Origin of the sequence: Leifsonia xyli subsp. cynodontis DSM 46306 (assembly GCF_000470775.1) — a bacterium.
GTDB classification, from domain to species: Bacteria; Actinomycetota; Actinomycetes; order Actinomycetales; family Microbacteriaceae; genus Leifsonia; species Leifsonia cynodontis.
Genome location: NC_022438.1, coordinates 340,931 through 456,273 on the forward strand (window position 1 = coordinate 340,931; position 115,343 = coordinate 456,273).

Annotated in this window: 92 protein-coding genes, 8 pseudogenes and 1 riboswitch (2 of these 101 running past the window's edge); of the genes and pseudogenes, 69 read left to right on the forward strand and 31 right to left on the reverse strand. The window is 69.5% G+C overall.

Features of this window, described 5'->3' with window-relative positions; translation table 11 throughout:
• Nucleotides 1-3,295, reverse strand: partial view of an ATP-dependent helicase gene (locus O159_RS01655; protein WP_021754038.1) — the 5' portion only. 1,403 nt of this gene lie to the left of the window's left edge; 3,295 of the gene's 4,698 nt are visible here — the first part of the coding sequence; its start codon is at nucleotides 3,293-3,295; its stop codon lies beyond the left edge, outside the window.
• A 49-nt stretch (nucleotides 3,296-3,344) separates the two neighbouring features.
• On the reverse strand, nucleotides 3,345-3,995 hold the full coding sequence (locus O159_RS01660) for an alpha/beta hydrolase (protein WP_021754039.1): 651 nt from the start codon (nucleotides 3,993-3,995) through the stop codon (nucleotides 3,345-3,347).
• Nucleotides 3,996-4,108: 113 nt separating this feature from the next.
• On the opposite strand from O159_RS01660, the gene O159_RS01665 reads away from it, so the two are divergent.
• Nucleotides 4,109-4,690, forward strand: coding sequence for an NUDIX hydrolase family protein (locus O159_RS01665; protein ID WP_021754040.1), 582 nt, complete (start codon nucleotides 4,109-4,111; stop codon nucleotides 4,688-4,690).
• A gap of 84 nt (nucleotides 4,691-4,774) precedes the next feature.
• Here the strand turns inward: O159_RS01665 and O159_RS01670 are convergent, their stop codons facing one another.
• Nucleotides 4,775-6,349, reverse strand: a complete 1,575-nt coding sequence (locus tag O159_RS01670) for a DEAD/DEAH box helicase (protein ID WP_021754041.1) — start codon at nucleotides 6,347-6,349, stop codon at nucleotides 4,775-4,777.
• Between the two features lie 199 nt (nucleotides 6,350-6,548).
• Here O159_RS01670 and O159_RS01675 point away from each other — a divergent pair.
• Nucleotides 6,549-8,753: pseudogene (locus O159_RS01675) on the forward strand (HelD family protein).
• A gap of 57 nt (nucleotides 8,754-8,810) precedes the next feature.
• On the opposite strand, the pseudogene O159_RS01680 reads toward O159_RS01675, so the two are convergent.
• Nucleotides 8,811-9,499: pseudogene (locus O159_RS01680) on the reverse strand (DUF1684 domain-containing protein).
• Between the two features lie 45 nt (nucleotides 9,500-9,544).
• The gene (locus O159_RS01685; protein WP_021754044.1) at nucleotides 9,545-10,054 is read right to left on the reverse strand and encodes a hypothetical protein; all 510 of its coding nucleotides are present in this window, start codon (nucleotides 10,052-10,054) and stop codon (nucleotides 9,545-9,547) included.
• A gap of 102 nt (nucleotides 10,055-10,156) precedes the next feature.
• Here O159_RS01685 and O159_RS01690 point away from each other — a divergent pair, with 102 nt between their 5' ends.
• The 7 genes from O159_RS01690 to O159_RS01715 all read left to right on the forward strand — a co-directional run bounded on the left by O159_RS01690 (nucleotide 10,157) and on the right by O159_RS01715 (nucleotide 15,320).
• Nucleotides 10,157-10,585: an EVE domain-containing protein gene (locus tag O159_RS01690; RefSeq protein WP_236609515.1), complete on the forward strand. Its 429-nt coding sequence runs from the start codon at nucleotides 10,157-10,159 to the stop codon at nucleotides 10,583-10,585.
• A 43-nt stretch (nucleotides 10,586-10,628) separates the two neighbouring features.
• On the forward strand, nucleotides 10,629-10,877 hold the full coding sequence (locus O159_RS15455) for a hypothetical protein (protein WP_236609516.1): 249 nt from the start codon (nucleotides 10,629-10,631) through the stop codon (nucleotides 10,875-10,877).
• 108 nt (nucleotides 10,878-10,985) lie between these two features.
• Nucleotides 10,986-11,222: a hypothetical protein gene (locus O159_RS15460; RefSeq protein ID WP_236609517.1), complete on the forward strand. Its 237-nt coding sequence runs from the start codon at nucleotides 10,986-10,988 to the stop codon at nucleotides 11,220-11,222.
• A gap of 56 nt (nucleotides 11,223-11,278) precedes the next feature.
• A complete protein-coding gene (locus O159_RS01700; protein WP_043993431.1) occupies nucleotides 11,279-11,569 on the forward strand; it encodes a DUF427 domain-containing protein in 291 nt (96 codons plus the stop codon).
• A gap of 491 nt (nucleotides 11,570-12,060) precedes the next feature.
• Nucleotides 12,061-14,013, forward strand: coding sequence for a DUF11 domain-containing protein (locus O159_RS01705; RefSeq protein WP_021754046.1), 1,953 nt, complete (start codon nucleotides 12,061-12,063; stop codon nucleotides 14,011-14,013).
• Nucleotides 14,010-14,711: a hypothetical protein gene (locus O159_RS01710; RefSeq protein ID WP_021754047.1), complete on the forward strand. Its 702-nt coding sequence runs from the start codon at nucleotides 14,010-14,012 to the stop codon at nucleotides 14,709-14,711. Before O159_RS01705 ends, O159_RS01710 begins: the two co-directional genes overlap by 4 nt.
• A 93-nt stretch (nucleotides 14,712-14,804) precedes the next feature.
• Nucleotides 14,805-15,320, forward strand: a complete 516-nt coding sequence (locus O159_RS01715) for a SprT family zinc-dependent metalloprotease (protein WP_021754048.1) — start codon at nucleotides 14,805-14,807, stop codon at nucleotides 15,318-15,320.
• On the opposite strand, the gene O159_RS01720 is transcribed toward O159_RS01715, so the two are convergent.
• Entirely contained in the window at nucleotides 15,292-15,915 is a 624-nt protein-coding gene (locus tag O159_RS01720; RefSeq protein WP_021754049.1) for a GNAT family N-acetyltransferase, read from the reverse strand. The two genes, O159_RS01715 and O159_RS01720, sit on opposite strands and share 29 nt — an antisense overlap.
• Nucleotides 15,916-15,978: 63 nt before the next feature.
• On the opposite strand from O159_RS01720, the gene O159_RS01725 reads away from it, so the two are divergent.
• A complete protein-coding gene (locus O159_RS01725; RefSeq protein ID WP_021754050.1) occupies nucleotides 15,979-16,584 on the forward strand; it encodes a CGNR zinc finger domain-containing protein in 606 nt (201 codons plus the stop codon).
• A 21-nt stretch (nucleotides 16,585-16,605) separates the two neighbouring features.
• Here O159_RS01725 and O159_RS01730 read toward each other — a convergent pair whose 3' ends face one another.
• Nucleotides 16,606-17,472, reverse strand: a complete 867-nt coding sequence (locus O159_RS01730; protein ID WP_021754051.1) for a spermidine synthase — start codon at nucleotides 17,470-17,472, stop codon at nucleotides 16,606-16,608.
• A gap of 351 nt (nucleotides 17,473-17,823) precedes the next feature.
• Here O159_RS01730 and rpoB point away from each other — a divergent pair, with 351 nt between their 5' ends.
• From rpoB to O159_RS01745, 3 genes are all read left to right on the forward strand, one after another.
• On the forward strand, nucleotides 17,824-21,321 hold the full coding sequence (gene rpoB, locus O159_RS01735) for a DNA-directed RNA polymerase subunit beta (protein WP_021754052.1): 3,498 nt from the start codon (nucleotides 17,824-17,826) through the stop codon (nucleotides 21,319-21,321).
• Nucleotides 21,322-21,369: 48 nt separating this feature from the next.
• Nucleotides 21,370-25,245 carry a DNA-directed RNA polymerase subunit beta' gene (locus tag O159_RS01740; protein ID WP_021754053.1) on the forward strand — a complete coding sequence of 1,292 codons (3,876 nt, stop codon included), beginning with the start codon at nucleotides 21,370-21,372 and terminating at the stop codon, nucleotides 25,243-25,245.
• 84 nt (nucleotides 25,246-25,329) lie between these two features.
• Nucleotides 25,330-25,560 carry a hypothetical protein gene (locus O159_RS01745; protein WP_021754054.1) on the forward strand — a complete coding sequence of 77 codons (231 nt, stop codon included), beginning with the start codon at nucleotides 25,330-25,332 and terminating at the stop codon, nucleotides 25,558-25,560.
• 72 nt (nucleotides 25,561-25,632) lie between these two features.
• On the opposite strand, the gene O159_RS01750 is transcribed toward O159_RS01745, so the two are convergent.
• Nucleotides 25,633-26,367 (reverse strand): GTP-binding protein, encoded by a 735-nt coding sequence (locus tag O159_RS01750; RefSeq protein ID WP_021754055.1) that lies wholly within the window; start codon nucleotides 26,365-26,367, stop codon nucleotides 25,633-25,635.
• Between the two features lie 348 nt (nucleotides 26,368-26,715).
• Here O159_RS01750 and ykgO point away from each other — a divergent pair, with 348 nt between their 5' ends.
• The 26 genes and pseudogenes from ykgO (at nucleotide 26,716) to O159_RS13065 (ending at nucleotide 57,278) form a co-directional block, all read left to right on the forward strand.
• Nucleotides 26,716-26,838 (forward strand): type B 50S ribosomal protein L36, encoded by a 123-nt coding sequence (gene ykgO / locus O159_RS01755; RefSeq protein WP_021754057.1) that lies wholly within the window; start codon nucleotides 26,716-26,718, stop codon nucleotides 26,836-26,838.
• A gap of 855 nt (nucleotides 26,839-27,693) precedes the next feature.
• Nucleotides 27,694-28,614 carry a hypothetical protein gene (locus O159_RS01765; protein WP_021754059.1) on the forward strand — a complete coding sequence of 307 codons (921 nt, stop codon included), beginning with the start codon at nucleotides 27,694-27,696 and terminating at the stop codon, nucleotides 28,612-28,614.
• Nucleotides 28,611-29,585 carry a hypothetical protein gene (locus O159_RS01770; RefSeq protein WP_021754060.1) on the forward strand — a complete coding sequence of 325 codons (975 nt, stop codon included), beginning with the start codon at nucleotides 28,611-28,613 and terminating at the stop codon, nucleotides 29,583-29,585. Before O159_RS01765 ends, O159_RS01770 begins: the two co-directional genes overlap by 4 nt.
• 10 nt (nucleotides 29,586-29,595) lie before the next feature.
• Nucleotides 29,596-30,114, forward strand: coding sequence for a hypothetical protein (locus O159_RS01775; protein WP_144267508.1), 519 nt, complete (start codon nucleotides 29,596-29,598; stop codon nucleotides 30,112-30,114).
• Between the two features lie 6 nt (nucleotides 30,115-30,120).
• On the forward strand, nucleotides 30,121-31,233 hold the full coding sequence (locus O159_RS01780) for a choice-of-anchor M domain-containing protein (RefSeq protein ID WP_021754062.1): 1,113 nt from the start codon (nucleotides 30,121-30,123) through the stop codon (nucleotides 31,231-31,233).
• Complete coding sequence (locus tag O159_RS01785) at nucleotides 31,128-33,959, forward strand: TIGR03773 family transporter-associated surface protein (RefSeq protein WP_043993434.1); 2,832 nt, start codon at nucleotides 31,128-31,130, stop codon at nucleotides 33,957-33,959. The genes O159_RS01780 and O159_RS01785 overlap by 106 nt, the downstream gene beginning before the upstream one ends.
• 443 nt (nucleotides 33,960-34,402) lie before the next feature.
• Nucleotides 34,403-35,170 (forward strand): annotated as a pseudogene (locus O159_RS15465) (anchored repeat ABC transporter, substrate-binding protein); the annotation flags it as partial.
• A gap of 137 nt (nucleotides 35,171-35,307) precedes the next feature.
• Entirely contained in the window at nucleotides 35,308-36,402 is a 1,095-nt protein-coding gene (locus tag O159_RS14870; RefSeq protein WP_021754063.1) for a metal ABC transporter solute-binding protein, Zn/Mn family, read from the forward strand.
• Entirely contained in the window at nucleotides 36,399-38,021 is a 1,623-nt protein-coding gene (locus O159_RS16160) for an anchored repeat-type ABC transporter permease subunit (RefSeq protein ID WP_021754064.1), read from the forward strand. The genes O159_RS14870 and O159_RS16160 overlap by 4 nt, the downstream gene beginning before the upstream one ends.
• A 281-nt stretch (nucleotides 38,022-38,302) precedes the next feature.
• Nucleotides 38,303-39,295: a hypothetical protein gene (locus tag O159_RS13050; RefSeq protein ID WP_021754065.1), complete on the forward strand. Its 993-nt coding sequence runs from the start codon at nucleotides 38,303-38,305 to the stop codon at nucleotides 39,293-39,295.
• A 13-nt stretch (nucleotides 39,296-39,308) separates the two neighbouring features.
• Nucleotides 39,309-39,803 carry a DUF6121 family protein gene (locus tag O159_RS01815; protein ID WP_021754066.1) on the forward strand — a complete coding sequence of 165 codons (495 nt, stop codon included), beginning with the start codon at nucleotides 39,309-39,311 and terminating at the stop codon, nucleotides 39,801-39,803.
• A gap of 604 nt (nucleotides 39,804-40,407) precedes the next feature.
• On the forward strand, nucleotides 40,408-40,782 hold the full coding sequence (rpsL, locus tag O159_RS01820) for a 30S ribosomal protein S12 (protein ID WP_011186743.1): 375 nt from the start codon (nucleotides 40,408-40,410) through the stop codon (nucleotides 40,780-40,782).
• Nucleotides 40,782-41,252, forward strand: a complete 471-nt coding sequence (gene rpsG / locus O159_RS01825; protein ID WP_011186742.1) for a 30S ribosomal protein S7 — start codon at nucleotides 40,782-40,784, stop codon at nucleotides 41,250-41,252. Before rpsL ends, rpsG begins: the two co-directional genes overlap by 1 nt.
• A gap of 87 nt (nucleotides 41,253-41,339) precedes the next feature.
• Entirely contained in the window at nucleotides 41,340-43,454 is a 2,115-nt protein-coding gene (gene fusA, locus O159_RS01830) for an elongation factor G (protein ID WP_021754068.1), read from the forward strand.
• Between the two features lie 138 nt (nucleotides 43,455-43,592).
• Nucleotides 43,593-44,786, forward strand: coding sequence for an elongation factor Tu (gene tuf, locus O159_RS01835; protein WP_021754069.1), 1,194 nt, complete (start codon nucleotides 43,593-43,595; stop codon nucleotides 44,784-44,786).
• 360 nt (nucleotides 44,787-45,146) lie between these two features.
• Nucleotides 45,147-45,500, forward strand: a complete 354-nt coding sequence (locus O159_RS13055; RefSeq protein WP_052323435.1) for a choice-of-anchor L domain-containing protein — start codon at nucleotides 45,147-45,149, stop codon at nucleotides 45,498-45,500.
• A gap of 57 nt (nucleotides 45,501-45,557) precedes the next feature.
• Nucleotides 45,558-46,073 carry an Ig-like domain-containing protein gene (locus O159_RS01845; RefSeq protein WP_052323436.1) on the forward strand — a complete coding sequence of 172 codons (516 nt, stop codon included), beginning with the start codon at nucleotides 45,558-45,560 and terminating at the stop codon, nucleotides 46,071-46,073.
• A gap of 436 nt (nucleotides 46,074-46,509) precedes the next feature.
• Nucleotides 46,510-47,472 carry a glycosyltransferase family 2 protein gene (locus O159_RS01850; protein WP_021754070.1) on the forward strand — a complete coding sequence of 321 codons (963 nt, stop codon included), beginning with the start codon at nucleotides 46,510-46,512 and terminating at the stop codon, nucleotides 47,470-47,472.
• Between the two features lie 17 nt (nucleotides 47,473-47,489).
• Complete coding sequence (locus O159_RS01855) at nucleotides 47,490-47,666, forward strand: glycosyltransferase (protein ID WP_236609519.1); 177 nt, start codon at nucleotides 47,490-47,492, stop codon at nucleotides 47,664-47,666.
• 244 nt (nucleotides 47,667-47,910) lie between these two features.
• A pseudogene (locus O159_RS16690) lies at nucleotides 47,911-48,979 on the forward strand (IS30 family transposase); the annotation flags it as partial.
• Between the two features lie 1,356 nt (nucleotides 48,980-50,335).
• Nucleotides 50,336-51,742 (forward strand): D-alanyl-D-alanine carboxypeptidase/D-alanyl-D-alanine-endopeptidase, encoded by a 1,407-nt coding sequence (locus tag O159_RS01865; RefSeq protein ID WP_236609593.1) that lies wholly within the window; start codon nucleotides 50,336-50,338, stop codon nucleotides 51,740-51,742.
• Nucleotides 51,743-51,866: 124 nt separating this feature from the next.
• The gene (locus O159_RS01870) at nucleotides 51,867-54,059 is read left to right on the forward strand and encodes an MMPL family transporter (protein ID WP_021754074.1); all 2,193 of its coding nucleotides are present in this window, start codon (nucleotides 51,867-51,869) and stop codon (nucleotides 54,057-54,059) included.
• Between the two features lie 192 nt (nucleotides 54,060-54,251).
• Nucleotides 54,252-55,440 (forward strand): annotated as a pseudogene (locus O159_RS01875) (thiolase family protein).
• Between the two features lie 40 nt (nucleotides 55,441-55,480).
• Nucleotides 55,481-56,239 (forward strand): annotated as a pseudogene (locus O159_RS01880) (SDR family NAD(P)-dependent oxidoreductase).
• A gap of 63 nt (nucleotides 56,240-56,302) precedes the next feature.
• Nucleotides 56,303-56,677: a hypothetical protein gene (locus O159_RS01885; protein WP_043993437.1), complete on the forward strand. Its 375-nt coding sequence runs from the start codon at nucleotides 56,303-56,305 to the stop codon at nucleotides 56,675-56,677.
• Entirely contained in the window at nucleotides 56,583-57,278 is a 696-nt protein-coding gene (locus tag O159_RS13065; protein ID WP_144267512.1) for an FHA domain-containing protein, read from the forward strand. Before O159_RS01885 ends, O159_RS13065 begins: the two co-directional genes overlap by 95 nt.
• A 25-nt stretch (nucleotides 57,279-57,303) precedes the next feature.
• On the opposite strand, the gene O159_RS01900 is transcribed toward O159_RS13065, so the two are convergent.
• Nucleotides 57,304-58,758 carry a helix-turn-helix domain-containing protein gene (locus O159_RS01900; RefSeq protein WP_021754075.1) on the reverse strand — a complete coding sequence of 485 codons (1,455 nt, stop codon included), beginning with the start codon at nucleotides 58,756-58,758 and terminating at the stop codon, nucleotides 57,304-57,306.
• 114 nt (nucleotides 58,759-58,872) lie between these two features.
• Here O159_RS01900 and O159_RS01905 point away from each other — a divergent pair, with 114 nt between their 5' ends.
• Nucleotides 58,873-60,774 (forward strand): phosphoenolpyruvate carboxykinase (GTP), encoded by a 1,902-nt coding sequence (locus O159_RS01905; RefSeq protein WP_021754076.1) that lies wholly within the window; start codon nucleotides 58,873-58,875, stop codon nucleotides 60,772-60,774.
• A 173-nt stretch (nucleotides 60,775-60,947) separates the two neighbouring features.
• Here O159_RS01905 and O159_RS01910 read toward each other — a convergent pair whose 3' ends face one another.
• Nucleotides 60,948-62,822, reverse strand: a complete 1,875-nt coding sequence (locus O159_RS01910) for an ABC transporter ATP-binding protein (protein WP_021754077.1) — start codon at nucleotides 62,820-62,822, stop codon at nucleotides 60,948-60,950.
• Nucleotides 62,823-62,993: 171 nt separating this feature from the next.
• Entirely contained in the window at nucleotides 62,994-64,376 is a 1,383-nt protein-coding gene (locus O159_RS01915) for an MFS transporter (protein ID WP_043993440.1), read from the reverse strand.
• Here O159_RS01915 and O159_RS14885 point away from each other — a divergent pair.
• The 3 genes from O159_RS14885 to O159_RS13665 all read left to right on the forward strand — a co-directional run bounded on the left by O159_RS14885 (nucleotide 64,315) and on the right by O159_RS13665 (nucleotide 65,627).
• Nucleotides 64,315-64,473, forward strand: a complete 159-nt coding sequence (locus O159_RS14885; protein WP_169725647.1) for a hypothetical protein — start codon at nucleotides 64,315-64,317, stop codon at nucleotides 64,471-64,473. The genes O159_RS01915 and O159_RS14885 overlap by 62 nt on opposite strands.
• 189 nt (nucleotides 64,474-64,662) lie before the next feature.
• On the forward strand, nucleotides 64,663-65,169 hold the full coding sequence (locus tag O159_RS13070) for a BLUF domain-containing protein (RefSeq protein ID WP_021754079.1): 507 nt from the start codon (nucleotides 64,663-64,665) through the stop codon (nucleotides 65,167-65,169).
• A gap of 101 nt (nucleotides 65,170-65,270) precedes the next feature.
• Nucleotides 65,271-65,627 (forward strand): conjugal transfer protein TrbL, encoded by a 357-nt coding sequence (locus O159_RS13665; protein ID WP_236609594.1) that lies wholly within the window; start codon nucleotides 65,271-65,273, stop codon nucleotides 65,625-65,627.
• 183 nt (nucleotides 65,628-65,810) lie between these two features.
• Here the strand turns inward: O159_RS13665 and O159_RS16170 are convergent.
• From O159_RS16170 to ribD, 5 genes and pseudogenes are all read right to left on the reverse strand, one after another.
• Nucleotides 65,811-67,154: pseudogene (locus O159_RS16170) on the reverse strand (glycoside hydrolase family 28 protein); the annotation flags it as partial.
• Nucleotides 67,155-67,397: 243 nt separating this feature from the next.
• Nucleotides 67,398-67,874 (reverse strand): 6,7-dimethyl-8-ribityllumazine synthase, encoded by a 477-nt coding sequence (gene ribH / locus O159_RS01930; protein WP_021754081.1) that lies wholly within the window; start codon nucleotides 67,872-67,874, stop codon nucleotides 67,398-67,400.
• Complete coding sequence (locus O159_RS01935) at nucleotides 67,871-69,148, reverse strand: bifunctional 3,4-dihydroxy-2-butanone-4-phosphate synthase/GTP cyclohydrolase II (RefSeq protein ID WP_021754082.1); 1,278 nt, start codon at nucleotides 69,146-69,148, stop codon at nucleotides 67,871-67,873. Before O159_RS01935 ends, ribH begins: the two co-directional genes overlap by 4 nt.
• The gene (locus O159_RS01940; protein WP_021754083.1) at nucleotides 69,145-69,768 is read right to left on the reverse strand and encodes a riboflavin synthase; all 624 of its coding nucleotides are present in this window, start codon (nucleotides 69,766-69,768) and stop codon (nucleotides 69,145-69,147) included. Before O159_RS01940 ends, O159_RS01935 begins: the two co-directional genes overlap by 4 nt.
• 1 nt (nucleotide 69,769) lies before the next feature.
• Nucleotides 69,770-70,795, reverse strand: coding sequence for a bifunctional diaminohydroxyphosphoribosylaminopyrimidine deaminase/5-amino-6-(5-phosphoribosylamino)uracil reductase RibD (ribD, locus tag O159_RS01945; protein ID WP_043993909.1), 1,026 nt, complete (start codon nucleotides 70,793-70,795; stop codon nucleotides 69,770-69,772).
• An 82-nt stretch (nucleotides 70,796-70,877) separates the two neighbouring features.
• Nucleotides 70,878-71,029, reverse strand: a riboswitch (FMN riboswitch).
• A 119-nt stretch (nucleotides 71,030-71,148) separates the two neighbouring features.
• On the opposite strand from ribD, the gene O159_RS01950 reads away from it, so the two are divergent.
• Entirely contained in the window at nucleotides 71,149-71,433 is a 285-nt protein-coding gene (locus O159_RS01950) for a hypothetical protein (protein WP_144267514.1), read from the forward strand.
• 3 nt (nucleotides 71,434-71,436) lie between these two features.
• Complete coding sequence (locus O159_RS01955; RefSeq protein ID WP_021754086.1) at nucleotides 71,437-72,777, forward strand: DUF7617 domain-containing protein; 1,341 nt, start codon at nucleotides 71,437-71,439, stop codon at nucleotides 72,775-72,777.
• A gap of 39 nt (nucleotides 72,778-72,816) precedes the next feature.
• Here the strand turns inward: O159_RS01955 and O159_RS01960 are convergent, their stop codons facing one another.
• Complete coding sequence (locus O159_RS01960) at nucleotides 72,817-73,785, reverse strand: sugar-binding transcriptional regulator (protein WP_021754087.1); 969 nt, start codon at nucleotides 73,783-73,785, stop codon at nucleotides 72,817-72,819.
• A gap of 123 nt (nucleotides 73,786-73,908) precedes the next feature.
• On the opposite strand from O159_RS01960, the gene O159_RS01965 reads away from it, so the two are divergent.
• From O159_RS01965 to O159_RS01980, 4 genes are all read left to right on the forward strand, one after another.
• A complete protein-coding gene (locus tag O159_RS01965; RefSeq protein WP_021754088.1) occupies nucleotides 73,909-75,648 on the forward strand; it encodes a glycerol-3-phosphate dehydrogenase/oxidase in 1,740 nt (579 codons plus the stop codon).
• Nucleotides 75,649-75,828: 180 nt separating this feature from the next.
• Complete coding sequence (locus O159_RS01970) at nucleotides 75,829-76,557, forward strand: MIP/aquaporin family protein (protein ID WP_043993911.1); 729 nt, start codon at nucleotides 75,829-75,831, stop codon at nucleotides 76,555-76,557.
• 85 nt (nucleotides 76,558-76,642) lie between these two features.
• Nucleotides 76,643-78,163 carry a glycerol kinase GlpK gene (gene glpK, locus O159_RS01975; RefSeq protein WP_021754090.1) on the forward strand — a complete coding sequence of 507 codons (1,521 nt, stop codon included), beginning with the start codon at nucleotides 76,643-76,645 and terminating at the stop codon, nucleotides 78,161-78,163.
• A gap of 171 nt (nucleotides 78,164-78,334) precedes the next feature.
• Nucleotides 78,335-78,730 (forward strand): hypothetical protein, encoded by a 396-nt coding sequence (locus O159_RS01980; protein ID WP_043993442.1) that lies wholly within the window; start codon nucleotides 78,335-78,337, stop codon nucleotides 78,728-78,730.
• 48 nt (nucleotides 78,731-78,778) lie between these two features.
• Here O159_RS01980 and O159_RS01985 read toward each other — a convergent pair whose 3' ends face one another.
• The 9 genes and pseudogenes from O159_RS01985 to sdhC all read right to left on the reverse strand — a co-directional run bounded on the left by O159_RS01985 (nucleotide 78,779) and on the right by sdhC (nucleotide 87,166).
• Nucleotides 78,779-79,375: a GNAT family N-acetyltransferase gene (locus O159_RS01985; RefSeq protein ID WP_021754092.1), complete on the reverse strand. Its 597-nt coding sequence runs from the start codon at nucleotides 79,373-79,375 to the stop codon at nucleotides 78,779-78,781.
• A complete protein-coding gene (trpS, locus tag O159_RS01990; protein WP_021754093.1) occupies nucleotides 79,372-80,385 on the reverse strand; it encodes a tryptophan--tRNA ligase in 1,014 nt (337 codons plus the stop codon). The genes O159_RS01985 and trpS overlap by 4 nt, the downstream gene beginning before the upstream one ends.
• 32 nt (nucleotides 80,386-80,417) lie before the next feature.
• Entirely contained in the window at nucleotides 80,418-81,254 is an 837-nt protein-coding gene (locus tag O159_RS01995) for an exodeoxyribonuclease III (RefSeq protein WP_021754094.1), read from the reverse strand.
• A 9-nt stretch (nucleotides 81,255-81,263) separates the two neighbouring features.
• A complete protein-coding gene (locus O159_RS02000; protein ID WP_021754095.1) occupies nucleotides 81,264-82,475 on the reverse strand; it encodes a YihY/virulence factor BrkB family protein in 1,212 nt (403 codons plus the stop codon).
• 275 nt (nucleotides 82,476-82,750) lie between these two features.
• A pseudogene (locus O159_RS13670) lies at nucleotides 82,751-83,609 on the reverse strand (IS5 family transposase).
• 106 nt (nucleotides 83,610-83,715) lie between these two features.
• Nucleotides 83,716-84,480 (reverse strand): succinate dehydrogenase iron-sulfur subunit, encoded by a 765-nt coding sequence (locus tag O159_RS02010; protein ID WP_021754096.1) that lies wholly within the window; start codon nucleotides 84,478-84,480, stop codon nucleotides 83,716-83,718.
• The gene (sdhA, locus tag O159_RS02015; protein WP_021754097.1) at nucleotides 84,480-86,282 is read right to left on the reverse strand and encodes a succinate dehydrogenase flavoprotein subunit; all 1,803 of its coding nucleotides are present in this window, start codon (nucleotides 86,280-86,282) and stop codon (nucleotides 84,480-84,482) included. Before sdhA ends, O159_RS02010 begins: the two co-directional genes overlap by 1 nt.
• Before the next feature lie 22 nt (nucleotides 86,283-86,304).
• Nucleotides 86,305-86,748, reverse strand: a complete 444-nt coding sequence (locus O159_RS02020; RefSeq protein WP_021754098.1) for a succinate dehydrogenase hydrophobic membrane anchor subunit — start codon at nucleotides 86,746-86,748, stop codon at nucleotides 86,305-86,307.
• A 1-nt stretch (nucleotide 86,749) separates the two neighbouring features.
• Entirely contained in the window at nucleotides 86,750-87,166 is a 417-nt protein-coding gene (gene sdhC, locus O159_RS02025) for a succinate dehydrogenase, cytochrome b556 subunit (RefSeq protein WP_081689921.1), read from the reverse strand.
• A 167-nt stretch (nucleotides 87,167-87,333) separates the two neighbouring features.
• Between sdhC and O159_RS02030 the strand changes: the two genes are divergently transcribed.
• Nucleotides 87,334-87,558, forward strand: a complete 225-nt coding sequence (locus O159_RS02030; protein WP_043993443.1) for a hypothetical protein — start codon at nucleotides 87,334-87,336, stop codon at nucleotides 87,556-87,558.
• Nucleotides 87,559-87,752: 194 nt separating this feature from the next.
• Here O159_RS02030 and O159_RS02035 read toward each other — a convergent pair whose 3' ends face one another.
• Nucleotides 87,753-88,871 carry a mannose-1-phosphate guanylyltransferase gene (locus O159_RS02035; protein WP_021754101.1) on the reverse strand — a complete coding sequence of 373 codons (1,119 nt, stop codon included), beginning with the start codon at nucleotides 88,869-88,871 and terminating at the stop codon, nucleotides 87,753-87,755.
• Between the two features lie 74 nt (nucleotides 88,872-88,945).
• Between O159_RS02035 and O159_RS02040 the strand changes: the two genes are divergently transcribed.
• From O159_RS02040 to O159_RS02090, 11 genes are all read left to right on the forward strand, one after another.
• Entirely contained in the window at nucleotides 88,946-90,115 is a 1,170-nt protein-coding gene (locus O159_RS02040; RefSeq protein WP_021754102.1) for a glycosyltransferase family 4 protein, read from the forward strand.
• 65 nt (nucleotides 90,116-90,180) lie between these two features.
• Nucleotides 90,181-91,314 carry a magnesium and cobalt transport protein CorA gene (locus O159_RS02045; RefSeq protein WP_043993444.1) on the forward strand — a complete coding sequence of 378 codons (1,134 nt, stop codon included), beginning with the start codon at nucleotides 90,181-90,183 and terminating at the stop codon, nucleotides 91,312-91,314.
• A 248-nt stretch (nucleotides 91,315-91,562) separates the two neighbouring features.
• Nucleotides 91,563-92,648 carry a BMP family lipoprotein gene (locus O159_RS02050; protein WP_021754104.1) on the forward strand — a complete coding sequence of 362 codons (1,086 nt, stop codon included), beginning with the start codon at nucleotides 91,563-91,565 and terminating at the stop codon, nucleotides 92,646-92,648.
• 82 nt (nucleotides 92,649-92,730) lie between these two features.
• The gene (locus O159_RS02055) at nucleotides 92,731-94,269 is read left to right on the forward strand and encodes an ABC transporter ATP-binding protein (protein ID WP_021754105.1); all 1,539 of its coding nucleotides are present in this window, start codon (nucleotides 92,731-92,733) and stop codon (nucleotides 94,267-94,269) included.
• The gene (locus O159_RS02060) at nucleotides 94,266-95,591 is read left to right on the forward strand and encodes an ABC transporter permease (protein ID WP_021754106.1); all 1,326 of its coding nucleotides are present in this window, start codon (nucleotides 94,266-94,268) and stop codon (nucleotides 95,589-95,591) included. Before O159_RS02055 ends, O159_RS02060 begins: the two co-directional genes overlap by 4 nt.
• A complete protein-coding gene (locus tag O159_RS02065) occupies nucleotides 95,588-96,883 on the forward strand; it encodes an ABC transporter permease (RefSeq protein ID WP_021754107.1) in 1,296 nt (431 codons plus the stop codon). The genes O159_RS02060 and O159_RS02065 overlap by 4 nt, the downstream gene beginning before the upstream one ends.
• The gene (locus O159_RS02070) at nucleotides 96,880-97,290 is read left to right on the forward strand and encodes a cytidine deaminase (RefSeq protein WP_043993445.1); all 411 of its coding nucleotides are present in this window, start codon (nucleotides 96,880-96,882) and stop codon (nucleotides 97,288-97,290) included. Before O159_RS02065 ends, O159_RS02070 begins: the two co-directional genes overlap by 4 nt.
• 30 nt (nucleotides 97,291-97,320) lie before the next feature.
• Nucleotides 97,321-98,619, forward strand: coding sequence for a thymidine phosphorylase (locus tag O159_RS02075; protein WP_021754109.1), 1,299 nt, complete (start codon nucleotides 97,321-97,323; stop codon nucleotides 98,617-98,619).
• 10 nt (nucleotides 98,620-98,629) lie between these two features.
• The gene (locus tag O159_RS02080) at nucleotides 98,630-99,745 is read left to right on the forward strand and encodes an adenosine deaminase (RefSeq protein WP_021754110.1); all 1,116 of its coding nucleotides are present in this window, start codon (nucleotides 98,630-98,632) and stop codon (nucleotides 99,743-99,745) included.
• Nucleotides 99,746-99,769: 24 nt separating this feature from the next.
• Nucleotides 99,770-100,231, forward strand: a complete 462-nt coding sequence (locus O159_RS02085; RefSeq protein ID WP_021754111.1) for a PTS sugar transporter subunit IIA — start codon at nucleotides 99,770-99,772, stop codon at nucleotides 100,229-100,231.
• Entirely contained in the window at nucleotides 100,228-100,500 is a 273-nt protein-coding gene (locus O159_RS02090) for a PTS sugar transporter subunit IIB (protein ID WP_021754112.1), read from the forward strand. Before O159_RS02085 ends, O159_RS02090 begins: the two co-directional genes overlap by 4 nt.
• Before the next feature lie 12 nt (nucleotides 100,501-100,512).
• On the opposite strand, the gene O159_RS02095 is transcribed toward O159_RS02090, so the two are convergent.
• The gene (locus O159_RS02095; RefSeq protein WP_021754113.1) at nucleotides 100,513-102,192 is read right to left on the reverse strand and encodes a phospho-sugar mutase; all 1,680 of its coding nucleotides are present in this window, start codon (nucleotides 102,190-102,192) and stop codon (nucleotides 100,513-100,515) included.
• Nucleotides 102,189-103,019 (reverse strand): purine-nucleoside phosphorylase, encoded by an 831-nt coding sequence (locus O159_RS02100; protein ID WP_021754114.1) that lies wholly within the window; start codon nucleotides 103,017-103,019, stop codon nucleotides 102,189-102,191. Before O159_RS02100 ends, O159_RS02095 begins: the two co-directional genes overlap by 4 nt.
• A 104-nt stretch (nucleotides 103,020-103,123) precedes the next feature.
• Here O159_RS02100 and O159_RS02105 point away from each other — a divergent pair, with 104 nt between their 5' ends.
• From O159_RS02105 to O159_RS02115, 3 genes are all read left to right on the forward strand, one after another.
• Nucleotides 103,124-104,560, forward strand: coding sequence for an NAD(P)H-quinone dehydrogenase (locus tag O159_RS02105; RefSeq protein ID WP_021754115.1), 1,437 nt, complete (start codon nucleotides 103,124-103,126; stop codon nucleotides 104,558-104,560).
• Nucleotides 104,561-104,571: 11 nt separating this feature from the next.
• The gene (locus tag O159_RS02110) at nucleotides 104,572-106,431 is read left to right on the forward strand and encodes a cation:proton antiporter (RefSeq protein WP_021754116.1); all 1,860 of its coding nucleotides are present in this window, start codon (nucleotides 104,572-104,574) and stop codon (nucleotides 106,429-106,431) included.
• Between the two features lie 230 nt (nucleotides 106,432-106,661).
• Nucleotides 106,662-107,507: a type IV toxin-antitoxin system AbiEi family antitoxin domain-containing protein gene (locus O159_RS02115; protein ID WP_021754117.1), complete on the forward strand. Its 846-nt coding sequence runs from the start codon at nucleotides 106,662-106,664 to the stop codon at nucleotides 107,505-107,507.
• An 89-nt stretch (nucleotides 107,508-107,596) separates the two neighbouring features.
• On the opposite strand, the gene O159_RS02120 is transcribed toward O159_RS02115, so the two are convergent.
• Complete coding sequence (locus O159_RS02120; protein WP_021754118.1) at nucleotides 107,597-109,357, reverse strand: acetyl/propionyl/methylcrotonyl-CoA carboxylase subunit alpha; 1,761 nt, start codon at nucleotides 109,355-109,357, stop codon at nucleotides 107,597-107,599.
• 79 nt (nucleotides 109,358-109,436) lie between these two features.
• A complete protein-coding gene (locus O159_RS02125) occupies nucleotides 109,437-110,084 on the reverse strand; it encodes a Maf family protein (protein ID WP_043993914.1) in 648 nt (215 codons plus the stop codon).
• 27 nt (nucleotides 110,085-110,111) lie between these two features.
• Between O159_RS02125 and O159_RS02130 the strand changes: the two genes are divergently transcribed.
• The 5 genes from O159_RS02130 to O159_RS02155 form a co-directional block, all read left to right on the forward strand.
• Nucleotides 110,112-111,389, forward strand: a complete 1,278-nt coding sequence (locus O159_RS02130; RefSeq protein ID WP_021754120.1) for a class I SAM-dependent RNA methyltransferase — start codon at nucleotides 110,112-110,114, stop codon at nucleotides 111,387-111,389.
• A gap of 38 nt (nucleotides 111,390-111,427) precedes the next feature.
• On the forward strand, nucleotides 111,428-112,087 hold the full coding sequence (locus tag O159_RS02135; RefSeq protein WP_021754121.1) for a response regulator transcription factor: 660 nt from the start codon (nucleotides 111,428-111,430) through the stop codon (nucleotides 112,085-112,087).
• The gene (locus tag O159_RS02140; RefSeq protein ID WP_021754122.1) at nucleotides 112,074-113,348 is read left to right on the forward strand and encodes an ATP-binding protein; all 1,275 of its coding nucleotides are present in this window, start codon (nucleotides 112,074-112,076) and stop codon (nucleotides 113,346-113,348) included. The genes O159_RS02135 and O159_RS02140 overlap by 14 nt, the downstream gene beginning before the upstream one ends.
• Nucleotides 113,345-114,373, forward strand: a complete 1,029-nt coding sequence (locus O159_RS02145; RefSeq protein WP_021754123.1) for a hypothetical protein — start codon at nucleotides 113,345-113,347, stop codon at nucleotides 114,371-114,373. The genes O159_RS02140 and O159_RS02145 overlap by 4 nt, the downstream gene beginning before the upstream one ends.
• Nucleotides 114,374-114,707: 334 nt before the next feature.
• Nucleotides 114,708-115,343 carry the 5' portion of a hypothetical protein gene (locus O159_RS02155; protein WP_144267516.1) on the forward strand. Its footprint extends 582 nt past the window's final position, so the window shows 636 of its 1,218 coding nt (coding positions 1-636); its start codon is at nucleotides 114,708-114,710; its stop codon lies beyond the right edge, outside the window.

The following is a 115,343-nucleotide window of genomic DNA, read 5'->3' on the forward strand; positions in this document are numbered from 1 at the left end:
GCGCGTGCGGGCGGAATTCGCCCTCCACCACCCGGCTGTCGTGGGCCAGCCGCCGCAGCGCGTCCTGCACGATCGCCGAGCCGAGCCCGAACCGCGTCGCGATGTCGGCGGTCTCGAACGGGCCGTGCGTCCGCGCGAACCCGCTGACCAGGTCTCCGAGCGGATCGTCCACCGGCTCGATGAACGCCACGGGCACGCCCATCGGGAGCGGCACGCCGAGGGCGTCGCGCAGACGGGACGCGTCCTCGATCGCGGCGAACCGGCGCGTCCCGGCGATGCTGATCTCGAGCGCGCGTTTGGCGTCCACGAGCGCGGCGAGGTGGGCGGCCGCGCTCTCCCGCTGGGCGCCGGAGGGCGGGGCGCTGTCGGCGGCGTCCTCCGCGGCAGCGCCCTCCGGCTGCAACCGCGCCGCGACCTCCTCCGCCGACAGCGGTCCGAGCAGCCGCAGCAGGTCCGCCACGCCTTCGACCCCGCGCACCCGCCGCTCCGGGGCCAGTCGTTGCGCCTGCCGCTCCACACGCTCGATCACGGCCGGGTCGAGCAGTTCGCGCAGCTCCGCGCGCCCGAGCAGTTCGGCGAGCAGACCCGTGTCGAGCGACAGCGCCGCCGCACGGCGCTCGGCCAGCGGGCTGTCGCCCTCGTACATGAACGCGGCGACATATCCGAACAGCAGCGACCGCGCGAACGGCGACGCCGTCTCGGTATACGCCTCCACCAAACGGATGCGGCTCTGCGCGATCTGCTGGGCGACCTCGTTCAGCGCCGGCAGATCGTACACATCCTGCAGACACTCCCGGACGGTCTCCAGGATGATCGGGAAGCTCGGGTACTTGCGGGCCACCTCCAGCAGCTGCGACGCTTTCTGCCGCTGCTGCCAGAGCGGCGAGCGTTTGCCGGGGTTCTGCTTCGGCAGCAGCAGCGCCCGCGCGGCGCACTCCCGGAAGCGCGACGCGAACAGCGCCGAACCGCCGACCTCGGCCGTCACCAGCTCGTCGAGCTTGGCCGGTTCGAAGACGAATAGCTCCGCGCCGGGCGGAGCGGAGTCCGTGTCGGGAAGACGCACGATCACCCCGTCGTCGGCCGCCATCGCGCCCGCCTCGACCCCGTAGCGCTCGCGCACCCGCGACTGCACCGCCAGCGCCCAGGGCGAATGCACCTGCATGCCGAAAGGGGAATGCAGCACGACGCGCCAGTCGCCGAGCTCGTCGCGGAACCGTTCGACCACCAGCGTGCGGTCGGTGGGCAGGTGGCCCGTCGCCTCCTTCTGCTCCCGGAGGAACGCCAGCAGGTTCGCCGTCGCGTTGCCGTCGAGCCCCGCCTCCACGCAGCGCAGCTCCGCGTCGGCGGGGGAGGCGGCGCTCACCTCCCGCAGAAAAGCGCCGACCGCGCGGCCCAGCTCCGCCGGCCGTCCGATCCCGTCGCCCTTCCAGAACGGCAGCCGCCCCGGCTCGCCGAAGGCCGGTGTCACGTTTACCCGGTCGTGGGTGATCTCCTGGATGCGCCAGCTGGTCGACCCGAGCGCGAACACATCGCCGACGCGCGACTCGTACACCATCTCCTCGTCCAGCTCGCCGACCCGGCTGGCCTTCTCGCCGACCAGATACACAGCGAACATGCCGCGGTCCGGAATGGTGCCGCCGCTGACCACCGCCAGCCGCTGCGCCCCCGGGCGTCCGGCGATGGTCCCCGCGTCCCGGTCCCAGACGATCCGTGGCCGCAACTCAGCGAACTCGTCCGACGGGTAGCGGCCCGCGAGCAGGTCGAGCGTCGCGTCGTACGCGCTGCGCGGCAGGGTCGCGAACGGCGCGCTGCGCCGCACCGTGTCGAACCAGTCGTCGGCGTCGAGCGATTCGAGCGCGGTCGCGGCGACGGTCTGCTGGGCGAGGATGTCGAGCGGATTCGCCGGGACCCGCAGCGTCTCGATCAGGCCGGCGACCATCCGCTCGGTCGCGACGGCCGAGTGGACGAGATCGGCCCGGTGTTTGGGGAACACCACCCCGCGAGACACCTCCCCGACCTGGTGACCGGCCCGCCCGACGCGCTGCAACCCGCCCGCCACCGACGGCGGAGCCTCCACCTGCACCACCAGTTCCACCGCGCCCATGTCGATGCCGAGCTCCAGGCTCGACGTCGCGACCACGCAGCGCAGGCGGCCGGATTTGAGGTCGTCCTCGATCAGGGCGCGCTGCTCTTTGCTGACGGACCCGTGGTGAGCCCGCGCCAGCACGGGGGCCTCGGCGTCGTCCGTCACAGCCGGCGAGCCGCGGGTCTGGCCCGCGGCGCCCATCAGCTCGGCCGGCGCGCGGCGCGGGTCGGTTTTCTCGGCGCTCGCGACGCCCCCGGCCTCCTCGCTCTCCGTCCCGCCGAGCATCCGCTCTTCGTAGATCTCGTTCAGGCGGGAGGTCAGCCGTTCCGCGAGCCGTCGCGAGTTCGAGAACACGATGGACGATCGGTGGGCGAGCACCCGATCGACGATCGCCTCTTCGACGTGCGGCCAGATTGACCCCGCCTGCGGGGCCGAACCATCGTCGCCGCTCGCGACGGCGGAGGTGCCGAGCTCGCTCATGTCCTCCACCGGCACGACCACGCGCAGGTCGAACCGCTTGCCCGCGGGCGGCGCCACGATCTCCACCGGGGCCTGTCCGGCCAGGAAGCGGGCGACCTCCTCCGGCGGCCGCACCGTCGCCGACAGCCCGATCCGCTGCGCGGGGCCCGGCAGCAGGGCGTCCAGCCGTTCCAGGGAGAGCGCCAGGTGCGCACCGCGCTTGGTCGAGGCGACCGCGTGAACCTCGTCGACGATCACCGTCTCGACCGTCGTCAGCGTCTCCCTGGCCTGCGAGGTCAGCATCAGGAAGAGCGACTCCGGTGTGGTGATCAGGATGTCGGGCGGATTCGACACCAGCGCCCGCCGCTCGGCCGAGGGGGTGTCGCCCGAGCGCACGCCCACGCTGACGTGCGGCGGCTGCGCCCCGAGCCGTCTCGCCGTCTGTGTCACGCCGACGAGCGGTGCGCGGAGGTTCCGCTCCACATCCACCCCGAGCGCCTTCAGCGGCGAGATGTAGAGCACGCGCGTCCCGGGGTTCGCATCGGCCGGCCGCGGCTCGCTCGCCAGGCGGTCGATCGCCCAGAGGAAGGAAGCGAGCGTCTTCCCGGAACCGGTCGGCGCGATCACCAGCGCGTGCCGACCCCGCGAGATCGCCTCCCACGCGCCCGCCTGCGCCTCGGTCGGTGCGGCGAAGGCCCCGCGGAACCACTCGCGGGTGGCGGGGGAGAACCGGTCGAGCACATCGCTCATCCACCCATCATGCCCCCGGCCGCCGACATCGCGGCCTGGCGTGTACGGCTCAGCGTGGCAGACGCCCGCGGACGAACGCCGAGATGTCGCCCAGCTCCGGCTGGGAGATGGCGTGGCCCATCCCCTCGTAGACGCGCTGGTCGAGCGCCGAGTGCGCGGGCAGCCAGTCCGCAGTGCGGTCGATCGACACGTCCGGGATGACCTCGTCGAGCGTGCCGCGCCCCCAGAACACCGGCGGGCGGCGTTCGGCGAGCCGGGCATCCCCGTCCTGCTTGCCCTGCACCACGAAGCCGGAGAGTGTGACCGCGTAGTCGAAGCGTTCCGGAGCCAGCCGCAGCAGCTGGAGGGCGAGGGCTCCGCCCTGCGAGAAGCCGAGCAGCCCGGTGGGAGCCTCCGGCTGTTCGTCCAGCCAGTCCAGCACCGCGCGGGCGGCCGCGTCGGCGTTCCCTGCGAGCGGGTCTGCTGGGACGTTGGTGAACCGTGAGAACCACGCGAAGCCGGGGCCTTCCGGGATGGGCGCCCGCAGCGAGGCGATGACCGGCTCCAGCGGCAAGTACGCGGAGATGCCGAACAGATCGGCCTCGTCGGAGGCGTAGCCGTGCAGCAGGACCAGGAGCGGCCGGCCGACGCGGTCGCGCTCGCCCGCGGACCAGAGCACCGCTTCACGGTCGATGCGAAGGTCTGGAGCGGGGAAGGGCACCCTCCATTGTGCGTCGGGGCCGGCGACTCTCCACAGCCCCCGATCGAGTGCCGCCTCTCCACAGCGTCCGGTCGCTACGATCCGGCCCGGAAGCCGTTCCGTAGGATCAGTCCATGAGCGTGCGAACCCCTGACCCGGAGCCCACCCCCGACCCGACCCCGGGCGATGGCCGCCAGACCGGTCCGGCCTGGCTGAGCGACATCGAGCTGGAGCAGGTGCGCCGTCGCTTGCCTCTGCTCTACGTCGAGGCGGTGCCGGTCCGCGTCGACGGCCTCGGGCAGGTCGTCGAGGTCGGCGTTCTCCTGCGCGCGAACGCCGTGGGGGAGATCACGCGCACGCTCGTCTCCGGCCGCATGATGTACGGAGAGACGCTGCGCGAGGCGCTCTTCCGGCACTTGGAGAAGGATCTCGGCCCGATGGCGTTCCCGCTGCTGCCGGCGAGCCCGGTCCCGTTCCAGGTGGCGGAGTACTTCCCACTGCCGGGTGTCTCGCCGTACACCGACGAGCGGCAGCATGCGGTGTCGCTCGCGTACGTCGTCCCGGTCACCGGCACCTGCGAACCGCGGCAGGACGCGCTCGAGATCACCTGGATGACACCGGAGGAAGCGGTGTCGTCGACCGTCTGCGACGAACTCGAAGGCGGCCGAGGCGCGCTGATCAAAGCGGCGATGGGGGCGGTCGGAAGGCTCTTCTAGGGGCAGGGGCGCTCACCGCCCACCACACCGGAGGGAACGGCTGCCGCCCGCTGAGACGGTTCGCGATCCTCCGGAGGCTGGGCGTCAGCCCGCGGTGGGGGCTGCGCTGTTCGCGCCCCGGCGGCGGCCCGAGGGCGGGCTGTCGTCTCCGGCCCCGCCCGCTCGCCGGGCGGACTGCCGCTCCGCGGTCGCGCTCCGCTCGCTGTGGGGGTCTCTCGTCCCGGCGCTGTGGACGACGCGCACCTCGCCGCTGCGCCCGTCGCTGCTCGCCCGGCGCGCGCCGGCCCGGCCGTTCGCGGGCGGCGCGGCGTGGCCGGTCTGCGTCCGCGAACGTGCGGGGGCGTTTCCGCCGGTCTGCGCCCGCGGGCGCTGATCGCGGCCGCTGCGACCGCGGCCGGTGTCCTGCCCGCGGCCTGTTCCTGCCGAGCGGCCTGCGCCTTGCCCGCGCCCGCTGCTCTGCGCCGGTGCGGCCGGGGCGACGCGCTCGGCCGGCTCGCCCACGAGCGCGCGGACCGGCTCTGACTGCGATGTCACCTTCTGCGGCGTCGCCGAGATCGCGGCTGCCCGCAGCAGGCTGCGCATGTCGCCCGCCTGTTCCGGCAGCATCACCGTGACGACATCTCCCGCGCTCCCCGCGCGCGCGGTGCGTCCGGAGCGGTGCAGATAGGCCTTGTGCTCCGCGGGCGGGTCGACGTGGACGACGAGTTCCACATCGTCCACATGCACGCCGCGCGCCGCGACATCCGTGGCGACGAGCACGCGCACAGCGCCGGAGCCGAAGGCCGCGAGGTTGCGGTCGCGGGCGGCCTGGCTGAGGTTTCCGTGCAGATCGACGGCGGGGACGCCGGCGGAGGTGAGCTGCTTGGCCAGACGTTTGGCCTGGTGCTTCGTCCGGGTGAACAGGATGCGCCGCCCCCGGCCGGAGGCGAGCGCGTGGACGAGCTCTTTCTTCGCCTCCGGGCCGGCGACCTCGAAGACGTGGTGTGTCATGGCCTCGACGTGACTGGTCGCGTCGTCCACCGAGTGAAGTACCTCGTCGCGGAGGAAGCGCTTGACGAGTTTGTCCACCCCGTTGTCCAGTGTCGCCGAGAACAGGAGGCGCTGGCCGCCGGCCGGTGTCTTGTCCAGGATGCGGGTCACGGTCGGCAGGAAGCCGAGGTCGGCCATGTGGTCGGCCTCGTCGAGCACGGTGATCTCGATCGCGTCGAGCGACAGGATGCCCTGCTTCATGAGGTCGTCCAGCCGCCCGGGGCAGGCCACGACGATGTCGATGCCGGCCTGGAGGGCTGTGACCTGGCGGCTCTGCGAGACGCCGCCGAAGATGGTCGTCGTCCGCAGGCCCAGCGCCGCCGCGAGCGGTGCGAGGGTCGCGTCGATCTGGGTCGCGAGCTCGCGCGTCGGGGCCAGGACGAGACCGCGAGGGCGGCGCTTCCGGGAGGCGCCGCCCTCGCGGTCAGCGCCGAGCCGCGCCGCGAGCGGCAGGGAGAACGCGATGGTCTTGCCGGAGCCGGTCTTGCCCCGTCCCAGCACGTCCCGTCCCGCGAGGGTGTCGGGGAGGGTGTCGGCCTGGATGGGGAACGGTTCGGCTTTGCCGTCGGCGGCGACGACGGAGACGAGGGCGGCGGGCACGCCGAGCTCGGCGAAGGTCTGGTGGGTCACGGGGCGCCTTTCGGGCAGCGGGCGAGGCGGCGGAAGGCACGGCGCTCGCCGGGGAGGGGGAAGGATCGAAGGTCTGAGTGCGCGACGGGGCGGGTCCCGGCGGTCGCGCCATATCACGAGTCTACCGGCTCCGGCTGGGAGTTGCTTCGGGGCTGGAGGCCGTAGACTATCGGCCCTGGAAAACAGGAAGGCGGTCGGCGTGCAGGAATCCGAGCTGGAACGCGAACGGGCCGTCGTCTCCGGCCTGTACGAGCGCCTGGATGCGCTTCGGGCCGAGACGGCCGAGCGGCTGACCCGGGTGCGCCGTGAGAGCGTCGGCGGCAACCATCAGGCCCGCAGCGAGCGCGACTCGTTCGCGCGCCTGTATGAGGACCAGCTCATCCAGCTGCGGGAGGTGGAGGCGCGGCTCGTGTTCGGCCGCCTGCTCCTGGAGGAGCCCTCCGACGGCTCCGACCACCGGTACATCGGCCGCCTCGGCCTGCGTGACGACAATCAGCGTTCGCTCCTCGTCGACTGGCGCGCTCAGCAGGCGACTGCTTTCTACCAGGCGACGGCGAGCGAGCGGATGGGCGTCCGCGCCCGCCGTCACCTCACGATGACCGGCCGCCAGGTCGTGCGGGTGGACGACGAGGTGTTCGACGAGTCCCTGCTGACCGACGGCCTCGGCCCGGGGGAGCGGGTGCAGGGCGAGGGGGGCGCTCCTCGCCGCGCTGACGGCCCAGCGCACCGGGCGGATACACGACATCGTGGCGACCATCCAGGCCGAGCAGGACCGCATCATCCGCTCCGATCTCCGCGGTGCGTTCGTGGTCCAGGGCCGGCCAGGGACCGGCAAGACCGCCGTCGCGCTCCACCGCGCCGCCTTCCTGCTCTACGCCAACCGGCAGCGGCTCAGCTCCTCCGGCGTGCTCGTCGTCGGACCGTCGCCGGCGTTCCTCCGCTACATCGACGCGGTGCTCCCGCGCTCGGGGAGACCGGCGTCGTCATGCAGAGCCTCGGGGAGCTCTTGCCCGGCTTCGAGGCGACGGCCGAGGACAGTCCGGAAGCCGCTCTGCTGAAAGGCGCCGCGACGATGGCCCGGCTGCTCTCCCACGCCGTGCGGGCCCGCCAGAAGGCGCCGGAGACCGAGCAGACCATCGTGGTCGGCAATGAAGCGTCTCGTCGTCGCTCCCGACCTCATCCGGCGTGCCATCGCCAAGGCCCAGCGCACCGGAAAGCCGCACAACGCCGCCCGAGTCACCTTTGTCAAGAGCGCTCTCGCCGCGCTCACCGAGCAGCTTCGCCGGGGCGGTTCGGCCATCGACGACGACGACCTGAGAATGCTGCGCGAGGATCTCCGCACGTCCTACGATGTGCGGGTCCTCCTCAATACGGCGTGGCTGCCCCTGACCCCGCAGAAGCTCATCCAGGATCTCTACGCCCGGCCCGCCTGGCTCGCCGAACTGACGCCGTGCTGGACCGACGCCCAGCGCGCCGCCCTGCGCCGCGACCGCAGCGAGCCGTTCACCATCGCGGACGTCCCGCTGCTGGATGAGGCGGCCGAACTGCTGGGCGATTTCCCCGCCCGTCCCGATCCCGCCGCCCGGGAGCGGGACAGCCGGCGCAGGCTCGACCTCGAGAACGCCCGGGCCACCATCCGCACCCTGGGCGTCGAAGGACTCGTCAGCGCCGAGCGGCTCGCGGACGGGTTCTCGGAGCGGCCGGATCGCGGGACGACCGCCGAACGCGCCGCCGCCGACCGCTCGTGGGCCTACGGGTACGTCGTCGTGGACGAGGCTCAGGAGCTCTCGCCGATGCAGTGGCGCGCGCTCGTCCGCCGCTGCCCCATGAAGTCGTTCACCATCGTCGGCGACATCGCCCAAGCGCCTCCGCCGCGGGGCCGGTCGGCTGGGACGACGCTCTCCGTCCCGTGTTCACAGACGCGTGGCGGCTCGAAGAGCTGACCGTGAACTACCGCACGCCCGCGCAGATCGCGCGCGAGGCCGAGCGCATCGCGAGCGCCGCCGGTCTGCCGGTCACCCCGACCCGTGCCGTGCGCGAGGGGGACTGGCCGGTGCGCCGCGTGTACGCGGAGCCGTCCCTCGCGGAGGCGGTCGTCGCTGCCATCGACCACGACCGGCAGGTGGACGCCGCGGGCACGGTGGCGGTCATCGTCCCGCGCGCACACCTCGAGACGGTGGCCGGGGCCGTCCTCGGGTGGTTCGTGGAGGAGGCGGCCCGCGGCGCCGCCGGTTTGACGCGCCCGATCGCCGTCCTCACCGGCTACGAAGCCAAGGGCCTCGAATTCGATGCGGTCGTGCTGGCGGACCCGGACGTGCTCGCCGCGGAGCCGCCGCGCGGCGCGGCGGCTCTCTACGTGGCGATGACACGCCCGACCCAGAGGCTGACACTGGTGGAGCGCTGACCCGGACCGCCTCGCCCTGCGCGTTCCGTTCGCGCTGGCCGCCGCCGGATGCGGTTCTCACGCTCCCGGGTAGCGCTGCCGACCGGCACCTCCACCGGGAGCGTGTTGCCCTCCTGCGCGAGCGGGCACGCCCAAGCCGGGTCGTACGCGCAGGAGGGGTTGTAGGCGAAATTGTAGTCCAGCACCAGTCTCGTCTCGGAGCCGCCCGTGAGACCGTCCCTCGTCGCGCCGAAGCCGAGGTCCGCTCCTTTGATGGTGTCGATGAGGTAGCGGCCGCCGCCGTACGTCCCGCCGTCGTGTCCGGCGAGCGCGTCCTTCACCGGAACGAACAGCCCGCCCCCGTAGGACGCGAGCCGCCACACCTCCAGCGTCCCCGCCAGCGGCACGCGGACCGTCCCGAGCAGGTGGAACGGGACCACGCCGTCGGTGCCGGTCTCGACCGTCATTCGTCGCGGCCCGTCTGCGGCCAGCACCGGTAGCTCGAAGCGCCAACCGGGGTCGTAAGCCGCGACCGGCAGCCCGGTGAACCCTTCCCGGTCCGCGTCCAGCAGCGGCGACGCGGGATGCGAGGCGAACAGCTCGTTCCGGCACGAGCGCCAGTGCGCATGCGCGGCGGCGGGGTCGGTCGCGGCCTGCTACCGCACCGAGGCGTACAGCCCGAAAACGCCCCGCCGCCAGTCTGCTGTGCGCGCCGCGGTCGCCGCGGGGCTCGCGCCGCCCGCCGCCCTGCCCTCGACTCCGCTCACGATCGCCTGTCCTCCGCTTCGCCGGCGACCCGGGCCGGGTCCGTCTTACGGATCGTATGCCCAGCCCGCCGCGAGCCGGCGCAGGCGCACCCCGCGCCACTGCCAGAACGCCCACAGTCCGCACCAGGCCACGGGGGTCAGCGCTCCCGCTCGCACGATCAGGCGGTCGCGGTAGAGCGTGCGCTGCCGGCCGTCTGCGGAGGGACCCGCCGGGTCGGGAGCGATCGCCATCCGGTGATCGAGGCGGGGGAGCGCGGCGAGGATGCCGCCGGTTCCGCCGCCGCTGTCGCGGAGGATGCGCGTCGCGGACTCGCGGGGGTCCGCGGAGCGGAGCGTGTCGAGCCGGATGACCTGTGTGCCCACGGTGAGGACTCCGAGCGCCCGGACGCTCACCCGGTGCTCACCCGGGGGCCACACCGCGGGGAAGCCGTCCGGCTCGGCGGATCGCATGTCCAGCCACGGGAGCGCCGCTTCGCGGAAGGCGCTCGGGCTCTGCAACGCCCGCCAGGCGGCGTCGGGGTCGCAGTCGAGGATGAGCTTGAGGAGGACTCTCACCCGTCCAGTGTCCTCGCCCGGCGGCGAGGCTTCACGGGGCACTCCCGGCTGGGCGCGGTGGTGTGCCAGCGGGGCGGACGGAGGATGCGCTACAACAGGAGGATGGCGATCCGGTATTGGCTCGGGGTGGTCCAGCGGGATCATGTCCTCCGCGGGGTCGCCGGCGGCTTCGCGCAGGTCGGCCACGGCGCCCGCGCCCCGCTCGCGGCCATGCGCGGCTCGGACGGGTTCGTCTTCTACTCGCCGCGTTCCTCCTCGCCCGACGGGGAGCGCCTTCAGCAGTTCACCGCTGTGGGGCGCATCGCCGACGACGAGGTGTACCAGGTCGCCTCCGGCGATGTCCGGCCCTGGCGACGCCGGGTGGACTGGGATCGCGATGCTGTCGCCGCGCCCATCCGGCCTTTGCTCCGCTCGCTCGACTTCACGCGCGGCAGGAGCGACTGGGGCTGCCAGCTGCGCCGCGGCGCGATCGAGCTCAGCCGGCACGACTTCGAGCTGATCCGGCGGCAGATGCGGCCGGAGGCGGGGTGAGCGAGATCGGGCCGGGCGTGCGGCACCCGGCTACGCTGACCCGGTGACCGAGATCCCCGCCGCGCACCGTCAGAGCAAATACCACGTCCGTTTCGACTGGAGGAAGGACGGTCTGGCCGCGGTCGCCGCCGACGCCGATGTCGTGGTGTGGGTGGACGCGCTGGAGACAGCGGACGCCGTCGCCCCCGCGGCGCAGACCCCCGTCGCGCACCCTCTCGCGGGTCATCCTCTCACCGTCGCCGCCTCCTTCGTCAACGCTCCCGCTGTCGCCCGGTCGGTCCTCGATGAGTAGCTCCGGCTCGGTCGGCGCTGTCTGGTCGCGGTCGTCGCCGCGGGTGGCGGCACGCCCTCGGGCGCGCCGCGGTTCGCGGTCGAGGATCTCCTCGCCGCCGGAGCCGTCGTGGACGCCCTCGCTGTCCTCGGCATCGACGACTCCTCCCCCGAGGCTGCGGCCGTCTGCGCGGCCTTCACCGGTCTCCGCGGCGCCGTCTCGCACCTGCTCACCGCATCCCTCTCCGGTCACGAGCTCATCGCCGCCGGCCGGGCGCCGGGCGAGATCGCCGCGCTCGGCCGCGTTGGCTCCGTCGCCGAGGCGCGGGCGCTGCACGCCCGCGATGACCGTTCCGCGCAGGAATGATCGGCGGACGCGCAGCGTTGGGAGACGGCAGGAGGCCGAAGCCATGAAAAGCAGTACTGAACGACACCGTGATCGCCGAAGCTCCCGTCGAGGACCTGATCCGCATCGAGGGCAACTGGTACTTCCCGCCGCAGACCGTGAACGCGGAGTATTTGGTCGAGAGCGACACACCGTACACCTGTTCGTGGAAGGGCGAGTGCCAGTATTTCTCTGTGCGGGACGGTGACACCCTGCTCCAGGACCGGGCGTGGAGCTATCCGAAGCCGTACCCCGGCTCTTTCGATCGGGTGGGTGAGGACTTCAGCGATTATGTGGCGTTCTGGAAGGACATCCGGGTCATCGACTGATCCCCAGAAGTGGGGGATTTCTGAGCATTTGATGAAAAATCTGACATAGATATACAGGTATAGCGCAGGTGTTCCCGGTCGGGTCGGGAAGCGATGCTCGAGGGTGTGCTCCAGATGCCTCGGCGATCGTAGCCAGCCTCCGTCGAGCCGAAACCAGAGCCGTTGCTTCGTCATGTCCATCAGCATGTCCGCACCACGTTCCGCCGCTCCACTCGCCGTCGAGGAGGTGTGCGCCGACGGGGGGCCGTCGCCGCGGCGACGGCAGTGGCACTCCTCGGAGCCGGTCTCGTCGTGACCCCGGCGGCTGTCGCTGCCGGGTCCTCGCTCACGATCGAGAAGACCGTGGGCGCCGGGAAGGCGCTGACGGTCGCGAACGGGAGCGAGTTCACCTACTCGATCGCCGTCGGGTGCGACGACGACTGCGTGGACGCCGCGGTCACCGACACACTCTGCCCGCGGAGTTCGCGGGATTCTCCATCCGTAAGATCGCCGTGGTCCCCTCCGCCGGCTCCTATCGGCAGTCCCTCTCCGGCTGCACGACTCAGGTCACCGAAGCTTGCATGGTCTCGGTCCGTTTCACTCAGCCGGTGGCCGGCGGCGTCGGATTGGCCGCAGGCAAGAGTTTCACCGTCACGGTGACGCTGAAGGCGCCGCAGGAGCTCACCCCCGCGTGGCCGTCGAACGGCCGCGCCGTGACCAACACCGCGATCGGCACGTCCTCCAGCATCGCGGCGTCCGTCTCCAGCTCGGCCGAGGTCACTGTCGACATCCCCGACGCCATCGCCCTCGCCGTCGGCAAGACCTGGACGCCCGCGGAGCAGCAGCACCGCCCGGGTGAGGTCTCGACGATCGCGCTTTCCGCGCAGAATACATCGAATGTCCCCGCCGGGACGCTCGTGCTCCAAGAGCCACAGACGGCGGCGGACGGTGCGGGCGCGCTGGATGCGGCCAACCCCTTCGCCCTCGTCGACTTCGCCGGTTTCGGAGACATCACTCTGCCGCAGGGCGCCACGACCGTCCGGGTGGATGCGTATGTGCGGGACGCTGGGACCGGCCAGTGGTCGTGGCAGGCCGGTGCGCCGACGACGGCCGACAGCGTCCAGCTCCCCCCGGGCGTCGCGGCGGCGGAGATCGCGGGGCTGCGCATCGCCTTCACCGGTGAGGACGGCGCGGCGCTCGCCCCCGGCGGATCGGCCGGGTCCGTCGCCCTCTCGGTCGCCCAGCGGGCGACCGACCGCGTCTCGGGGGCCGCCCTCGTCGGCGGCGCGCGGGTGACGAACCGGATCGAGGGAACCGTCTCCGTCGCCGGGCAGCCTCCCGCGACCGCGACGGCCACGGCCCCGTTCGCCGTCGGGGCTCTGGACATCGCCGTCACGCCGGGCAAGACCATCGTGCCGGCGCGCATTCCCGCCGGCGGAACGGCGCTCGCGACCGTCTCCGGCAAGAACGCGTCCAACGGTCCGCTCGACACGCTCCGGCTGAGCGATCTCGGCTACTTCGGCGACAAACTGGCGTTCGGCGGCTTCGCGGCGGGTGTCTCCTATCCGCAGGGAGCGACCTCCGGCAGCATGGTGTGGCACTTCTCCGACGGATCGACCGAGAGCGCGCCGTTCACGGACGGTGCGGTCCCGAGCCTCCCCACTGTGCCGGAGGGGCAGCGCCTCACCGGGGTGGAGGCGGTGTTCGCGGGCGGGATTGAGGCCGGGGCCGTCGCGGAGGCCGGGGCTCCCGGATCGTACGGAGAGGCCGCCCGCTCGGTGAGCGAGGCGGAGATCCGCATCGCGGGCGGCGCTGTCGGCGGCGCTGTTCCTCCCGCCCAGAGCGTCACCGTGACGAACACCTACGAATACGGCCGGCTCGCGCTCGCGAAGACGGCTTCCACGAGCATCGCCGGGAGGAACGAAGACGTGACGTACACGATCACCGTCGGCAATGTCGGCGTCCTCGACGCCACCGATTTCGAGGTGGCCGACACGCTGCCCCCCGGAGCGGTCTTTGTGTCGGCCGATGGAGACGGTGTGTTCGAGGACGGCGTCGTCACCTGGACGGTGGCGCAGCTCGCCCCGGGCGACCGGCTCGATCTGCAGGTGGTGCTCCGCCATCCGCAGGAGGGCTCCGTCGTGAACGCGGTGACGGTGACGACGCCGCCCGTCGGACCGTGGCAGCCGCCGCTGGTGGACACGCCCTGCGACGACGATCCGGACGCCGCGTGCTCCCCCGTCTTCGTCGTGCCGCCCGGGGCCCAGCTCCTCCCGGAACCGGACCCGGATCTCGACACGGGCCTGGGCCCGGACACGACCGCCGCCCCCGGTGCGGTTGCGGCTGTCAGCGGCCTGGCCAGCACCGGCTCCACCCAGGGCGGGCTGCTGCTCGCGGTGCTGCCGGGGCTGCTGGTGCTCCTGGGGTCGTCGCTCGTCCTCCGTCACCGTCGCCGTCGTCCGTGACCGTGCGCGGCTCGGCGGTCGCGCGAGGGCGGAGGCCCCGGCGACCGCCGAGCCTGTCCAGCCCTTCGTCGCTTCACGGTCGTGAGGTCACCCCCGCTGCTCCCTCGGATAGTCTGGGGGGTGAGTCCACGACCCGGGAGCCGACCCTGAGCATCATCCTCGGATACGATCCGTACACTCTGCGCGAGCGCGTCGATCTGCGCGCTGCCGGCGAACGTCTGGACGAGCTCGGGAGCCTGCGCAGCCTGAGCGCTCTCAACGAGAAAACGGTGCTCCTCCGCCTGCTCGACCGCCTGGACGAAGCGCTCGAAGCCGGCAACGAAGCCGTCCGTCAGGCCCGTTTCACCGGCGACCGCGAGCAATTGCTCGCCGCGCGCGTGCGCCGGGCGCAGGTCCACCAGTATCGGGGCAAGGGCGATGAGGCGATCGCCGAGCTGACCGGGTGCGTGGAGGAGGCCCGCGGCCGGGCGTGGACAGCCCTGGAGGCGTTCGCCATCCAGACCCGGGGCAAGGCCTTCTTCGCCCTGGAGGAGTACGAGAGCGCTCTCGCCGATTTGAAGGCGGCCGTCTTCCTGCGGGAGAAGCTCGGCGCGTCCCCTTCCGAGATCGAGGGCGCCCTCACCGCGGTGGCCGTCGTGCAGCGCTTCTCCGAGTCGAAGCGCGAGCGGGGCGAGGACGCCGCTGGCGTGAGCGAGTGAGGTTCAAGGACTCTGGTTCGCTGTGACGCTGCCGCGTAGGATGCCTGGCATGACCCGCTCGTCTGTCCCGGTCCGAGCCTTCGGAGCGAGTTGATGGCCGACCTCGATCGTGTCCGTCGCTGGGCGAACGCCCTCATCGCCCTGTACCTCGACCCGGTCGTCTGGACATTCGATTTCGACAACGCCAAGACCCGTGCCGGCCTCTGCAACTACAGCGCCGAACGCATCACGGTCTCCCGCTATCTCGCCGCCCGGTACGAGGACGACGAGATCCACCAGATCCTCCTCCACGAGGTCGCTCACGCTCTCGCCGGCTCCCGCGCCGGTCATGGTCCCCGCTGGCGGGCGATCGCGCTCGAACTCGGCTACGAGGGCGATCGCCTCCACGGCGGGGCCATCGCGGACGACTTGGCTCCGTGGGTCGGGACCTGCCCGAACGGCCACACGCACTACCGGTATCGCAAGCCGGCGCGCGCTCTGGCCTGCGGGGCGTGCAATCGGCGGTTCGACGCGGCGAACCTGATCTCGTGGGCGTACCGGGAGGTCTCGACCGCGCAGCGGCGGGTGGCGGCTGCCGCGGCTAGCGAAGGGCGGACGGTGGGGCGCTGACGCCCAGCCGTGCGTCCAGCCGCTTCCGCACCGCGGGCCATTCCTCGCGCAGAATCGAGTAGACCGCCGTGTCCCGCCAGCTCCCGTCCGCGCGCTGCTGGGTGTGCCGCAGCACGCCCTCGAAGGTCGCGCCGAGCCGCAGGATGGTCGCCCGTGACCGTTCGTTCGCCACGTCCGCCTGCAGTTTGACCCGCTCGAAGCCGTGCTCGAACGCCGTGCCGAGCAGCAGCCGTTTGGTCTCGGCATTCACGCGGGTGCCCCAGACCTCGGGCGCGTAGGCGGTCCAGCCGATGTGTGCCGATCCGTTCGCGAGGTCGATGTCGCCGAGTGCGGTCGTGCCGACGAGCCGGCCGGACTCGCTGAGGCGCACGGCGGTCACCGCGGCGGTCTCCCACGGCAGGTAGCCGAGGATGAATGCGCGCCACTCCTCGTAGGTGTCGCGGTAGGCGGCGGGTCCGCCGCCCCAGCCGCCGGCGAAGACCTCGGGGCGTCCGATCGCGGCGAAGAGGGCGGGGAGGTCGTCGCGGCCGAGCCTGCACAGGCGCACCGTCCGCCCTTCGAGGGGGACAGCGGGGTCCGGGCGGATCGCGACCATCTGTACAGCATGCCAGGCGACAGAGGCGACCGTTGGCCTCCGGTAACCCAATACAGTGGTTAGATGCCCACCGACGCCATCCTGCCCCGCGCCACCGGACAGTGGATCGAGCCGGGCGGCGGGCAGCGCTGGTGGTTCGACTCCGGATCGCTCGCCCTCGATTTCGCCTGCACCGCCGGGCTGGGCCAGCCGGAAGGGGCGTGGCCGACGGTGGTCGACGCCGCGGGGCTGAACGGCTGGCTGACCGAGCGCTTCCCCGAGGTCGCCCCCACCGCGGGCCTGCGTGAGTTCCGGGACGCCGACACCCTTCGCGAGGCGATCGGCCGGCTCGCACGGCGGGCGAGCGAGGGCGGCTCTCTCGGCCCCGACGACGTCGACATCGTGAACCTCTTCGCCGCCACTGCCGACATCCCTCCCGTGCTGGCCGGCGGAGCGCGCCAGGCCGGTCGCACGAAGGCGCGGCCGCATCAGGCGCTCGGGACGATCGCACGCGACGCCGTCCGGCTGTTCGGCCCGCAGACCGAGGGCCGCATCCGGGAGTGTTCGGCCGAGGACTGCACGCTCCTCTACCTCGACACCTCGCGCAGCGCGAACCGGCGCTGGTGCTCCATGCAGCGCTGCGGCAACCGGGCGAAGGTGCGCGCCCACCGCGCCCGCGCGGCGGACTGATCCGGTCCGAACGCCGGAGCCTCAGTCGCGCCGGGCGCCCGACAGGAACACGCTTCGCGCGGGTGGGGGAGAGGGCACGCTCGTGGCATCGGTCACGATCGGCGCGCCTGCCGCGAACGTCCGCAGTTCCGCCCCGGCGACGGCCTTCGCGGGATGCGGTCCGCTCGCGAGCAGTCGCGGCAGCCACTCCAGCGGCAGCGGCGAGTCCGACCCCATCAGCACCACGTTTCCGAACCGCCGCCCCTTGAGCACCTGCGTCTCCGCCAGCGCCGCCACGTTCTCGACGACGGAGCCGAGCGTCGCCACCTGCGATCGCGCGAAAGCCAGCGGCGGCCCGTCCGCTACGTTCACCAGCACGATCCCGCCCGGGTTCAGCAGCGAGACGGCCGATCGGTAGAACTCCACGCTCGTCACATGCGCCGGGGTCCGCGAGCCGCTGAAGATGTCGATCACCAGCAGGTCCACCTGTCCGCGCAGCCCCGCTGGCAGCTTCTCTACGACGTCGCGCGCGTCCCCGTGCCGGATGCGGATCTGGGCGTGCCGCGGCAGCGGCAGCTCGTGCCGCACCAGCTCCACCAGCCGGCTCTCCAGCTCCACCACCTGCTGCCGTGAGCCGGGGCGCGTGGCGGCGACATACCGCGGCAGGGTCAGCGCCCCCGCCCCCAGATGCACGGCCGTGATCGGCTCGCCGGGCTCCCCGATCAGGTCGATCGCGTTCCCCATCCGCTGCACATACTCGAAGAACAGCTGCGTCGGATCGTCCAGGTTCACCTGCGACTGCGGTGTGCCGTCCACCACCAGCTGGTAGGAGCCGGGGACGAACCGGTCGGGTTCGATGGTCGCGACGAATCCGCTCTCGGACAGGACGACGGAGGGAAACTGCGGCACGGGTCCAGCGTAGCCCCGTCGTCGCCGGGCAGCCGGCGTCTTCTCCGGGCCCGATCGGGGCCGCAGACGCGTGAGGGGCGCGGCCCCGATCGTGGGTTATACCCCATCGCTGGCCTCGGGTCAAGAAGAGACTGGACAAGGCGCGTCCGGTTGGCATATAGTGGTTCTTTGCGCTCCCCGTCCACACACTCGCCTTCATATTGCGGTCGGCTTTCGTTTTCCCCGTGCGCGCCTGGACCCGGAACACCGGGTCAGATACGGTGCCGCGATGCGCTGGGAGCGTTCCTCACCCCAACTAAACAACACGACCGACAGTAACTGGCCCGACGGGGCCCCACGGAGGTTATTTCCTTGGCTGCTGCGCGCAACGCAACCAACAACGACAAGACACTGAAGAACGGCCGGGACGTCTCCCGGCTCTCGTTCGCCAAGATCACGGACACCCTCACCGTCCCCGATCTGCTCGCACTGCAGACGGAGAGCTTCGACTGGCTCGTCGGAAACGACGCGTGGCAGGCGCGCGTCGCGGAAGGCCAGGCGCAGGGGCGTCAGGATCTGCCCGCCGCCACCGGTCTGGAGGAGATCTTCGAGGAGATCTCTCCGATCGAGGACCTCGGCGAGACCATGCAGCTCTCGTTCACGAACCCGTTCCTGGAGGAGAAGAAGTACTCGATCGACGAGTGCAAGGAGAAGGGCAAGACCTACGCCGCCCCGCTCTACGTCGAGGCCGAGTTCATGAACCACCTCACCGGTGAGATCAAGACGCAGACGGTCTTCATGGGCGACTTCCCGCTCATGACCGAGCGTGGCACCTTCATCATCAACGGCACGGAGCGTGTCGTCGTCTCCCAGCTCGTCCGCTCGCCGGGCGTCTACTTCGAGGCCGCCGCCGACAAGACCAGCGACAAGGACATCTACTCCGCCCGCATCATCCCCAGCCGCGGCGCTTGGCTCGAGTTCGAGATCGACAAGCGCGACCAGGTGGGCGTGCGCATCGACCGCAAGCGCAAGCAGTCGGTCACGGTGTTCCTCAAGGCCCTCGGTCTGACCAGCGAGGAGATCCTGGCCGAGTTCGCCGGCTTCCAGTCGATCGAGCTCACGCTGGAGAAGGACGCCATCCTCACCAAGGAGGAGGCGCTCAAAGACATCTACCGCAAGCTGCGTCCGGGTGAGCAGGTCGCCGCCGAGGCCGCCCGCGCGCTGCTCGACAACTTCTACTTCAACCCGAAGCGCTACGACCTCGCCAAGGTCGGCCGCTACAAGATCAACCGCAAGCTCGGCCTCGAGGCCCCGCTCACCGACTCCGTGCTGACCGTCCAGGACATCATCGCCACGATCAAGTACCTGGTCTCCCTGCACGATGGTCGGACCACCATCAAGGGTCTCCGTGGTGGCGTCGAGACGGACATCCGCCTCGACATCGACGACATCGACCACTTCGGCAACCGTCGCATCCGCGCCGTGGGCGAGCTCATCCAGAACCAGGTCCGCACCGGTCTCTCCCGCATGGAGCGTGTGGTGCGCGAGCGCATGACCACTCAGGACATCGAGGCGATCACCCCGCAGACCCTGATCAACGTGCGGCCCGTCGTCGCCGCGATCAAGGAGTTCTTCGGAACGAGCCAGCTGTCGCAGTTCATGGACCAGAATAACCCGCTCGCGGGGCTGACCCACAAGCGCCGCCTCTCGGCCCTCGGCCCCGGTGGTCTGAGCCGTGAGCGCGCCGGCGTCGAGGTCCGCGACGTCCACCCGTCGCACTACGGCCGCATGTGCCCGATCGAGACGCCGGAAGGCCCGAACATCGGTCTGATCGGCTCGCTCGCGTCGTTCGCGCGGATCAACTCGTTCGGCTTCATCGAGACTCCCTACCGCAAGGTCGAGAACGGTGTGGTCACCAATCAGATCGACTACCTGACCGCCTCCGAGGAAGACGATTTCGTCGTCGCTCAGGCCAACGCCCCGCTCGACGCGAACGGCCGCTTCGTGGAGGAGCGCGTGCTCGCCCGGCAGAAGGGCGGCGAGGTCGACCTCATCCCCGCCGGCGAGATCGGCTACATGGACGTCTCCCCGCGCCAGATGGTGTCGGTGGGCACCTCGCTCATCCCCTTCCTCGAGCACGACGACGCCAACCGCGCCCTCATGGGCGCGAACATGCAGCGCCAGGCGGTGCCGCTGCTGCGCTCGGAGAGCCCGGTCGTCGGCACCGGTATGGAGGGCTACGCGGCGATCGACGCCGGTGACGTGGTCATCGCCGAGAAGTCGGGCGTCGTCTCCGAGGTCTCGGCCGACGCGGTCACCGTCCAGGCGGACGACGGCACGATCAAGACCTACTACCTGCGCAAGTTCGACCGCTCCAACCAGGGCACCTCCTACAACCACCGCGTGGTCGTGGACGAGGGCGACCGGATCGAGGCGGGCGAGGTCGTCGCCGACGGCCCCGCCACCGAGAACGGCGAGCTCGCGCTCGGCAAGAACCTGCTCGTCGCGTTCATGCCGTGGGAGGGCCACAACTTCGAGGACGCGATCATCCTCAGCCAGAACCTGGTAAAGGACGACACTCTCTCCTCCATCCACATCGAGGAGTACGAGGTGGACGCCCGCGACACCAAGCTGGGCAAGGAGGAGATCACCCGCGACCTGCCGAACGTCAGCCCGGACCTCCTGGCCGACCTCGACGAGCGTGGCATCATCCGCATCGGCGCCGAGGTGCGCCCCGGCGACATCCTGGTCGGCAAGGTCACGCCGAAGGGCGAGACCGAGCTGAGCGCCGAGGAGCGTCTGCTCCGCGCGATCTTCAACGAGAAGAGCCGCGAGGTGCGCGACACCTCCCTCAAGGTCCCGCACGGCGAGGAGGGCACCATCATCGGTGTCAAGGTCTTCGACGCGCAGGACGGCGACGATGAGCTCGGCTCGGGCGTGAATCAGCGCGTGGTGGTCTACATCGCCCAGAAGCGCAAGATCACCGCGGGCGACAAGCTCGCCGGCCGTCACGGCAACAAAGGCGTCATCTCCAAGATCCTCCCCGTTGAGGACATGCCGTTCCTCGCGGACGGCACGCCGGTCGATGTCATCCTGAACCCGCTGGGCGTCCCCGGCCGCATGAACTTCGGTCAGGTGCTGGAGATCCACCTCGGCTGGATCGCCAAGAACGGCTGGGAGATCAAGGGCAAGCCGAAGTGGGCCGCGGAACTCCCGGAGGCCGCTTTCAAGGCGGCCCCGAACACGAAGGTCGCGACCCCGGTGTTCGATGGCGCGAAAGAGGAGGAGATCGCCGGTCTCCTCGACGTCACCCTCCCGACCCGGGACGGCGACCGTCTGATCGGATCCTCCGGCAAGACGCAGCTCTTCGACGGCCGCTCCGGCGAGCCCTACCCGGACCCGGTCTCGGTCGGCTACATGTACATCCTGAAGCTGCACCACCTCGTGGACGACAAGATCCATGCGCGCTCCACGGGCCCGTACTCGATGATCACCCAGCAGCCGCTCGGCGGTAAGGCCCAGTTCGGCGGACAGCGTTTCGGCGAGATGGAGGTGTGGGCCCTCGAAGCGTACGGTGCGGCCTACGCCCTGCAGGAGCTCCTGACCATCAAGTCGGATGACATCCTCGGCCGCGTGAAGGTGTACGAGGCCATCGTCAAGGGGGAGAACATCCAGGAGCCGGGCATCCCCGAATCCTTCAAGGTCCTCATCAAGGAGATGCAGTCCCTCTGCCTGAATGTGGAGGTGCTCTCGGCCGATGGCCAGGCGGTCAGCCTGCGCGACGCGGACGACGAGGCCTTCCGTGCGGCGGAAGAGCTCGGCATCAACATCTCCTCGCGCTTCGAGTCGTCGTCCATCGACGAGATCTAAGCAGCAGCCAGACCCATCTGACGAATTTCCAAGAGGAGAGAGTGAACATTGCTCGACGCAACAACTTTCGATGAGCTGCGTATCGGCCTGGCCACCGCTGACGACATCCGTCGCTGGAGCTACGGCGAGGTCAAGAAGCCCGAGACCATCAACTACCGCACCCTGAAGCCGGAGAAGGACGGCCTCTTCGGCGAGCAGATCTTCGGCCCGTCGCGGGACTGGGAGTGCTCGTGCGGCAAGTACAAGCGCGTCCGTTTCAAGGGCATCGTGTGCGAGCGCTGCGGCGTGGAGGTCACCAAGTCCTCCGTCCGCCGCGAGCGCATGGGCCACATCGAGCTCGCCGCGCCGGTCACGCACATCTGGTACTTCAAGGGTGTGCCCAGCCGTCTCGGCTATCTGCTCGACATGGCGCCCAAGGACCTGGAAAAGGTCATCTACTTCGCCGCCTACATGGTGATCGACGTGGACGAGGAGGGCCGTCACGCCGACATGCCCGGCCTCGAGAACGAGCTGCGCCTGGAGATCAAGACGCTGTCCGACCAGCGCGACGCCCGCGTCGCCGAGCGTCTGCAGCGTCTGGAGACCGACCTCGCCGCGCTGGAGGAGGAGGGCGCCAAGGCCGACCAGAAGCGCCGCGTCAAGGACACGGCTGAGAAGGAGATGGGCCAGCTCCGCAAGTCCTTCGACGAGGACATCGCCCGCCTCGAGCGCGTGTGGGAGTCCTTCCGCACCCTCAAGGTCGGCGACCTCAAGCCGGAGGACGCGGACTTCAACGAGCTCGTCGACCGTTTCGGCCTCTACTTCGAGGCGTTCATGGGAGCCGAGGCGATCAAGCGCCGCTTGCAGGGCTTCGATTTGACCCAGGAGGCCGAGCTGCTCCGCGAGCAGATCGCCACCGGAAAGGGCCAGAAGAAGATCCGCGCGATCAAGCGTCTGCGCGTGGTCTCCTCGTTCCTCGCGACCGGCAACTCGCCGGCCGCGATGGTCCTCGACGTCGTCCCGGTCATCCCGCCGGAGCTGCGCCCGATGGTCCAGCTCGACGGTGGCCGCTTCGCGACCAGCGACCTGAACGACCTGTACCGTCGCGTGATCAACCGCAACAACCGTCTGCGCCGTCTGCTCGACCTCGGCGCTCCCGAGATCATCGTGAACAACGAGAAGCGGATGCTGCAGGAGGCCGTCGACGCCCTGTTCGACAACGGCCGTCGGGGTCGCCCCGTGACGGGCACCGGCAACCGCGCCCTCAAGTCCCTGAGCGACATGCTCAAGGGCAAGCAGGGTCGTTTCCGCCAGAACCTGCTCGGCAAGCGCGTGGACTACTCGGGCCGTTCGGTCATCATCGTCGGCCCGCAGCTCAAGCTGCACCAGTGCGGTCTGCCCAAGCAGATGGCGCTGGAGCTGTTCAAACCGTTCGTGATCAAGCGCCTAATCGACCTGAGCCACGCTCAGAACATCAAGGCCGCCAAGCGCATGGTGGAGCGTTCGCGCCCGCAGGTGTGGGACGTGCTCGAGGAGATCATCCGCGAGCGCCCTGTGCTGCTGAACCGCGCGCCCACGCTGCACCGTCTCGGCATCCAGGCGTTCGAGCCCCAGCTTGTCGAGGGCAAGGCCATTCAGCTGCACCCGCTCGTCTGCGCCGCCTTCAACGCGGACTTCGACGGCGACCAGATGGCCGTCCACCTGCCGCTGTCGGTGGAGGCCCAGGCCGAGGCCCGCATCCTGATGCTCGCCTCGAACAACATCCTGAAGCCGTCGGACGGCCGCCCGGTCACCCTGCCGTCGCAGGATATGATCATCGGTCTGCACCACCTCACCACCGTCCGCGAGGGCGCCGCGGGCGAGGGCCGCGCGTTCGCGTCGGTCTCCGAGGCGATCATGGCGAAGGACCAGGGCAGCCTGCACCTGAACGCCACCGTCAAGATCCGCCTCGACAACTATGTGCCGTCCGACGCGGCGGACACGGGGACCGAGCCGGTCACCGCCGTCGTGGAGACCACGCTGGGCCGTGCCCTCTTCAACGAGGCTCTGCCGGTGGACTACCCTTACGTGGAGGCCGTCGCCGACAAGGGGCAGATCTCCGCGATCGTCAACGCCCTGGCGGAGCGCTACCCCAAGGTGGAGGTGGCCGCGGCGCTCGACCGGATCAAGGACGCCGGTTTCTACTGGGGCACCCGCTCCGGTGTGACGGTGTCGCTGAGCGACATCCTGACGCCGCCGAACAAGCCGCAGATCGTCGCGGGCTACGAGAAGAAGGCTGCCAAGATCAACTCGGAGTTCGAGAAGGGCCTCACGACCGACCTCGAGCGCCGTCAGGAGCTGGTGAAGATCTGGACCGAGGCCACCAACGAGGTCGCCGAGGCCATGCACGCCAACTTCCCGGCCGACAACACCATCAACCGCATGGTCACCTCGGGCGCCCGTGGCAACTGGCTGCAGGTGCGCAACATCGCCGGTATGCGCGGTCTGGTGAACAACCCGAAGGGTGAGATCATCCCCCGTCCGATCATCTCCTCGTACCGCGAGGGGCTGTCGGTGGCGGAGTACTTCATCGCGACGCACGGCGCCCGCAAGGGTCTGGCCGACACGGCTCTCCGTACGGCGGACTCGGGCTATCTGACCCGTCGTCTGGTGGACGTCTCGCAGGATGTCATCATCCGGGAGGACGACTGCGGCACGACCAAGGGCCTCGACCTGCCGATCGCGACCGTCGACGCCGAAGGCGTGCTCACGAGCGACCCGAACGTCGAGAACTCGGTGTTCGCCCGGACGCTCGCCGCCGACGCGGTGGGCACCGACGGCACCGTGGTCGCGAAGGCCGGCGAGGACGTGGGCGATGTGCTCATCGACAAGCTCGTCGCGGCCGGCGTGCAGGACATCAAGGTGCGCTCCGTGCTCACCTGCGAGTCCGCGGTCGGCGTCTGCGCCGCCTGCTACGGTCGCTCGCTCGCGACCGGCAAGCTGGTCGACATCGGCGAGGCCGTCGGCATCATCGCGGCCCAGTCGATCGGTGAGCCCGGCACGCAGCTGACGATGCGGACCTTCCACACCGGTGGTTCAGCCTCCGCGGACGACATCACCCAGGGTCTGCCGCGCGTGCAGGAGCTGTTCGAGGCCCGCACCCCCAAGGGTGCGTCCCCGATCGCCGAGGCCGCCGGCCGCATCGTCATCGAGGAGACGGACAAGTCCCGCAAGGTCGTCCTGACCCCCGACAACGGCGACGAGTCGCATGTCTACCCCGTGCTGCGCCGTTCGACCCTCCTGGTGGAGGACGGACAGCGCGTCGAGCTCGGCCAGCAGCTGATCGTCGGCACCGTCGACCCGAAGGAGGTCCTCCGGGTCAAGGGCGTCCGCGAGGTGCAGAAGCACCTGGTGGGCGGCGTGCAAGGCGTCTACCGCTCGCAGGGTGTGCCGATCCACGACAAGCACATCGAGGTCATCGTCCGCCAGATGCTCCGCAAGGTCACCGTCGTCGACCACGGCGACACCGAGCTGCTGCCGGGTGAGCTCGTCGACCGCTCGCGGTACAACGAGATCAACCGCGCTGCGCTGACCGAGGGCAAGAAGACGGCGTCCGCCCGTCAGGAGGTCATGGGCATCACCAAGGCCTCGCTGGCGACCGAGTCGTGGCTGTCGGCCGCGTCCTTCCAGGAGACCACCCGCGTCCTGACGCAGGCGGCCATGGAGGGCAAGTCCGATCCGCTGATCGGTCTCAAGGAGAACGTCATCATCGGTAAGCTCATCCCGGCCGGCACCGGCCTGTCGCGCTACCGCAACGTCTCCGTCGAGGCGACCGAGGAGGCAAAGGCCGAGCGGTACCCCAACCGCATCTTCGCCGACGACTCCGCCTTCAGCGAGAACGACCTGAGCTTCGTCGATTTCGACAGCTTCAGCTCGGACGACTACACCCCGGGCACCTACAACTAAAGTCCCGTACCACGACGGCCCCCGGCGCGAGCGCGCCGGGGGCCGTCGTCGTTCCCGCCCTCCCGCATGCGGGAGAATGGGGCTATGTGGCGCGATCTTTTGGAGTACACGGACACCGCTGGGCGTGCGATGGTCGGCTTCGCCGCTGTCGCGCTGGTGGTGGCTGTGGTGAGCTTCGCGGCGGGCGTCGCGCAGGCCGTCGGCGGAAACGCTGCGGGGACGCTGCCGTTCTGGCTCACGACGATGGGCTGCGCGGTGCTCGCCGGTGTCTTGGTCTACCTCGCCTCCCGCCGCGCTGACATTCGCCGCCACTGACCATCGCTTCCTCACTTCTTCCGGCCCCGAACGGCGTGTCGGCCGGAAGAAGTGAGGAAGCGATGGCTGGGGCTACAGGGGGAAGGGGTCGGCGAGTCGTGCCCAGAGAGTGGGGCCAGTAGCGAGTTCGTCGTCTGTGAGCGCGGCGTCGTCGAGCGCGGCGGTGAGGCCGCCCGTGTCGAGGTCGAGGCCGATGATCGCCAGATCCTGGCCGAGGGCGAGCAACTCTTGGTCGTCGCCCAGGGCGTCGTCGTGGCTGAGCGGGTCGAAGGTGATCATCCTGCCCACATGGTCCCAGTGCGCTACGACGTGGGGCCGCGAGGCGAAGCGGCAGAACCCCGCGGAGCGGACGACGGTGCCGAAGGCGTCTGTCTCGAGTCGGTCCAGCAGGCGGCGGAGCCGCACCGGATGCAGTGGCCGCACGTTCTCGTACCGGAATGCGGCGACGCGCGGGTCGGTCAGGTGCGGCTCGTAGTCGTCGTCGTTGAGCAGTCCGATCCAGCCGGGCCGTTCCTGTCCTGCGGTGAACGTCTCGCCCGGGACCCACGGCTCGATGGCGTCCTGACGCACTCGCAGGCTCGCCTGCGGGCTGAGGTGGCTGATGAGCGCGATCACCGTCGACAGCTCCGCCGTCGACAGCCCCGACCAGTTCGCCACCACGATCGTCGAGGCGTACTCCAGTTGCGTGACGGTGAGCATCGCGTGCGGGATGCGCGGTGCGAACGGGGGCTGCTCCCGGGCGAGGGGGCGCCGAGGGGCAGAGTCGACGCGCTGCAGGTCTTCCAGCAGGCGCGCCGCATCGGCCACGCACACGATTCCGCTCAGCTGCGTCCCCGCGTCCGGGTCGGTGAGCGCTCCGATGAGCTCGATGACCGGCGCGCTGTGCGGGAGTTCGAGAACGGCGCCGGCGGGTGTCTCGGATCCACGGGGCGATCGTCGCGGCTTCGTCCACCGGGTCCGCCGAGATCGCCAGCCGGGTCGCGGGGACGAACTCGCGCCCGGTGAGCGCCGCCAGCCGCTTGGCGTACCGGAGCCGCTCCGGCGCGCACATCCCGACCACCGCGACGACATCTACTCGCTGCACTGAGATCCTCCTGCCCAGCCGGGACCTGACCCGATCCATTGATGATAACCTTTCTCAATAAAGGAGGGCAGATGAAGGTCAGAGCGTCGATCAAATCGTTTAAGAACCAGCCCGGCGCGCAGGTCGTGCGCCGCCGGGGCAAGGTCTACGTCATCAATAAGCTCAATCCCCGGTTCAAGGGGCGTCAGGGCTGAGTGTCCGACAGCGGGCGGGGAGGCGTTCGATCTCCCCGCCCGCTGTCCTCGCCGGGCTGAGCCCGCGATGTTGTCGAGTGCGCTGGATCGCGGTTTCGCCGATCCGCCCCGACGTCGCCAGCGGGGGTCGCGCTTGCGTTCGCGACGCGCGCGGGCCTGTCGCTCCCACTGCCGGCTCCGTTCGCCCCGGGTCTCGCGTGATGCGCTGCCCGCTGCCCGCTCGTTCGCGCGCTCAACCGGTCGCTTGATCGGGCCACATTATGGGGGTTGACGGATTCTCCTGTGGAGTAAATAATATGCGCTGAACAATAATGAGAATTGTTATCATTAAGACCGGGCAATGAAACGTGCTGCCTCACATGCAGAGACGGGAAATCAGGATGCGGACGGGTGAGAGAAGCGGCCGGGCGAGCGCCGCGATCTCTCCTGCCGAGCAGACTCCCGTCCCCGCCCTCAGCGAGCGGCAGCCTCACCTCCACGGCCTCGGTCATCTCGCGCTCGGACGCCGTCCCCGATGCGGCTGCGGCTCTGAGAGCGTCGCCGACGAACGCTGTGAGGTCCATGCGGACGCCGGGCCCTCGCCGAGCTGGGTCCCCCTCCGGCGCCAGCACACCGGCTGGCGCCGCAGCCGCTTCGTCTACTCCGACCGAATGCCCCTCCTGTCCCGCTGAGCCGGGCATCGCCGCCGCCGCGCACGGCGGGGTGGCCCCTGCGCGCGCGGGACAGGGGCGCACAGGGCAAAGCGCTGTCGGCATCGTCCGCCAACGCTGTCTCCGGGGCTGGGCGCCGGCCGGCTCCGCACACCCAACGGTCATCGCAACGCACAGGCACAAAACACAGGAAAGAAGCACAATCATGATCACGAACACCATCGAGCGCACCGCCGTCCGTCGCGGGCGCACAGTCCTCGGGTCTCTGACCGCGAGCGTCGGGATCGTCGCGCTGAGCCTCGGGCTCGGGGCGGGGATCGCGAACGCCGGCACAGCCGGGACTTTCGATCAGCAGCATGTGGACAGCGTCCATGTGTCGCTCTCGCCGAGCTCCAACAAGCTGATCCTCGGCACCAACCGGGAAGACTCCACCGTCGCCCCGGAGGATGGCTACTATCTCAGCTCGGAAGTCGACGCCACCTCCGCGCTCGGCACGCTGGCCTACGACATCACCGTGAAGAAGTACACCCCCAGCTCCGGCGCTCCGATCTGGCAGATCCCGAAGGACCAGCTCACCGCGAACGCGCGGAGCGTGGTGTGGGCCGGGTTCGCCAGCCTCGGCAACGTTCCCAGCGACCCGTCGACGCGGTACCTCCAGCAGCACGGTACGACTGCGCCGAATGCGGCCCGCAGCATGTTCTACAGCCCGGGAGGCGGACTGTCCACGGTGTCGCCCTCGGCGAAGATCCGCACCACGATCACTCTGGTCAGTCAGCCGGAGGGCTCGACGGCGTCGATCGACTGGTCCGGTGTCCCGGGCGTGACCGCCTCCGGCACGGGCGCTGTCTCGAGCCCTTATATGTTCGCTTTCGCACTGACCACGGGAACGGACGAGGCGTTCCACCGGCACACCCTGAGTGGGACTTCAACGCCCCCGGCACGTACGTGTTCAAGGTCGTGGCCTCGGTGGCGGGGCCCTCCTCGATCGCGGCGTCCGACCCGGTCTACTACCGCTTCGTCGCAACCCCGTAGCGGTCTCCTCCACGGGGCGGGTGCTCGGAATCGCCCGGACACCCGCCCCGCACCCTTACCCGTCCTCACCCGTACCCAGAGAGTTTGCCCGTGACTCACACCGCCTCCCGTCTCCGTCGTGGACTCGCCATTGCCGTCCCCCTCGTCATCGCTTTGTCCGGACTGACCATGACCCCCGCTCTCGCGACGGCCCCGTCGACGGTTCCAGCAGCCGGGGCGACGCTGCCTCTTCTGGTGGCGACGCCGACGGGGCTGACTCTCGGGGCAGCGTCCGATCACGGACTCGACCCGGGCGCGACGACGTTCGCGCTGGAAGCGACCGCGGACGGCGCCGCCACCGCAGCGACGACCCTCGCCAGCACGGTCTCGCCACCGGCAGCGACTCTGGAGCAGGCGACCCTCACCCTCAAGGCCGTTGACGCGCCCGGCAAGGCGACTGTGTCGGCGACTCTTCCCGGTGGTGTCGTCTGGGGAACCTCCGATGGGCAAACCCGCAGCATCCCCGTGAGCACCAGGGCGCCTTCCACGCTTGTGTGGGCTTTCACCGCGCCCGGCGAGTACGCGGTCAGCGTGGCGGCCGAAGCCCGCTTCTCCGGCGCTGACGGGACGCAGAGCCAGAGCGCGACGGCCGAACCGGTCACCTACCGGTTCGAGGTCTCCGCTCCCCCACAGACCGTCTCGACGCCGGTCCCTTCGACGCCGGCGCCGTCCGCTTCGGCCCCGGGGCCACCCACGAGCCCTCAGGCGCAGGCCCTGGACACGACGGCATCCTCAGCGGCCGGCAGCGCGCCCGCGGCGAAGCAGGACGCTGCCGTCGTGCTCGTCTCCTCGTCCTCGTCGGCGAAGGCCGGCGATTCCCTCACTCTCACCGCGACCGTCGCGCCGGTCGGCGCCGCCGGCTTCGTGGAGTTCGCCGAGGCCGAGAAGCCGCTCGGCCGGATTCCGGTCGAGCCGTCCACCGGGGGTGGCCAGCTGCACGGTCGCCGCGCTGACGGCCGGTTCCCACAGCTACACCGCGCAGTTCGTTCCCCGCGACCTCGGCGCGTACACCACCGCTTCGTCTGAGCCTGTCACGGTGACCGTGCGCGGAGACCGCACCGTCCTCTCCGCCGGGGATCTGAGACTCGGCCCGCAGTACGTGGATGTCACAGCGGACGCGACCGGATTCGGCTCCTTCCGCATGGGGGTGCGAAACGTCACCGGATGGTCGTATGGGGACGCGCCGGCGCCGTGGTCCGCCGCAGAGGACACGATCATCCACCTCACGGATCGAGAACGCGACCCCGCGACGGGTTTCTGGTCGACGCCGCGGACGACCGGGGACCCGGCCGCGTACGCGCAAGGAAAGGCCGGGCGGCTGCTCTTCGGCGTGACCGGCGGGGACACTTCCGCCGTTTCCGAGAAAGCGGTGATCTCCGATGACACAACCCCGAGTTTCACCCTCACCGCGGTCACCGGGCCGGACGGCGGACGGTTCTCGGCGTCCTCGGTGACCGGCGATTATGTCGAGGACCCGCCGGGCTCCGGCGCCTGGACTCAGCCGGTCGCCTCCACCTGGGACTCGTCGACGCTGACCGCGGGCCGTGCGCCGTAGACCGTGATGGAGAACAAGGTCACCACCAGCGCCAATGCGTGGAATATGGCCTGGTCCTTCACCCAGCCAGGCCAGTACTGCCTGAGCGTGAGGACCGTGGTCAAGAGCTACAAGCCGTCGGCGACACGGTCCGCGCAGGCCACCTACACCGTTGTCGTCGGCGACAGAACCGATCCGGCGACGGTCACGCCCTGCGCACAGGTCCCGCTGGCCGGCGGCAGCGATGACGGCCACGACTCCGGGGCCGTCCCGACCGGCAAGCCGACGGTGCTCGGGGCGGGTCACCTCGACATGCGCGCGGTGCTCGATCGTGCCAGCGACGGCATCACGTTCGGCGTCAAACCGGCAGCGTTCTCCGACACGAAGGACGTCGTCCTCACCGGCGCCTACGGGCCGGCGACCGTGGGAGAGTCGAACGAGGCGCTGGACCCCCGTCTGATCGGACCCGCTGGAACGAAGTACTGGTACTTCCAGCAAGGAGGGGCGGAGGGCGCCCACCTGTGGCCGGGGCTGAGCACCGAGGGCTGGAAGGTCTCCGATATCGCGCCGGGCGCGAACATCGACTTCACGCTGAACGGCGTCGTCGTCCCGACCGCCGACGCACGCGTGGTGATCTTCGACAACACCGCGAGCGACGACGGATTCGTCACGTCGCGACCCTCCGGGGTGTGGTTCGACTCCTCTCGGCTGCCGATGACGCGCACGTCGCAGATCGGGGCGCACCAGCACATGAACTGGGCGTTCACGGCCGCGGGGCGCTATTGCCTGAACATCACCGCGAAGACGCGGCTCGCCTCCGGCTCTTGGGCGTCGGACAGCGGCATGGTCACGGTGTGGATCGGCGATCCCGCCGCCGCAAGCGACGTCGTCCCCTGCGATCGCGACACCGCCCCGCCCCAGGCGACCCTTCAGCCGCTCACGGTGACGCCGACGACCACGGCGACAGTGGCCCGCGCCGGGGGCGCCGACCTCACCACTTATCTGACCGGGGCGGCATCGACACTGTCGCCCGGGTGCAGGCGTCCGCGACGGCGGCGGCCGAATACGTCGACGCGGAGGATGTCGTCTACACCGCCACCGTGTCCAATCTGGGCGGCTACCGCACGGGCCAGGACATGAACGCCGGGCTGAACACCGACCGAATCGCCCCCGACGCTCTCGACGGTCCGCTGACCCTCTCGATAGGAGAGGCAGCGGGCCCCGGCAGCGTGTCGCTGACCTCCGGCCTGGCGGGAACACCGGATGTGCTCAGCCCCGCCAGCGGGAGGCTGACCACCGCACTGCCCGCCCGAACCGACAATCAGGTGTCCCAGTGGTCCTTCAGCCAGCCCGGCGTCTACTGTGTGCCGGTGACGTGGACCGCCACCAAGGCCGGCAGCGGCACGCCCGTCTCGGTGAGGAAGGTTCTCACCTTCGCCGCCGGGGTCGCCGAGGACACGGGCATCACCTCCTGCTCCCGCGGACAGAAGCTGACCGGGCAAGGCGGCGGTCAGGCAGCGGGCGATGACGCGTGGCGGGTGCCGAACCAGTCCACGACCGACTCGGGCGCGACGATCCTCAACAGCGGCCACATCGACATCGCCTCCACTCTGAACGGTGGTGTTTTCGGCACGAAGGTGAAGGACACCACCTCCGTCGCCACAGGGGAAACGCTCTGGCGCGATCCCGCCCGAACGGTCCTGCAACTGCTTCCGGCATCCGAGACCGCCGTCCCGGACAACGCCCGGTACGCCTTCCTCGGCCGCGCCGGCAGCCGCCTCTGGCAGGTGACCGAGACGCAGCAGACGGAGCTCGGCCTGCTGTGGCCCGGGTGGTCCACGGAGTCCATTCCCATCGACGCCACCCAGAGCGGGGTGACATGGACGCTCGACAAGATACAAGGGCCCGGTGAGTTCGCGCTCTACAAGGGCGGCCGGACTCTGGGCAGCGTCGATGTGCTATTCAACACCCGCGACGGGGTCACCGCGGCGGACTCGTTCGAGATCGCCAAGAACGCGCATGTCCACGGTGCCTGGGCCTTCTCCGCGGAAGGTGCCTACTGCCTCGCCTTCACCCGTTCCACCGCTCTCGCGGACGGTTCCAAAGCCTCGGACACCTTCACGCTCGCCGTCGCGGTGGGCAGAGTGGAGGTGAAGAAGATCGACCCCGCCCATTGCTTCAGCGGTGCGGGCGAGCCCGGCACGCAGGACAGTGCGCCGGTGCCCGAGTCGCAGCTGACCGATGCGAGCGCCGGCGGTGTGCAGGTCCTCGGGGACGAATCGGGTTTCTCCCCGGGGCAGCAGGCGAGCGTCCAGGTCGGCAAGGCCCGCGCGGGTCAGTGGGTGTCGGCGTGGCTGCACAGCCGGCCGGTCTGGCTGGGCTGGGCCCAGGTCGACGATGCCGGCGCCGCGCAGGTCCGTCTTCCCGCCGATGCCGCCCCGGGGGCGCACAAAGTCGTCGTGAAGGCCCGGGACGGGTCGCTGATCGGCTGGGATTCCCTCGCCGTGGTGAAAGCGCCCGACAGCGGTTCGGGGGACGGGGATGTCCGTGGAGACCCGGCTGGGCCGGGCGGATCGAGCGGCTGTTCGGCCGGGGACACGACGATCGTCTCCTCCGGCCACCTGGACTATTCGACCCAGGTGGTGAACGTGAGGATCGAGTCGTACCTCGGCGACAGCTCCTCGGGCACGGAGGTGTTCCGGGAGCCGTCAAAGACCGTCCTGTGGCTCAAACCCTCGAGCAAGGTCACGCTTCCCGCCGGATACGGGCAGATCGGGTCCGCAGGATCGAGCGCGTTCATGGTGCCGCAGACGCAGAACCCGGAGCTGATCTGGCTGGGCTGGTCCACCGAGACCCTGAACGCCGCCACGGTCTCGTCGCCCGTGACGTGGAAGCTCACCGACGTGGACGGGCCGGGCACGGTGAAGGTGTTCCTGGACGGTCAGTTCGGCGGCATTCAATCGATGGTGTTCGACGGCGCCGGCTCGTACGGCATCCGCGCCGGCGTCCACGCACACGCGAACTGGGCCTTCTCCGAGGCAGGCGTCTACCGGCTGCACTTCACTCAGTCTGCGACGCTGACCGGTGGGCGGGAGTCGAGCGATTCGGAGATCGTGACGGTCGTCGTCGGCGATGTGGACCCGGTGACCGCCGTTCCCGGCGGCAGGGGCTGCGTCGGCGGCCTCGGCGGTGTCAAGAGCGGAGGTCAGAGCGACACGGGCGGCGCTCGGGCCAAACCGGCTGTCGCGCAGTGCGCCAGCACGGGCGTGTCGGTGATCTCGGCCGGGCATCTGGACTGGAACGCGCAGGTCATCGGCGGCAAGCTCGAATCCTTGATCGGCGACGATTCCACCGGCACTCGCCTGTACCGGGAACCGGACAGCACCGTGCTGTGGCTGAAACCAGCGTCGCGGGTCACTCTCCCCGCCGGGTTCTCGCAGATCGGACCGCCCGGGGCGGCGGTGTGGCAGGTGCCGCAGACGCAGAACGATAACCTCATCTGGCTGGGCTGGTCCACGGAGCTGCTCAACGCCGGCAACGCCTCCGGCCCCGTGACTTGGTCGCTGACCCGGGTCGATGGCCCCGGCAGTGTGAAGGTCTACACGGTCGGTTCGTTCGGGAGCCTGCAGGAGATGGTGTTCGACGGCGCGGGCAGCCACACCCTCCCGCTCGGCGTGCATGTGCATGCGAACTGGGCGTTCAGCGCCCCGGGCGTCTACCGCCTGCACTTCACCCAGACCGCCACCCTCGCCCAGGGGCAGCGTTCCTCCGACAGCGAAGTGCTGACCGTCGCGGTCGGCGATGCGAACCCGGACACGGCTCTGCCGAAGGCGCCGGCTGCGGTGCCCTCTCGAACACGCTGGTGACCGGGAAGCAGAGCCTGGACGACGCGAAGCGGGCCGCCGAGCAGGCGCAGGCCGACGCGGCGCGAGCCCAGGCGAGGGCACTGCCCGGGGGGACCCCGCCACACGCACCTTCTCGACCCGATCGCGGCGCTGGCCCAGGGCGACCCGGTTCCGCTGCTGCTGAGCATCCTCGGAGCGCTGCTCCTGCTCGGCGGCGTCGGAGCGGGGGCGCTGTAGTGGCGGAAGCGCAGGCGGGAGAGCGTCGCCGGCCGGGCGCCGGTCGGCTCGTGACGCCGCTGACCGGGGGGCGCGCAGCTTCGCTGCGCGATCCCCTTCGGCGGCGCTGCCGCTCCCGCCTTCTGAGCGCAGCCGCTCTCGCCGGTCTCGCCGGTCTCGCCGGACTCCTGCTGTCCGGGTGCGCCGCCGAGCCACTGCTGGAACCCGGCACGCACCGGCTCCAGGTGGTGACGACGACCGGGATTCTGGCCGATCTGGTGAAGAATGTCGGCGGCGACCGGGTGGATGTCACCTCGATCGTCCCAAACGGGGCCGATCCGCACACCTACGATCCGACCCTGAGAGACGCCCGCAATGTCGTCTATGCCGATGTCGCGTTCTCCAACTACGCCCTGCTGGAAGAGCACACCATCGTCAAAGCCCTCGACGCCAACCTCAGCCCCCGGGCAGCGAATGTGTCCCTGGCCGAGGAGTCCGTCAAATACTCCGCCGAGCTCATCCCGCTCGTGGAGAACGTGCATCTGGACACCGTCTGGCTGGGAATGCGCGCTGAGGGCACCGGCCGGCAGTATGGGGCCACGCGCGCCTCGGATGTGCTGCTGGAGGCCACCCACGCGGACGGGCCGGGGAATGTCTACGCGTATCTGACCGGAACCTTCGGCGACACCGATGTGTACTTCGACTCCTCGAACGGTTTCGACGCCGCCGACGGGTACAAAGACGACACCGCGACGCTGCCGGCCGATGCGCACACGCATCTGTCATGGGCGTTCACCAGACCGGGGGTCTACCACCTCACCCTGCGCGGTCGGCTGCGAGTGGACGACACCTCCAGGCCGGTCGATCTCGGCGAAGCGACCTACACCTTCGCTGTCGGCGTCACCCCCGAAGCCGCAGGTGTCGCCGATCCGGTGGTCCTCGGCCAGGGGCACGCGGATCTCACCGTCGATCTGGACGGCGGCGGCCTGGACGTACTCTACGACCCGACCGGGGCGGCTACGCCCAGAAGCGCTACGACGCCTCCCGGGTCGTCATCGACGTTCTCAACAAGAGCATCGTGGAGATCCTCGGCGACCCGCAGTACCGCTTCCTCGGCCGCCCCGGTGGACAGGTCTACCAGCTCGCGCAGGCCGTGCTCGGAAAGCACGTCCACGGCGAGATCGACCCGCATCTCTGGCAGAACGTCCGCAACGTCGAGGCCTATGTCAAGCTCATCCGCGACACCCTCACCGCCAAAGACCCCGGCGGGGCCGCCGGCTACCGGGCGAACACGGAACGGTATCTGATCGAACTCGATCAGACCGACAAGTATGTGCGAGACACGATCGCCCGGATACCGAAGGCGAACCGGTATCTGGTCACGACCCACGACGGATTCGCCTACCTCGCCGAGGCCTACGGTATCCCGGTCGCCGGATTCGTCACCCCCAACCCCGCCACCGACGATGCGGCCCGCGCGAACAAGGACGCGCCGAGCGTGTGGCGTTATCCGGACGAGACGGTGCTGCGGGTTGTGGACGCGGCGAAGCTGACCGTTCCCGCGGGCAGCGCCTACTCCTTCGTCGGCGCGGCCCCCGGCGCCGTCGTCTGGGTGGTGCCGCAGACCCAGAACCCCGATGTGGTCTGGACCGGCTGGAACACTCAGGACCCGACCGTGGTGCAGAGGATCAACCGCGGCGCGACCTTCTCTGTGGACGGTGTGCAAGGCCCCGGCATCCTCACCGTCTACCTGCAGTCCGGCGACTTCGGCGCCCCGCAGGTGCTTTGGGACTCTCGGAAAAGCGGTCCTCAGGACATCTTCGTCGACACCAACACGCACACTCACGCCAACTGGGTGTTCACCAAACCGGGTGTGTACCTGGTCCGGATGACCGCCTCCGCGACCCTCATCGACGGATCGGCGGTCTCCGACACCCAGCTGCTGCGCTTTGCGGTCGGCTCCGGCACCCCCACGAGCGACGCGGCGACGGCGACCTGGACGGGGGCGGCCCCGGAAAGGAGTGCCCGACCCTCCCTCACGGGCTCCGGTTCGGTGCCGCCGGGCAGCGGCGCCGCGGGCGGACAGGGACCGCTCGTGCCGATCCTGATCGTCGCGATCGCGGTCGTCGCGGTGGCCCTGACCATCGGATTCGCGACCGCGACCGTGCGCGGCGGCCAGGCGAAGAAGCGCTTCTTCGCCGACCGCGCTTCTTCGCCGCTGGAATCGGACGAGGGCAGCGGCGCATGACCGCGGCACAGGAAACCCCCGCCCTGTCCGTCGAGCACGTTGCTGTCGAACTCGGCGTGCGCCGCGTGCTCGAAGATGTGAATCTCGCCGCCCGCCGCGGCGAGGTCGTCGGCCTCATCGGCCCCAACGGCGCCGGCAAGACCACTCTGCTGCGCACCGTCCTCGGGCTGCTGCGCCCCGTCGCCGGCCGCGCCCTGGTCGGGGGCCGCCCGGCCAGACCGGGCAGCGCCGAGATCGGCTATGTGCCCCAGTGGCACGAGTTCTCCTGGGAGTATCCGCTCTCGGTCGCCGGCGCCGTCATGACCGGTCTCACCGGCCGGCTGGGCCTGCTCCGCCACCTCGGCGCGAACGAGTGGGAGGCGGTCGCCGACGCCCTCGACCGGGTTCGCATGACCGCCCTCGCCGACCGCCCCGTCGGGCAGCTCTCCGGCGGGCAGCGGCAACGCGTCCTCGTCGCCCGCGCCCTCGCCCTGCGCCCGTCCCTCCTGCTGCTCGACGAGCCGTTCACCGGGCTCGACATGCCCGCTCAGGAGATCCTCGGCGAACTGTTCACCCAGCTCGCCCGGGAGAACCGGGCCGTGCTGATGACCACCCACGACCTCGCTTCCGCCCTCTACCGCTGCGATCGCCTCGCCCTCCTGAACCGCACTGTCATCGCCACCGGCAAGCCCGGCCGAGCTGACCGCGCGCCCGGAGGCCTGGACGGCCGCCTTCGGCGTCGGCCCCGACAGTCCGCTGCTGCGCATCCTGAAAGCCGCGTGAACATGAATCCGTTCGACTTCTTCACCGATCTGTTCCATCCCGGTCTCGCCTTCCTCCCGAAGGCCCTCGCGGTCGCGGTCATCTCGTCCACGGTCTGCGGCATCGTCGGCGTCCATGTCGTGCTGCGCGGTATGGCCTTCATCGGAGACGCCGTCTCCCACGCTGTCTTCCCGGGCCTGGCGATCGCCTTCGCCCTCTCCGGCGACCTCGTCCTCGGCGGGGTGTTCGCCGGCGTCGCCACGGCGGTGCTGGTCGCCGTCTTCTCCCAGAACCGCCGCCTCAACGAGTCCTCGATCATCGGCGTGCTCTTCGTCGCCGCGTTCGCCCTCGGCGTCGTGGTCATCTCCCAGACTCCCGGATACGCCGGGTCTCTCGAACAGTTCCTGTTCGGCTCGATCACCGGCATCCCCGACCGCGACCTCTCTATCGCCGGCATCGTGGGCGTCGCCGTGCTCGCGGCGATGTTCCTGCTGCACAAAGAGTTCGTCGCCATCAGCCTGGACCGAGAGTCCGCACGCGCCCTCGGCGTTCCCGTGTTCTGGCTCGACCTGGCGCTCTACGTGCTGGTCACCCTCGCGGTTGTCATCAGCGTGCAGACCATCGGCAACATCCTCGTCCTCGCCTTGCTGGTCACCCCGGCGGCGACGGCGCGGATGCTCACCGATCGTCTCGGCGTGACGATGTCCCTCTCGCCCGTCATCGGCGGGATCGGCGCGTTCATCGGCCTGTACCTGTCCTGGTCGTGGGACACCCCCACCGGCGGAACCATCGTCCTGGTCCTCACCGCCGCCTTCCTTGTCGCCTGGTTCCTCTCGCCGCGGCAGGGGCTGCTGGGCGAGGCCGTCCGCGGCGCCTAGCGAACGCTGGCCGCCGTCGCACGGGTCCCCGCACGCCACCCGGGCGGCAGTGCGGAGGAAGCCTGAGGGGCTGATCACACCCCTCGTCATCCCCACCGGCGACGGGGCTCGTCCGGAGCGATCCGTGTTGCGCTGGCTGCTGCCCAGCCGCCGGCGGAGACCGTCGAGGGCCGCCGCTCAGAAGTGACGGCGCTCGCCCTCCCTCCCTGGACATCCCCTTTCCCGTTGCTACAGTGGGCAGCACTGACAGCTGCCCGACCGGGCCGATCGAGGAGTGGATCATGAGCGACACCCCGCCGGAAGACAAGCCGGAGCTGGCGACGGAGTCAGCCGAGTCGGCGGCAGCCGAGGCGCACAGCATCGACCCGGAGGTCGCCGCCCCGCCATCGAGGCCGGTCTCCGCCCGCGGGCACCTTAACCGGCCGGCCGCGGGCGCCCCGCCCGCCGAGCCCATCGCCGCGGCTCCGCCCGCCGCCCCCACTGCGGTCGAGCCCGAGCCGGTCGTCCCCAGCGACGAGGAGGTCGCGGCCGCTGTGGCCCGCAACACGCCCGAGTCCGCCGCTGCCGGAAGCGCCACCGTCGACACCGCATCGCCCGCCGAATCGGCCGCTCCGGTCACCGCCGCGGCCGAGGCCGCCAATCGGAACGGTGGTTCCCCGGCCACCGAGGCATACGCCCCGCAGCCGGTCGCGCCGGTCTTCATCCAGCGTCCGGAGGCGCCGAAGAAGAAGAGCAACCGCGGCTTCGGCCTCCTGATCGCCCTCGCCGGGACGGTGGCCTTCGCCGTCCTGTGGGCCGTCGTGGTGGTCCTCGTGGGCTCGCTCATCGCTCCGGGCGACGAGTTCCTCCCCGCGTTGCAGCAGTACTTCACCGGCCAGCTCTCCGGGTGGGCGCCGATCGTGGCGTTCTTCGTCGGGATGGCCGTCCTCATCCAGATCGTGAACCGCGCCCGCTGGTGGGGCTACATCCTGGGCGGGCTCGTGGTCGCGGTCTTCGTCTACTTCGTCTACATCGGCGCGGGTCTGATCGACGCCCACTACTGGCAGCGCACGCCCGACGAGTTCCAGGTCCTGCTGCGCAGCGCCTGGGTGAACCCGTTCGCCGTCCTCTCCGCTGTGCTCGCACGCGAGGTCTCGGTCTGGACGGGCGCCTGGCTCGCCGCCCGCAGTCGCCGGCTCAAAGCGCGCAACGCCGAGGCGCAGGCTGACTACGAGCAGCAGCTGGTAGACGCTCAGAACCAGGCCGTCGCCGCGTACGCGCAGCAGAGCTACTGAGCCCGGAGGCTCCGTGCGTGATGAGCGCGCCTACGCGACCGTCGTGGCGTGCTTCGCGGCCGGGCTCTACCTTGCGCTGTTGGTGGCGGGATTCGGCCTGATCTCCCTGGCGACGAACACCGAGGTGATCGCGGATTCGCGCGCCGGCCCGCTGATCGGCCCGGCGATGACCGGCGCGGCGGTCGCGCTGCTGCTGATCCTCCTCATCCTGTTCGGGCGCCGGGCGGCGGGGGAGCGCCAGCGCGTCGCTCCGGGTCTCGCGTTCGGCGCGGCCGCGGCCTGCTACCTCGTCTTCGCCGCCGCCGGGGGAGTGGCCGGCATCGCGGGCGATCCGGGCCAGCCGTTCCACTACGTCCTGTTCGCCGTGGCTCAACTCGGCAGCGTCTACGCGATCGTCGCCGGCCTTCTCGGCTTCGTCGTCGCTCTGCTCTACCAGCTTGTGCTGGTCGGCCGCTTCCGCCAGCGCGGCCGCCCGCGCTGGCCGTGGGAGGACGGCGACGAGGAATGACGGGCGGGGCGTCCCCGCCGCTCCGTTCGTCGGGCGGTTCTGACGGCCGCAGGCTAACAGAGGATTTTTCGGCGATATTCTTGCGAATCTCCTCCCTTTCGCGACATCCGCCCCTTCCCCTTCCCGAATCTCCTCCCTTTCTGTCGCCGGTCGGAAACGGAGCAGAAGATGGCTGGTGAACGGGGCAAGAGCAGGAAACGGAGGAGGACGCGGGAACTGGTGGCTGGTTCTCCTCCGTCTCCGACAGGGCGAGCCGTATCGAGAGGGCGAGCCGTATCGAGAGGGCGGACGGGACACCGCACTCTTCGCAACCTCGGGGGCAGCTAACAGGCGATCATTTGACCAGCTTTTGCACGGACGATAGTATTTATCGGGTGTGCGCTCTGTCGCGCGCTCGTCTTGTGGTCACCGACCGGCTCGGTCCGGGCCCGGGATGAGCGGGCCGGCACGTATTCATCCGATGGGCTGGGAGACCGCACGGGAACCCGCCCCCACGGCATATCGGCAGCTCGCCGATCACCCCACGACCAGAGGCGCCGCGAGGCGCGGCTGGGCCGCGGGAAAGCAACAACTGTCACCGTGCAGTCCTCAGAGGAGAAGTTCAGTGCCAACTATTCAGCAGTTGGTCCGCAAGGGCCGGACGCCGAAGGTCACCAAGACCAAGGCTCCCGCCCTGAAGGCCAACCCCCAGCAGCGCGGCGTCTGCACCCGCGTCTACACCACCACCCCCAAGAAGCCGAACTCGGCGCTCCGCAAGGTCGCGCGTGTCAAGCTCTCGAACGGGACCGAGGTCACCGCTTACATCCCCGGCGAGGGTCACAACCTGCAGGAGCACTCAATGGTGCTCGTCCGTGGCGGGCGTGTGAAGGACCTCCCGGGCGTCCGCTACAAGATCGTTCGCGGCGCGCTGGACACCCAGGCCGTCAAGAACCGCAAGCAGGCTCGCAGCCGCTACGGCGCGAAGATGGAGAAGAAGTAATGCCTCGCAAGGGTCCCGCTCCGAAGCGCCCCGTCGTCGCCGACCCGGTCTACGGTTCGCCGGTCGTCAGCCAGCTCGTCAACAAGATCCTCCTCGACGGCAAGAAGGGCCTCGCCGAGCGCATCGTCTACGATGCGCTCGAAGGCGTCTCCTCCAAGTCGGGCAACGATGCCGTCGCCACGCTCAAGAAGGCGCTGGACAACATCCGCCCGACCCTCGAGGTCCGCAGCCGCCGCGTCGGCGGCTCGACCTACCAGGTGCCGGTCGAGGTCAAGCCGCACCGTGCCAACACCCTCGCGCTGCGCTGGCTCACCAGCTACGCCAAGGGCCGTCGCGAGAAGACGATGACCGAACGCCTCGCCAACGAGATCCTGGACGCCTCCAACGGCCTCGGCGCGGCTGTGAAGCGCCGGGAGGACACTCACAAGATGGCCGAGTCGAACAAGGCCTTCGCTCACTACCGCTGGTAGCGATTCCGCTCGCCCGGGCGGCGCGCTCGTCAGAAGCGCACCGCCCGGACCGCGCCCCTTCCACTTTCTATCTTTCGGAGGAACCCTGTGGCACAGGACGTGCTCACCGACCTGCATAAGGTCCGTAACATCGGCATCATGGCCCACATCGACGCTGGCAAGACCACCACGACCGAGCGCATCCTGTTCTACACGGGCGTCAATCACAAGCTGGGCGAGACGCACGACGGCGCTTCGACCACCGACTGGATGGAGCAGGAGAAGGAGCGCGGCATCACCATCACGTCCGCGGCCGTCACCTGTTTCTGGAACAAGAACCAGATCAACATCATCGACACCCCGGGCCACGTCGACTTCACCGTCGAGGTGGAGCGTTCGCTGCGCGTCCTCGACGGCGCCGTCGCCGTCTTCGACGCCAAGGAGGGTGTCGAGCCCCAGTCCGAGACCGTGTGGCGTCAGGCCGACAAGTACGTCGTCCCCCGCATCTGCTTCGTCAACAAGATGGACAAGCTGGGCGCCGACTTCTACTTCACGGTCGACACCATCGTCTCGCGTCTCGGCGCGAAGCCGTTGGTGATGCAGCTGCCGATCGGTTCCGAGTCCGACTTCATCGGTGTCGTGGACCTCATCGAGATGCGCGCGCTGGTCTGGCCGGGCGACGCCAAGGGCGATGTGACCATGGGCGCCAAGTACGAGGTCCAGGAGATCCCCGCAGACCTCAAAGAGAAGGCCGACGAGTACCGCGCCAAGCTCGTCGAGACCGTCGCCGAGAGCGACGACGCGCTGCTGGAGAAGTTCTTCGGCGGCGAGGAGATCACCGTTCCGGAGATCAAGGCGGCCATCCGCAAGCTCACCGTGAACAACGAGATCTACCCGGTGCTCTGCGGCTCGGCGTTCAAGAACCGCGGTGTGCAGCCCATGCTCGACGCGGTCATCGACTACCTGCCCTCTCCGCTCGACGTTCCCGCCATCGAGGCGCACGACCCGCGCGACGAGGAGAAAGTCATCCTGCGTCACGCCGACGCCACCGAGCCCTTCTCGGCGCTGGCCTTCAAGGTCGCCGTCCACCCCTTCTTCGGCCGTCTCACGTACGTCCGCATCTACTCGGGCCGCGTCGAGTCGGGCGCCCAGGTCATCAACTCGACCAAGGGCCGCAAGGAGCGCATCGGCAAGATCTTCCAGATGCACGCCAACAAGGAGAACCCGGTCGACTACGTCACCGCGGGCAACATCTACGCGGTGATCGGCCTGAAGGACACCACCACCGGCGACACCCTGTGCGACCCGGCCAACGAGGTGGTCCTCGAGTCCATGACCTTCCCCGAGCCGGTGATCGAGGTCGCCATCGAGCCGAAGACCAAGGCCGACCAGGAGAAGCTCGGGACGGCCATCCAGAAGCTCGCCGAAGAGGACCCGACGTTCCGCACCGAGCAGAACCAGGAGACCGGTCAGACGGTCATCAAGGGCATGGGCGAGCTGCACCTCGACATCCTCGTGGACCGCATGAAGCGCGAGTTCAACGTCGAGGCCAACGTCGGCAAGCCGCAGGTGGCCTACCGCGAGACCCTCCGCCGCACGGTCGAGAAGCACGACTACACCCACAAGAAGCAGACCGGTGGCTCCGGTCAGTTCGCGAAGGTGCAGATCACCCTGGAACCGCTCGAGGTCACTCCGGAGACCTCGTACGAGTTCGTGAACGCCGTGACCGGTGGCCGCGTTCCCCGCGAGTACATCCCCTCGGTCGACGCGGGCATCCAGGACGCGATGCAGATCGGCGTCCTCGCCGGCTTCCCGACGGTGGGCGTCAAGGCGACGCTCGTCGACGGTGCCTCGCACGACGTCGACTCTTCGGAGATGGCGTTCAAGATCGCGGGCTCGATGGCCTACAAGGAGGCCGCCCGCAAGGCGAACCCGGTGCTGCTGGAGCCGCTCATGGCGGTCGAGGTGCGCACCCCCGAGGAGTACATGGGCGACGTCATCGGCGACCTGAACTCGCGTCGCGGGCAGATCCAGTCGATGGAGGACGCCAGCGGTGTGAAGGTCGTCAAGGCGAACGTCCCGCTGTCCGAGATGTTCGGCTACATCGGCGACCTGCGTTCCAAGACCTCGGGCCGGGCGGTGTACTCGATGCAGTTCGACAGCTACGCAGAAGTCCCGAAGGCCGTCGCCGACGAGATCGTCCAGAAGAGCAAGGGCGAGTGACTCCGGTCGCTCGCGAACGCGTCGTTCTGACACCCGGGCAACATCCCGTAACGTAACATAAGAAACCAATCCGTAGATCCGCCGTTCGAAGTCGTTTCGAACGGGGGCGCTACACGAGAGTCCTGAGGAGGACCCACAGTGGCTAAGGCCAAGTTCGAGCGGACTAAGCCGCACGTCAACATCGGAACCATCGGTCACGTCGACCACGGCAAGACGACGCTCACCGCGGCGATCTCCAAGGTGCTTGCGGACAAGTACCCGTCGGCGACCAACGTTCAGCGCGACTTCGCGTCGATCGACTCGGCTCCGGAAGAGCGTCAGCGTGGTATCACGATCAACATCTCGCACGTCGAGTACGAGACGCCGAAGCGCCACTACGCGCACGTTGACGCCCCGGGCCACGCCGACTACATCAAGAACATGATCACCGGCGCCGCTCAGATGGACGGCGCGATCCTCGTGGTCGCCGCCACCGACGGCCCGATGGCTCAGACCCGCGAGCACGTCCTGCTCGCCAAGCAGGTCGGCGTGCCGTACCTGCTCGTCGCGCTGAACAAGTCCGACATGGTGGACGACGAGGAGATCCTGGAGCTCGTCGAGCTCGAGGTCCGCGAGCTGCTCTCCAGCCAGGACTTCCCCGGCGACGACGCTCCGGTCGTCCGCGTCTCGGGCCTCAAGGCTCTTGAGGGCGACGAGAAGTGGGTGCAGTCGGTCCTCGACCTCATGGAGGCCGTCGACGCGTCCATCCCGGACCCGGTTCGCGACAAGGACAAGCCGTTCCTGATGCCGGTCGAGGACGTCTTCACGATCACCGGTCGTGGAACCGTCGTCACGGGCCGCGCCGAGCGCGGCACCCTGGCCATCAACTCCGAGGTCGAGATCGTCGGCATCCGCGCGACGCAGAAGACCACGGTCACCGGCATCGAGATGTTCCACAAGCAGCTCGACGAAGCCTGGGCCGGCGAGAACTGTGGTCTGCTCCTCCGCGGCACCAAGCGGGAGGACGTCGAGCGCGGTCAGGTCGTCGTGAAGCCGGGTTCGGTCACGCCGCACACCAACTTCGAGGGCACCGCGTACATCCTCTCGAAGGAGGAGGGCGGCCGTCACAACCCCTTCTACACGAACTACCGTCCGCAGTTCTACTTCCGCACCACTGACGTCACCGGCGTCATCTCGTTGCCCGAGGGCACCGAGATGGTCATGCCCGGCGACACCACCGACATGTCGGTCGAGCTGATCCAGCCGATCGCCATGGAGGAGGGCCTCGGCTTCGCCATCCGTGAGGGTGGCCGCACCGTGGGCGCTGGAACGGTGACGAAGATCCTCAAATAGTCGTCTCAGACCGCTCGGAGAAGGGCCGGACCGAAAGGGTCCGGCCCTTTTTCGTCGCACTTCTGACCACCCCCATTGGGGGCACTTGTCTCGCTGGATAGGTTCCGAGGGTTGGCCTGAGTCAGGGAGTGTGGTCGTGCGCGGTCGTCGGAGTCTGTCAGCGGTTCTGGGAGGCGCGGTGGTCGCTGTTGCGGCGTTCGTCCCGCAGTCGGCCTCGGCCTCCACCGGTCAGTCTGTCACCGACCTGTCCAGCGCCTCGGCGGAGGAACTGGTCGCCTCACTGGTGGGGCCGGGCGTGACCGTCTCCAACGCGACCGTCACCGGGTCACAGCGCCGCCGCCGGCCTCTTCGGCGGGATGGGTGCGGGCGCTCGGGCTGGAGGCCGGCGTCGCCCTCGGCACCGGCAGGGTCAAGGACGGCGTTCTCGGTCCCCACGGCGCCTCGAAGGCCAGCACCGACCTCCGCCAACCCGGCGACGACGATCTCTCGGCCCTTCTGGGCGGGCACACTCGCCTCTTTGACGCGGCGGTGCTCGAGTTCGACTTCGTGCCGCGGTCGTCCTCGCTCTCGATCGACTATGTCTTCGGGTCGATGGAGTACCCGAGGTTCGTCGGTCCCAAGTACACGGTCAACGACGTCTTCGGCTTCTTCGTGAACGGCAAGAACTGCGCCACCGTCGGCGGTCGGGTCGGGCTGTCTCGATCAAAACGGTGAACGCCGGCGTCAACCCCGAGCATTTCGTGGACAACGCGACCGGAGCGCGAGCCGGAGATGAGCGCCCCTGTCCTGCGCGAGCGGCACTACACGGCGGTCGCGGGCGCGGACACCGTGATCGAACTCGTTCCCCTGGACGGGGTGGGCGTCCCGGCCACGGCGGCTGCGACCCGGCAAGCGCTCAGCGACGTCGCCGCGCCCGTCAGCTACGCGGTCACCACCGCTCCGGAGCATGGAGCCCTGAGCGGTGACGGTGCGTTCCGGACCTACCGCGCGGCCGCCGATTTCGCCGGCGTCGACACCTTCCAGTACACCTCGTCGCGGGACGGCGTCACCAGCGGCCCCGCGACCGTGACCCTCGAGGTCGCCGCCCGTCCGGTTCCGCCCGTGCAGTCGCGCAGTGTCCCTGTCTTTCCGCCCGCGCCGGTGCGCATCGGCGACGGGCCCGGCACTCGGCGCTTGGCGGACACCGGAGCCGATCCCGGAACGACCGCTGCCATCGGGATGCTCGCGCTGTCCGCCGGTGTGGCCGCCCTCAGTGTGACAGCGCTGCGTCGCCGCGCTCGTTCCTGATCCCTGCCCGGGCCTTTACCTCAGCGCTCGCCCGGGCGCAGAATGGTCCTACCGATTCAACCGAACGGGTCCGTCGGCGAAGGGAACGCCTATGATAAGCCAGCGCCTCGCAAACCAGACCACACCGCTGACCAGATCCCGGGCGAAGAGTTCGGAGCGTGAGCGGTCTTGAAACGATCTGAGTGACGGCGCGAGGCGTCACTCGAGCGGGGCCGGTGGCACAGCCGGTCCCGCTTCTGATTGCGCTCCGAAGCGTTTCCTCACAGCGTTCCGGCCGGGTGTTCTCCGCCGCTGCGTCTTCTCCCGACCGGTCAGAGCTGTCGTCGCCGGGATGGGTGGCGAATGGGTCTCTGAACACAGCTAATCTTTGTGTGTACTGCTGTATCATGTCCTATATATCAGGCCCGAGACATCTGCCCGAATCCCGATCGCTGTCGTGGCCTGCTTCTATAACGCCGGCCCGGCGGTCAGCCGTTCCCTCGCCCGTCTCGCCGAGTTCGACCGCGGCGCGCAGATCGTCCTCGTGGACGATGCGTCGACCGACGTCACCGCGAGCAGACTTCGAGAGTGGGCTGCGGAGCGCCGGGAGGTCAGCGTTCTCGCCCTTGAGGAGAATCGGGGGCCGGCTGCCGCTCGCAACGCGGCGATCGGTCTGATCGAGCGCGAGTACGTCTGGTTCGTGGACGACGACGACCCGGCGCCGAACGCGCTCGACAGCTTCGCCGAGGCGATCTCCGGAAAGCCGGATCTCGTGTTCGCGCGTGCTCGCTTCCGCGCCGCGGACGGCAGCGAGCGCTGGATCGACGGAATCGGCGAACAGCGGACGACCGGCCGTGAGCGCGCGCTGCGAAGCGTTCTCGATGGCGACGTCCAGGGGTTCCTCTGGAGCAAGCTGTTCCGCCGTTCCGTGCTGCACGCGGAGACGTTCGGCCGCGACTATCCGCAGGAGGACTTCATCGGTGTCCTCGATGCGCTGGAGCGCAGTGAGCGTATCGTCTTCTGGCCGGAGTCTGTCTACACCTACGTCGAGCGGGAGGGCTCGCTGAGCCGGGAACGCACGCAGAACTTCGCGCGCTACGCCGTGGCACGCGACGCGGCTGTCGCTGCGGCGGAGCGAGCGGGAGTCGAGCCGCAGCGCATCGACGCCTTCCGGCTCTGGTTCTACGCGCTGGCGGTGGCCTTCGTTCCGGTCCGGCGCCGTGGCTCGCGAGCGGAGGTGAACGAGGGGATGCGGCTCGCCCGTCAGGAGCTGCGGACGATCCGGCTGGCTCAGGCCGGCGCCCACCGGCCGGTCGCTGCCCTCCACGGCTGGGTCATCCGCCTGTCCGGACCGCTCTACCCCGTCCTCCTGCGCTGCGCGCTCTGGGCGCACGACTCGATCAGAAAGGTGCGGCGATGAACCCGCGAATCTCCGCCGTGAGCGTTGTCATCCCGACGATGAACACCCGCGGTGCCCTCGACGATGCGGTCGCTTCCGCTCTCGCTCAGCGCGACGTGGACGTGGAGGTGATCGTCGCTATGAACGGGCAGGGCCCCGACCCCGTCTTGGGTTCTAACGGTCGTTGCAACACCTGGACTTTCTGGGAGTTGTAACGACCGTGGCCCGTTTAAGGAGCTATTCGAGGGATCGACGCTGTTTCACGCAGGCTGATAAGGACGCGTTCTTCGCGTTGTTCGAGGCGTGTGGGAGCATCACGATCGCGGCGCGTGAGTTGGGGTTCAACCCGGCGACCTGCGGGACGTGGGTATGGAAGGCCGGCCTGCGCAGCCAGGGGAAAACCGGGACTGGTCCGCATCCAGGAAAGGAACGCTACTTCCAGTTGCGACGCGATGGCATCTCGCGTCGCGAAGCAGCGGCTGCCGTCGGGGTGAACATCCGCACGGCACGGGATTGGGATAACGGTGTCCGGAAGACCGCTCATCGCCGCTATTACCCAGATGGTCGGGTCGTCGATTACAAAACAGGTATGACGACGTTTCTTGACGGCACCGAGACAATCTCGCCGGCGGCGATCTTTCAGCTGGAGAGGAAGCTCGATCCGCGGTTCCTTTCGCTGGAGGAACGTGAGCAGATCCGGGATCTCCTCCGCGATGGGTTGTCACTGCGGAGCATCGCCGCCCAGCTGCGGCGGTCGCCATCCACGATCAGTCGGGAAATCTCCCGGAACCGGTCCTCGACCGGGATCTATCACCCCTTCGCAGCACATCGCTACTCGGCGAAGCGTCGCCCACGGCCAAAGCCGCGAAGACTGGTGACAGAGCTGCGGTTGCGTGCTTTCGTTGAGTCGAAGCTGGCGTTGCGGTGGTCTCCCGAGCAGATCACTCGAGCCCTGATCCGTCAGTTCCCGGACGACGTTGGGATGCGAGTGGCGACCGAGACGATCTACCAGACGCTCTATCTCCAAGGACGCGGCCAGCTGCGCCGTGATCTCGCGACAGCGCTGCGTACCGGGCGCGCACGTCGCCGACCGAACCGGGGAACCAACGCACGTCGTTCGCGGTTCGTCGACCCGATGCTCATGATCTCCGAGCGCCCCGCTGAGGTCGCTGATCGTGCTGTTCCAGGGCATTGGGAAGGCGATCTCATCATCGGCGCTGACCACGCCAGCGCGATCGGCACCCTCGTCGAGCGAACCACCAGGTTCGTGATGCTCGTCCACCTCCCGACCGACCACGCTGCCGAGACCGTCCGCGATGGCCTCATTCGGACGATGAGCGGCCTGCCGGCCGAACTGAAGAAGTCGCTGACCTGGGACCAGGGTGCGGAGATGGCCGCCCACAAGACGTTCACGATCGCCACCGACATGGACGTCTACTTCTGCGACCCAGCCTCGCCCTGGCAGCGCGGTTCTAACGAGAACACGAACGGGTTGCTGAGGCAGTACTTCCCGAAGGGCACCGGGTCGAGAGGCGCGTCCGGTCGTGACGCTTCACGCCAGATAGCTCGTCTTCGCGATCTGCGGGGTCTCGTCGGCGCTCACACTTGCTTGGCAGGGGTGGGATTGAAGCTGAAGAGGCCTCCGGTAAGTCGTCTGAGGGTGGAATCGAGATGCGCGAGAGCGGTCGCAGGGTGCTCCATCGTGTCCAGTGCGACGGTCAGCGCGAGGTCGCGAAGCACCGCGTACACCAACGCAAAGAGTTGCGCCCTGGACTCGGTCATCACACGGGGGTACCACTCCAGTGCTGGATCAATTTCGACCTCCCACCCTTGTTCCCGCGCACGATCGATCTCCCGCATCGGTGCAAGTTGGTTCTCGATCATGCTCTGGATAGATTTGCGTGTCCCTGAGCTTTCGATCCGCCCGATCAGAGTCTTCACAGCGTCAGCGCTGACTTCGAATGTCAGTTCATGGGCAAGTTGGTTTCGTAAACTGTTGAAGCCGCGGATCGCGGCGGCGATGTCGGGACTGACGGCTCCAACGGCTTCCGCGATGGCCAGCTTGTGCTCGAAGCGCGCCCGCTTCCAGTCAATGGCATGAGGGCGCTCCAGCTTCCCGATTGCGGCGCGTTCGAGTAGTGATTCGATCCAAAGGTGCCCTCGCAGTAGTACCCCCGCATCATCGGACTCCTGGAGGACCGCGGCCACGCCTTCAAAGTCGAAGTCATCTACGTCGGATGGTTTGCGCGTCATGAACTGATGCTACTCACCGCTGGGAAAACCTCGCCGTTACCGCGGGAACACCGCGCACCGGCCCTCCCGCGACCCCAGTCGGGAGAAGGCCCTCGGCCCCGTACAAACGACCCTCCAGTGGGTATCAACAGAGTCAAGCGGCTCGCGTCAGCGGCCCGCGCGGGGAGCGTTCGCGCTGAGGTCCGGGCGCTCCGCGGCGGCGCACCCCTTCGGCGCTCTGCGCGAACGAGGCGGGACGGCTCCACGACTTCTCTGGAGGCGACGGCTTCTTCGGAGGTGACGACGCGACCGCTCCACTCGGCGCTGGCGTCGGCCTGGAGAGCGCGCAACCGGTTCGCGAAGCACCTCCCCGCGCGAGCCTTGAAGTTCAGGAGCTTCCGGTTCTCTTCCGCCAGACACCGTCCCGATTAGCGAATTCAGCGAAGCCGGATAATATACCTGGATGCGCGAATCGGACCAGCGCGACTCGGGTCAGCCGTTGGGCACCGAGTCTGAAACGACGAACACTCCCAGCGAGGCTCAGCCGGTCGGGAGCGCGCCCGCGACCCGTTCGGAACGGCGAGCCGCCGAGAGGGAGGCCGCCGCCCAGCGGGGTGGCAGACGGGATGCGCCCGCAGTCCTCAGCGGCGTGATGGCAGCGATCCGCAAACATCCGAAGGCGTGGATGATCGCCGGGGCCGCGGCGGTTTTCGTCGTGCTCGGCGTGGGAAGTGTGTCGCTGGGCGCGACGCTCGGGCCCGCCCCTGTGGCGGACGGGACTGTGGACGAGGCCACAGCCGACGTCGAGAAGACGCCGACGGCCGATCCTGCGCGGCCGGTTCCGGCGGCGCAGCCGGCGGCGGCCCGGTTGCGCACCTGTTCGGTCGCTTCCCTGGCGCAGGACAAGCGGCTCGGCAACCTGGAGGCGCAGGTCGTCAACGCAAAGACCGGAGAGGTGCTGTTCGACCGCAATGGCAGCAAGCCGGCACCGACCGCGTCGGTGCTGAAGACGCTCACGGCGGCGGCGGCGCTCGCCACGCTGGGACCCGACCACCGGGTGCAGACGACCGTGCTGGCCGGGAGCGTCCCCGGTCAGATCGTCCTGGTGGGCGGCGGCGACGTGACGCTCTCTCGCCTGCCGGGTGGGCGGGGCGCGTTCTACACGGGGGCGCCCTCCATCCAGGATCTCGCGGCTCAGACGCAGCAGGCTCTCGGCGGTCAGCCGGTGACCTCGATCGTGGTGGACACGTCGCTGTTCGGCGGTCCGGTGTGGCAGCCCAGCTGGGACGAGCACGAGGAGCGGGTGGTCGAGGGGTCGACGCCCTACATGACCGCCCTCATGGTCGACGGCGACCGCGACAACCCGGCGGTGGTCGAGTCGCCGCGGAGCACCGACCCGATCGGGCGTGCGGTGCGGTACTTCCAGGAGTACCTCGGGACAGACGCTCCGGTCTCGTCGGGCACGGCGCCGGCGGGCGCGCAGCAGCTCGCCGCCGTCCAGTCGCAGCCCGTGACAGCGCTGATCGAGCAGGCGATGAAGTACTCGGACAACACGATCATGGAGGAGCTCGCCCGGCTGGTGGCGATCAAGACGGGCGCCGGCAACACGTTCAACGCGGAGAACGCGGGTGTGCTGGCCGGGCTCAAAAGCTACGGGATCGACACGGCCGGCATCCACATCGCCGATGGCTCCGGGCTCAGCGCAAACAATGCGGTGCCGCCCTCGTATCTGACGCGCCTGTTCGTCAAGGTCCTCAGCCGCGAGAAGGGGCTCGGCGTGGTCTACGACGGGCTGCCGATCTCCGGACAGACCGGGACGCTCGGCCCGAGCTACAACCGGTTCACCGGGTCGTCCTCGGCCGCGCGGGGCGCGGTGCATGCCAAGACCGGCTGGATCGACAACGGCTACACGCTCTCCGGCGTGGTGGACTCCGCCGACGGCGTTCCTCTGACGTTCGCCGTGTTCGCGCTCGGCCCGGTGAGCGCCAACGCCAAACAGGCCATCGACGCGCTCGTCACCGGTTTCTACCGGTGCGGGGACAACCTCTCCAACAGCTGATCGGCGTGGCGGGCTCTGCTCGCGGGGCCGACGCGCCGCCGGTCGACTCGGTCTGAGCGGAACACTATGCTGATTGCTAATTCAGCTAGGTAATCGGCCCGGCTAGCGACGGAAGGCGGTCGGGATGTCGGGGTCGATCACGGGCGCGCCCGCCCGCTGGCTGCGTGTGGTCGTGCCCAGCGCGCTCATCCTCGTCTGGCTGCTGCTGGGCGGTCTCGGCGGGCCGACGTTCGGGAAGCTCTCCGGCGTCTCGAGCAACGACCAGGCCGCCTTCCTGCCGGCGAGCGCCGAGTCGACCAGAGTGCAGGAGTGGCAGCAGCGGTTCACCGACTCTGAAGCGATCCCCGCGATCGTCGTCGTTCAGGCGGAGGAGTCCATCCCGAAGAGCGATCTGCCCGCTTACGTCCAGCTGGGTGCGAAGCTCGGCGAAGTGGACGGCGTCCAGCCGCCCGAGTCCGGCCAGAGCACGAGCGTGGCCGGCCCGATCCCGTCGGAGGACGGCCGCGCGGTCGAGTTCATCGTGCCGGTCGCCGACTCGGACGAGGTCAAGACCGTCGTCGCGGAGCTGCGGACCACGCTGCGAGACACCCTCCCCGACGGCGCCGAGGGCTGGGTGACCGGGCCGGCTGGGCTGACAGCGGACCTCGTGGCCGCGTTCGGTGGCATCGACGGCATCCTGCTGCTCGTCGCGGTCGTGGCGGTCTTCGTCATCCTCCTGCTGGTCTACCGTGCGCTTCTGCTGCCCTTCCTCGTGCTGCTTACGTCGGTGTTCGCCCTGTGCGCGGCCATCCTCGTCGTGTACTTCTTCGCGCTGTGGGGCTGGATCAAGCTGAGCGGGCAGAGTCAGGGCATCCTGTCGATCCTCGTCATCGGCGCGGCCACGGACTACTCGCTGCTGCTCGTCGCCCGCTACCGGGAGGCGCTGGAGCGCGACGAGTCGCGCTGGTCGGCGATCGTCACGGCGTGGAAGTCGGCTTTCGAACCGATCGTCGCCTCCGGCGCGACCGTGATCCTGGCGCTCCTGTGCCTGCTGTTCTCCGATCTGAACTCGAACAAGAGCCTGGGGCCGATCGCTGCCATCGGCATCGTCTTCTCGCTGCTCGCGGCGCTGACTCTGCTGCCGACGCTGCTCGCCGTCTTCGGGCGTGCGGCGTTCTGGCCCTTCCGGCCGAGGTACGCGGGTGAGCACGGTCACGAGCATCGGCATGTGGAGGAGGAGCGGATCGCTGGGCTCGGCGGCCTCCGCGGCCTCTGGCGCCGCGTCGGGACGCTAATCGCCCACCGTCCGCGCGTGACTTGGATCGTGTCGTTCGTCCTCCTCGCCGCCTGCGCTCTCGGGCTCACGCAGCTGAAGGCGAACGGCGTCGAGCAGACCGATGTCGTGCTGTCGCACTCCGACGCTGTCGAGGGGCAGAAGATCCTCGCGAAGCACTTCGACGCCGGCTCCGGTTCACCCGTGCTGATCGACGCGCGCGAAGCGGACGGGGAGGCGGTGCTCGCCGCCGCCGAGAGGAACGACGGGATCGCGTCGGCTATTCTCTACACGGGGAATGGGCGACCGGTGACCGGTCAGACGTCCGAGCCGATCGTCGCGGACGGCCGCGTGCTCATCCGGGCGACGCTGACCTCCGAGCCGGACTCGGCCGCCGCCGAGCGGGTGGTGCGGGAGCTGCGGGCGTCCCTGCCCGCGAGCGACTCCACCGTGCTCGTGGGCGGCGTCACCGCGATCGCGCTCGACACGAACGACACCGCGCAGAGCAATCTGGCGAAGATCATCCCGATCGTGCTCGCGGTCATCCTCCTGATCCTGATGCTACTGTTGCGGTCGATGCTGGCCCCGGTGCTGCTGATCGGCAGCGTCGTGCTCTCCTATGGCGCTGCGCTCGGTGTGTCGGCGCTCGTGTTCGATCAACTCTTCGGTTTCCCGGGGGCGGATGCCGCTGTGCCGCTGTTCGGGTTCGTGTTCCTCGTGGCGCTGGGGGTGGACTACAACATCTTCCTCATGACGCGCGTGCGCGAGGAGTCTCTGAGGATCGGAACGCGGCCGGGCATCCTGCGCGGGCTCGGGGTGACGGGCAGCGTGATCACCTCGGCCGGGGTCGTGCTCGCGGCGACTTTCGCGGCGCTCGCGGTCATCCCGATCCTCTTCCTCGTGCAGATCGCGTTCATCGTCGCCGTCGGGGTGCTGCTCGACACCGTCATCGTCCGGTCCCTGCTCGTGCCGGCGCTCTCGTACGACATCGGACGGGCCATCTGGTGGCCGTCGCGGCTGTGGCGGGACACGGCGCACCGTGAGGGCCGGGCGCAGAAAGACTGACGCTCGCTCCGCGCCTGCCGAGACCGCGCCGCTCCCTTTCTGGGGAGTCTCCGTCCGCGTGTGCGCCTTCCGCCGATCCCGTCGTTCGATGTGCGAAGACCGAAGGAGGCGGATGGCCGGCAAGGGCCCCACGAGCGGCTCGCCGCGGACTCCGTTCTGACACCCGGCCCTCGACAGTGGAGGAGGCTGCCCATGCCGCGCACCGAGGCCGTCATCGTCGACGCGGTCCGCACTCCGTCGGGGCGGGGGAAACCGGTCGGCGCGCTCTCCGGCGTCCACCCCGCCGACCTGCTCGCGGGTGTGCTCGCCGAACTCGTGAACCGCACCGGTCTCGACCCGGTGCTGGTGGACGATGTGATCGGAGGATGCGTCACCCCGTCCGGGGAGCAGGCCGCCAACATCACGCGCACGGCCGTGCTCTCGTCCGGTCTGCCGGAGAGCGTTCCCGCTGTGACCATCGACCGGCAGTGCGGATCGAGCCAGCAGGCGGCGGCTTTCGCCGCTCAGGGCGTGATCGCCGGCGCGTACGACATCGTGATCGCCTGCGGGGTTGAGTCGATGAGCCGAGTGCCGATGGGCTCGAACGCGGGCGGCGCTTCCCCCAGCGGCGAACTGCTGAGCGCGCGGTACCCCGATGGGCTCGTCAACCAGGGCGTCGCGGCCGAACTGGTCGCCAGCCGCTGGGGCCTCTCGCGAGCCGAACTGGACGATTTCGCAGCGACGTCCCACCAGCGTGCCGCGGAAGCGGCGGCGGCGGGAGCCTTCGAGGGCGAGCTGATGCCGGTGCCCACACCGGGCAGCGGCAGCGTCAGCGCCGACGAGACCATCAGACCCGGCACGACCGTCGAGCGCCTGGCGCGACTCGCGCCCTCCTTCCGCACCGACGCGCTCGCGTCCCGTTTCCCGCAGCTGGAGTGGCAGATCACCCCGGGCAACTCCTCGCCGCTCACCGACAGCGCCTCGGCTGTGCTCATCATGGGCCGGGAGGCGGCGGAGCGGCTCGGGATGACGCCGCGCGCGGTTCCACTCCTTCGCGGTCGCGGGCAGCGATCCGCTCCTCATGCTGACGGGCATCGTGCCGGCCACACGCAAGCTGCTCGACCGCAGCGCAGTGGCGCTGGACGCGGTCGCCGCCTACGAGGTCAATGAGGCCTTCGCGCCGGTCCCGCTGCTCTGGCGCCGCGAGTTCGGTGCGGACCCCGGTCGGCTGAACCCGCGCGGCGGCGCGATCGCCCTCGGCCATGCGCTCGGCTCCTCCGGAACGCGCCTGCTCGCGACGCTCCTCGGCGAACTCGAGGCGAGCGGCGGACGCTACGGACTCCAGACCATGTGCGAGGGCGGCGGCATGGCGAACGCCACCCTCATCGAGCTTCTGCGCTGACGGACACGGCGGCCAGCGCATCCCCGGCGAAAGGACAGTCATGCAGATCGACGGATGCTCCGCCCTCGTCATCGGCGGCGCGAGCGGACTGGGCAATGCCACCGCTCGCGCCCTCACGGCGGCCGGCGCCCGCGTCGTCCTCCTCGACCTTCCCCGCTCGGAGGGCGAGAAGGCGGCGAACGCGCTCGGACCGTCCGCGCGCTTCGCCGCCGATGTCGCCGACGAAGGCCAGGTGCGGGAAGCGGTCGCCGTCGCCGTCGCGCTCGGCCCGCTCCGTGTCGTCGTCAACTGCGCGGGCATCGCCACCGCCCAGAAGGTGATCGGCCGGGACGGGGTGCTCCCGCTCGAGAGCTTCGAGCGGGTCGTCCGCGTCAACCTGATCGGCACGTTCAATGTCATCCGCCTGGCGGCGGCCGCGATGGTCGAGACCAGCCCGCTGGGGGAGGAGCGCGGTGTGATCGTCAACACGGCCTCCGTCGCGGCGTTCGAGGGCCAGATCGGGTAGTCCGTCTATTCGGCGTCCAAGGGCGGCGTCGCTGCCCTGACGCTGCCGCTGGCGCGCGAGTTCGCCCGCAGCTTGATCCGTGTCGTGACGATCGCGCCGGGGCTCTTCGAGACGCCGATGATGGCGGGCCTGCCGCAGGCCGCGCAGCACTCGCTCGCGGCGCAAGTTCCGCACCCCTCCCGTCTCGGCAGCCCCGATGAGTAAGCTCGGCTTGTGCTCGCCATCGTCGCGAACCCGATGCTCAATGGAGAGACGATCCGGCTTGACGGCGGAATCCGAATGCAGCCCGAGTGACCCCGTTTGACATCTCAAGCGGTATATTCCTCAGAGCCGGACCGATCGACCGAGGAGGCGCCAATGCGAAAAGAGTACACGACGGGCGGGCACTACGTCATCGTCGGCGGCGAAGGCGCGGCGTTCTGCTCGGCGGACACCCCGGTGGACATCGTCAAGCGGCTCTACCGCGCGCTCATCGATGAGCGCGGCGCGGAGGGTGTGATACGCGCCATCCTGGCCCTCGACCACAGTGCGATCTCGTCGCTCGGCGTCGTCGTCCGCGGTGCGGAGACGTGGCACGTCCTCGTCGCCGGGGTGGCCGAGGCGGTCGTTCTCAGCGCGGGGGAGGAGCGCAGCATCCATGGCTCCGGACGTTCTCACCTGGTCGGAGGTCACGGTGGCGCGGGCGGACGCCTTCCGTCTGGGCGAAGTCGACGCCCCGTTCGCCGCCGGTGACGCGCTGCCGTTCGAGGGCGGTGTCGTCCGGGCGGACGTGCTGAGCGTTGTGCTGACGGAGACGGGCACAGACGCCCCTGCGCCGGAGGAAAGGGGGGTCGGGAAACCGGGTGCTGTGGAACCTGCCGCCGCCGAACCCGTCGCGGTGGAGTCCGCCGAGGGTGGGCCCGCCGCTGCGGATGAGGCGGCGTCCGCTTCCGCAGCCTCCCCGGTCGCGAGCGCTCTGCCGCCCGGGGACGACCCCGCGAGCGGGCCCGTCCCCGGCGCGCACATCGTGCTCTCGACCGGGCGGGTGATCGAGCTGGACCGGCCTGTGCTGTTCGGCCGCGCCCCGCGCCCCTCCGTCCGCCCTGAGCTGTCAGGGCCGCGCCTGGTGACGCTGCCGCGCGCCTCGGCCGACGTCTCGCGGACGCACCTCCTGGTGGATGTGGCCGACGGCCTGGTCGCCGCCACCGACCTCGGCTCCCGGAACGGGACCGTCGTCACGCGGCCGGACGGCGAATCCATCCGGCTGACGGGCGGCGAGAGGACCTTTCTCGAACGCGGCGCCTGCTTCGAGCTCGGCGATGGCGTCTACGGAACCCTGGAGTTCGGCTGGTAGAGCGTTCACAGGGTGGCGCGTTCGTTCACAGGGCCGAGTGCGCCTCCAGGAACCTGTAGACATCCGAGTCGTCCACCCCGGGGAACGACCCGGACGGCAGCGGCGACAGGATGTGCGCGTGCAGCCGTGCGCTCGGCCACGCTCTGCCCGCCCAGCGTCCGGAGAGTTCCGCCGCCGGCCGCTTGCAGCACGACTCGTCCGGGCAGCGTGACTCGGTGCGGATGGTCGTCTCGCGCCCGCGGAACCACTTGGCCTGGTCGAAGGGGACGCCGACGCTGATCGAGAAACCGCCGTCTGCGGTGCTTCCGACCTGGGTGGCGCACCAGTACGTCCCCGCCGGGGTGTCGGTGTACTGGTAGAGCTCGGTCGTCCGGTTCGCGTGGGTGAACGCCGTCCGCGCGCCCCACTTGCGGCAGACGACCTGGCCCTCGATCGACCCGGTGACATCCTTCGGCAGCGGCAGCCCGTCGTTCTCGTAGCCCTTGTACAGCGCGCCGTCGTCGCCGACGCGCAGGAAATGCAGGGTCATGTCGAGGTGGCTCGTCGCCAGGTTCGTCAGCCGCAGGGCCGCCGCCTCGTGGGTGACGCCGAACGCGTCCCGGAAGTCTTCGACCGCGAGCTCCTTCTCCCGCTTCGCCTGGTCGAGGAAGGCGACTGCGGCCTCTCGAGGCATCAGGCAGCAGGCCGCGTAGTAGTTGATCTCCTGCCGCTGGCGCAGGAAGTCCGCGTAAATGCCCGGCCGTTCGTGCCCGAGCAGCCGGTGGGCCATTGCCTGGAGCGCCATCGAACGCAGGCCGTGGCCTCCGGGGATGGAGGCCGGCGGCAGGTAGATGCGCCCGTTCTCCAGGTCCGTGATCGAGCGGGTGGACCGCGGCAGATCGCTCGCGAAGATCAGCTCGAAACCGAGTTGCTCGGCCATCACGCTGACTTCGCGGTGTGTGAGCGCGCCCCGAGTGTGCCCGGAGGCGCGCACCCTTTCCTCCGCCAGCGCCTCGATCTCGGGGAGGTAGTTGTGCTGCCTCCGCATCCGTTCGCGCAGTTCGGTGTTGGCCCGGCGCGCCTCCTCGGGGGTCGCGATGGCTTCGGACGCCCGCCGTGCGAGCTCCCGGTGCAGGCCGACGAGTACACGCAGCGTCTCCGTCGGCGTGCCTTTGGTCGGTTTGACCGCGGGCAGGCCGAGGGAGCCGTAGAGGGTGCTGCGCTCCGCCCGGGTGAGCTCGATCTCGAGCGCTGCCCGCTCGTCGGGCGGCTCCGCGGAGAGCAGGTCGGCCACCGGGACGCCGAGCGCGGCGGCGATGCCCGCGAGCAGTGTGACCCGGGGCTCGCGCTTGCCGTTCTCGATGAGGGAGAGCTGGCTGGCGGCGACCCCGGCGGCGGCGCCGAGCTCGTCGAGCGTCAGCCCGCGCTGCGTGCGGAAATGGCGGATGCGATGGCCGAGCGTGGCAGTGTCGGCGACGGGATCGGCGGCGAGCGGGTCCATCTCTTCACGATAGCGAAAGAATCACGATTCTTAACCAGAAAATCGGATTCAAGACCTCGATTTCTCACAGATAGTGGATTCACCGCCGATCTTTCGACCGAGAGGACTGTCAGAATGAGCATCGCCGAACTCCCGCTCACAGGAACCGACCGCGACGCATCCCGCGACACCACCCGCGCCGCCGACCGCGACACCGCGACAGCCCCGCCCACCGCGTCCGCGTACACGGGGCTCGCGGCCCTCCACGCCTGGGTGGACGAGCTGGCGGCCCTCCTCCAGCCGGACGGCATCGTGTGGTGCGACGGCTCGCGGGGCGAGACCGACCGGCTCACCAAACAGCTGGTCGCCGAGGGCAAACTCATCCGCCTCAACCCGGAGTGGCGTCCCAACAGCTTCCTCTCCCGCACCGACCCCTCCGATGTCGCGCGCGTGGAGGACCGCACGTTCATCTGCTCGCTCGACGAAGCGGACGCGGGTCCGACGAACAACTGGCGCGAGCCGGAGGGGATGCGCGCCGAACTGCGCGCCGTCTTCGCCGGCAGCATGCGCGGACGCACGCTCTACGTCGTCCCCTTCTCGATGGGGCCGGTCGGCGGACCGCTCTCGCAGCTCGGCATCCAGCTGACCGACTCGGCCTACGTCGTTGTGAGCATGGGGATGATGACCCGCGTGACGAACACCGTGCTCGACTTGATCGCCGCCGGGCAGCCCTGGGTGCCCACGGTCCACAGCGTCGGCGCTCCGCTGGTGGATGAGGACGGCGTCCGCCACGAGGATGTCGCCTGGCCGTGCAACCCGCTCAAGTACATCGTCCAGTTCCCGGAGACGCGTGAGATCTGGTCCTACGGCTCCGGGTACGGCGGCAACGCCCTCCTGGCCAAGAAGTGCTTCGCGCTGCGGATCGCCTCGGTGATGGCCCGGGACGAAGGCTGGCTGGCCGAGCACATGCTCATCGTCAAGGTGACCTCGCCCGAGGGCCGCGTCTTCCACTTCGCGGCGGCGTTCCCGTCGGCGTGCGGCAAGACCAACCTCGCGATGCTGAGGCCCGGCATCCCGGGCTGGACGGTCGAGACCGTCGGCGACGACATCGCCTGGCTGCGGCCCGGCCCGGACGGTCGCCTGCGCGCGATCAATCCGGAGGCCGGTTTCTTCGGCGTCGCCCCCGGCACCGGCGAGCTCACCAACAAGGCCGCTGTCGAGACGCTGTGGGGCAACACGATCTTCACGAATGTCGCCCTCCGCGACGACGGCGATGTGTGGTGGGAGGGGCTCACCGTGGAGCCGCCCGCGCACCTGATCGACTGGGAGGGGAACGACTGGACGCCGGCGAGCGGACGTCCGGCCGCGCATCCCAACTCCCGCTTCACGGTCTCGGCCGCGCAGTGCCCGGTCATCGCGGACGAGTGGGACGCCGTCGAAGGGGTGCCGATCGACGCCATCCTGTTCGGAGGCCGGCGGGCGACCAATGTGCCGCTGGTCGCCCAGGCCCGCGACTGGAAGCACGGTGTCTTCATCGGCGCGACCATTGCCTCCGAGCAGACAGCCGCCGCGGAGGGGCCTGTCGGGGAGCTGCGCCGCGACCCGTTCGCGATGCTGCCCTTCTGCGGATACAACATGGCCGACTACTGGGCGCACTGGCTCCGGATGGGCGAGGAGCTGGGCGTGGACGCTCCCGCGGTCTTTCAGGTGAACTGGTTCCGGAAGGGCGACGACGGGCGCTTCCTCTGGCCGGGCTTCAGCGAGAACGCCCGCGTCATCGAGTGGATCGCGCGCCGCGTCGAGGGGAGCGCCGGCGCCGAAGAGACGCCGATCGGCCGCCTCCCGATCGCCGATGAGCTCGACCTCGACGGCCTCGGCCTGTCCGCAGAGGATCTCGCCGCGCTGTTCGACATCGACGCCGAGCGCTGGCTCGCCGAGTGCGATCTGACGGAGCAGTACTTCGCCCGCTTCGGCTCCCGGGTCCCCGCGGCCCTCACCGCCGAGCTGGCCTCCCTCCGTCACAAGCTTCGCGCCTAGCCGCCCCACCCGCCCTGTCCCGCCTCCTCGCCGCCCCGCTTCCCCCTGTCGCGCAGGGAGGAGAACCGCTCAGAATCCGGCCCAAACGTCCTCCTTTTCTTGCGTTTCGCCCGGATTCCGGCTCGATCTCCTCCCTTTCCGACGGTCGCGTCGCGGGGTCGGTGGCCGCGGCGCTACACGAGCAGCTGGTGCTTGGCGAGGTCGCGGTAGAGCGGAGTGGAGGCGACGAGTTCGGAGTGGGTGCCGACGCCGGCGACCCGGCCGTGGTCCAGGACGACGATCTGGTCGCTGTCCACGACGGTGGAGAGGCGGTGGGCGATCACGAGGAGCGTGCGGTCCTCCGCCACCGCGTCGATCGCCTCGCGCATGAGCTGCTCGTTCCGGCCGTCGAGGCTGGACGTCGACTCGTCCAGCAGCAGAACCGGGGGAGCGGCCAGCAGCGCCCGCGCGATCGCGAGCCGCTGGCGCTCGCCGCCCGAGAGCATGATGCCGTCCTCGCCCACCGGAGCGCCGAGCCCCTCCTCGCTGCGCTCGAGGACCTCGGTCAGGTTCACGGCGTGCAGCACCTCCACACAGCGCGCGTCGTTCGCGTGCGGGGCCGCGAGCATGAGGTTGTCGCGGATCGAGCCGGCCAGCACGGGAGCGTCCTGCTCGACGTAGCCGATCTGGGAGCGGAGGGATTCGCGGTCGAGGGTGCGCACATCCCTCCCGCCGAAGCGCACGTCACCGGCCTCGGGGTCGTAGAAGCGCTCGATCAGAGCCAGGATGGTCGACTTGCCCGCGCCGGACGGGCCGACCAGCGCGGTCCGCTTGCCGCGCGGCACCGAGAAGCTGACCCCGTGCAGCACGCCCCCGCGCGGCGCGGGCGGGACATCCCGGCCGCCGGCCGCCGCCTCCGCTCGCGTCACGGACGCCGAGGGATACGCGAAGACGACCTCTGCGAACTCGATCGCCGGAACATCCGGGTCCAGGCCCACGCTCGCCGCGCCGCCCGTCAGCGCCAGCGGCGCGATGTCCCGGTCGAACTGGTCTTCCGTTGGCAGTTCGAGGATCTCCTGGATGCGCCCCAGCGCCCCCAGCGCCGAGTTCACCGCCGTGATCGCCCCGAACGCCTGCCCGAGCGGCAGGATCATCATGAACAGGAACAGGATGAACGCCACCAGATTCGCCACCGTGATGTCCCCGCTCGCCACCCGGAACCCGCCGACCCCGAGGACGACCAGGAACGACACCTGTAGTGCGATCCCGGCCACCGGCACGACCAGGGCGGAGATCTTCGCGACCCGGACGCCCATCCTCCAGGCTCCGGCCGCGTCCTCGTCCACCGCGGCGATCTCGCGTTCGGTCGCGTTCGCCGCGCGGATCGTGCGCACCGAGCCGATCGCCCGCTCCACCGCCGCTGCCAGATCGCCCACTTTGGTCTGCGCTTTCAGACTCGCCACCCGGATGCGACCCGACAGCGTCGTCACGACCGCGACGGAGAGGGCGACCACGAGCACCGTCAGCCCGAGCAGCACCGGGTCGATGACCAGCATCGCGATCAGCGCCCCGACGAAGGTCAGCGCCCCGCCGATCGCCTCCACCAGACCCTGCGTGAGCACGGCTCGCAACAGGGTCGTGTCCGAGCCGACCCGGGAGACGAGGTCGCCGGTCCGGCGGGTGTCGAACTCGCTGATCGGCAGCCGCAGCATCCGGGCCACCAGCTTCCGCCGGGACGACAGCACCACGCCCTCCCCGGTCCGCTGGAGCAGGTAGTGCTGGTAGCCGGAGATCAGCCCGGCCACCACGACCAGAGCGACCAGCCCCCAGACCAGCGGGCCGAGTGGCCTGCCCTTGCCGACGATGTCGATCACCTGGCTCACGAGCAGCGGCTGCGCCAGGCTGGCGGCGGCGCCGAGCACGCTGAGGACCACCACGAACGTGAGCGCGCCGTGGTGCTCCAGGAGGTAGGGGAACAGCTGGCTGAACCGCGCTCGCGGTCCGTCCTCTTTCCCGCGCCGGGCGAAGGGGGAGCGGCGGCGGGGAGCCGAGGTCGTGTCAGAGCTCATGGCGAATCCATTCCGGGCCGGCGAAGAGGGGATGAGCGGTGCGAAGCGGCCATCCCCTCGACCGTACTTCCTGCGGACTGCTTATTCGCTGTGATTCCTCGGGCCAGCGTCGCTGTCGCGCGTCTCCGGTTTCGCCGGGAAGGATGAGCGGCATTGTTCCGCGACCGGGGATCAGCTCCCGGCGCCGGTGTAGTCCGCGTCTTTCGTCTCGGGGGAGAGCAGCAGCGCGAGGAGGGTGAGCGCCCCGGCGGCGGAGAGGTAAGCGCCCACCCACACGGTGCTTCCGCCCCCGATGGTCCACAGCCACACGGCGATGGTGGGAGCCACGGCCGCGCCGAGGACGCTCGACAGGTTGTACGCGACGGCGGAGCCCGTGTAGCGCACGTTGGTCGGGAACAGCTCCGGCAGTTCCGCGCCCATCGGCCCGAAGGTCAGGCCCATCAGGGTGAAGCCGACGATGAGCAGCCCCATCGTGCCGACCGGGCCGCCGGCGAAGAGCGGCACGAAGAGGAGCCCGAACGCGATGATGCCGAGCGTCACCCCGATCAGCGTCTTGCGGCGGCCGAAACGTTCGGCGAGCGGGCCCGACACCAGCGTGAAGACGCCGAAGAACACCACACCGACGATGAGCATGATGAGGAAGTCGTTGCGGGTGTAGCCGCGCCCGGGGACGAATCCGGCCGGGTCGAAGGTCTTGCCGGCCTTCTCGGCGGCGGCGCGCGCGGCATCCTGGGTCGCGGCGGTCGTGCCGTAGGTGAGCGTGAACGCCGTCATCAGGTAGAAGAGCACGTAGGTGGCCAGCATGATGAACGTTCCCAGCACGATCTGACGCCAGTTCGTCTGGAAGACCCGGGCCACCGGCAGCTTGGCGACCTCGCCGTCGTCGACGACTTTCTGGAACGCCGGCGTTTCCACGAGCGTGAGCCGCACGTAAAGCCCCACGACGATCAGCACAGCGCTCAGGAGGAAAGGGAGCCGCCAGCCCCAGGAGGCGAACTGCTCGGCGCTCATCGAGAGGCTGAGGACCAGGAACAGCACGTTCGCGACGATGAAGCCGATGGGCGCGACCAGCTGAGGGAAGGTGCCGTAGATCGCGCGTTTGCCGGCCGGGGCGTTCTCCGTCGCGAGGAGCGCAGCCCCGCTCCACTCGCCGCCGAGTCCGAGCCCCTGGCAGAACCGCATCGCGACCAGGAGGAGAGGCGCCCAGAGCTCCCAGCCCGGGACCTGGGCCGTCGGCAGGCAGCCGATCAGCACCGTCGCGATCCCCATCGTCAGCAGCGAGCCGACCAGCGTTCCCTTGCGGCCGATCCGGTCGCCGAAGTGGCCGAACAGGACGCTGCCGACCGGCCGCGCGATGAATGCGACGCCGAACACGGCGAACGACGAGAGCAGGGCCGCGGTCGGGTCCTCGCTCGTGAAGAACAGCGACGGGAAGACGAGCACGGCCGCTGTCGCGTAGACATAGAAATCGTAGAACTCGATGGAGGTGCCGATGAGGCTGGCGAGGATGACGCGCCCGCGCGGGTTGGCGGGTGCGGTGGCCGTCGAGGATATGCGTGCGGGGACTTCCGATGACGATGAGGGGCAGGGGACGGAGGCGTCCGCGAAAGCGGACAGTGTCGGTGGAGCGTCGCGCGGCTGGGGCAGCTGAGGGCGCTTGTGGTGTGCCCTTCAGCTTACGGTCGGGAGAGCCGGCCGTCTAACTCCGGTGACAGGGGAGGTCTGCGCGGAGCAACGTGGGTGAAGGCGGCTCCGGACGCGCTCGAACATGGAACCTGAGGTTTAAAGCTTCACTACGGGAGGAGGTGTCGCTAAACTCCGACGATTCGGGCCACCGTGTGTGACGCCGATTCGCATCCACGAAACGGCGTTCACGATGAATACTGAGACCCGAGCCAAAGGGAGCACGATGATTTCGATTGCCTATGTCAGTGAAGCCACGGCGCCGATGTCCGAGCGGGGCCTCGTCTCCCTCCTGAAGCGGGCCAGAGCGAACAACGACGTCCGTCAGCTGACGGGGGCGTTGCTGTACCACGAAGGGCGATTCGTTCAGATTCTGGAAGGACCCGACGAGGCCGTCGAGAAGTGTTTCGAGGCGATATGCGCCGATCGTCGCCATCGGAACATCCAGAAGATCAACGAGGAACAGATCCAGCAGCGGCGGTCCGCGGAGTGGACGATGGCGTTTCGGCACTCGTCTCCGGAGGTCACAGCCCATTCGCGCGGGTGGGATGACTTCTTCAGCGGCAGGACGGGGGAGGGCCGTCTCCGCCATGCCGAGAATCCCTCGCAGCAGTTCCTCGAGTGGTTGACAGATTACTGGTTCACCCCGTCTGCGCTTCGTTAGCCGCTGACCCGCTCGGTAGGCTGAGTGGCATGGAAACGCTCTTCGCTGTGCTGCATGTCGTGTCCGCCGTCTTCATCGTCGGGCCGATGGCGATCCTTCCGATGACCGCCATGCGCGCCGTCCGGGCGGGGAACGCCGGGCAGGTCGAGGTGCTCGCGAAGTCCACGAACCTGATCTCGCTGCTGTCGCTGCTCGTCGTGCTCTTCGGGTTCGGCGTGATGGGCCTCGCCGACAAGAAGTACGAGCTGAGCGTCACGACGCCGTGGATTCTGTGGTCGATCGTCCTGTACGCCGTCGCGCTGGTGCTCACCCTGTTCCTGGTCGTTCCCGCCATGCGCCGGGCCGCCGCGGCGATCCGCGGCGGCCAGCCGTCGGCGTACCCGGCGATCGCGGCCGGCTCGGGCGTCGCCAGCCTGCTGCTGGTGGCCGTCGTGGTGCTGATGGTCTGGAAGCCATAACCGGGGATCGCGGGCTGGGGGCGATTCGAGGTCACGGAGGGCGCATGACGGCGGCGCGTCGGCATCCGGGGTCGTCTTCACCCGGACATCCGGTTTCGTGCTGGTGAGGGGAGCGCCGCCGAAGGAGGCTCCTGCCGTCGTGATCTCCGCGAACCCCATGATGAGGCCGGGGGCGTCGACATCGACTCGGCGGAGGGTGAGGCCGAGAGGATGAGCGGAGTCGATCCCCTCCATCGTGTCGACTGCTTTCGCAGACGAGTTCGTCGCTCGCAAGCCGTCGACGACGATTCCGGTGAACCATGGTGTGGCGTGTCCTGTTCGGTCCCCGTAGTGCGTGTCGAAGACGATCGGCGCCTTCACATGATCGACGCAGATATCGCGATAAACGATGTCGTGGACAGTGCCGCCTGTCTTGCGTGAGCTCTTGATGCGGATGCCCGCAGCCGACTCGCTCGTGTTCCCGAAGGCGTCTGCGCCGCTGACGGTGTCGTCGGCGACCAGCACATCGCTGACGCCGGAGACCGTCTCGCTGCCGATGGATATCCCGTGCGTCCCGGAGAAGCGGTCGTGGGTGATCGTGATGTGAGCGGACGGCCCCGATCCTGCTTTGATCGCGATCCCGTCGTCGCCGTCCATGATCCATGAATCGGCGATCGTGACGTCGGTGGCGCCTGCGGGATCGATGCCGTCGGTGTTCCGCGCCGTCGCGGGGGTCTGGATGCGCACTCCCCACACGGTCAAGCCGTCGCCGTCCTTGTAAGAGACATGGAAGCCGGGGGAGTCGAGGAGATCCACGTCGTGCAGGGTGACGTCGTCGGCATGAGCCGCCTGAATGAGGCGGGGCACGTTCTGCATGCCGCCTGTCTTGGCGTTCTTCGACAATTGCCACCAGCTGAGGCTCTGGCCGAGCATGGGGAGGTCGCCCCGTCCGTCGATGCGTCCCTGGGCGCCGCTGGAGGTCTGGGCCGATTCGATGCCGGCGTGCGGCTCCGCGATCGAGACGAAAGGCTTGCATCCGTTGCCGTTGCCCGCGATGGTTCCGCATGTCGAATGCTTGGCGATCTGGTAGGCGGCAGGGTCCCGCGACGCGTACAGCGTGACGGCCGGGTCCAACAGCAGGATTTCGCCGCGCCGCAGGGAGAGCGGCCCGCTCAAGAAGCTCGTTCCGCTGTCAGACGCTGTCAGCCGCACGGCCACGACCGACGTCCCGTTCTGCGCGCAGTCGTCGAGAGCGCTTTGTATCCGTGCGGTGTCGGGTGGCGATGTCTCCTGGGAAGCGGTCGCCAGGCGGTCGATCATCGTGAGGCGGGCGGTGAGCGACATGCAGGTCGTCGTCGGCGCCGTCGGTTCGACGACCTCTCTCCGGTCGCCGAGGACCGTCGAACTCGACGGAGAGGCTGCCGATGCGGAGGAAGATCCTTCTCCTGCGACGCCGACAGAACCGATGAGGGCGAGAGACAGGAACATCCCGGAGAGAACCACGGCCCTGGGCGATCGAACAGGCGTGTGCTTCCCTGCTGCCGTCATCTCGCCTTCTCCTCGTGACACCGTGCTTGCGGATGCTCGTCGTGTGGTGGTTCCCCAGCGACCGCGGTCAGGTCCTGAATCCGCAATCGCCCGCGCTGTCTCTCTGAGGGGGAACCGCTCGAGGGGACGAGATGCGTGAAGTGTAGAGCAAAGCGGCCGAGTGGTTCACCCTGGATTTCGGCGACTCGCCCCGGTGCCGGAGTGCGACTCGAGCGTCCCGCAACGACGATCGCGATGTGACCCCTAGCCTCGCAGCTCCCGCAGCACCACCGCGGTCGCGAGCGCGGCGTGCGCCGCCTCCTCGCCCTTGTCCTCTCTGGACCCGGGGAGGCCCGCGCGGTCCAGGCCCTGGGCCTCGTCCTCCAGCGTGAGCACGCCGAAGCCCACGGGCTTGCCGGTGTCCAGCGCCACGCGGGTCAGGCCGTCGGTCGCGGCGGCGGATACGTACTCGAAATGCGGAGTTCCGCCGCGGATGATGACGCCGAGCGCTACGACGGCGTCGGCGCCCGCCTCCAGCGCCGCCTTGCTGGCCACCGGGAGTTCGAAGCTCCCCGGGACACGGACGATCGACCACGAAGCGCCGGCGGCTTCGAGCGTGCGCTCGGCTCCGGCGATCAGGCCGTTCGCGATCTCCTCGTGCCAGGCGCCGGCGACGATGACGACCCTCAGGCCGGTTCCGTCGATCCGCTCCGCCGCGTCGGGCGCTCCCGCTCCACTCATGGTGTCGTCCTCTCCGCGGCGGTCGCCGTCTCGTCGATGTCTCCGATAGCGTGACCCATCCGGTCGCGCTTGGTCTCCAGATAGCCCTCGTTGAAAGCGCCGACGCCGACGACGAGCGCAACGCGCTCCTCGACCTCGATGCCGTGCTCTTCCAGCTGGCGCACCTTCTCCGGGTTGTTCGTCAGCAGCCGGACCGAGCGGATGCCGAGGTCTTCCAGGATGGCCGTGGCGGCCCCGTAGTCGCGCGCATCGACCGGCAGCCCCAGCGCGAGGTTCGCGTCCAGGGTGTCGAGACCGTCCTTCTGCAGCTTATAGGCGCGTAGCTTGTTGATCAGGCCGATCCCGCGGCCCTCGTGGCCGCGCAGGTAGACGACGACGCCTCCCTCGCGCTGCACGGTCTCGAGCGCGGCGTCCAGCTGCGGTCCGCACTCGCACTTGAGCGAGCCGAACGCCTCGCCGGTCAGGCACTCGGAGTGGACGCGCACCAGCGTGCCGGTCGCGCCCGGGGAGCCGGCGACGATCGCGACGTGGTCGGCGCCGGTCATCCGGTCGCGATAGGCGCGCATCCGGAACGGCCCGTTCAGCGTCGGGACGCTCGTCTCCACCTCGAAGATCACGCGCGAGGACTCGGGGACGGGTGTCGGCGACTCGAGTCGCTGGTCGCAGTGGAACTCCTGTAGGTAAGCGATCAGCGCCTCGATGGTGATGATAAGGACGCCCTCGCGCTCGCCGAGTTCGATGAGGCCGGGCAGACGCATCATCTCGCCGTCGTCGGACACGATCTCCGCGATGGCGCCGACGGGTGTCATCCCCGCCAGCTTGAGCAGATCGACGGTGGCCTCGGTGTGGCCGTCGCGCTCGCGCACGCCGCCCTCCACCGCCCGCAGCGGCAGGATGTGGCCGGGCCGGCGCAGGCTGCCCGGCGTCGAATCCAGGTCCGCGAGCACCCGGAGCGTGTGTGCGCGGTCGGTCGCGCTGATGCCGGTGGAGAGCCGGTCGGCCGCGTCGACGCTCACCGTGTAGTTGGTGCCGCGGACGTCCTCGTTCGTCGCCACCATGACGGGCAGCTCCAGGCGGTTGGCGATCTCGTTCGTCATCGGGGCGCAGAGGAAGCCGGAGGAGTTCTTGACGGTCCAGGCGATCCACTCCTGGCTGGCGAGCTCGGCGGCCAGGATGACATCGCCCTCGTTCTCGCGGCTCTCGTTGTCCACGACGATGATCGGCCGGCCGGCGCGCAGCTCGGCGAGGGCCTCCGGGATGGTGGCGATGCTCATGACGCACTCCGTTCTGTCGGCGCTAGCGCGAGCATCCGCTCGACGTGCCGGGCCAGGATGTCGGTCTCGATGTTCACGCGATCGCCCGGTACACGCTCGCCCAGGGTGGTGGCGGTGAGCGTCTCCGGGATCAGGGACACCTCGAACCAGGCATCGTCGCGGTCGCCTCCGACGCCGCTGACGGTGAGGGAGACGCCGTCGATCGCGATGGACCCCTTTCGCGCGACGAGCGACGCGAGCCCGGGGTTCAGGCTGAACCGGACGACCCGCCAGGCGCCCCCCTCCTCCGTGGAGAGGACCGTTGCGGTGCCGTCGATGTGCCCCTGAACGATGTGCCCCCCGAGGCGGTCGCCGACGCGGGCGGCGCGCTCGAGATTCACACGGCGGCCCGGGGCGACGTCGTCGAGTGTGCTCATCGCGAGGGTCTCCGCCATCACGTCAGCGGTGAAGCTGTCCGCGTCCCGGCCGATCACTGTCAGGCAGACGCCGCTCACCGAGATGGAGTCGCCGTGGTTCGCGTCGCTCACCGCGAGCGGACCGCGCACGGTGATCCTGGCCGCATCGGCGGTCCAGCCGACGGCGGCGATCTCGCCGAGTTCTTCGATGATTCCGGTGAACATGTCAGCCTTCCTGGTCGGGGGTCGGGACCGGGACGGCCCGGAGGTGGAGGTCGCCGCCGAGCCGCTCGACGTCGAGGAGGCGGAGCCTGCGCTGTTCGCCGATGGTCGTGACGCCGATGTCGCCGAGGGCGAGCTGCGGTCCGCCGAGAAGGGACGGGGCCAGGTAGATCGCGTACTCGTCCACGAGTCCCGCGGCGATGAAGGCCCCGGCGAGGGTCGGGCCGCCTTCGACGTACACACGGCGGAACCCGCGCTGGTAGAGGTCGGCGACGACCTCCACCAGATCGTGCGTCCTCTCGACGATCGCGGGCTGCGGGTGCCGGAAGACCGCCGCGTCGCCGGGCACCGTGCGCGTGCCGACCACGACCGGCGTCGGCTGTTTCGGCAGCAACTCGCCGGCGTCCCCGCGAGCGGTCAGGCTGGGGTCGTCGGCGAGCACCGTTCCGGTGCCCACGACGATGGCATCGGCGGCCTCGCGCTGTTCGTGGACCCGCTGGCGCGCGGCTGTGCCGGTGATCCATCGCGAGCTGCCGTCTACGGCGGCTGTGCGGCCGTCCAGACTGCTCGCCCACTTCACGGTGATGTGCGGGCGGCCCAGGCGGGCGGCGGTCAGCCAGTCGTCCAGAAACTCTTCGATCTCGGCCGCGAGCACGCCGTCGGTCACCTCGACGCCGCCCTGGCGCAGCCGTTCGGCGCCTCCGCGGGAGCGCTCGCCGGGGTCGGCGATGCCGTAGACTACGCGGGCGACGCCGGCCTCGAGCAGCGCCTCCGAGCACGGACCGGTGCGGCCCCAGTGGTTGCAGGGTTCGAGCGTGACGACGGCGGTCGCCCCGCGGGCGCCGCCTGCGGGCACCTTGCTGAGTGCGTCCGCTTCGGCGTGCGGGGTGCCGGCGCCGCGGTGGAAACCCGTGGCGATAGTGCGGCCGTCGGCGTCCAGAAGCACGCAGCCCACGCGCGGGTTCACCCCTGCCGCCGGGCCGTTGGCGGCCAGCCGCAACGCTGCCCGCATCGGGTCTTCCCACGTCATCGCGATGCCGTCCTGTCTCTCGAGACCTGTTCCGGGGAGGGGTCGCGACGGTTCGCTGCGCGGGCGGCCGACACCGGCCGCCGACGTGCGCCTCCCATCCGGACTGAGCGCCAGGACGGAACCTGGACGCATTACCGTCGGTACCGGAATTCCACCGGTTCAGCGGCGGGCTCTCACCCTCCGCTCGCGGACTGTCACCGCCGGTTCGGACTCTCACCGACCCCGGAGCACGTAATTTTCTGTGCCGAGTCTAGCCAACGCACCCGTAGGCGTTTTCTATTCCCGCTTAATCTGACCGGTCGCACCCGCAAATCGCTTCTCCGGAAGCAAGCGAAACCGTATGGTTTATTTTTGTGGCTTACTTGAAAAACATCACTGTTATCCGGGCGGTCGCAACGGGAGGCGGTGTGCTGCTCGGCTCCGCTCTCCTGCTGGGCGCCGCACCCATCCCGGCGCCCGCTCCCGCACCCGTGCAGACCCGTGTGATCGTGGGCGCGCCCGATGACCTGTCCTCCGAAGTGTGTACCGGCAGGGCCGCGACACACACGCAGATCCAGACCCCGGACGGCGTGGTTCCGACGGTGTACGCCCTCGCCGGGGACACCCTCGATTTCTACGGCGAGACAAAGGCGTGCTAGAATGTGATCACGCCCATCGACGCGCTCGAGTGGGGTTTCACCGCCTCCGAAATCGCCTGGACGCTGCGGCCGGCGGGCGGCGGCTCGCAGTCCCTGGGCGCGGGCACGGTCCTCAAAGAGGGCAGAGAGACCGTCCCCACCACCAGCCGGATGAGTCGCACGCTGACCGCGGGGGACGACAACGCGCGGCTGTCCTTCGGCGTCCCGGTTCCGGTGGAGTCGCCCAATGGCATGGATTTCTCGGGGACGGTGACGACGGTGATCCTGCGCGTGGTCGACCCCGGCCTCGAACTGGTCAAGGAGGTCTGCGTCGCCGGCAGCGAGGCCGCCTGCGATGTGGCCGACGACGCCGTGTGGTCGTCGCGGGCCGTGGTCGATGCCGGCGCCGACGTGATCTGGCGGCTCACGGCCACGAACACCGGCACCATCGCCCTGAACGATGTCTGCGTCGCCGCTGACGTGCTCACCGACGGCATCGCCGCGGACAACACCTGCGCCGGAGCGGCGGTCGCCGCGACGCTGCTCCCGGGCTCCAGCGCTGCGATCCGCTGCACCACGTCCTCGCTCACGGGGGACCGGCCGGCGAACTACGCCAAGCTGACGAGTTCGTTCACCGACCCCGATCCGCGCCAGCGGCTCATCGAGCGCTACGGCAGCGACGGGGTCGAGTCGAATGTCTCGCGAGCCGATGTGCTTATCCCGGCTCCCGCTCTCGCGCTCGTCAAGCAGGTTTGCGAGACCGGCGCCGGTTGCGATGCGACCGATGACGCGCAGTGGGTCGATCACGCCACCCTGCCCCTCGGCTCCGACGCGCAGTGGCGGCTGACGGTGACGAACACGGGCAATGTGCCGCTCGCGGATGTCGCGGTGTCCCTCGAAGAGCTCAGTGGCGGGATGACCGGAACCAGCGCCGAGTGCTCGGCTCTCACCTTCGGGACCCTCGCCGCGGGTCAGTCGGCCTCCGCCGAGTGTACGACCACCGGGATCGCGGACACGTCCCAGGACACCGTGAACACGGCGGCCGTCACAGGGCAGCCGCTGGATGACGACGGTCAGCCGCTCGGGAGCGCGATCGGCTCCCAGCGAGCGCGCGCGGCCGTCACGACGTTCGCGTTCATCCAGGCTCCGATCGTCACGCCGACCGGTCCGGACGCCGCAGGCGCCCCGGATTCCGCAGACGGCCCGGACGCCCCGGCCGCCTCGCCGGCCGCGAACCGCCCCGGCTCGGGTGACCTCGCCCAGACGGGCCTCGACATCGGACTGCTTTCCGGGGCGACACTGGCTCTCCTCGCGGTGGGCGGCTGCCTCCTCGCGCTGTTCCGGAAGCGCCGCGTCCGCGTCTGACCCCGCGCTCCGAAAGGGCGGCCCGGCGCCGTCTGGCCGCTAAGCGACCAGCGCCCGGGCCGTTCCTTCGTCCACGACCAGGTCCGTGAGGAGGCCCGCTGCCAGCGCACCGCGCAGGCTGTGTACCTTCGACGGTCCCGAGACGATGCAGACGCGGCGCGGCACGCTTCTGATCAGGTCGATGTCGGGGCCGCTGGTCCGCTCGTTCAGCGGGATGCCGTGGTGGCTGCCGTCCTGCCGGAAGAACACCGTCGCGACATCGCCGACCACCCCGGACTCGTCCAGCGAAGCGTAGTCGGCCGCGTCGAGGTAGCCGCCGGCGTAGACGTGGGAGCGCACCTCGGAGAAGGGGGAGCCGAGGCCGAAGAGGGCGACGTCCATCCGCTCCTGGATGTCGAGGATGCGCCGTGTGCTGCGCTCCCGCCACATGGCCGCCTTCGTCTGCGGGTCGTCGAAGAGCGCGGGGACAGGGAACTCCTGGATCGTTCCCGAGAACGTGTCGCCGAACCGGCGCAGGATCTCGGAGGCGTAGAGCACACCCGTCGTGTAGGTGTTGCCCGCGCCGTTCAGCTGCACGAACTCCAGGTTGTGCAGATCGCGGGGGATGAGGTGGCGGCTCAGCGCGCTCATGGTCGAGCCCCAGGCGATCCCGACGCGCTGGTTCGAGTCGATGAAGCGGTCGAGAATACGTGCAGCGGAGAGGGCGACCCGTTCGAGCCGGTCGACATCGCTGATGGCGCCCGGCACGGGGACGATGTGCGCCGCCACCCCGAAGCGGTCGTTGATCTCCTGCTGGATGCGGATGGCGCCCTCGTGCGGCTGCGCGATCTGGATGGTGACCAGTCCGGAGGCCCGAGCGTAGGAGAGGAGCCGGGAGACGCTGGATCGCGAGATGTGCATCTCGTGGGCGATGGCCTCCATCGTCAGGTCCTGCATGTAGTACAGGTGGCCGGCTTTCAGGGCGTCGCGCACTCTGTCGGAGGAGCTCCGGGTTCCGGATGCGGACATTCGAGGCCGCTTTCTGAGGTTCGCGGACTGCACGTATGTGCATCCGACTTGATCGAAGTTGTGCCGTGTTCAAGACTATAACCGTATTCTGCAACCGAACCACCGATATTCCAGGAGTTGTCCGTGACGACGAAGTCGACCCGCCGCCCCGAGGTCCAGCGCATCGCGGAGCGGCCGACCGCCCAGGTGCTCATCGTCGGTGGCGGCATCAACGGGCTCGGAACCTTCCGCGACCTCGCCCTGCAGGGCGTCGATGTCGTCCTCGTCGAGCGCAATGACTTCGTCTCCGGTGCGTCAGCGGCCTCCAGCCACATGATCCACGGCGGCATCCGTTATCTGGAGAACGGCGAGTTCCGGCTCGTGAAGGAGTCGATCACCGAGCGCAACGGTCTGTTGCGGATCGCCCCGCACTACGTGAAACCGCTGGAGACCACCATCCCGATCTTCTCGACCTTCTCGGGGATCATGGCTGCGCCGCTGCGGTTCCTCACCCATAAGTCGGGCAAACCCAAGGAACGCGGCGCTTTCCTCATCAAGACCGGCCTGACGATCTACGATGCGTTCTCCCGCGATGGCGGCAGCGTTCCGCGGCACAGGTTCCACGGCCGCAAGAAGTCGCTCGAGGTGCTCCCCGCGCTGAACCCGGGCCTCAAATACACGGCGACCTACTTCGATGCCTCCGTTCATGATCCCGAGCGGCTCGCCCTCGATGTCCTCGCCGACGGTCTGGCCGCTGGGCCGCACGCCCGCGCCGCCAACTACGCGGAGGCCGTGGGAGCGAAGGACGGCGGTGTCCTGGTCCGCGACCGCGAGACCGGCGAGGAGTTCTCGATCACCGCGGACATCGTGATCAACGCATCAGGACCCTGGACCGATCTCACCAATGATGCGCTGGGTCAGGCCACCCGGTACATGGGGGGTACCAAGGGGTCGCATATCGTGCTCGACAACCCGCAGCTCATGGCAGCCTGCCAGGGTCGTGAGATGTTCTTCGAGAACGACGACGGCCGCATCGTCCTCATTTACCCGCTGAAGGGCCGTGTGATGGTCGGCACCACCGACATCGAGGCGGACATAGCGACTCCGGCCGTCTGCACCGAGGACGAGATCGACTACTTCATCGAACTGGTCGCACACGTTTTCCCGGGCATTCCGGTCACGCGAGAGCAGATCGTCTACACCTTCTCCGGTGTCCGCCCGCTGCCGCACCACGACGACACCGCACCCGGTTTCGTCTCCCGCGACTACCGTATCGTCCCCGGCGCCGTCTCCGGTCTCGGCGCTACGATGGTCCTCAGCCTGGTCGGCGGCAAGTGGACGACGTTCCGCGCGCTGAGCGAGCACCTCGCCAACGAGGCGCTGGAGGCTCTGGGCCTCACCCGCACCGTCTCCACCCTCGGACTGCCCATCGGTGGCGGAGCGGGCTTCCCGGCCACCCCGCAGGCCGAGCGCGACTGGATCGCGCGCTATGGCGCGGACATCGGCGCTGAGCGCGCCGCGACCCTCTTGCACCGCTATGGAACCCGCGCCTGCGCGATCATCGCCGCGATCGCCGCGTGGGAGGGCGACGACGTCGCGCTCGCCGGGGCACCCGGCTACTCCCGCGCCGAGATCGACCACCTCATCCGCACCGAGCACGTCGCCCACCTGTCGGATGTCTTTCTGCGCCGCACCAGCCTCGCGTTCACCGGCGCTGTCAGCGTGCCGCTCGTGCGCGAAATCGCGGAAATCGCGGCGAATGTCCTCGGATGGTCGCCAAAGCGGCGCACAGAGGAGGAAGATACTTTCCAAGCGGAACTAGCCGGCGCCCACCTGGTGCATCTCACGTCAGGGGACGGCAGCGAAGCCGCGGCGCTTCGATAATGCACAGACGTGCATGGCACGGTCCTTGTCAGGTGGAACTAACCGCAATAGCGTTCACATGTCGGCTCTGACGAGAACCACATCTCATGGCAGATCGTAGGGTGCGGGTCAACTGAACAACTGGAGGTCAACGTGGACAATATCGGTGTGGATTTCCTGTCCGAACTGGTCGGAACGGCGATGCTGGCCCTTCTCGGTACGGGTGTCGTGGCGAATGTCGCTCTTGTCAAGAACAAGGGCTTCAACGGCGGGTTCCTGATGGTGAACATCGGCTGGGGCATCGCGGTGTTCTCGGGTGTCGTCGTCGCTTACAACTCGGGCGCCCACTTGAACCCGGCGGTGACGCTCGGCCTGTGGGCCAACGGCGCGACCCAGTTCGGCAATAAAGACGCCCATACCCTCGTGGATGTGAGCTTCGCCACGGTCGTGCTCTTCATCCTGGCTCAGCTGATCGGCGCCTTCATCGGCGCCGTTCTCACCTGGCTGGCCTACAAGAAGCACTTTGACGAGGAGCCCGAGCCCGCCAACAAGCTCGGTGTGTTCTCGACCGGCCCGGCCATCCGCAGCTACGCGTGGAACCTCATCACAGAGATCGTCGGCACGTTCGTCCTGGTCTTCGTCGTGATCGGCTTCGGCCACCAGCCCGGCAACAATGTCGGCCTCGGCGCGCTCGGCGCGCTCCCCGTCGCCCTGCTGGTGATCGGCATCGGCGCGAGCCTCGGCGGTCCGACCGGGTATGCGATCAACCCGGCCCGTGACCTCGGCCCTCGCCTCGCGCACGCCGTGCTGCCGATCAAAGGCAAGGGCTCCAGCGACTGGTCCTACTCCTGGGTACCGGTCGTCGGCCCGATCGTCGGCGGTCTCCTGGCAGGCTGGCTGGCCATCCTCCTGCTGCCGATCCTGATGTGAGAGCCCGACTCAGGCACAACCCGGGGCCGGCCGGGAGATCCGGCCGACCCTCTCCGTCTCACCCCCGAACAAAGGAGTCATCTCTATGGCCGAGTACATCGTCGCCATCGACCAAGGCACAACAAGCACCCGGGCGATCATCTTCGACAAGTCCGGGTCGATCGTCTCGACCGGGCAATTGGAGCACGAGCAGATCTTCCCGAAGCCGGGCTGGGTCGAGCACAACCCCGTCGAGATCTGGAACAACACCCGCGAGGTCATCGGGCAGGCCCTCTCGAAGGCCGATCTGACCCGCCACGACATCGCGGCGGTGGGCATCACCAACCAGCGCGAGACCGCGGTGGTGTGGGACAAGAACACCGGGGAGCCGGTCTACAACGCGATCGTCTGGCAGGACACCCGAACGCAGCCGATCGTGGACCGGCTCGCCGCGGAGGGCGGTGTCGAGCGGTTCAAGCCGATCGTGGGACTCCCGCTCGCGACCTACTTCTCGGGTACCAAGATCGTCTGGATACTCGAGAACGTCGAGGGGGCCCGCGAGCGCGCCGAACGCGGCGATCTGCTGTTCGGCACCACCGACAGCTGGGTCCTCTGGAACCTCACCGGTGGCACCGACGGCGGTGTGCATGCCACCGACGTGACCAACGCCTCCCGCACCATGTTCATGGACCTGGAGACGCTGAGCTGGCGGGACGACATCCTCGACGCGTTCGGGGTGCCGAAGTCGATGCTCCCGGAGATCAAGAGCTCCTCCGAGGTCTACGGCACGGTCGAACCGTCGAGCCTGCTGCGCGAGGTGCCCGTGGCGGGCATCCTCGGCGACCAGCAGGCCGCCACATTCGGCCAGGCCGCGTTCGATCCGGGCGAGTCCAAGAACACCTACGGCACCGGCAACTTCCTCATCTTCAACACGGGTGAGGAGATCGTCCACTCCAAGAACGGTCTGCTGACGACGCTCGGCTACAAGCTGGGCGATGCGAAACCGCACTACGCCCTGGAGGGCTCGATCGCCGTCACCGGCTCGCTGGTGCAGTGGCTGCGGGACAACCTCGGCATCATCTCCAGCGCTCCGGAGATCGAGGAGCTGGCCAAAACGGTCGAGGACAACGGCGGCGCGTACTTCGTGCCGGCGTTCTCCGGTCTGTTCGCGCCGTACTGGCGGGCGGACGCGCGCGGTGCGCTCGTGGGCCTGACCCGCTATGTGAACAAGGGGCACATCGCCCGGGCCGCCCTGGAAGCGACCGCTTTCCAGACCCGCGAGGTGCTGGACGCGGTGAACGCCGACTCGGGCGTCGACCTCACGGAGCTGAAGGTGGACGGCGGCATGATCGCCAACAACACCCTGATGCAGTTCCAGGCCGACATCCTGGGCGTCCCCGTCGTTCGTCCGGTCGTCGCAGAGACCACCGCTCTCGGCGCCGCCTACGCCGCCGGCCTCGTCACCGGCTTCTGGGAGAACCTGGACGACCTGCGCAAGAACTGGCAGGAGGACCGCCGTTGGGAGCCCACGATGGACGCCGCCGAGCGCGACCGCCAGCTCCGCCTCTGGAAGAAGGCCGTGACGAAGACCTTCGACTGGGTGGATGACGACGTGCAGAACGGCTGACCCCTCACACGCGGAAGCGCCGTCCGGCTGGGGCCGGGCGGCGCTTCCGCGCGCCGGGCGCTGTCCGCCCCGAACTGGGGCCAGCAACCGGTTTCGTCCGCATTTTCGAGGACACTAGTCTCGGTCATACCTCGTGGCACCGAACGGCGGGGGCGGAAAGGGGTGGTTCCGATGGACATCAACGGCATCCACATCGCGGACACAGCGCTGCTGCGTGTGCTGGCTGGCCTTCAGCCGGGCACACCGGTCGTGTTCGTCTCGGACAACGCGCCGTGGGCGCCGGCGCCGGCGCTGCGCTGGCACGAGTCGCTGGCGACGGCGGTCGCCCGAGCGGTGCGGATCAGCGACGCGGTCCCGATCCTCGGCTGGCTAGAAGAGCCGATGGACGACCACGCCTACGAGAGCGCGTTCACCGTCATGGGCATCGCGGCGCACAGCGTGAACGGCCGCCTGCGCACCGTCCTGCTGACGGCTCAGGAGATGAACAGGGCGCTCCCGGAGCAGGCCCTGGTCATCCAAGTGCCGGGTACCGGCTCGGCGTGGACCTTCGCCCTCGTCACCCGCTGACATGGCAGCGGGGTGCGGTCGAGGCGAACAGCACGACCCGCGGAGCGGTCACAGCGACAGCTGCACGAAGGTCGCGTCCGGCCAGTCGCCGGCCGGCGCCCGTGGGTCGTCGGCGAGCATTCCCGCCTGCCAGCGGTCGCGGCGGACCCCGCCCTGCGTGACCCCGAGCCGTGCTGTGCCCTCGAACCGGAACCCGGCTCGGCGGGCGACGGCGGCGCTCGCCGCGTTGCCCGCGATGGCGTGCCACACCACCCGGTGCAGGCCGAGACCGGACGGTGCGCCCGCGAAGGCGAAATCGAGCACCAGCGCCACCGCTTCGGACATGTAGCCGCGGCCACGCGCCTCCCAGCCCAGCCAGAAGCCGATCTCGGCGGCGCCGTCGTGGATCTCGTGCAGTCCGACCACCCCGTGCAGCGCGCCCTCCGCCCGGATGCCCCAGGTGCAGACCCGGCCGCTCGCCCAGCCGTCCGCCACCATTCCGGTGACGAAGCCCTCGCCGTCGGAACGGCGGTAAGGGCTGGGCACTGTCGTCCACGCGGAGACCTCGGGATCTTGGCAGAGCTCCACGATCCGGTCGATGTCGTCCGTCGTCGGTGCGGCGAGCGTCACCCGCTCCCCGGTCAGCACCACCGGCCCCGCGGTCATCGGCGCGCGGGTCGCAGGAAGCCGATGGCTTCGTAGGCTTTGGCGAGCGTGACCTCGGCGGTCTCGCTCGCCTGGGCGGCGTTGCCGGCCAGGATGCGGTCGAGCTCGGCCGGGTCGGCCAGCAGCTCCAGGGTGCGCTCGCGAACGGGGCCGAGAGCGTCGACCACCACCTCCACAAGCCCCTTCTTGAAGTCGCCGTAGCCCTTGCCCTCGTAGTCGAGCTCGATCTCCTGGACGGCCCGGCCCGACAGCGCGGAGTAGATGCTGAGCAGGTTGCTGATGCCCGGTTTGCCCGCGCGGTCGTACGAGACCACACCGTCGGTGTCGGTCACGGCGCGCATGATCTTCTTGCGGGTGATGTCCGGCTCGTCCAGAAGCCGGACGATCCCCGCTTCGGAGTCGGCGGACTTAGACATCTTCGCCTCGGGGCTCTGCAGGTCGTAGATGCGCGCTCCGTCCTTCAGGATCATGGCCTGCGGCACCACGAAGGTCTCGCCGAACCGGCTGTTGAAGCGCTCGGCCAGATCGCGGGTCAGCTCGACGTGCTGGCGCTGGTCGTCGCCGACCGGGACCACGTCGGCGTCGAACAGCAGGATGTCGGCGGCCATGAGCACCGGATAGGTGAACAGCCCGACCGAGGTCGCCTCGGCGCCCTGTTTGGCGGATTTGTCTTTGAATTGCGTCATGCGCGCGGCCTCGCCGTAGCCGGTGATGGTGCTCAGCACCCAGGCGAGCTGCGCGTGCGCCGGAACGTGCGACTGCACGTAGAGGGTGGAAGCGGACGGGTCGATGCCCGCCGCGATGTACTGGGCAGCGGTGCGGCGCGTCTTCTCGCGGAGGTCGTGAGGGTCCTGCGCCACGGTGATCGCGTGCAGATCGACCACCGAGAAGAAAGCGTCGTGTACCGCCTGCAGGTCCTTCCATTGCAGGAGGGCGCCGACGTAGTTGCCGAGGTGCAGCGAGTCCGCGGAGGGCTGCATTCCCGAGTAGAGGCGGGGGGAGTCAGTCATGTGTGTGCTTTCGGGAAAGTGGAGGTGGAGGGTCAGAGGGCGTAGTCGACGACCACGGGAGTGTGGTCGGACCATCGCTCGTCGTAGGCGGCCGCACGGTCCACCGCGTAGCTCTTCACCGTCGCCGCCAGCGCCGGTGTGGCGAGCTGGTAGTCGATGCGCCAGCCGGTGTCGTTGTCGAAGGCCTGGCCGCGCCATGTCCACCAGGTGTAGGGGCCGTCGACCTCACCGGCCCACTTGCGCCCGACATCCACCCAGCCGAGGCCCGCGCCGTCGTTGTAGCCGGGCTCGTCTTCGGCGCCGAGGATGCGATCGAAGTAGGCGCGCTCCTCCGGGAGGAACCCCGCCCGTTTGACGTTGCCCCTCCAGTTGCGGATGTCGAGGGTGCGGTGGCCGACGTTCAGATCGCCCAGCACGACCGCGTGCTCGCTGTGCGCGGCGAGCTCGGGCAGCCGCGCCTCCACGGCGTCGAGGAAGGTGTACTTGTCGGACTGCTTCGGAGTGCCCGCCTCGCCGGAGTGGACGTAGGCGCTGACCACGGTGATCGCTTTCCCGCCCACTTCGTAGTCCGCTTCGAGCCAGCGGCCGGCGCTGTCGAAGCCGGCCGGCCCGAGCCCCGCCCGGTGGGTCGCTGCGCGGTGCCGGGAGGCGATCGCGACGCCCGCCCTGCCCTTCGCGGTGGCCGGGTCGTGCAGGATGTCCCACTCGTCGCCGAGCAGCCCCAGCAGGTCGTCGGTGGAGGCGCGCACCTCCTGGATGGCCAGGATGTCGACATCGCGGGCGGCGAGCCACTCCCCCATGCCTCTGCGGAACGCGGCACGGATGCCGTTGACGTTGATCGTCGCGATGCGCAGGTGTTCAGAGGGCATGGTCCCACCCTAGCGGGGACGGCCGACGCTCCCTCCGTCGAGCAGATCGTCGAGCCGGCGCTCAGCCCTCTCGGCTTTCCGCTGGGCGCCGGGCCGGGCCAGGAAGCGCGCGGCGGCGAGGGCGTCCCGCGCGTTCTGCAGCTCCGCCTCAGCGACGAGGACGCGCGCCCGATACTCGGCCGCGGCGCGCTCGGCTGCGGCCTGCTCGGGCGTGATCGCGCGCGGCGAGATCCCGCTGTCGAACATCCCGACCGCGATCCAGGAAGCCGACAGCAGGATCACGCGCGAGACGAGGTTGAACCAGAACAGCAGACCGACGAACACCGCGAAGGTCGCCAGCAGCGGATTCCTGGTCGCCGCGCCGAGCAGCAGACCGCCGAGGGCGCTCAGCCCGGCGAGCACCAGCGCCCCGAGCAGCACGCCGGAGAACAGGTTCCGCCAGGGGATCGCGACACGCGACATAACCCGGAACAGTGCGCCCAGCGTGACGATGTTCAACAGGACCGACACCAGCAGACCCGACAGCCTCGCCACGGCGCTGGTCCAGAACGAGTCGGAGCTGAGCCCCACCAGCGCGAGCACGAAGGTGAGCGCCTGCGTGCTCGCGAACGTCAGAAGTGCGGAGAACACGAGCACCAGCCCGAAAGCGAGCGCGAGGAACAGATCGCGGATCTTCTGCAGCACGTAGTTCGTTGTGTCCCGGCTGAGCCCGAACACGGCACGGACCGCCTGGCGTGTGTAGTAAAGCCAGCCGATGGCCGTCCAGAGCAATCCGACCGCGGCGACGACCCCCGCCCACCCGAACGCCGTCGCCTGCGACAGCTGCGACGAGTCGATCACCCCGGTGCTGGTGGAGGTCTGGAGCAGACCGGGGACCGCCCGGTTGATGAGCGAGACCAGCGCGTCGAAGAACTCCGGATTGCTGTTCAGCCCGATGCCCGCCACCGAGAAACCGAGCCAGATGGCCGCGAAGATCGCGAACAGCGACTGGAAACCCATCCCGGCGGCCCGCAGGTTGCCATCGGAGTGGGCGTAGTTGAGGTAGACGCGGGAGGGCCGCAGCGCCTGCACCCGCTTCGCCCAGCGCGAGACCCGCGCAACCGGCCGCTCAAGCCGTTCGCGCAGCGGCTCCGTCGGCGTGACTGTTCCCTCGGTGCGCTGCAGGGCGGGATCGGGCCGGACGGGGGCCGGCTTCGCCGGGCGACGGGAGTTCTGTGGCACGCAGCAAGGATAGCGAGGTGCGTGGGCGGCAGCGCCGGGCAGGGGATGTCCTCCTCCGCGTTTGGCGAGAAGGCCGCCCGAGGGAATCGAGGTCACCGTGAACCCCTGCGATCGAATCGCGTCGGCGACGATCCGCTGACCCGCTTCGTGGTCGCTGGAGAGGAAGAGCTCGTGTGCGGTCGCCGTGGTCTTTGCTGGGGTCCGGGTCCGGGGTTCGTGTCAGATTTTAGGACTCGCAGATACGTCGCAAGATGCCAAGCGTCTTAGAGATGGTTTCAGTAGTCGTTTTTGGTGAGTTTGCGGGCGCTGGTGATCGCGATTGCTAGAGCGACGAGCGCCGTGATCGTTGAGGCGGTGCGGTCGTAGCGAGTGGCGAGTTTCCGGAAGGCGAGGATCCAGGCCATGGTGCGTTCGACTACCCAACAGTGTTTACCCAGTCACTGTTTGGAGTCGACTCCGATTCGTGCGATGCGTGCCTTGATCCCACGACAACGCAGGTAACAGCGGACGCGGCGGTTGTCGTAAGCCTTATCGGCGTGGAAGATAACCGGGCGGCGTCTGGGCCGACCGCGGCCGACGCCCTTGATCGCGGTGATGTTGTCTAACACAGGTTCCACGAGCATGGAGTCGTGTCGGTTGGCGCCGGAGATCTCCACATGCAGCGGGAGTCCGTTGCGGTCGGTCAGGACATGGTACTTGGTGCCCCGTTTCCCACGATCCGTGGGGTTAGGTCCAGTGAGATCGCCCCCCTTTTCGCCCGGACACTTACGGAGTCCAGGCAGGTTCTTGACCAGTCGATCATGCCAGCCTGGCCGAGTTCGTCGAGCATGATCTTCCGCAGTGCATCCCACGCGCCCGCTTCGGACCATTCACGCAGACGCCGCCAACAAGTGACCCCGGACCCATACCCCAACTCGGGCGGGAGCTTCTCCACGGGATCCCCGTCAGCAGCACGAACACGATCCCAGCGAACACCTTCCGGTCAGGAACCCGAGGCTGCCCAGCCCGCCCATTGACCACAGGCGGCCGAGGCGGAATCAACGGCTCCAGCCGCTCCCACAACATATCCGTAATGAACCGATCCTCAGCAAGCGTCGACACTCGACCAGCATCCCCGCTAACCAGCCACAACAACCACCGCCACGCCGACTACTGAAACCACCTCTAAGTGCCTGTCGGCGAAAAGCAGACGCCTCCCCGGCTGACTCAGCCGGGGAGGCGTCGGAAAGCTCCTGGGGCGCTACGGCTTCCCGCGCATGATGGCCTGCTTGACCTCGGCGATGGCCTGCGTGACCTGGATGCCCCGGGGGCAGGCGTCGGTGCAGTTGAAGGTCGTGCGGCAGCGCCACACTCCCTCTTTGTCGTTGAGGATGTCGAGGCGCACCTGCGCGTTGTCGTCCCGCGAATCGAAGATGAAGCGGTGCGCGTTGACGATGGCCGCCGGGCCGAAGTACTGGCCGTCGGTCCAGAACACGGGGCAGGACGACGTACACGCGGCGCAGAGGATGCACTTCGTGGTGTCGTCGAAGCGGGCGCGGTCGGCGACCGACTGGATGCGCTCTTTGTCTTTCTCCGGCTTGGAGTTCGCGACCAGGAACGGCTGCACTTCGCGGTAGCTGGCGAAGAACGGCTCCATGTCGACGATGAGGTCCTTCTCCAGCGGCAGGCCCTTGATGGCTTCGACATAGATGGGCTTGGAGACGTCCAGGTCTTTGATGAGCGTCTTGCAGGCCAGCCGGTTGCGGCCGTTGATGCGCATCGCGTCCGAGCCGCAGATGCCGTGGGCGCACGAATGGCGGAAGGTGAGGGAGCCGTCCTGCTCCCACTTGATCTTGTGCAGGGCGTCCAGGATGCGGTCGGTCGGGTACATCTCGACGTCGAAGTCCTGCCAGCGCGGCTCGGTGTCCGCGTCCGGGTCGAACCGGCGGATGATCAGCGTCACGGTGAACGACGGCACGAGGGCCTCGGGAGCCGGGGGAGTTTCGAGCACGGCGGCGGTGGACATCAGTACTTCCTCTCCATCGGCTGATAGTGCGTCACGACGACCGGCTTCCAGTCGAGCGTGATGTGGTCTGCCGCGTCCGCCGAGTGGGGGTCGCCGGTGAGGTAGGCCATCGTGTGCTTCATGTAGTTCTCGTCGTCGCGCTTCGGGAAGTCGTCGCGCATGTGGCCGCCGCGGGACTCCTTGCGGTTGCGCGCGGAGTAGACGACGACCTCGGCGAGGTCGAGCAGGAAGCCGAGCTCCACGGCCTCCAGCAGATCGGTGTTGTAGCGCTTGCCCTTGTCCTGAACGACCACGTTCTTGTAGCGCTCGCGGAGCGTGTGGATGGTGCCGGTGACCTTCTCCAGAGACTCGTCGGTGCGCAACACCTGGGCATTCCGGTCCATCTCGTCCTGCAGCTCCTTGCGGATCGCGGCGATGCGCTCGGCGCCGGTGGAGTTGCGCAGGCCCTCGATGAGCTCGCGGACGTTCTTCGCCGGGTCCTCCGGCAGCGGCACGGCCGTGGCCGTCTTGACGTACTCGACCGCGTTGTTTCCGGCGCGCTTGCCGAACACATTGATGTCGAGCAGCGAGTTGGTGCCGAGCCGGTTGGAGCCGTGAACCGAGACGCACGCGCACTCGCCCGCGGCGTACAGGCCGGGCACGACGGTCGTGTTGTCGCGCAGCACCTTGGCGCTGACATTGGTCGGGATGCCGCCCATCGCGTAGTGCGCGGTCGGCATCACCGGCACCGGCTCGACCACGGGGTCGACGCCGAGGTACGTGCGGGCGAACTCGGTGATGTCCGGGAGCTTCGTCTCCAGCACCTCGGCGCCCAGGTGCGTGCAGTCGAGCAGCACGTAGTCCTTGTGGGGCCCCGCGCCGCGGCCCTCGGCGACTTCCTGCACCATGCAGCGGGCGACGATGTCGCGCGGTGCGAGGTCCTTGATGGTCGGGGCGTAGCGCTCCATGAACCGCTCGCCGGAGGCGTTGCGGAGGATAGCGCCCTCGCCGCGGGCGCCCTCGGTGAGCAGGATGCCGAGGCCGGCCAGGCCGGTCGGGTGGAACTGGAAGAACTCCATGTCCTCCAGCGGCAGACCTTTGCGCCAGATGATCCCGACGCCGTCGCCGGTGAGGGTGTGGGCGTTGGAGGTGGTCTTGAAGATCTTGCCGAAGCCGCCGGTGGCGAAGACGATCGCCTTCGAGTGGAAGACGTGCAGCTCGCCGGTCGCCAGCTCGTAGGCGACGACGCCCGCGGGCTGGTCGACCCCATCGACGTCGTTCATGATCACGTCGAGCACGTAGAACTCGTTGAAGAAGGTGATGCCGAGCTTGACGCAGTTCTGGAACAGCGTCTGCAGGATCATGTGGCCCGTGCGGTCGGCCGCGTAGCACGCCCGGCGGACCGGCGCCTTGCCGTGGTCGCGGGTGTGCCCGCCGAAGCGGCGCTGGTCGATCGTGCCCTCGGGCGTCCGGTTGAACGGCAGGCCCATGTTCTCGAGGTCGATGACGGCGTCGATGGCCTCCTTCGCGAGGATCTCGGCCGCGTCCTGGTCGACGAGGTAGTCGCCGCCCTTGACCGTGTCGAAGGTGTGCCACTCCCAGCTGTCCTCCTCCACGTTGGCGAGCGCTGCGGCCATGCCGCCCTGCGCCGCGCCGGTGTGGGAGCGGGTGGGGTAGAGCTTGGAGATGACCGCGACTTTGGCGTGCGGTCCGGCCTCGATGGCCGCGCGCATCCCGGCGCCGCCGGCGCCGACGATGACGATGTCGAACTCGTGGTAGTGGACGCCGTCGATGACGATGGATTCGGTCGTTTCAGTTGTCACAGCTCTTTGTTTTCCGTCAGTCTCACTTGGCCGGGCAGAACGAGGACAGCTGGTCGGCTGCGGCGCCGGCCGGGCACGGGTCGAACGTGAAGATCACGAGGGTGCCCAGCACGATCAGTACGACGACCGCGGCGGCGATGGCCCACTTGAGGATGCGGTTGAGCGTCGCATTGACGGTGTAGTCGTTGACCAGGGTCCGCATCCCGTTGCCGCCGTGGATGAGGGCCAGCCACAGCATCAGCAGGTCCCAGACCTGCCAGAATGGGGCGGCGTACTTGCCCGCGACGAAGGCGAAGTCGATCTGCTTCACGCCGTCGTCGAGGACGAGGTTGATCAGCAGGTGGCCGAAGATGAGGACGACCAGCAGCACGCCCGAGGCGCGCATGTAGATCCAGCCCCACTTCTCCCAGTTGTTCCTTCTCGTGCCGGTCCGGGCCGGCGTGCGCGGCGTTTCGATGGTCGTCACGTCAGTTCGCCTCCGAGAGGATGTGGATCAGCTGCACCGGGACGAACCCGGCCATCAGGACCGCCCAGAGCGCGATGACGATCCAGAACATGACCTTCTGGTACTTGACGCCTTTGCTCCAGAAGTCGATCAGGATGATGCGCAGGCCGTTGAAGGCGTGGAACACGATGGCAGCGACCAGGGCGATCTCGCCGAGTCCTATGATCGGGTTCTTGTACGTGCCGATGACCGCGTTGTACGCCTCCGGGCTGACCCGGATGAGCGAGGTGTCCAGGATGTGGACGAGAAGGAAGAAGAAGATGGCCACACCGGTGATGCGGTGGAGGACCCACGACCACATTCCTTCGCGGCCATGGTACAGGGTTCCCCCGGGCCGGTTCTTTGTCGGTTGCAGGGTCCCTGCCGCTTGCTCTGGCACGAACAACCCTCCCTGGGTGCATGTCGCTGACGGAAGGCGCGGATAGCGCACCCTCATTCTATGCGGCACGGGCCTCCCACGCCTCTTAGGGTGTCCTCAGCTCTCTCGACCTCGAGATAAGTGCGCGACCGGTTGACGGGAAGTGGCTGCGGCGTACCGTCCGGGCTATGACACAGGACGAACCCGTCATGGACGGGAGCACGGAGGCCGCCGACAGTGCGAAAATGGCCGGCATCGTGGAGCAGGTGCGCGCCGATATGCAACTGCTGCCGCTGGAAGGCAGCGAGAAGCTGCTGCGCGAGCGCTTCGACCAGGCCGGTCTCGCGGTGGACGATGCGGAGATCAGCCGGATCGCGCGCGATGTGCAAAGCGGCCCGTCGGTGGTGGACTGAGCCTCATTCCCTGCGCTGCGGGGTGCTGCGCCTGCGGGGTGGTAAAGGGAGGAGTCTTCGGCCGATCCGGTGCAGATTTCCTCCTTTCCCATGCTCTCCTTCTGAGCTGCGCCGAGATCTCCTCCCTTTTCGGCGCGGGGACGCCCGCGGGGAGTGTGCCCGCTGTGGTGCGCCGCCCGCTGCGGCGGCGTCGGCTACAGCACGTCGGTCGAGCCGGTCAGCTTGAGCGCGTCCACGACCGCCTTCACCCGCTGCGCGTTCTCGCTCGTCGTCACGAGGAGGGCGTCGGGGGTGTCCACGACGACGATGTCTTTCACACCGATGAGACTGATGACGCGCTTCGACCGGCTGACGACGATGCCGCTGGACGCATCGGAGAGCACCCGGGCGTCTTCCCCGAGGATGGCGAGATCCGATTTGCGCCCGCCCGAGTTCAGCTTCGCCAGCGAGGCGAAGTCGCCCACATCGTCCCAGTCGAAGGAGCCCGGGATGACCGCGAGGCGGCCGCCGGCGGCGGCGGGCTCTGCCACCGAGTAGTCGATGGCGATCTTCTCGAGCGCCGGCCAGATCCGGTCGACGGCGGGCCCGCGGGTGGCCGGGTCGTCCCAGGCCGCGGCGAGTTCCTGGAGTCCGGCGAGGAGCTGCGGGCGGGAGCGGCCGATCTCCTCCAGCAGGCGGCTGGCGCGGGCGATGAACATCCCCGCGTTCCACAGGTGCCGGCCGCCGGCGAGGTAGCGTTCGGCGGTGGCGTGGTCGGGTTTCTCGACGAAGGAGTCGGCCGTCAGCGCGCTCGGGGCGCCGGCGACGGCGAGGGCGGCGCCGGTCTGGATGTAGCCGAAGCCGACGGCCGCCTCGGTCGGCTTGATGCCGATCGTGGCGATGTAGCCGGCATCGGCGGCGGCGGCGGCTTCGCGCACGGCGGCGGCGAAGAGCGGTTCGTTCTGGATGACGTGATCGGCCGCGAACGAGCCGACGATGACACCGGGCTCCCGCCGTTCCAGGATCGCAGCGGCCAGCCCGATCGCGGCCGTCGAGTCCCGCGGCTCCGACTCCAGGACGATGTTCGGATCGGTGAGCGCGGGCAGTTGCGCCTCCACCGCGGCCCGGTGCGCCCGCCCGGTGACGACCATGATCCGCTGCTCGCCCGCGAGCGGGGCCAGTCTGTCCCAGGTGTCCCGCAGCAGGGTCTGACCCGATCCGGTCAGGTCGTGCAGGAACTTCGGAGCGTCGGCCCGGGAGAGCGGCCACAGACGGGAACCGATGCCGCCCGCGGGGATGACGCCGTAGAAGCGGTCGAGGGGGGATGTCGTCATGGCGAAAGAATACCGAGCGGCCCTGGACACCTGCCGTTCACGGACGAGACACCCGCGCGGCGCACACTGGCGGTATGCGCGTCGCCATCGTCAGCGAGAGCTTCCTCCCCACGGTGAACGGGGTCACGACGAGCGTCCTGCGGGTGCTCGAACAGCTGGCCGCGCTCGGGCACGAGGCGATCGTGATCTGTCCGGACGCGGGCGCGCCGGCGGAATACGCTGGCTTCCGCATCCACCAGGTGCCGTCGATCGCTTACCGGCAGTTTCCGGTGGGGCTGCCGAGCCCGCAGGTGCAGCGCATCCTGGCCCGGTTCGCGCCCGATGTGCTGCACGCGGCATCGCCGTTCTTCCTGGGCGCTCAGGCGATCGCGGCGGCCAACCGGCTGGGGGTGCCGTCGGTCGCGGTCTATCAGACGGATGTCGCCGGTTTCGCGCGGCGGAACGGCTTCGGGATGACGTCGGCCATCGCCGGGAAGTACGTCGCCTGGGTCCACGAGGGCGCCGATGTGACCCTCGCGCCCTCCGCCGCCTCCGAGTACGACCTGAGGACGGCGGGAGTGAAGCCGCTGGGGCGCTGGGGCCGCGGGGTGGACCTGGAGCGTTACCACCCGAACAATCGCACCGCCCGCGCGGCCGTCGAACTGCGCGAGCGGCTGTCTCCGCACGGGGAGACGGTCGTGGGCTACGTCGGACGGGTCGCCCCGGAGAAGCAGGTGGAGCGCCTGGCCTCGCTGCGCGGCTTGCCGGGTGTGTCGGTGGCGATCGTGGGCGATGGGCCGTCGCTCCCGGCCGTCTCCGAGGCGCTGAGCGGGATGGAGGTCGCCTGGCTCGGGCGGCTCAGCGGCGCCGACCTCGCGGCAGCGTACGCAGCGTTCGATGTCTTCGTCCACACCGGTTCCGAGGAGACGTTCGGCCAGACCGTGCAGGAGGCGCACGCTTCCGGGCTCCCCGTCGTCGCGCCGCGGGCGGGCGGGCCGATCGACCTCGTCGATCACGGTGTGGACGGGCTGCTGTTCCCGCAGGCCGATGACAGAGCGCTGCGCGCGGCCGTCTCCATGCTGGTCCGGGACGCGCCGCTCCGGCTCCGGATGGGGGAGGCGGGACGGCGGGCTGTGCTCGGGCGCGGCTGGGACGTGCTCGTCGCCGAACTGATCCGGTACTACGAGCACGTCATCGTGAACGCATGCACAGCGACCGCGCAGGAAAGCGGGCAGCGCACCCGCAGACAGCGCGCTTACAGTTAAGTGGCCCAACGCCCCCCGGGCGACCAGCGGCATCCGACTGTCTGCACCCGCACCTGGAGCGAACGATGGCGAACCCGAACCGACGCGGTATCCCGATGCCCTTCACGTCCCGGTCGCGCCGCGGCGACCCTCTCCGTTCGCCATCGCCCTCCCTTGTCGAGCGTTCGCCCGCGCAGCGCTCCAGCATGGTCGACAGCGCGGTCTACGCGGACGGCGTGCGCGTCGCGTCGCCGCAGACCCTGGCCGAGACCTATCGCGCGCTCGACCGCACGCCGGGCGGGGTCGCCTGGATCGGCCTCTACCGGCCGAGCGAGCAGGAGCTCATGTCGCTCGCGGAGGAGTTCAACCTCCACCCGCTCGCAATCGAGGACGCGATCGTCGCGCATCAGCGGCCGAAGCTGGAACGCTACGACACGGTGCTCTTCGTCGTGCTCAAGGCGGCTAACTATCTGGATGTCCCCGAGGAGGTCGACTTCGGCGAGCTGCATCTCTTCGTCGGGCCGAACTTCGTGATCACCGTTCGTCACAGCGAGTCGCCCGACCTCTCCACCGTGCGGCAGCGGATGGAGCGTGAGCGCGACCTGCTCGCCCTCGGTCCGCAGGCCGTCCTGTACGCCATCATCGACGCCGTCGTGGACGCTTACAGCCCCGTGGTCGCGGGTCTCGCCAACGACATCGACGAGATCGAGACGCAGGTGTTCGGCGGGGACGCCCTGGTCTCCCGGCGCATCTACGAACTCTCGCGCGAGGTCATCGACTTCCAGCGCGCCACGCACCCCCTCTCCGCCGTCATGGTGGCGCTGGAACGCGGCTCCTCGAAATACGGCGTGACCCAGGAGCTCGAACGCCGCCTGCGCGATGTCGCCGACCACCTCACCCAGGTGAACGAGCGCGTCGATGGTTTCCGCTACCTGCTGCGCGACATCCTGACGGTGAACTCGACCCTCGTCTCCGAGCGCCAGAACGAGGAGATGACCCGCCTCGCGCACTCCAGCCATCGCCAGGGCGAAGAGGTGAAGAAGATCTCCTCGTGGGCGGCCATCCTGTTCGCGCCCTCGCTCATCGCGGGCGTCTACGGGATGAACTTCACGCATATGCCGGAACTGGAATGGCCGCTGGGCTATCCGATGGCGGTGCTCGCGATGCTGGGGCTGAGCACGCTGCTGTATGCGATCTTCAAGCGGCGCGGGTGGCTGTAGGGCGCGATCGCCTGCCGGGCTCGCGAACGGCCTCCGGCCCCCGTCGAAGGAGGCGGAATCGAGCCGATTCGCTTGCATTGACGCCGGTGTGCTCAAATGAGTACGTGCCAATCCGGCGAGCGTTTGTAGCGCTTGCATGAAGAAGCCGAACGTCCGAACGGTGCGGTTTGTCACATTCGGTAACCTGCATTGCATACCCTGGCCCGCTCTCATCCTGCGCGGGTCCCCGCAGCCTGGAGGAAAAGACCTTGACCATCACAGCTCGTAAGTCCGCGCTCACCGGCCTCGTCGCGGCCGGTGTCGTCGCGCTGCTCGCGGCCTGCGGCTCAGCGCCCAGCTCGTCGAACTCGGCCGGCGCGAACTCGACCTATATGCCCTGCATCGTCTCCGACCAGGGCGGTTTCAACGACCGCTCGTTCAACCAGCTCGGCCTGGAGGGCGTGCAGGAGGCCGCGAAGAAGATCGGCAGCTCCTACAAGCAGGTCCAGTCGAAGAGCGCCAACGACTATCTGCCCAACATCAAGAGTCTGATCCAGCAGGGGTGCAGCGTCATCGTCGCCTCCGGGTTCAACCTGGTCGCGCCGGTGAAGGAGGCCGCCGCCGCGAACCCCAAGGTGAGCTTCGTCATGGTCGACGACAACAGCATCAAGGCCGACAACGTCAAACCGGTCGTCTTCGACACCGACGAGGCCGGATTACTCGCCGGGTACGCGGCGGCGAGCTATTCGAAGACCGGTGTCATCGGCACCTACGGTGGTCAGAAGCTCCCCTCGGTCACGATCTTCATGGACGGCATCGTGGACGGCGTGAAGTACTACAATCAGCAGAAGGGCGCCGACAAGAAGGTCATCGGCTGGGATCTCGCGTCGCAGGACGGCCAGTTCGTCAATAGCTTCGTCGACCTCAACACGTCGAAGACGATCGCCCAGACCATGCTCGGCCAGAACGCCGATGTGCTGGCCCCGATCGGCGGCCCGATCTACCAGGGCGCCGGTGCGGCGATCAAGGACTCCGGCAAGGATGTCACCCTGATCGGGAACGACGCCGATGTCTTCCTCACCGACCAGAACGGCTTCAACAGCCTGTTCCTGACCTCGATCATGAAGAACATCAAGCCGACGGTCGCGACGGTCGTCGAGCAGGCCGCCTCCGGCAGCGCGTTCGACAACTCGCCGTATGTCGGGACGTTGAAGAACAACGGCGTCGGCGTCGCCCCGTTCCACGACTTCGCCTCGAAGATCGACTCCACCCTGAAGAGCGAGCTGGACAAGATTAAGGCCGGCATCGTCGACGGCTCGATCAAGGTCGAGTCGCCGTCGGCGTTCGCCCAGTAGATCGCGCGACCGCGGGGAGGCCGGCCTGCGCCGGCCTCCCCGCCTCCGCCTCGAGCACCCAGCCCGAAACCCCGAGGTCCTCATGAAACTCGAACTCCGCGGCATCACGAAGAGATTCGGCGCCCTGGTCGCGAACGACCGCATCGACCTGACGGTCGAACCCGGTGAGATCCACTGCCTGCTCGGCGAGAACGGCGCCGGCAAGTCGACCCTCATGAACGTCCTGTACGGCCTGTACCAGGCGGATGAGGGCGAGATCCTCCTCGACGGCGAGGTCCAGCGCTTCGACGGTCCCGGCGACGCCATGAAGGCGGGCATCGGGATGGTCCACCAGCATTTCATGCTCATCCCCGTCTTCACCGTCGCCGAGAATGTCATGCTCGGCCACGAGCAGACCAGGTTCGGCGGCCGTCTCGATCTCACGGCGGCTCGCGCGAAGGTGCGCGAGATCTCGGCACGGTTCGGCTTCGATGTCGACCCGGACGCGTTGGTCGAGGAGCTGCCCATCGGCGTCCAGCAGCGCGTGGAGATCATCAAGGCGCTCTCGCGCGATGCCGAAGTGCTCGTGTTCGACGAGCCGACGGCCGTTCTGACGCCGCAGGAGACCGATGAGCTCATGACGATCATGAAGCAGCTCGCCGCCGGCGGGACGGGCATCGTCTTCATCACCCACAAGCTCCGCGAGGTTCGCGAGGTGGCGAGCCGCATCACCATCATGCGGCTCGGCAAGGTGGCCGGCGAGGCCGACCCGGAGGCGTCCAACGCCGAGCTCGCCTCGCTCATGGTGGGCCGCAGTGTCGAGCTGAGCGTCCGGAAGGGCGAGCCGCGGCTCACGGACAATGTCCTCCGCGTGCGGGATCTCACCGTTTTCGACGCAGCCGGGGCCGTTCTGGTCGACGCGCTGAGCTTCGATGTCCGCGGCGGCGAGGTGCTCGCCATCGCCGGTGTCCAGGGCAATGGCCAGACGGAGCTGACCGAGGCGCTCCTCGGCCTGCAGAAGCGGGTGACCGGGTCGATCGAGCTCGACGGCCGCGAGCTCCTCGGCCTCTCCGTGCGGAGGATCCTCGACTCCGGCGTCGGGTTCGTCCCGGAGGACCGCAACGTGGACGGCCTGGTCGCCGAGTTCTCCATCGCCGAGAATCTGATGCTCGACCGCTCCGATGGCGCCCCCTTCGTCAAAGGGGTGAACCTTCAGCTCGCGTTCCGCGACACGTTCGCGGAGGAGAAGGTGCGCGAGTTCGACGTGCGCTCCCAGGGCATCGCGACCCGCGTCGGCCGGCTCTCCGGCGGCAACCAGCAGAAGGTCGTCCTCGCGCGCGAGCTGAGCCGCGAACTCCGCCTTTTCGTGGCCGCGCAGCCGACTCGCGGTCTGGATGTCGGCTCGATCGAGTTCGTCCACGAGAGGATCATCGCGGCGCGCGGCGCCGGGGTGCCGGTCATCGTCGTCTCCACGGAGCTGGACGAGATCGTCGCGCTCGGCGACCGCGTCGCGGTCATGTACCGCGGCGGCGTCGTGGGCATCGTGCCCGCCACCACGCCCCGGGAGATCCTCGGCCTCATGATGACCGGTGAGGCCCCACCGGCGGAGTACCTCGTCGAGACAGAAGGAGCCTCCGCGTGAGCGAGCAGATCCCCCGCGTGGACGCCGACGCTCTGGCGGGCGGAACGCCCGCCGCCGAACCCGCGCTCGACCAGATCCCCGCCGGGCGCGAGGCCCCGGAGCCGCCCGTCCCCGAGGAGTCCCGTTCGCACCGCGTCCTGCGCGAGATCGCCTCGGGCAGCGCGCTGCTCTCCGTCTGTGCGATCATCGTCGCGCTCGTCGTCGGCGGCGTCTTCATCGCCGTGACGAACCAGCAGGTGCAGGCGGCGCTCGGCTACTTCTTCGCGCGACCCGGAGACACCTTCGCCGCCATCGGCAACGCGGTCGGGGGAGCGTACTCGGCCCTTTTCCAGGGCGCTGTCTACAACGTCAACGCCCCCGATGTCGCCACCGGCATCCAGTCGCTGTCGACGACGCTCACCTTCGCCACGCCGCTCATCGCGGCCGGCCTCGGTGTCGCGCTCAGCTTCCGCGTCGGCCTGTTCAACATCGGCGGCCAGGGACAGATGCTCATCGCGGCCCTGTTCGCGGGCATCGTCGGCTTCAAACTGCCGATGGCGCCGGGCGTCCACCTCCTCATCGCGGTCATCGCCGGGCTCGTCGGCGGTGCGATCTGGGCGGCGGTCGCCGGGGTCCTCAAAGCGTACACGCGGGCGCACGAGGTCATCGTCACGATCATGCTCAACTACATCGCGCTCAACCTTCTCAACTACCTGCTCACGACATCCTTTCTGCGCGCCCCGGGCGCGAACGATCCGCGCACCCCGGCGACACTGCCGACGGCGGTGTTCCCCAAGCTCTTCGGCAGCGGGTATTCGCTGGACATCGGCATCCTGCTCGCGATCCTCGCGACCGTCGCCGTGTGGTGGCTGCTCGAGCGGTCGAACCTCGGCTTCCGCTTCCGCGCGGTCGGCGAGAACCCGAACGCCGCGCGCGTCGCGGGCATGTCGGTCACATCGGTCTACGTGTGGGCGATGGTCATCTCGGGCGCGCTCGTCGGCCTCGCCGGGGCGACTCAGGTGCTCGGGCAGATCACCACCGGGTTCGGCAGCGACATCGACGCCGGCATCGGCTTCTCAGCGATCACGGTCGCGCTGCTCGGCCGCTCGCGCCCGTTCGGCGTGCTCGTCGCCGGCATCCTCATCGGCGCTTTCCAGGCCGGAGGCTTCGCCATGCAGGCCGCCGACAACGTGCCGGTGGAGGTCATCGCGATCATCCAGTCCGTCACGGTGCTCTTCATCGCTGCGCCGCCGCTCGTGCGGGCGATCTTCCGGCTGCCCGCACCCGGCGCGCCGAGCCGGACCCGCAGAGCGTCTCGCACGAAGGGAACGGTCGCACGATGACCGTCGTCACCCCGCCCGCTGCCCCCGCGCCGACCGGGGGCGACGGAGCGTCTGCCCGCGTCGTGGTCCGCCACTGGCGCCTGCCGATCGTGTTCGCGGTCTTCGCTCTCGTGAGCATCGTGCTCTTCCTCGTCTTCCCCCGCTCCGGCGAGACGACGTACACGTTCACGGAGAAGAATGACTTCTTCGTCATCCCGAACCTGCCCGTGTACACCCTGGCGGCCGGTTTCGCGGTGACGGCGATCGCCCTGGTGGTCACGGCGTCCGCCTTCGTCCTCGTGGCGGGCGGCCGCCGGGTTCCGCTCTGGCTCGGGGCCGTGTTCGCCCTCGCGCTGCTGTTCGGGTTCGTCACCTGGTCGGCTGGCTCCGGGACGGTGCCCGTCGCGGGCCTGCTCGCGGCGGCGCTGGGCCTCAGCGTCCCGATCATCTACGGCGCTCTGGGCGGTGTGCTGTCCGAGCGCGTCGGCGTCGTCAACGTCGCCATCGAAGGCCAGCTGCTCGGCGGCGCCTTCACCTCGGCGATGCTCGCCACCATGACGCACTCGGCCGGCGTCGGTCTGATCTGCGCTGCCGTCGCCGGGATGCTCGTCTCGTTCGTCCTCGCGGCGTTCTCGATCAAGTACCTCGTCGACCAGGTCATCGTCGGCATCGTGCTCAACGTGCTCGTCTCCGGCGTGACCGGCTTCTTCTACACGGCGGTCATGGCGAACAACACGGCGGCCTTCAACCTGCCGCCCACGCTTCCGAGTCTGCCGATTCCGCTGCTGAGCCAGATTCCGGTGATCGGCCCCGTGCTGTTCGATCAGACGCTGATCGTGTACGCGATGTACGTCGCGGTGGCCGGTGTCTCCTTCTTCCTGTTCCACACCCGCTGGGGCCTTCGGGTGCGCGCGGTCGGCGAGCACCCGAAGGCGGCCGACACGGTCGGTGTCAGGGTCACCTCGACGCGGTTCTGGACGGTGCTGATCGCCGGCGCGATCGCTGGCTTCGGCGGCGCGTATTTCACGATCGGCGGCGTCGGCGGGTTCGTCAAAGACATGACGAGCGGCCTCGGCTACATTGCGCTGGCCGCTGTGATCTTCGGCCGCTGGAACCCGATCCGCGCCACTCTCGCCGCGCTCCTCTTCGGCTTCGCGGCCGCGCTGCAGAGCCTGCTCGGCCTGCTGCACGCCCCGATCCCGAGCGAGTTCCTGCGGATGCTGCCCTATCTGGTGACGATCGCCGCCGTCGCCGGTCTGGTCGGGGTCTCGCGCGGACCCGCCGCCTCCGGCAAACCCTATATCAAATCATGACAATCATTATTGAATGGGAGGCCCTTCGCGCAGCGGCCCGCGAGGCCATGGCCCACGCCTACGTCCCGTACTCGCGTTTCCCCGTCGGGGCGGCGGCGCTCGTGGACGACGGCCGCATCGTCAGCGGCTGCAATGTCGAGAACGCCAGCTACGGCGTCACGCTGTGCGCCGAGTGCGGGCTCGTCTCCGCGCTCGCGATGTCCGGCGGCGGCCGGCTCGTCGCTTTCACCTGTGTGAACGGCGACGGCGACACCCTCATGCCGTGCGGACGCTGCCGGCAGCTGCTCTCCGAGCACGCGGCCGAGGGGATGCTGCTGGAGACCGTCTCCGGCCTCCGCGCTATCGACGAGGTGCTGCCCGACGCCTTCGGTCCGCGGCAACTCGCCGAGCACCGCACCAACGACTGAGAAAGACATCCCGTGACCCAGACCGCAGGAATGGTCGAGGCGTTCGACGCCGTCGACCTGATCAGGACCAAGCGCGACCGCGGAGAGCTCCGCACCGCCGAGATCGACTGGCTGGTGGACGCCTACACCCGCGGCTACGTGGGCGACGAGCAGATGTCCGCGATGGCGATGGCGATCTTCCTCAACGGCATGACCCGCCGCGAGATCAAGGACCTCACGCTCGCCATGATCGCCTCGGGCGAGCGCATGGACTTCTCCGGTCTCGGCAAGCCCACCGCGGACAAACACTCCACCGGCGGTGTCGGCGACAAGATCACACTGCCGCTCATGCCACTGGTCGCCGCCTTCGGCGTGGCCGTCCCGCAGCTCTCCGGCCGCGGTCTCGGGCACACCGGAGGGACGCTCGACAAGCTCGAGAGCATCCCGGGCTGGCGCGCCGACTTGTCGAACGAGGAGATGTTCGCGCAGCTGCGGAACGAGGGCGGCGTCATCTGCGCGGCCGGTTCGGGGCTCGCCCCGGCCGACGGCAAACTGTACGCGCTGCGGGACATCACGGGCACGGTCGAGGCCATCCCGCTGATCGCCTCCTCGATCATGTCCAAGAAGATCGCGGAGGGCACCGGCGCGCTGGTGCTCGACGTGAAGTTCGGTTCGGGAGCGTTCCTCAAAGACATCGAGAAGTCGCGCGAGCTGGCTCGGACGATGGTCGAGCTGGGCACGGACGCCGGGGTCGCCACCTCGGCGCTGCTCACGGACATGAATGTCCCGCTGGGCCTCGCCATCGGCAACGCCAATGAGGTGCGCGAGTCCGTCGAGGTGCTCGCCGGCGGCGGTCCCGCCGATGTCGTGGAGCTGACGGTCGCGCTCGCGCGCGAGATGCTCGCGCTGGCCGGTCAGCCGGACGCGGAGGTCGAGGCGGCGCTGAGGGACGGGCGGGCGATGGACAAGTGGCGGGAGGTCATCCGCGCCCAGGGCGGCGACCCGGAGGCGGCGCTTCCGGTGGCGAGGGAGACGCACACCGTGCTCGCCGGGGAGGACGGCATCCTGATCGAGCAGCAGGCCCTCCCCTTCGGCATCGCCGCATGGCGCCTGGGCGCTGGCCGCGCCCGCAAGCAGGACCCGGTGCAGCCCGCGGCGGGCATCGACCTGCACGCGAAACCGGGCGATGAGATCCGCGCCGGCCAGCCGCTGTTCACCCTCTCCGCCGACGAGCCGGCGCGCTTCGAGCGCGCGCTCGAAGCGCTCGACGGCGCCTATCGGATCGCCCCCGCCGGAACGCCGTTCGAGCGCGGGCCGATCGTCGCGGAGCGGATCGGCCGCTCCCGGTAGATTGAAGGGTATGAGCGAGAACGAGACGTACGCGCTGCCCGACGGCACCGACATCCAGGCCCTGCCGAAAGTGTCGCTGCACGACCACCTGGACGGCGGCCTGCGCCCCCTGACCGTTCTGGAACTGGCCGATGCGGCCGGTCTCGAGATCCCGGCCGGCGATGCCGATTCCCTGGGCCGTTGGTTCGCCGAGAAGTCGAATTCGGGCTCCCTGGTCGAGTATCTCAAGACGTTCGATCTGACGACCGCCGTCATGCAGACCCGAGAGAGCCTCATCCGCGTCGCGCGCGAGTTCGTGCAGGATCTCGGGGCCGACGGGGTCGTGTACGGCGAGGTGCGCTGGGCGCCGGAGCAGCATCTGGGTCGCGGGCTCAGCCTCGACGAGACGGTCGAAGCCGTGCAGGAGGGCATCGAGCAGGGCATCCAGGATGTGTACGCGACCGGCGCGCGCATCCGCGTCGGCCAGCTGGTGTCCGCGATGCGCCACACCGATCGCAGTCTTGAGATCGCCGAGCTGGCGGTGCGGCACCGCGATGACGGCGTGGTCGGGTTCGACATCGCCGGTCCCGAGGCGGGCTTCCCGCCCTCGAACCACCGCGCCGCGTTCGACTACCTGGCCGCCCAGTTCTTCCCGACCTCGGTGCATGCCGGCGAGGCGGACGGTCTCGACAGCATCCAGAGCGCGCTGCTCGACGGGCGCGCGCTGCGGCTCGGGCACGGTGTGCGCCTGGCCGAGGACATCACGATCGAACGCCAGGACGACGAGAACACGTATGTGACGCTCGGGACGCTCTCGCAGTGGGTCAAGGATCGCGAGATCGCTCTGGAGACGAGCCCCAGCTCCAATCTGCAGACCGGGGCCATCGCGGCCTGGGGCGACGACATCCTGGACCACCCGTTCGACCTGCTCTACCAGCTCGGCTTCCGGGTGCTGGTGAACACCGATAATCGGCTGATGAGCGGCACGACGCTGACCCGCGAGCTGAGCATCCTGGCCGATGCCTTCGCCTACGACCGCACCGACCTCGAGATCTTCCAGCTGAACGCGGCGGCGGCGGCCTTCCTCCCCCTCGAAGAGCGCGAGGAGCTGGCCGGGATCGTCACAGCAGGTTTCGAGGGTTCCTGACCCACCGGGCGATACGCTGGAGGCATGCCCCTGCCGCCACTGCCCGCTTCCGCCGTGACCATCGGCGCCCACGCCGCCGATTGGCGCGAGGCTGTGGATCTCGCGGGGGCGGCGCTGGCGCGTTCGGGTGCGACGCAACCGGGATACGCGGCCCGCATGGTGCAGGTGATCGAGGAGTTCGGGGCCTACATCGTGATCGCCCCCGGCCTCGCTCTCGCACACGCGCGACCCGGCCCGGACGTGAACGTCGACGGACTCGCCGTGGTGACGCTGGCTGAGCCGGTCGCGTTCGGGCACCCCCACAACGACCCCGTCTCGGTGGTCATCGGCCTGGCCGTGTCCACACCGGACGCGCATGTCACCAGTGTCGCGGAACTGGCCAATGTGTTCAACGACCCGGATTCGATTCCGGCGCTCGCGGACGCGAGCGAGGTGGCCGAGGTGCAACGCATCCTGACGCTCAGCGAGGAAGAGGCCGCACGGTGAAGATCGTGGCGATCTGCGGCGTCGGCCTCGGAACCTCCGGCATCCTGAAAGTCAACGCCGAGCGGGTGCTCGAACGGCTCGGGATCGACGCGGTCGTCGCGGCGTCGGACGCGGTGAACGTCGCTTCCGTCGCATCCGACGCCCAGATCATCTTGACCTCGCCGGAGCTGGCCGATCGCATCGGACCGACCAACGCCGACGTGATCGTGGTGCAGAACTACTTCGACCTCGATGAGCTGGAGCGGAAACTGGACGAAGCGCTCGGTTAGGCCGTCAGCCCGTCACGCTGTCAGCGCCCGCATCGCCTCCGCCAGGGCAGCGACCCGCGCGGCGGCGGTCGAGCGCCGCTCGGCGAGGGCGCCTTCGTCGCTCGACGCGTCGATGTAGATCTTGAGCTTCGGCTCCGTGCCGCTCGGCCGCACCATCACGCGCGAGCCGTCCGCCAGCAGGATGCGGAGCACATCGCTCGGCGGGAGACCGCCGAGACCGTCGCTCAGGTCGTCGATCCGGCTCACGGGGACCGCGCCGAGGTGGCTCGGCGGGGTCGCTCGCAGAGCCGCCATGATCTCGCCGATGCGGGAGACATCGCTGACGCGGAGGGAGATCTGCTCGCTCGCGAAGAAGCCGAATCGCTCGGCGAAGGCGTCCAGCTGGTCCGCGATCGTGCGCCCCTCCGCGGCCAGGCTGCTGGCCAGGTCGAGCAGCGCGGTCGCGGCGGAGATGCCGTCTTTGTCACGGATGGTCTGCGGGTTCACGAGGTAGCCCAGCGCCTCCTCGTAGCCGAAGATCAGCCCGGGTGCGCGGGAGACCCATTTGAAACCGGTGAGCGTGTTCGCAAAGCCGAGGCGGTACGCCTCCGCGACCGCCGCCAGCGCGGGAGAGGAGACGATCGAGCAGGCGAGCGCCCCGCCCTCCCCGGCAGCCAGCTCGGCGGCGCGCCAGCCCAGCAGGGCGCCGACTTCGTTGCCGCTCAGCCGGCGGTAGCCCTCGGCCGCGGCCGGGTCGGGGATGGCGACGGCGAGCCGGTCGGCGTCCGGGTCGTTGGCGATGACCAGGTCGGCCCCGGCCTCGCGCGCCGTGGCGAACGCGAGATCCATCGCGCCCGGCTCCTCGGGGTTCGGAAACGCGACGGTCGGGAACGCCGGATCGGGATCGCGCTGCGCGGTCACGACCGCGGGCTCGGCGAACCCGGCGCGGGCGAACACCTCCCGGGCCGTGCGCCAGCCGACGCCGTGCATGGCCGTGTACGCGAACGAGACGGCGTCCCGCGGGGCGGAGGTGCTCGCGACGGCGGCGGTCGCCGCGATGTAGTCGCGCTCGACCTCCTCGCCGGCGACCTCGTACTGCTCCGAGCGGGGCAGTTCTGCGACGCTGCCCCGAGCGACCTCCAGGATGTGCGCGGCGATCTCCGCATCCGTCGGGGAGACGATCTGCGAACCGTGGCTCTTGCCGCCGAGATAGACCTTGTAGCCGTTGTCGTTCCGCGGGTTGTGGCTGGCGGTGACCATGACCCCGGCGCTCGTGCCCAGGTGCCGAATCGCGAACGCGAGCACCGGGGTGGGCAGCAGGCGCGGCAGGAGGATGGCGCACACGCCGGCTCCGGCCATGAGCTCCGCCGTGTCGCGGGCGAAGACATCGGAGTTCTTGCGGCCGTCGTAGCCGATGACGACCGAGGGGGTTCCGTCCTCGGCGTTCTCCATCAGCCAGTGGGCGAAGCCGGCCGCGGCCTGAGCCACCAGCACGCGGTTCATCCGGTTCGGGCCGGCGGCGATCTCGCCGCGGAGACCGGCCGTGCCGAAAGCGAGACGGGCGCCGAAACGCGAGCGGAGGTCCGCGATGGCCCCGGCCGAGCCGGACTCGGCATCGGCGAGGAGAGCCGTGAGCTCCCGGTGCGTCTCGGGGTCGGGGTCCTGCTCCAGCCAGACGCGGGCGTCGGCGAGGAGCTGCGCGGTGTCGCTCACAGGGCCTCCACGATCCGGGCGAGCAGGGCGCCGATCACCGGTTCGGCCTCGCGGCCGGCTTCGATGACCTCCTGGTGGCTGAGCGGGGTCTTCTGGATGCCGGCCGCCAGATTGGTGATGAGCGACATCCCGAGGATCTCCATCCTGGCCTGGCGCGCCGCGATCGCCTCCAGCGCCGTCGACATCCCGACGATGTGCCCGCCGATCGCCTTCGCCATCCGCACCTCGGCCGGCGTCTCGTAGTGCGGGCCGCGGAACTGTGTGTAGACCCCCTCGTCCAGGCTCGGGTCGATGGTGCGCGCGAGGTCGCGTAGGCGCTTCGAATAGAGGTCCGTCAGGTCGATGAAGGTCGCGCCCTCGAGCGGCGAGTCGGCGGTGAGATTGAGGTGGTCGCTGATGAGGACCGGGGTTCCGGCCGTCCAGGTCTCCTTGATGCCGCCCGCGCCGTTCGTGAGGATCATCGTCGAGGAGCCCGCGGCCGCTGCGGTGCGGACGCTGTGGACGACACGGCGGACGCCGTGGCCCTCGTAGTAGTGCGTGCGCGCGCCGATGACAAGGGCGTGCTTGCCGTTTCGCAGCCGGAGGGAGCGCAGGGTGCCGACGTGGCCCTCCAGCGCGGGCTTGCCGAAGCCGACGATCTCGGTGGCGGGGACGGTCGCGACGGTCTCGCCGATCAGGTCCGCCGCCCTGCCCCAGCCGCTGCCGAGCGTGAGCGCGATGTCGTGCTTGGCGACGCCGGTCTTCTCCGCGAGCTGTTCCGCGGCGCGTTCGGCCACCTCGAACGGATCGGTGGCAGGGTCGTCGAGCGGGTTCAGGGTTTCCGGCATGCGCCCACTCTACTGAGCGCTCTCCGCGGACGCTGCCAACCCCGGCGGCGCGACGGCGCAGCCCGCATACGGAAGAGCAGCCCGCATGCGGAAGAATGGACGGTATGGCCTACGAATTCGAGCGCAAGCAGCGGATCGCCGTCCTCGGCGGCGGACCCGGCGGGTATGAGGCGGCGATCGCCGGGGCGCAGCTCGGCGCCGATGTCACCCTCATCGAGCGCTCCGGCGTCGGCGGCTCGGCCGTCATCACCGATGTCGTCCCCTCCAAGAGCCTCATCGCGACAGCGGAGGCCACCAACTCCATCGCCGAGGCGGCTGACCTCGGCGTCCAGTTCTTCTCCCGCGGCGCCAGCGGCAAGCCGGTGCGCCCGGAGATCGCCGTCAACCTGGCTGCGGTCAACAAGCGCCTCATGGGCCTCGCCCGCCAGCAATCGGAGGACATGCGCGCCGAGCTCGTGCGCTCGGGCGTCCGCATCGTCTCCGGGGAGGGCCGGCTCGACGGTCCGGGCACCGTCATCGTCTCGACGGTGCGGGGCGACTCGGGCACGGACTTCGACAGCGTGGACGCGGACACCATCGTGGTCGCCGTCGGTGCCCGCCCGCGCATCCTGTCCTCCGCCGAGCCGGACGGCGAACGCATCCTGACCTGGACCCAGCTCTACGATCTGGGAGCGATCCCCGAGCACCTCGTCGTCGTCGGCTCGGGCGTCACCGGAGCGGAGTTCGCCTCGGCCTACACGGCGCTCGGCTCGAAGGTCACCCTCATCTCCTCCCGCGACCAGGTGCTCCCGGGCGAAGACGCGGACGCCGCCGGCGTGATCGAGAACGTCTTCAAGCGCAATGGGATGCAGGTGCTCTCCACTTCCCGCGCCGAGTCGGTGGTCCGCGCCGGGGACGGTGTGGTCGCCACGCTCTCCGACGGCCGCACCGTGGAGGGCAGCCACTGCCTGATGGCCGTCGGCTCGATCCCGAACACCGCCGGGATCGGGTTGCAGGAGTCCGGGGTGCAGCTGACGCCGTCCGGCCACATCCGGGTCAACCGGGTCGCCCGGACCTCCATCCCGAACATCTACGCCGCCGGAGACTGCTCCGACTCGCTGCCGCTCGCCTCGGTCGCGTCGATGCAGGGCCGCACTGCGGTGTTCCACGCGATGGGCGACGCGGTCAACCCGATCGAACTGCGCAATGTCACCTCGAACATCTTCACCCAGCCGGAGATCGCGACGGTCGGCTGGAACCAGAAGCAGATCGAGGAGGGCATCGCGCAGGGCGATATCTACAAGCTGCCGCTGAAATCCAACCCGCGCGCGAAAATGCTCGGCATCCGCGACGGGTTCGTCAAGCTCTTCGCCCGCACCGGGTCGGGGACCGTGATCGGCGGCGTGATCGTGGCCCCGCGTGCCTCCGAGCTGATCTTCCCGCTCGCGCTCGCCGTCGAGCACCGTCTCACGGTCGACCAGGTCGCCCGGGCGTTCACGGTGTACCCGTCCCTCTCCGGCTCCATCTCGGACGCGGCCCGCGCGATGCATATCGTCCTTTAGGGAGCGCGCGCATGGAGGAGATCCTGGTCATCGGCGTCCTCGCCATTCTGGCCATCGCGGCCGCCACGACGATCGGACCCCGCTTCGGCGTCGCCTCGCCGCTCGTCCTCGTCGTCGTCGGCATCCTGGTGAGTCTGCTGCCGTTCGTGCCCGCGGTCACGATCGAGCCGGAGTGGGTCCTCGCCGGTGTGCTCCCGCCCCTGCTGTATTCCGCCTCGGTGTCGATGCCGTCGATGAATTTCCGCCGCGAGTTCGGTGCGATCGGCGGGCTGTCCGTGCTCCTGGTCGTCGTCAGCTCGGTGCTGCTCGGCCTGTTCTTCGCCTGGGTCGTCCCCGGGCTCGGCCTGGCGTGGGGCATCGCGCTCGGCGCTATCGTCAGCCCGACGGACGCGGTGGCCACCGGGATCGTGAAACGGGCGGGCGTCTCGCCGCGCGTCGTCGCCATCCTCGAGGGCGAGAGCCTGCTCAACGACGCCACGGCGCTGGTGCTGCTGCGCGCGGCCGTCGCGGCCACAGCGGCGTCGTTCACGTTCGGCGTGGTGGTCGTCTCGTTCGTCTACTCGGTGCTGATCGCCGTCCTCCTCGGCTGGGCCGTCGGACGGCTGAACCTGCTTGTCCGGCAGCGGGTGAAGGATGCCACGGTCAACACCGTCATCTCCTTCACCGTCCCGTTCCTGGCGTCCCTCCCCGCCGAAGCGCTCGGCGCCTCGGGACTGGTCGCGGCCGTCGTCGCCGGACTCGTCACCGGCAGCCGCGCGCCTCGGGTGCTCTCGCCGGAGCATCGGCTCTCGGGCACGCAGAACTGGCGCACGGTCGAGATGGTGCTGGAAGGCGTCATCTTCCTGACGATGGGCCTCGAACTTTTCGGCATCCTGCAGAAGGTCGAGAACGACCGCTCCGGTCTGCTGCCCCTCATCGGGGTCGCCGCCGGGGCGCTGCTCCTGACGATCCTCGTGCGCGCCGCCTTCGTGGCGCCCCTCCTGGCGATGCTCGGCCGGCGTCATCGGCGCGGGCAGCGGATGCGGCCCGCGCTCGAGCGGATGCAGCAGCGCCTCGAAGACCCGGAAGGCGTTCAGCGCGCCATCGCCGAGCGGCTGGCCGGTGCGAGGCCGGCGCTGCCGGGCGTGGATGCGGGGCGTGCGGATGCGTCGGGCGTGGATGCGGGGCGTGCGGATGCGTCGGGCGTGGACGCGGAGCGGGCCGACGCGGTGCGCGCCGCCGGCGCGCCGTACGCCGTCGTCCCCCTCACCGGCCGCGCGGCTCGCGCCCGGAGAATCGTCCGCAGCAGAGTTCTGCGCCGCCGCCGCGTCCCCACCGCCGAGAACCTCGCCCGCTTCGGTGTGCGCCTCCGTCGGCTCCTCGCCGATATCGACTACTTCACCGAGGCTCCACTCGGCTGGCGGGAGGGCGGCATCGTCGTCTGGGCGGGGATGCGCGGCGCCGTCACGGTCGCCGCCGCGCAGAGCCTTCCGGCCGAGACCCCCGGGCGTTCCGTGCTGGTTCTCATCGCCTTCTTCGTCGCCGCGGGGTCGCTTCTGCTTCAGGGCGGCACGCTGGCCCTTGTTCTTCGGCTCCTCAAACCCAGCACCGCCGACCCCGACGCCGAGCGCGACGAGCGCCGCCGCCTGATGGTGCTGCTGCACGACGTGGGAAAAACCGTCCCTCTCCCTCTCACCGCCGAGCGCACCCCCGAGGTCTTCGATCAGTACAAGGCCGCCCGCCTCGCCCGCATCCGCGCCCAGCGCTGCGCCCTCCTCGACGCCCGCGACGAGGGCACCTTCAGCGCGAATGTCCTCGCCGGCGCCCTCAACAACCTCGACGCCGCCGAAATCAGCATCGACCTCAAAGGCGCCCCCGCCGATTCCCCCTGACCCCCGTCCCTCTCTCCCGCCCCACCCCCCGTCCCCTCCCCCCGTCCCCCTCCACCCCCCCGTCTTGTGTCGGAAAGGGAGGACTCCCCCTCCCCCCTCCGTCATATCTCCTCCCTTTCCTGCTCGGGCTCGGCGTGTCTGTACTATCCACCTCCCTTTCCGACAGGCTGTTTATCCACAGATGGCTCCTGCCGTCTCTGCCGGTCGGCGTGGCCGCCGACGATAGAGCGATGAACTGGATGCAGGAGTTCGACAAGCGCGGCGGAATCGCCTCCACGCGCCAGCTCCGCGATGCCGGGGCGACCGAGCGTGCGCTGGGGAGGGTGGTGGCCGACGGGCGGCTGATCCGGCCGCGAAACGGACGATACGCGAAACCGGGCGTCTTCGAGGCGGCGATCGCCGCGGTTCGCATGGGTGGACGGCTCTCCTGCGTTTCCGCCGCTCGCAGCTACGGATTGTGGGGAGGCATGGACGCTCGCACTCACGCGACCGTTCCGCCCACGGCGGGTCGCGCGGGCGTCGAGGCGGGTGCTGTGCTGCACTGGCGTGCCTGCCGAGCGCATCCGGAGATCTGGCGTGTCTCCGTGGCCGATTGCCTGCGTTCCGTGGTCGCTTGCGCCGACGAGGAGACGTCCGTCGCCGTCCTCGATACCGCGCTCAGCGCAGGGCTGGTCTCGATCCGGGACATCGAACGCACCTTCGCCTCCGAGCCGCAACGAGCCAGGACGATCGCGCGGCGCGCTCGTCCTGGCTCCGACTCGGGCGTCGAGTCCATTCTGCGTCAGCGCCTCACCGCCCGCGGCCACCTCGTCGAGCAGCAGATCGCCGTCCCGGGCGCAGGCCGGGTGGATGCCCGCGTCGACGGAATCCTCTACGTCGAAGTGGACGGTTTCGCGTTCCACTCTGGGCGTGAGGCTTTCGAGAGGGACCGGATGCGGGATGCGGCGCTAGCGCTGCGGGGCGATCGCTGGTTGCGCGTCTCGGCCAGGAACCTTCTCAGCACACCGGATTCGGTGGTCGCGACGATCGAGGCGGTGCTGGAAAGGGAGGAGTCGGGTCGTGCGAGACGAGGATAACGCGGGAAAGGGAGGAATTCTGAACCGATTCTCGGGTGGGAGTCCTCCCTTTCCGACATGGTGGGGGCGGGATGTGGACGCGGGGGCGGTCAGACGATGCTGAGGAGCAGGTGGCCGGAGGAGACGGTCTCGCCCACGGCGGCGTTGATGGCGGCGATGGTGCCGTCCTTGTGGGCGGTGAGGGGCTGCTCCATCTTCATGGCCTCGAGGACGAGCACGAGATCCCCCTTGACCACCTCGTCGCCGTCGGCGACCGCGACCTTGACGACGGTCGCCTGCATCGGAGCGGTGAGCGCGTCGCCCGTCGCGGTGTCGACCGCATGCCCGCCCCCGCGGCGACGCGGGGCGAGCGGGGCTTTCTCGGGGGAGCCGCCGGCCAGCAGGCGGGCGGGGAGGGAGACCTCGATGCGTTTGCCCTCCACCTCGACGACGACGTTGCTCCGGCGTTCCGCCGTGGACGGTTCGCCAAGCTCGCCGGACCACGGCTCGATGGCGCCGGCCCATTCGGTCTCGATCCAGCGGGTGTACACGGAGAATGGCTCGCCGTCCTGCGGAGCGAAGGCGGGGTCGCGCACAATCGCGCGGTGGAACGGCAGCACCGTCGGCAGGCCTGCGACCTCGAGCTCGTCCAGGGCGCGGCGCGAGCGCTCCAGCGCCTCCTCGCGGGTGGCTCCGGTGACGATCAGCTTCGCGAGCATGGAGTCGAACGCGCCGCCGATGACGTCGCCGGCCTGGATGCCGCTGTCGACGCGGACGCCGGGGCCGCCGGGCGCTTTGAAGACGTGGACAGGGCCCGGAGAGGGGATGAAGCCGCGGCCGGCGTCCTCGCCATTGATGCGGAACTCGAAGGAGTGGCCGCGGGGGGCCGGGTCGACTCCGTCGAGCTTGCCCCCCTCCGCGAGGCGGAACTGCTCGCGGACGAGGTCGATGCCGGTCACCTCCTCCGAGACCGGGTGCTCGACCTGGAGACGGGTGTTCACTTCGAGGAACGACACGGTGCCGTCCTTGCCGATGAGGAACTCGCAGGTGCCGGCGCCCTGATAGCCGACCTCCTTCAGAATCGCCTTGGAGGCGCTGTAGAGCTTCTCCCGCTGCTCCGGAGTGAGGAACGGCGCGGGGGCCTCCTCGACCAGCTTCTGGTGGCGGCGCTGTAGCGAGCAGTCGCGGGTCGAGACGACCACGACGGTGCCGTGCGCGTCGGCGAGGCACTGGGTCTCGACGTGGCGCGGCTGGTCGAGGTATTTCTCCACGAAGCATTCGCCGCGGCCGAACGCCGCGATCGCCTCCCGGGTGGCGGACTCGAAGAGCTCGGCCACTTCCTCCCGGGCGCGGGCCACCTTGAGGCCGCGCCCGCCGCCGCCGAACGCCGCTTTGATGGCGACGGGCAGGCCGTGCTCGTCCACGAAATCGAGCACCTCGGCCGCATCGGCGACCGGGTTGAGGGTGCCGGGGGCCAGTGGTGCGCCCACCTTCTCGGCGACGTGCCGGGCGGAGACTTTGTCGCCGAGACGTTCGATGGCCTCCGGCGACGGGCCGATCCAGACGAGGCCGGCGGCGATGACGGCACGGGCGAAGTCGGCGTTCTCGGCGAGGAAGCCGTATCCCGGATGCACGGCGTCGGCGCCCGAGCGGCGGGCGATGGAGAGCAGCTTGTCGATGACCAGATACGTCTCGGCGCTGGTGGAGCCTTCGAGGCCGTAGGCCTCGTCCGAGAGCCTGACGTGCAGAGCGTCGCGGTCCTGGTCGGCGTAGACGGCGACGGAGCCGATCCCGCTGTCGCGTGCGGCGCGGATGATCCGGACGGCGATCTCGCCCCGGTTGGCGATGAGGACCTTGGAGATACGTGGCACAGTTCTCTAGCCTATTGCGCGGGTCCGATCGCCTTTTGGACGATTCTCATAAAAATACATCCAAAAGCCTTCAGATTTTCTATAATGACGCTCCGGCACGGTTCCACAGCTCGGTCCACTCGATTCCGAGCTGGCGCACCAGGTCGCGCAGGGTCGAGAGGGACAACCCGACGACGGTGCTCGGGTCGCCCTCCACCCGGCGGATGAAGGGGCCGCCCAGACTGTCGATGGTAAATGCGCCCGCGACCTCCAAGGGTTCGCCGCTGGCGATGTAGGCGTCGATTTCGGCGTCGGTGACGTCTGCGAACGAGACGGCGGCCACGGCCGTCGCCCCGACAGCGGCGTTCTCCACGCCCCCGCGGTGGTCGATGAGCCAGTGCCCGGAGTGCAGGCGCCCGGTGCGCCCGCGCTGTGCCCGCCAGCGCTCGCGTGCGATCTCGGGCCGGTGCGGTTTGCCGTGGATGGCGCCGTCGATCGCGAACGCCGAGTCGCCGCCGAAGACGAGCCCGTCGATCGGTTCGCCGTCGAGCGTGCCGCGCACGGCCTCCGCCTTCAGCCGGGCGAGCAGCCGCACCATCGCGTCGGGGGAGAGCGGTCCGTGTTCGGCTTCCGCCGCGGCGACGGCAGCGGGTTCGTCCACCCGCGACGGCACGACGACGGGCTCGATCCCCGCGGCGCGCAGCAGCGCGAGGCGGGCTGGGGAGGTGGAGGCGAGGTAGAGCCGCATGGTCGTCACCTGTGGGATGCTCGATGGATGCCCCGGAAAGATGAGGTCGACCTCGACATTACCAACGTCGCGCACGGCGGCGTGTTCGTCGCCCGGCACGAGGGTCGTGTGGTCTTCGTGCCCGATACGATGCCGGGGGAGCGCGTCCGCGCCCGGATCGCCGACCGCAAGCACGACCGGTTCTGGCGCGCCGAGGCACTCGAGGTCCTGGAGGCGGCGCCCGAGCGTCAGGAGCATGTCTGGTCCGCTGCGGGCATCGACCGCGCCCCCGGTCAGCGGCCCGGCGGGGCGGAGTTCGGCCACATCCGCCTGGGTCATCAGCGCGAGCTCAAGCGGCGCGTGATCGTGGACGCCCTCCAGCGCACCGCCAAACTCGATCGGGGACTGATCGACGCGCTGGGCGTCGTGGTCGAACCGGTCGCGGGCGAGACCGAGGACGGCACCGGCTGGCGCACCCGCGTCCGGCTGCAGGTCGGCGAGGGCGGCGGCATCGGCCCCTTCGCGGCGCGCACCCACACGGTCGTCCCGGTCGATGACCTCCCGCTCGCGACCGCTCTGGTCCAGGAGTCCACCCCGTTCGGTCAGCGTTTCCCCGGAGCGGAGTCGGTGGAGGTCGTCGCCACCGGGCTCGGCACGGTCCATGTCCTCGTCAACGACGCCCCCGCGCGCCGGGGCGACCGGCTGGTCCGCCCGCCTCGCCGTCCGGCCCCGATCCGCGAGCGCGTGGGCGACCGCGAGTTCCGGGTGGACGCCCGCGGTTTCTGGCAGGTGCATCGGGCCGCTGCGACGACGCTGACGGCGGCCGTTCAATCGGCTGTCGATGAGGCCCTGTTCGACCCGCGCGCCGCGAACCTCGACCTCTACGGCGGCGTCGGCCTCCTCTCGGCAGCTCTCGGCGACCGGTTCGGCCCCACCCTGCGCATCACCTCCGTCGAATCCGACGAGGCTGCCACCGACGATGCGGCGGAGAACCTCGCGGACTGGGTCGGCGCTGCCGCGGTCACGGGGCGCGTCGAGCATATCGTCGCGGGTCTCGTCGCCGGTGCGTCCGCGATGGAGCGCGCCCGCCTGCGCGCGGCGACCGTCGTCCTGGACCCGCCGCGCTCCGGCGCGGGCCGGGCCGTCGTGGAGGCGATCGCCGAGCTGCGGCCCGCGCAGATCGTCTACGTCGCGTGCGACCCTGTCTCGTTGGCCCGGGATGTGGCCTCCTTCGCCGAGCGCGGCTATCCGCTGCGCACACTGCGGGCGTTCGACCTGTTCCCCCACACCCGTCACGTCGAAGTGGTCGCCGCGCTGACCCCCTGACCGGAGATGTATGCATTCCCACCGCTACGATGGAGAGCATGGTGCGGGTGTCAATCGTCGACGATCACGAGTCGGTGCGTCTCGGGCTGAGGGCAGCCTGTCAGGACGCGGGTTACGACGTCGTGGTCGCCGCTGCGACAGTGGACGGATTCGTGTCGCAGCTGGGGGCGCAGGAGTGCGATGTGGTCGTGCTCGACCTCTCCCTCGGCGACGGCTCGCGGGTGACGGACAACGTCAAACGGGTGCAGGCGACGGGCGCCGCTGTGCTCGTCCACAGCATCGCGGACCGTGTGGCCAGTGTGCGGGAGGCGCTCGCTGCGGGCGCAGCCGGCGTCATCCCGAAGTCCTCTCCGACGACGACCGTGATGAACGCGATCGTCACCGTTGCGCGCGGGGATGTGCTCAACAACCTCGAGTGGGCGACCGCCATCGACGCGGACAGCGACTTCGCCAAGGCGCAGCTCAGCCGCCGTGAGCGGGACGTTCTGCACCTCTACGCCTCCGGCCTGCCGCTGAAGGCGGTCGCCGCGCAGCTCGGGATCGCCAATTCGACGGCACGCGAGTATCTGGACCGCATCCGCGTGAAGTATGTGGAGGTCGGCCGCCCGGCTCCGACGAAGGTGGACCTGCTGCGTCGTGCCGTCGAGGACGGCATCTTGCCCGGGCTCGACTCCGATCCGCGCAATGAGCGGGTTTAGCCCTCCGGGCCCCGTCTCCGGGGCGCCGCCGGAGGGCGTCAAGCTTCGCAAACCGCTGAGCCGGGCTCGTATCGAGCGGATCGCCGACCGGACTGTGCCGGCTTTCGGGCTCGTGTTCGGCTTGCAGACCGTCCCGACCGTGCTCGGCCAGCTGGCCGACCTGCGGGAGCCGTGGGGGTCCGTCGTCCTGACCGTCGTCTTCGGCGGCCTCGCCCTGACCGTTCTGCTCGCGATCGTCCAGCGCTTCGTGAAGACGGCGATGGGCGTTCTGGCCATCGTGTACCTCGTGGTGATCGCGACGTGGCCGCTGCTGGTGAGCGACCCGGCGCCGTTCGCGAGAGACAAGCCGTGGGTGTGGTTCCTCTGCTCCGTGTTCACGGCCTTCGCCGCAGTGGCGTGGCCGCTCTGGCTGGCGATCGTGTACACGTTCGTCGCGCCGGTCGCTTACGGTTTCGTCCGCGCGCTGCCGGCCGGCGGCGGCGCCAGCGCCGAGCTGGCGGGGATCGATGCGGTGTACGCGATCATCCTGGGCGGTGTGATCCTCGCGATCGTCACCATGATGCGCGGGGCGTCGACGGCGGTGGACGCCGCCCAGGGCCAGGCGCTCACCAAGTACAGCACCGCCGTCCGCCAGCACGCGACCGAGGTCGAGCGGGTCCAGGTGGACGCGATCGTCCACGACAGCGTCCTGACGACCCTGCTCGCGGCGGCCAGCGCGCGCACGCCGGAGGCGAAGGAACTGGCGGCGCGGATGGCCGCCGACGCCATCGGGCACCTGCACGCGGCCGAAGCCTCCGGACCGGAGGACCAGCCTCCCGTCGGTCTCGACAGTCTGCACGAGCGCCTGCTGGCAGCAGCGGAGTCCTGCACCTCGCACTTCGTGGTGGAAGCCCGGGAGATCGCCCGGCGCACTCTGCCCGTCACGGTGGCCGAGGCGGTCTATTCGGCTGCGGTGCAGGCGATGATCAACAGCAAGCAGCACGCCGGCGGCCCGGAAGTGCGCCGGCGCCTCACCATCGTCGGCGGCGTGGACGGGGCGACGGTCCAGGTCATCGTCGAAGACTCCGGACGCGGCTTCGTCAGCGCGGAGGTGCCGGTCGAGCGTCTGGGGCTGCGCGTCAGCATCCAGGATCGTCTCACCAAGGTCGGCGGCCGGGCGACGATCCGGTCGGCGCCGGGCCGTGGGACGAGCGTCACGATCGTCTGGCCGAGCACTGAGCCCGCATCGTCGCCGGACCGGGAGCAGGAGACCGCCCGGTGATCACCCTCAACAGAGTGCTGTTCCTCGCGCTCGGCGCGATGTTCTCGGCCTATCATCTCTTCCTCGGGCTCTCGTCCCTCTCCATTCCCGATGACCCGGGCCCTGCCGTCGTCGCGATAGCGCTCTACGCGGTCGCCACCGCGATCAGCCTGTGGCCGACCAGCCCGATCGGGATGCCGCTCTGGCTGGCCGCCTTCGATCTCGCTGTCTCAGTGGTGGTCGCCGTGCTGGTCACCAGCCAGCTCGACCCCGCGAAGGACAACGGATACGCCACCTGGTACGTCGCCGCCATCGGGACGCTGATGACCATCTGCGCTGTCCGCCGGCAGCGGCTCGTGGCCTGGCTCGGCGTCGCCTTCCTCGCTGTCCAGACCGTGGTCTGGGCGGGCGCCGGCGCGCTCGCCGGCCTCGGCGTCATCGGCTCCGTGGTGTGGGTCGGCGTCGCCGTCGTCATCTCCGGGTCGCTAGCGAAGGCCGGCCGGGACGCGCTGCGATTCGGGCGGGCCGAGCGCGAGGCCACCGAGTGGCAGGCGGCTCAGGAGGCGCATGTCATGGAAAGGCGGCTGCGGCTGCGGCAGACCTACCGGGTGGCCGCTCCCATGCTCGCCGAGATCGTCCGTCGCGGCGGCGACCTGACCGAGACGGAGCGCCGGGAGTGCCGCTATCTGGAAGGCGCCATCCGCGATGAGATCCGCGGGCGGCGTCTCCTCAATGAGGAGGTCCGCCGTGAGGTGATGGATGCCCGGCGTCGCGGTGTCGTCGTCACCCTGCTCGACGAGGGCGGCATCGACGACCTCGGCCCGGCCGGCCTCGACACGGTCTTGTGGCGTCTCGCGGAGGCCATCCGGGGCACGACGACGGACAAGCTCATCGTGCGCACCGTCCCGCGCTCGTCCGAGACGGCGGTGACCGTCGTGGGGCTTCGCATGTCGGGCGATGGAGCCGCGAACGCTCTGGGCGTGGAGTCGGACGACGACGAAGTGGACCTCTGGCTCGAAATCCCGCGTCCGCTCCCCTCGGCCTGAGGCGTCGCTGCGCGCGCTGTCCTGAGCGCTGGGCTCAGCCGCCGGGTCCGGGCGTTCCCGGGCTGCTCTGGGTGCGATCGCGGCTGGCAATTTGCAATTTCATATGTATGATTCATTGACTGTCTCCTCGAATCCGGAGGGAGCGGAAGGGGTCTCGTGGGCGGGAGTGACGCGGAGCCGCTGGTGTTCGATCATCGCGCGGTGGACGCTCTGGTGCAGACGGCACGTGTCGGGGCCGAGCGGGTGAGGGCGGGCCAATCGGCGCGGAGGGGGTTCGCGCGGACGGCCACCGCGGAGTTCCGCGGGCTCTTCGCCCGGGAGTTCGCCCGCAGCCGTGAGCTGGCCGATCGGGAGGCCGCGCAGCTCGCAGACGGGTTGGACGCCCTGGCGGTTCTCGCGGATCGGTTGCAGGAAGCCGCGCAGACCGAGGAGTTGCGGCGGCGGCGGGTGGCGGGAGTGGCGGGCGCAGCGTCGGCGGCGGGAGCAGGCGGCCGCGGTCGCGGCGGGTGGGGTTCTGTGGCCGGAGGAGCCGGAGCCGGGACCGGGGGCCGTTCCGCCCTCGCTCTCGGCGGGCACCGTGCTGGTGGGGCGGCGGAGCCTCCCGGCCGTCGGCGGAGGGCAGGCCGGTGCGGGGAGCGGGACGGCATCCGCCCGCTCCGAGGACCTCCGGCTGTACCGCGCTCAGGCCGGGTCTCTGGATCTGGAACTGGCGGGCGCTCTCTCCCGCGTTCGCCGAGCGCTGGAGGATGTCGCCGCCGGATGCCGGTGGGGCCGAATCGACGGTTCCGGGGTCGTCGCCGGGTTCCAGCGTTGGATCGAGCAGAACCAGGCCGATGGCTCCTGGCTGGAAGGGGCGGCCGGTGCGTTCGAGACCGCGGGCAGCGGTGTCGCGCTGGGCTCGACGGTGTGGGCGTTCTTCGGGGTGCCGGAGAGCGGGGCCTCCCCGCTCTCCGCGGTCGAGTTGCTGGCC

Bases quoted from the DNA above. Each gene is read 5' to 3' on its own strand.
- O159_RS01665 (WP_021754040.1), top strand. From the start codon at position 4,109: ATGAGCGTGCGAACCCCTGACCCGGAGCCCACCCCCGACCCGACCCCG.
- O159_RS01690 (WP_236609515.1), top strand. From the start codon at position 10,157: ATGGCGATCCGGTATTGGCTCGGGGTGGTCCAGCGGGATCATGTCCTC.
- O159_RS01715 (WP_021754048.1), top strand. From the start codon at position 14,805: ATGGCCGACCTCGATCGTGTCCGTCGCTGGGCGAACGCCCTCATCGCC.
- O159_RS01720 (WP_021754049.1), bottom strand. From the start codon at position 15,915: ATGGTCGCGATCCGCCCGGACCCCGCTGTCCCCCTCGAAGGGCGGACG.
- O159_RS01725 (WP_021754050.1), top strand. From the start codon at position 15,979: ATGCCCACCGACGCCATCCTGCCCCGCGCCACCGGACAGTGGATCGAG.
- O159_RS01745 (WP_021754054.1), top strand. From the start codon at position 25,330: ATGTGGCGCGATCTTTTGGAGTACACGGACACCGCTGGGCGTGCGATG.
- ykgO (WP_021754057.1), top strand. From the start codon at position 26,716: ATGAAGGTCAGAGCGTCGATCAAATCGTTTAAGAACCAGCCCGGCGCG.
- O159_RS01765 (WP_021754059.1), top strand. From the start codon at position 27,694: ATGATCACGAACACCATCGAGCGCACCGCCGTCCGTCGCGGGCGCACA.
- O159_RS01780 (WP_021754062.1), top strand. From the start codon at position 30,121: ATGGAGAACAAGGTCACCACCAGCGCCAATGCGTGGAATATGGCCTGG.
- O159_RS16160 (WP_021754064.1), top strand. From the start codon at position 36,399: ATGACCGCGGCACAGGAAACCCCCGCCCTGTCCGTCGAGCACGTTGCT.
- O159_RS13050 (WP_021754065.1), top strand. From the start codon at position 38,303: ATGAGCGACACCCCGCCGGAAGACAAGCCGGAGCTGGCGACGGAGTCA.
- rpsG (WP_011186742.1), top strand. From the start codon at position 40,782: ATGCCTCGCAAGGGTCCCGCTCCGAAGCGCCCCGTCGTCGCCGACCCG.
- O159_RS01845 (WP_052323436.1), top strand. From the start codon at position 45,558: ATGAGCGCCCCTGTCCTGCGCGAGCGGCACTACACGGCGGTCGCGGGC.
- O159_RS01865 (WP_236609593.1), top strand. From the start codon at position 50,336: ATGGCAGCGATCCGCAAACATCCGAAGGCGTGGATGATCGCCGGGGCC.
- O159_RS01870 (WP_021754074.1), top strand. From the start codon at position 51,867: ATGTCGGGGTCGATCACGGGCGCGCCCGCCCGCTGGCTGCGTGTGGTC.
- O159_RS01885 (WP_043993437.1), top strand. From the start codon at position 56,303: ATGCGAAAAGAGTACACGACGGGCGGGCACTACGTCATCGTCGGCGGC.
- O159_RS13065 (WP_144267512.1), top strand. From the start codon at position 56,583: ATGGCTCCGGACGTTCTCACCTGGTCGGAGGTCACGGTGGCGCGGGCG.
- O159_RS01900 (WP_021754075.1), bottom strand. From the start codon at position 58,758: ATGGACCCGCTCGCCGCCGATCCCGTCGCCGACACTGCCACGCTCGGC.
- O159_RS01905 (WP_021754076.1), top strand. From the start codon at position 58,873: ATGAGCATCGCCGAACTCCCGCTCACAGGAACCGACCGCGACGCATCC.
- O159_RS01910 (WP_021754077.1), bottom strand. From the start codon at position 62,822: ATGAGCTCTGACACGACCTCGGCTCCCCGCCGCCGCTCCCCCTTCGCC.
- O159_RS14885 (WP_169725647.1), top strand. From the start codon at position 64,315: ATGAGGCTGGCGAGGATGACGCGCCCGCGCGGGTTGGCGGGTGCGGTG.
- O159_RS13665 (WP_236609594.1), top strand. From the start codon at position 65,271: ATGACCGCCATGCGCGCCGTCCGGGCGGGGAACGCCGGGCAGGTCGAG.
- ribH (WP_021754081.1), bottom strand. From the start codon at position 67,874: ATGAGTGGAGCGGGAGCGCCCGACGCGGCGGAGCGGATCGACGGAACC.
- O159_RS01935 (WP_021754082.1), bottom strand. From the start codon at position 69,148: ATGAGCATCGCCACCATCCCGGAGGCCCTCGCCGAGCTGCGCGCCGGC.
- O159_RS01940 (WP_021754083.1), bottom strand. From the start codon at position 69,768: ATGTTCACCGGAATCATCGAAGAACTCGGCGAGATCGCCGCCGTCGGC.
- ribD (WP_043993909.1), bottom strand. From the start codon at position 70,795: ATGACGTGGGAAGACCCGATGCGGGCAGCGTTGCGGCTGGCCGCCAAC.
- O159_RS01960 (WP_021754087.1), bottom strand. From the start codon at position 73,785: ATGTCCGCATCCGGAACCCGGAGCTCCTCCGACAGAGTGCGCGACGCC.
- O159_RS01970 (WP_043993911.1), top strand. From the start codon at position 75,829: ATGCTGGCCCTTCTCGGTACGGGTGTCGTGGCGAATGTCGCTCTTGTC.
- glpK (WP_021754090.1), top strand. From the start codon at position 76,643: ATGGCCGAGTACATCGTCGCCATCGACCAAGGCACAACAAGCACCCGG.
- O159_RS01980 (WP_043993442.1), top strand. From the start codon at position 78,335: ATGGACATCAACGGCATCCACATCGCGGACACAGCGCTGCTGCGTGTG.
- O159_RS01985 (WP_021754092.1), bottom strand. From the start codon at position 79,375: ATGACCGCGGGGCCGGTGGTGCTGACCGGGGAGCGGGTGACGCTCGCC.
- trpS (WP_021754093.1), bottom strand. From the start codon at position 80,385: ATGACTGACTCCCCCCGCCTCTACTCGGGAATGCAGCCCTCCGCGGAC.
- O159_RS01995 (WP_021754094.1), bottom strand. From the start codon at position 81,254: ATGCCCTCTGAACACCTGCGCATCGCGACGATCAACGTCAACGGCATC.
- O159_RS02010 (WP_021754096.1), bottom strand. From the start codon at position 84,480: ATGTCCACCGCCGCCGTGCTCGAAACTCCCCCGGCTCCCGAGGCCCTC.
- O159_RS02030 (WP_043993443.1), top strand. From the start codon at position 87,334: ATGACACAGGACGAACCCGTCATGGACGGGAGCACGGAGGCCGCCGAC.
- O159_RS02035 (WP_021754101.1), bottom strand. From the start codon at position 88,871: ATGACGACATCCCCCCTCGACCGCTTCTACGGCGTCATCCCCGCGGGC.
- O159_RS02040 (WP_021754102.1), top strand. From the start codon at position 88,946: ATGCGCGTCGCCATCGTCAGCGAGAGCTTCCTCCCCACGGTGAACGGG.
- O159_RS02045 (WP_043993444.1), top strand. From the start codon at position 90,181: ATGGCGAACCCGAACCGACGCGGTATCCCGATGCCCTTCACGTCCCGG.
- O159_RS02055 (WP_021754105.1), top strand. From the start codon at position 92,731: ATGAAACTCGAACTCCGCGGCATCACGAAGAGATTCGGCGCCCTGGTC.
- O159_RS02065 (WP_021754107.1), top strand. From the start codon at position 95,588: ATGACCGTCGTCACCCCGCCCGCTGCCCCCGCGCCGACCGGGGGCGAC.
- O159_RS02070 (WP_043993445.1), top strand. From the start codon at position 96,880: ATGACAATCATTATTGAATGGGAGGCCCTTCGCGCAGCGGCCCGCGAG.
- O159_RS02075 (WP_021754109.1), top strand. From the start codon at position 97,321: ATGGTCGAGGCGTTCGACGCCGTCGACCTGATCAGGACCAAGCGCGAC.
- O159_RS02080 (WP_021754110.1), top strand. From the start codon at position 98,630: ATGAGCGAGAACGAGACGTACGCGCTGCCCGACGGCACCGACATCCAG.
- O159_RS02085 (WP_021754111.1), top strand. From the start codon at position 99,770: ATGCCCCTGCCGCCACTGCCCGCTTCCGCCGTGACCATCGGCGCCCAC.
- O159_RS02100 (WP_021754114.1), bottom strand. From the start codon at position 103,019: ATGCCGGAAACCCTGAACCCGCTCGACGACCCTGCCACCGATCCGTTC.
- O159_RS02105 (WP_021754115.1), top strand. From the start codon at position 103,124: ATGGCCTACGAATTCGAGCGCAAGCAGCGGATCGCCGTCCTCGGCGGC.
- O159_RS02110 (WP_021754116.1), top strand. From the start codon at position 104,572: ATGGAGGAGATCCTGGTCATCGGCGTCCTCGCCATTCTGGCCATCGCG.
- O159_RS02115 (WP_021754117.1), top strand. From the start codon at position 106,662: ATGAACTGGATGCAGGAGTTCGACAAGCGCGGCGGAATCGCCTCCACG.
- O159_RS02125 (WP_043993914.1), bottom strand. From the start codon at position 110,084: ATGCGGCTCTACCTCGCCTCCACCTCCCCAGCCCGCCTCGCGCTGCTG.
- O159_RS02130 (WP_021754120.1), top strand. From the start codon at position 110,112: ATGCCCCGGAAAGATGAGGTCGACCTCGACATTACCAACGTCGCGCAC.
- O159_RS02135 (WP_021754121.1), top strand. From the start codon at position 111,428: ATGGTGCGGGTGTCAATCGTCGACGATCACGAGTCGGTGCGTCTCGGG.
- O159_RS02140 (WP_021754122.1), top strand. From the start codon at position 112,074: ATGAGCGGGTTTAGCCCTCCGGGCCCCGTCTCCGGGGCGCCGCCGGAG.